This window comes from Mucilaginibacter hurinus (assembly GCF_003324525.1).
Lineage (GTDB): Bacteria > Bacteroidota > Bacteroidia > Sphingobacteriales > Sphingobacteriaceae > Mucilaginibacter > Mucilaginibacter hurinus.
On the sequence record NZ_QGDC01000011.1, the window covers coordinates 1 to 84,267 of the forward strand.

Below are 84,267 nucleotides of genomic sequence, written 5' to 3' on the forward strand. Positions count from 1 at the left end.
TGGAAAATCATCTTTAAATAACTACTTTTGACAACGCTTCTACAGCGTTTGCTGCGCTCGTTCGCCAGCACTTTGGGTGGTCAATTTGCCACGGAATCACCTGGTCAACTTCTCCGTATTATACAGTCAAGCGGTTACATTCTTTACCAGCATAAAACAAAAACTAATGTATATGCAATGTCATTAGTTACTCCTGATTTTCGAAGCAACTTTACAAATAAAGACAGAACCGAATATTGTTATCTCACCACAGAATTACTATTACAAGATCATGAAATTCCAAAAAATAATAGGTTCCCGCCAAGTCCATTTGATACTACAGTTTATCAATTTAGTGGTGATAAGGCGAAGTTCGTCATAGCCATTGAAAGTAAAGTTAAAAACGGGGATTTGATAGATTTCACAGGATTTTATCCAACTATAGATGTCATAGAAACGATTGCTATTGTATAGTTTACCGTATACCGAGCACTTAAAGGAAGCCTTCAAGAGACCCTGGATATTTAGAGCGAAACTAATATGAATATTGAAAGTGAAAAAGAATGGATAACGGAATTTATACGAACTAATTTAAACGATGATATTACTGATCGGATTAAACATTTTGCATTGCTATGGAATTTGTTTGAAACATTCGCTTGTAATAAGTTCGCAACAGTTGCGAGTATTATTCAGGCAGTCGATCATTTAAATGCGATACAACAAATTGATTTAAATACTGATAGATATCTGGATTACTTTTCTGCAAGGTATATCGATATTAATGGAGTAGAAACAACTCATTTTCAATCACTGAATTTCCGGAAACCAGATAAAAAGCAACTAGTTTTGAATGTGCTTTTAAGGAAAGAGACTGAACCTAAAGAGATTCTAAAAGCGGTCTTAATTATCGTTTACCGCTATCGTAATAACTTATTTCATGGAGAAAAGAATGTAGCGGCACTAAACGCTCAAGCTGCTAATTTTGAGCATGCTAATAGCATATTAATAGATTTCTTGACTATTTTGAAGCGTAATTATTTAGTCGGTCAATTCAACCGTCAATCTTAACTTGTTGATGCAAGTTATATGTATAGAAGAAGCCGCATATTCGCGTTACTGGACAAGGTGATGGATTACGTCCATCAAAACATTAAGTCAAGACGACAAATGGATATCTGGCGATGAGGCAACGTCTATACTCCGCATAAAGAGTAAAACGACATTACAGAGACTTCGCGATGAAGGAAAAATACTATATAGCCAATCGGAAAAGAAAATCATCCTTTACGACGCTGATAGCATAGAGACCACCTTGAGGATTTTACTTACGTACTCTTTGAATAATGGAAGAACAAAAAGACCCTTCGCCTGAATATAAAAACAGGGCTATCGCTTTGTTAGCGAACCCCTTGTTCCAACGCTATTGTTCAACGCAATACTTAAGCTGTTCATTGGCACACCTCAACTTACATGATAAGGATATAAATCTGATAGAAAAGGTAGTTCAATTGATAAATCTCTAAAATAAATAATTAATTACACGGCGTTTTCCAGGTAATACTTAAACAGCCGTTTAACCGTTTACTCTCTCATCAGGCAAATCACACGTATGCCTGCGGAATTTATTTCGTTATTTTAGCAGCGTGAAGAAAATCCACCTCTTACTACTCCGGGCATTCATAAGGCCGTTCATCGTTACTTTTTTAATAGTAATGTTTGTGCTGCTGATGCTATTCCTGTTTAAGTACATCGATGACCTGATAGGGAAGGGATTTGAGTGGTATATTATTCTTGAGCTAATGATGTACGCGTCGGCAACTAACGTGGCCATGGCGCTGCCCTTATCGGTGTTGCTGTCCTCCATCATGACTTATGGCAGCCTTGGCGAGAATTACGAACTTGTGGCTATAAAGTCGGCAGGCATATCGCTACAGCGGGCGTTGTACCCTATGTTTATAGTAGTAGGGTTGCTGGCAATAAGTGCATTTATCTTTTCTGACTATATGCTGCCGGTAGCCAACCTTAAATATTATTCGCTGCTTTATGATGTGCGGCAGCAAAAATCTGCTAAGCTGCTGCAGGAAGGCGTGTTCAGCAACAGTTTCCCGGGCTATTCTATCCGCGTGTTAAAAAAAGGCGAAGATCAGCAAACGCTGCTTGGCGTTACCATTTACCAAAAGGCCGATGATGGCAATATGAACGTTATATTGGCCAAAGAGGGTACTATGTACCGTACGCCAGGCGATCAGTTTTTGGTATTAAAGTTACGAGATGGCATCAGGTACGAGGAAAGGGCTGATAAGAACGGGTACTGGAAACGGCAGCAATTTGTACGGATGCGCTTTAAGGCTACCGAACAAAAGCTGGACCTATCGGCATTTAAAATGAAACGCACCAACCAGGACGAGTTCCGGTCGGCATTTGTGATGATGAACATCAAGCAACTGCGTAACTACAAAGACTCAACCAACAGGCAAATAGATAGCAGCGTGCGGCGAGGTTATAATATGCTGATACCATACATTCGCTTTTTCACCGTGCCTAAAAAGGGCGATTCGGTGAAAACGTTTGTTAAAGTAAAAAGTTCCGACATACTATCGGGACTGCCTACAAATGATAAGTTGAGCGCGTTGAGTGCCGCGGCCAGCGAAGTACGGTCAGTACAGGAGATGCTGAAAACGCGGGCAGAGGGCTACAAAGAAACGGTAAAAAATGTGCGCCGCTCGCTGGTAGAGTATGAAAAAAAGTTTACGCTTTCGGTTGCCTGCCTTGTGCTGTTTTTGATAGGCGCCCCCCTCGGCGCCATTATACGCAAAGGCGGCCTGGGGTTGCCTGTAGTGGTTTCGGTTATTTTCTTCCTTATATACCACATCATTTCAACCATAGGCGAAAAAGGCGTTAAAGATGGTGATGTGCACCCGGTTTTGGGTATGTGGATAGCCATTTTTATATTAACCCCTATCGGGTTGTTTTTAGCGTATAAAGCGGCTACCGATTCGGCGTTGTTTGATATGGATGCCTACAAACAATTTTTTAATCGCCTGTTTAAGCGCAAAGCAGCGCTCAAGTAGTTTTTACACAACACCGACCCATAAACCTAAATTATGGCGTAAATTTGCTTGTCGCTTTAACAGGCAATTATCTTTTTATAACATATGTTAAATACAATACCGGAAGCCATCGAGGCTATAAAAAATGGTAAAACCATTATTGTTGTAGACGATGAAGACAGGGAAAATGAGGGCGACTTTTTAACTGCCGCACGTAATGCCACACCCGAAACCGTAAACTTTATGGCCCGTTACGGCCGCGGCCTGGTTTGCGCCCCAATTACCCGGCAACGCGCACAGGAACTTGAGCTTGACCTGATGGTAACCCATAACACCACCTCGCACGAAACAAATTTTACGGTTTCGGTGGATTTACTGGGTCATGGCTGTACTACCGGTATATCGGCTTCTGACCGTTCAAAAACAACGCTCGCATTAATTGACCCAACCATAAAAGCCGCCGATCTTGGACGGCCCGGTCATATATTCCCGCTGATAGCTAAAGATGGCGGCGTACTGCGTCGCTCGGGGCATACCGAGGCCGCTGTGGATTTGGCTGTGCTGGCCGGCTTTGAGCCTGCGGGTGTTATCTGCGAAATAATGAAAGAAGATGGCGAGATGGCCCGCTTGCCCGACCTGCTTGAGCTGGCTAAAGAGTTTGATCTGAAAATCATATCAATACAGGACCTGATTGCCTACCGGTTAAGTACAGAGACATTGGTGAATAAGGAGATTGCCGTAAAACTGCCTACGCAGTGGGGCGATTTTGAGATGATTGCCTATACCCAGGCAGATACCGGCGAAAACCACATAGCATTGGTTAAGGGCGCATGGGAACCAGAAGAGCCTGTATTGATACGTGTGCATAGCTCATGTGTAACCGGTGATATTTTTGGTTCGTGCCGCTGCGATTGCGGGCCGCAGTTGCATAAAGCCATGGAGATGATTCAGCAGGAGGGCAAAGGCGTAATTGTGTACATGAACCAGGAGGGGCGCGGGATAGGGCTTATCAATAAGCTTAAGGCGTACCATTTACAGGAAAACGGACTGGATACCGTAGAGGCCAATTTGCAACTTGGCTTTAAAATGGACCACCGCGAATATGGCATAGGCGCCCAGATTATACGCAGCCTGGGCATTACCAAAATGCGGCTGATGACCAATAACCCCAAAAAGAGAGCAGGGCTTGTTGGTTACGGACTGGAGATAGTTGAAAATGTGCCTATTGAAATCGAGTCAAATCCGCATAATGAAATTTATTTGCGTACAAAGCGCGATAAGATGGATCATGCCATCATGCGCGATCATTAATTTTCTTCTTCCTCGTTTTTTAGTTTGAAGTTTACCGGTGGCGGCGGCGCTATAGGCGCAGGGTTGGTTTGCGGGCTGCTGCGGCGTCCCTGCCTGAAAATGTTACGGATGAATTCGCCAATGGTGTCAAAATCACGCTGATATACCAGGCCTAAGCCATTTACATATTGCACATCAAGCGGGTTAAGGGTGCTAGAAGCCGTTCCGCTTAATATTCTGTATGAGTAGCGTGCTGTTAAATTCCCGTCTTTCCGAATCCGGTAAAGTGCTTCAAAGTCACCCCTGAGCGGGTTAGAAGATGTTGAGTTGAAAAGGTTGCCGGAGTTGTTATTGTTAAACAAGTTGTTTGTTCCTGAATTGTTAAACAAGCTCCCGTTAAGCTGCAGCCTGTCGTTAAACAGGCGTATGGTGGCGCTGGCCTCACTAAGCGACCGTATGTTAATGTCGACGTTTTTGATGTTGGATTGCGCTATAAAGCTGTTCAGCTTATTAAAGGCAAACTCGCTTACAGCGTCTCCGGCGGTACTTAATACCTGTTGATCAAGGTTACCACCGCCTGTTCCCGGTGCAAAATTACGCCGTACAATAATGCTTAGCGCTTGCTGGCTGCGATTATTATTATCGGCCAGGTAGGTGCTAACGTCTTCTTTAATTGACGGGTCAGTAGGAAAGTTAAAATCGAAGTCAATATTTGGCAGTAACAAAGACTTGGTTAATATCAATTGGGCTTGTACCAATACCTGTATCTCGCCCCGGGGCGACGTTAGGCCGGCCGCGGTATATAAGTTTGCAACACTTGTGCGCACCTCGTATATAGCGCTCAGGTTAATTTCAGCGTTGGCAGGGTCGCCCGTCCACCTTATTGTGCCACCCTGGTTAACCGCAAAGTTTTTACTGATAAAATTTTTCGCTGTAAATTCAAACTTACCAGATGAGATAAGGAAATCACCAAACATTTCAAAATCGCCTAAACTGTTAATGTTCAGCTTTAAGCCATTAGTAATACCGCGGCCTTCCAGCTGCCCGTAATCAGTTATTATTTTTACAACTGTTTTTTCATCTGCGCTTAAGTCGAAATTAAGTGTAACTCCGTTAAATTTCTTCGAAATATCTTCTTCTGTACGGCTCGTATCGTTATGGCTGACAAAACGTATAAAATCATAATCACCGGCTGTTGAAGAGGTATTAAGCGGGATATTAAAAACAGTGCCTTCCTGGGTGGTGGCCTTAATATCAATGCGCATATTATCTACCGGCCCTGTAAAGCTAAATTTCCCGGTGCCGTATGCTGTGCCAAAATACAGGTGGTTATCCTTAAAAGTTGTATTAAGCGCCATCAGGTTTTCGGCGTTAACGTCAATATCAAGCGCCGGGTTTGATATGTTATTCAGGTCAACCGTTCCGGTGGCGGTGGCTTTCCCTTTCTTGGTATCTTTTATAGCCAGCTTGTTTAATTTTATTACGCTGTTTTCTACACTAAGCTTATCATTAAGCGTGTATGCCGTTTTTAAATAATTTACAGTTACACCGGTGTTGTTAAGGGTAACATCACCGTTTAAAGCGGGTTTTTGCGGCGTGCCCGTAAGTTTAAGACTGGTTGATACGGTTCCCTTGACATCAGATACAAGGTTGCTGATAAATGGCGTAAAGATGATAGCCTCCGTCTGATTCATGTTTATATCAAAATCAAGTACGTTTTCAGCGTTTTTTTCTAAAGAATAGGCGCCTTCAATATCCATGGTTTCCAGGCCCCTGTTTAAAATATTTAAACGTACTATAGCCTTCTTGCTCTGGTTATCCAGGCTTGATGTGATCTTTACATTTCCAACCAGGGTTTGGTTCATGGTAAGCGTATCTATATTCAGATTCGCATCAACCTCCGGCGTTTTAGTGATGGCCGATAACGTAACTTTACCATTTAGTGCCCCCTTTAATAATATGCCTGATGGCTTGGTAAGCGTATTAAGCGTGCTCATCCTGAACCGCTCAAAAACTACGTCCAGCTTATCCTCAGAGTTATCTGATATAAAGCCGTCTATTCTTACGCGTTGCTCGCCATTTGAAAGGTCAAAGCCTGATATTTTTGTTTTACCTTCAAGCAACCGTATACGCACCATCTCCTCCAGTTTCCATTTCTCGTTTTCGAGCACCACTTCCGAAGGCAGGAGCTTTAACTTTGCAGTTGTATCACGGCCAAACTCCACAAGCCCGTAAAGATCAAGCTGATTTGTCGCACTTTTATCCGACATTTTTACGTTGAAGTTTAAACTATCCCGCTGCAAAAAGTTAGTGATGTTAATGTCCTTAATGTACAAGCTGTCGGTAAGGTCAACCTTGCTTATAGATATATTGAGGCCCAGTAACTGCTCAGATGTGTTTTCATCAATAATAAGATCATGAAACACCATCTTATCGTACTTAATAGTTTTTATAAAGCCATTGAGCGTAGCAGTTTGTTCGGTCGAATTAAACTTACCTATTAGGTTTCCGCCATCCGGTATTTTTAGCCTGGGCATAAAAATAGCCAAGACAGGGTCGGCATCTTTAAGTTGAAAGTTAAATTCAAAATTTTGTTGTTTGGGCGTAATGATGTTTGTTTTTAATGAAGGGATATATTTTTTTACTACCGTTTTAAAGTATGATGGCAAAGTGGCCAGGTTGTAATTACCCTTTATGCTACCGTCGGCTATATCACTCTGAAAATCCAGCAGGCGTGAGCTGCCGGTGCCGCTTGCTGCCAGGTAAAGTGAATCAAGCACATAGTTGTTTTTTGGATTCACCACACGCGTTGAGGACAGGAAAATATTGCCATTAAGATTATCGATATGGTCGCCCGAAAAATTAGTGCTCAGGGTAGTTGTTATGCTAACCGTATCTTTTACAAGTTTTAGTTTATGGAGGTTGGCATTAGTAATAGTGCCCGTAATATTATAAACAGGTAACTTAGGGTTAAGGTTAACCGAGCCGTTCATATCAAGCTTTATATTACGGTCATTAATACTCACTATGCCGTCTATAACATGCTTTCGAAACATACCATCAACCAGCACATTGCTGTAATTATAGCCTTTCAGCATTATATTTTTTACCTTGGCATTGGCCACAATGTCCAGGTTGTTTAAATCGTCGCCACGGCCTTTTACCTGGGCTGTAAAGGTCGTTCGGCCTATAATCTTGTTATTTATAAGTGTGCCAAGGTCAAATTGATTGGTACTAACCTTACCACTGTAAGCCGGCGTGCCTGCTTTATTTATTTTGAGGTTAATGTCGGTATCAAAGCGCCCGAGTTTGGTTTTGAAAACTCCGTAAGCTACAAAGTCATTTTGTAAGCCCGTGAAATTACCGCTAAAGTTTACGTTACCAAATTTGTTAATTATGTCAGGTACTTTGGCATTTGGCCTGCCGCTGAAATTTGCGAGCAAATAATCAAGGTCCTTTTTATTAGTGGCAACCTGCTCAATATCCAGTTCCATCAACGTGTTATCCCAGTCAGGTAAACCCTTCATATTGAAATTGCCCCTTATGTAGGTGCCTTTTGCAGCAGTTATAAGCATGTTTTTAGCCTTTAAGTTACCTACACGGCCACGCACACGCCCGGATACACCAAGTTCAAAACGGACCTTCTCGAGCCCGCTGGTGAAATAGGCTATATCTTTTGATGAGATATGCGCTTTTTTAAAGTCGCCATCCATCGTTACCTTATTTTCAAAATCGCTGAAATCATCAAATGAATTAAAGCTCATTTTAAAATAATCCTTTACCAGGGAGTTTTGGGTTTGCAGGTAAAGTCGTTGCAGCATTATTTCATTGGTGTCAATGGTGGCGTTAGCGCTTAGGGTTTTTACATACAGCCCGCTTTTTTCGCGAAAGCTGAGATTACGTATGGCAGCCTTAAATATGTGATTGTTCACATCTATATTGCGTACTACCGCTTTAAAGCCGCGCACATCCAGGTCGTTAAAGTTAACGCCATTTACCAGGCTGTCGCGCAGCATATTCTTGTAGCGGAAACGCAGGTTATTTATTCCTACCCGCTGAAAGTCCATAGTCCATGGTTTACCTTTTTGGGTAGTATCGCCCGAGTCAAAGTAATCAATAATAAACTGCAGGTTAGTAGTGCTGTCTTTTTGCTTTTTCAGATAAAACGAACCGTTATCAAGCTGGATATCTGAAAAGTGAATAATGCGGTTTTTAATACTGCTGAAGATGGAAAAGCGGCTTAACTCAATGGTTAGCCTGGGCGTATTTAATAATGTGTCCTGTTGCTTGTCAAGCACATATAAATCTTCAAGCACTACAGACCTGAATGGTTTAATATACAGGCTCTTGATATCAACTTTGGTTTGCAACTCTTTTGAAAGGAAGGCTGTAGCCTTTTTTGCTGCCCACGTTTGTACCGGTTTGTATTGAAATGCCAGCACTACAATGCTTAACACCAGTAATATAACCAATACTATGCTTAACGCTATTTTGAGTGCTTTTTTAATAACTTTGCCCTTTAATAATTGTTGTTTTGTGAATTAGAGATTGGAACGAATTTGCTATTAATCCATAGCGTAACAAGTTTTGCTATTTACAGTTTTCTTAATCACTAATTCAGTAAATCAATAACTCAAAAAATAAAAAAAACGTGCCTGTTATTTTAGCTATAGAATCATCCTGCGACGAAACTTCAGCAGCTATTTGCGCCGATGGTAAAATATTAAGCAATGTTATTGCCAATCAAACCATTCACGAAGCATATGGAGGTGTCGTCCCTGAGCTTGCCTCAAGGGTTCACCAGCAAAATATTGTGCCGGCGGTACAACAAGCATTGTTTAACGCAAAAGTAAGCAAAAATGATATTGATGCAGTGGCTTTTACACGTGGTCCGGGCCTTTTAGGTTCACTTTTAGTAGGTGTATCATTTGCTAAGGCTTTCGCGTTGGCTAAAAACATACCTTTAATTGAGGTAAACCACATGCAGGCGCATGTTTTAGCGCATTTTATAGGTGACCAAAACCCTGCCTTTCCATTTTTGTGCCTGACCGTTTCGGGCGGACACACACAAATAGTTTTAGTGAACGATTACTTTGACATGGAGATTGTAGGTCAGACGCTTGACGATGCCGCGGGTGAGGCCATGGATAAAACCAGCAAAATTTTAGGTTTGCCTTACCCCGGCGGACCTTTGATAGATAAATATGCACGTATGGGCAATCCCAATGCCTATGCGTTTCCTGAACCGCAGATTCCCGGTTTTGACTTTAGTTTTAGTGGATTAAAAACTTCCATACTATATTTTATACGCGACAATGTTGCAAAGAACCCGGATTTTATTGCACAAAACTTGAATGATATTTGTGCCTCGGTTGAAAGCCGGATTGCCTCTATATTGCTTAATAAGTTGCGTAAAGTTGCTGTGCAGTACGGTATAAAGGACGTAGCCTTAGCCGGCGGGGTATCAGCTAACACCGGCCTCCGCTTAGGATTGCAGGAATTGGGAGCCCAAATGGGTTGGCGTACCTTTATCCCGAAGATGGAATATTGTACCGATAACGCCGCTATGATTGGTATTGCCGGTTACTACAAGTACTTAAAAAAAGATTTTGTAGGACAGGATGTAGCGCCGCTGGCCCGAATGCCGTTTTAATGGAATGGTGTACTAATGCTCAGTAAATTATTACCTTTGTGACATGAATGGAGCTTCCTATATCTTTTGGGCTATTTTTGTTGTACCGCTGGTTATATTTTTAGTATGGCTAATGCGGCAGGATAAGCGCAAGGGAAAAACAGGATTGGTGATCCTGATCATCTTACTGATAGGCGTAATATTTTATATGTACCTTAACGGCATGTTTGAGTCGCGGCCCGCGGCATATCAAAGGTAAAAATCAATTTTTTCAATTGGCAATAACGGTATTGCCCTACCTGTGAAGTCTATCGTATTCTGTACAAAACCCAGTCATTGGTTTCGTATACATTAACGAGGCTTATTCCGGAATTTATGCTTTTTAATATGGCCGGATATTTATCACTCAATTGCGAGTATGTAAATACTATATTTTGGCGGGTTGCCACCAATATGTAATCTGCATATTTATCAGGTGCTTCAACTGTTTGCAAATAGTTATCCTGGTAAGGTAAAACAAGTTTCTTAAAGTCTTGAGCGTTAACAAAGGCGGCAATAGGATAAGCGATAGCATCGTCCATCAATACTTCGGCACCTGCGGGCAAACTGTTTATATAGCTTGCTATATCCTGGTTATCGGCTTGTTTTAAATTTAGTTTCCTTTCAAACAACGCGGAGTAAAAGTTCTTCTCATCAATTACCTGCGAGTTTTTAAGATAATAATAACCTGAGTATAACTGCGAAAGTGCCAGTACACCAAATATAATGGTTAACGTCCGGGTATATCTTACCGAAGGGGCCTTTATTAGGATGCATAAAAACGCGAGCACTAAAAACAGCAAATAATATTCAAACGTCACAAATATCTTGTCATACTTTATACGGATGAATTCGATAAACGCAAAGGGCGTTAACAACGTTAATATTTGATAGGTGTTCTCTTTAAAAAGAAAAATTGCTACTAAAATAAGCGGGCAAAAAATCAGGATTTTTGCCGATACCATTAATGACGCATCCGGCAGTTTGTAATTTACCGCAGTTGCCGCCAGGTCATAGTTCAGTTTGTCAGTAATGATACTCCATGTAGCATAGGGGCTCTCAATAAAGTAATTCATATCCTCGGCGTGCGTAAGGTTCAGCAACTTGTAAAACAGGATACATACTATAGGCAATATAAATATGATGATATACAGCGCGAAGGTTTTATTGATAAGCTTACGCCTTAATGAAGGATTATTAAAACTCAGGAAAAGCCTGAATATTGATTCCTGCTCACTCAGGTTAAGCGAATTAATGGTAATTGACAACACCAACGGGATAAAAAAGATGCTGAGCCATATAAACCGGTAGTCGCAAAATATTAAGGTAACCAGGCATATACTGGCTATTGATACGTGGAAGGTAGTGTTAGAGCGGTAAAATTTAAGTATGTTGTAAAAAAACAAATAGAAAAAAATCAGCACCATATATATGCTTTTACCTGCGCAGGCAGCATATAATATACCCGGATGAAAAACAAAGGTTAGCAGAACGATAAAGAAGTAGGCGTTACGCTCCTTGTTGACTATTGAACTGGAAATAAGGTAAAATAAACCGGCCATGCCAAATGATGATGCCAGCAGCGGCGCCAGGTCATAACTTATGGACGTGAAAGCCAGTATGCCATAAAAAGGAAGTATAGGGGATGTTAAACCCATCACTTTTAACCTGTTACCAACACCGCCGAAAACTATTTTCGCCTTCTCAATAAAAAACAGCGCTTCTTCATTATAATAGCCCAGCTTGTTTAAATAAACTGCACAAAGCAAGTAATATACTGCCAGTATAGCAGTAACTATTATCAAAAATGTGCGCTTGTTCCTCATTTTACAACGTTGGTCGGGTTATTAATTTTACTTAGGCCGTGGTTGGTTTTTTCCCAGTAAAACGGATTAACAATTAACTGGTACAAGCCTTTATAGGCCGCTATTGAGTGCAGTAGCCAGTATAACGGGTTTGCTATAGCAAATAAGATAAGCTCGTAAAAACGCCTTTTAAATACGGCCATCATATTAATATATATCATCAATATATTTCCAATCATCAGGTTGAATATCGAAATAAACAATACCCAATCCGGGAAGATGGTACGAATGGTAGAAAGGTCGAACACAAGGTAGCATATAAATAGACCGAGTAATAACGGATATGCTAAAAACGTAAGCGGCGTTGCACCCACAAAGAAGTTAAACCCGAGGAAACCCCGCAAGCCCAACTTTTTATACAACTCAAGCGGATTGCGCATATGCACCAGGTAAGTTTGCATGTAGCCCTTTATCCAGCGTGACCGCTGACGCACCCAATTGAACGGCTCATTGTTTGCCTCTTCATAAGTTGTAGAGTTTACAATGGCTACCTTATAGCCTTTATCATACGCGCGCACACCCAGGTCAGCATCTTCGGTAACGTTAAAAGGATCCCAGCCGCCAAGGTCAATCAGGCCTTCCATTTTAAAGTGGTTACTGGTGCCACCAAGCGGTATAGGTATATCCAGCGTATCAAGGCCCGGTAGCATATAATCAAACCAGTATGAATACTCCAGCGTAAACATACGCGTAAGGAAGTTCTCGTTACGGTTAAAATAGTTTAACGAGCATTGCACACATATAAAGTTTAGCGGAAGCTTATCAAACAAGGTAACCACTTTTTTCAGTTGGTCAGTGTCCGGTATATCCTCCGCATCGTAAATTGTTAGGTACTTGCCGCGAGAGAAATGCAGGCCGTAGTTACAAGCCTTCGGCTTGGTTTTCGGCATGTGAAAAGGGACTACAATTACCTCAAATACACCTGGGAAATCCAGATTTTTTACTGCCGTAAGTGTTTCATCGTCATCATCCTCAATCAGCAATTTAACGTCAAGTCGTTCGCGCGGATAGTCAAGACTTTGTAAGTTCCAGATCAGTTTTTTAATCAGGTTGCCTTCACGGTAAACAGGCAGGTGTATGGTGTAGTAAGGCAACTCCTCATCTACAACGTCGCGTACCTCGTTATTGGTAACGGCCTGGTGCAGCTCAAACCTTGAGCCCACTAATGCCAAAAACAGCTTAAAGGTAATAGCCAGCAGGAAAAACGTACTGATTATTACGTTAAATACAATCGAAGTGTTTTTAAAATCGAGTACCAGGCATACGCTGAATACCGCCAGGAAAATAAATACGAATGTAAGCTGCGGTGAAGTAAAGGTTATCCAGGCTGAACTTTTAGGATCCTGGTGCAGTAATTCATAAACTGCGGATTTTACGTACTTTTCACCGGTAAGCTTATGGCTCATCCAGGTCACTTCTAAGTCCGACGCTACGATTATTTTAGGTTCGCAATCAAAAGTCGCTTTTAAATAGTCAAGAAAGAACTGGTCCGTAGGGTCAGCCATAATGGCCACTATCTTTCCGTCCTCAAAACGAAGCGGAAGCCCTACATAGTCGTTTATAAACTTTAGTTCAACTTTGCTTAAAACGTCTTCATCAACTTCCTGCTCCCTTACTTCTTCAATAACATAACCGGCATTTACTAACGATCGCTCGTAGTTTTTACGGGATATAAAGCCGAAGTTTAAAGCAACCTTTATAAAAGATTGATTTAAGTCGCCGGCCATTTTTTCAATCCGTTGCTTATCAGCAGCGCTGATAAAGCCATCATTGATCAAAAGCTCACGAATTGAAATGCTCATTTAAATCAGATAAATAATAGGAAACAGGGAATTACCTTGTGCAGGTAATTCCCCGTAGATGATTTTTACTCGTTAAACAGGTCCTGTGAAGTTTGAACTCTTGAACGTACATAAAGGAATGATAACAGGATCAGTATCAATATGCCCAAAAGGATATATAAGTTATAGCTATCCCAAAACTTGGCCAGGTCGCTTTTGGTATCTATATACTCCAGGTTTTCGCTTGACTTGTTGATGTTAAACAGGTATTTGTTCTGGTTTACATCAGAAATACATACGTTGCTTGACAATGTTGAAAGCTGCTCGGTTATAGAGCGTGATACAGCTAAAAATGCTTCGGCCGGCCGTGCACCTGTAGCGGTTAACACCAGCGTTGCGTTATTACTGCGGCCATAAAAAATTTGCGCCAAACCGTTTGACACACTGTCTGAAAGTGAGTAAACCACTGTGCTGTTATCGGCATTATATAAACGGAACTGCTGGTCGAATTTGATTGGCGCATCCGGAAACTCTTTCATCAACGGGTCTTCTTTTGATAACAGGGCGATGATGTTGAATTTTTTAAGATCCCCGTTATCCATTCCGTCGGAATATACTATCTCAGGGAAATTATTTGAATTGATGTTATTATTTAACTCGTATATAATTTCACCTAAAGCACCTGCGGCATACTTTGCATACTCCTTACTTACAATGATGCGTGTAGTGCCGCTGTTAAATGCTTCGGGATATTGGTAAAAACTCAAATCGCTGGTAACAAATGGGTTTTTTGATGACAAGTACGATTTGTCAACATCCAGTTCAGCAAAGAAATTGGTGAAGCTGTTATGGCAGTTGCCACTGCTTGGGTAAAATCTGAACTCCGCTTCCAGCGTATTGTATTTATGGTGCTGGTACCGGTTAATGGTAACGGCAGTATTTAATTTGCCCGAAGCACCAAGTTTTTCGCTGCTTATTAATAAACCGTTAAGGTATACGTTGAAAAAGCCACGGTCGCCAGGGTTAAGGGCGCTGTATAAACCTATAAAGCGTATCTCAACCTCTTTAGGAGTGAAACTAAAGTCGCTGTTTTTAAAGTTGTATGATGTTTTTAACGAGCCTATACCTGATACAAATGTGCTGGCACCGCCAATTTGTTTGATTGACAGTTTCGAGCGGCTCTCGTCAATGTTTTGGAAATATGAATTTTCGGCCTTGTCGATGAACAGGTAATCGCCGAAGGTAGAATTCAGGATATTCATATTGCCTAACGCTGTGATGCTTTTCTCGTAGCCGGCATCATCATTAGCTGTTATAAATAATATCTCGTTAGGTACCGCGCTTGCCGATACCGTTTTAACCGGTACAATTTTTCCTTTAACACTCACCATGTTAACCACGGTATCAACAAACGAAGTAACAGACTTGTGTAAATAAAATAAGCCCTGGTTGCCTTGCGGAGTTACCTTTATAAGGCTGCGTTTGTCGCCAGGTAATGAACCTAATGAGCCAACCATGATATAGTTTTTCACGCTATCGGGTAATCTACCTTGTTCAAACACCGAAATATTTTTACTCGACGTTTTCTTGAGGCGTGAATATGCCCATGCTACCGCTTTTAAGTCTTTTAAGCTTGGGTTGCTCGGGTGTACAATGGCTGTTTTTGACTCAAAGCAGTTACTGATATTTACGTTATTAAAAAAGTTTTTATTGCTTTTTAATAATGATAGATAGGAGTAACCTTTCACTTTTATCCACATAGCCGGATTGTCAAGATCTTTACACTTGTCATCGGTTATGGTTAACAGGGTTTTTACCTGGATTTTAAGGAACTTATCAGGTGAAATATCAGCCCTGCTCAGGTTAACTGCAACCCGTTGTATTGAGTCCTTAGTAAGGCGTCCGCTGTATACCGGCTCATTGTTTATAAGCAAATTGATAAAAGAGCGTTCTTTTATCAGCGCTTGTGAGGGCTCAAAGTATATCACTAACTTGCTGCCATTTATTTCAACAAGCGGGCTTATCCTTAAAAAGTAGGATGTGGCGCCACTCATGCCGAAGATAGCATTGTCATTGTGGCCCATGGATTTAAAGGTTACTATACTTTGTGCCGATGATGCCTTAGTTAAAAGAAACACAAGGGCCAATAAGGTAAAAAGTCTGTTCATCGAGTTGTAAGGGTTAATTTATTACGGAAAATTCTACTCTAAAATAGTTGCCATTATCATCACTGCGGTAGGTAACATCGCCACCCATTTCCTGCGCCATCAATTTGGCTATGGAGAGGCCCAGGCCCAGCCGGCTTTCTTTTGAATCAGATACGTCATTCAGCGTACGTAGCTTGTTAAACATCATATCTAATTCTTCCTGGCCTATGGCAATGCCTTCGTCTATGATTTCAAAAACAAATTTTTGGCGTTGTAAGCTGGTTACTACTTTGATATTGTTGTTGGTTTGCGAAAACTTAATGGCGTTTGATAAAAGGTTTTGAAATACCTGTCCTGCAAATACACGGTCGAGCTTCACATTCAAAGGTAGTTTTAAAATATTGTCTACCAAATGGATGTTTTTCATGTGAGCGGTTTCAACAAGTCCTTTAAATACGTATTGAACTTCGGCATTCGCGTCAAATATCTCCATGTTAAACTTCATCTCAGGCGATGAAATTTCTTTAACATCCATCAGCTTGTTAAGCATGTACTGCATTTTTTCGGCAGATTCGGTAATGTAACCAACATACTCTTTCTGGTCGCTGCTTAGGCGATAGTCTTCCTCTTTAACCATGTTATTACTCATGATTATAGAGCCTATCAGGTTTTTAAGGTCATGGCCGGCAATATTAATGAAGCTGTTTTTCTGCTCATCCAGTTTGCGCAGTTGTTCATACTGCATGTCAATAATATTATTCTTCTCGTTAATGTCGCGGTTTTGTTCTTTTAACTGTTCGTTTGATTTAGCGATGAGTATTTGTGACCGGACTTCGCGGGTTAGTACTTTATGCCGCGCATGCGGTATAAGACATGAAACAAATACCACGATAAAGAAGAACTGCCCGCCATTACTTATCACCAGGTCAAGGCTATACTCATTAAATATGTTAAAGAATATAGCCAACAGCAGCATGGCTATTAATACCTGGATAACAGAGTTGAATGATTCCCAAAAAACCTGCAGATTAAAAAATAATATAATTATGGCGTATAGTAAAAAGTAAACATTTAACGATTCAATAGGAACCATGTTACATAACAGTGCTGCTGTTGTTGAGAGAATGAACAGCGCGATATGCAATAAAGCCCGGTAGTTGTATTTTTTTGACTGGAAAAAGTTATAAAGTATATAAATTACAAATACAGTAGTGAACCTGACAATCAAAAACTGGTAAAAAAGGTCATTAGCATAAATATAATCAACTATGCTAAACAAAGGATAAAGAAATATGGTTGACCAGATAATGTTATTAGTTTGATACCAGGCTTTTTTTGATATTTCCCGTGCAAACTCTTCTTTAGTAATTTGAATAAACATTATTTAATATTAAATGATAATAATGGAACCGCGTTAAATTCGATATGTGAAATTTAGGAATTTAAAATTTCAACCTGTCATGCTTGTTAATAAATCGGGCCATGTTAGAAAGTTATTCGTATAAAATGGCTCCTGTAATCACCTCTCATTTACAAAAAGCAATCCAATTGCAGGCAAAACATAACGTGCGGCGTTTAAAAGATCAAATAAAATAAGCAAACCATCAATTTGTGCGTATTCCTGGTGAGATTAAGGTAAATGTTGAAGTAAATTACCGCGATTACCGTTTAAATTCTCAGTTTGTAATTTATCTCCGGGGTGCTGACTACACATCAACATTATGATTTTTGGGGTGGCATTTCCATATACTGCGGAAAAATTTTCCTCACTTTATGGGCGGTGGAAAAATTAATTCCCCAAACAATTACACATTTGATTAGGTTGTTGGGGGTAAAAGGGCTAGATCAGAGTCTACCAGAGTGTTCTAAAACTTGCGGTTAGTTACGACTAAAAGTAGTGCCATAAGTTGGGTTAATTCACTAACTTTACACCATATTATATAATTATGAGATTTTTTGAAGAAAAAAGACGGGAAGTAATGTCGCACATCGAAAAATACATGCTGGAGAGCATGAATGATTTTTTGAAGCCGATAGATACCATCTGGCAACCAGCCGATTTTTTACCCGACGCTTCAAGAGATACTTTCTTTGATGAAATAAAGGAATTACAGGAAAGTGCTGAAGGATTATCTTATGATTTAATTGCGGTATTAATAGGCGACACCATTACTGAAGAAGCGTTGCCAACCTATGAGTCATGGCTTACTATGGTTGAAGGCGTCTCTAAAGATGAAGAAGGCGGTTGGATGAAATGGACCCGTTATTGGACTGCCGAAGAGAACAGGCATGGCGATTTGCTGAATAAATACCTATACTTATCAGGCAGAGTTAATATGCGGATGATGGAAGTGTCAACCCAGTACCTTATAGCCGACGGATTTGATATAGGTACCGGGACTGATCCCTACCGTAACTTTATTTATACCTCATTTCAGGAACTGGCTACCAATGTATCGCACCGCAGGGTAGCATCTCAGGCCAAAAAATATGGCGACTCACTTTTGTCAAAAATGTGCGGCGTAATTGCTGCTGATGAGGCACGCCATGCAAAAGCATATAAATATTTTATCGAAAAGATATTTGAGGTAGATGCGAGTGAGGCTATGCTGGCGTTTGAAGACATGATGCGTAAAAAAATTGTAATGCCTGCACATTTTTTGCGTGAGATAGGTTTAAAAATAGGTCAAACATTCGGGCACTTTACTGATGCTGCCCAACGATTGGGTATTTACACCGCTGTTGATTATGTGGATATATTAAAAGAGCTAATAGAAGACTGGCATATTGAGAGTATCACAGACCTTAATGAGGAAGCAGAAAAAGCACGCGATTACTTAGTTAAGCTGCCCGAACGTTTATTGCGTGTAGCCGACAGGATGAAAAATCCGATGCTTGAATACAAGTTCAGCTGGATACACAGTTAATTAAAGCTGCGGAGTGGTGCCGCCTAAATATTTTGTAAATAACTCATCAAGTATGCCGTTAATGGTGAGCGCGTTAACATCGTCTACGTAATGTTCGCTCTCATGCACTTCCAGCGCGTTGTCATTTGCTATCAGTTTAAACAAATATCCCTCATATAGTTCGGGTTGTACTATTAGTAATGCATTCCCCTCTCTGATTATGTTAAGACGGATATCTTCCATCCGTCGTTGCTGAAACAAGGGGTTTAGCTGGCTTTGCAAAACCTTATAAAACTCATCTGCATCTATATCTTTATTGATAGGTACTATTTTCATAACGGCATGTAACGGTTAACTTTGAATATAATGCCTTTGGCACAAAAAAAGTTTTTAACGATACCAAACAACTTGTATAAAAGGGGTTTTAATGTTTAGCACTTGCAAAATAAACGTTGACTAAATTCAAACTAACATGAAATATAAATTATTAGGACGTTCAGGCTTAAAAGTTTCTGAATTGTGCCTGGGTACCATGGGTTTTGGCACCGAGAATGGATGGGGTGCGGATAAGGACACAAGTTTTGGCATCTTAGATACCTTTACTAATGCCGGAGGGAATTTCATTGATACCGCTAATATTTATAAGCTGGGCACCAGTGAAAAAATACTGGGCGAATACATAAGCAACCGTGACCGCGATTACTTTGTGCTGGCCACTAAATACAGTTTGCATGATAACAAAACCAATCCGAATGCGTCAGGCAATAACCGTAAAAACATGTTACGCAGTGTTGAGGAAAGTCTTAAGCGTTTAAAAACAGATTTTATTGATGTGCTGTACCTGCATATATGGGATGATATAACGCCTATTGATGAAGTATTGCGTGCGATGGATGATTTGATACGCCAGGGAAAAGTAAACTACGCTGCTATAAGTGATACACCGGCATGGGTAGTAGCAAAAGGGAACACACTGGCGGAGTTAATGGGCTGGAGCCAGTTTATTACTTTGCAGGTTGAATACAGCCTTTTACAGCGCACGCCCGAGCGAGAGCTTATACCCATGGCAAAACACTATGGTATGACGGTTACACCGTGGGCACCGCTGGCAGGTGGTGCACTTACCGGTAAGTATTTAAGAGGTGAACACGGGCGTATAAAGCCCGAAAGTAACCGCCTTAATGATAATAGCGTAAGGATAACAAAAGCGGTAGTAGAGATAGCCGACGAACTAGGCATTTCACCCGGTAACGTAGCGTTGCAATGGACGCGCCAGCAGAATTTTTCATGTATACCTATTGTGGGCGCAACTAAGGTGAGCCAACTGGAGGATAACCTGCAAGTTATTGATGTTGAACTAACCGCCGCTCACCTGCAAAAGCTGGACGAGGCAAGTGCAATATCCTTAGGTTTCCCCGGCGATTTTTTTAGGGAAGATGCAGTAAAGCTCAATTCTTTTGGCGGGTTTTACGATAGGGTTGAAAAGCGTTAACCAAACTTCTTATTCCACACAGTTGTGCCGCAAGACGCATCTTTTTTTTAAAGTTATTGTGACCTGCTAAGGGGTTAAAAAAGTTTCTGCAAATGATAATTAAAAAAAATTAAATTGCTGTATTGCAATACATTAATTTGTTTTGGTTAGGTTTGTATAATTATGGCGTATTTCATGCGTTATAATGCTATGTAAGTTAATTTCTTACATATGTGATAAGGTTTAGGTTGAGAGCCCCCGGCAGCGAGTGCATGGGGGTTCTTATTTTTTGTACACTTGGTAAAGGCTATATACATGTTACAACTTAAACAAAAGCTTTATAACGCATGTCTGAGCTATGTGCAATCGCGCATAAATACTACACAACAAGCAATAAATACCGCGCAGCAAGCTGGTAAAGACGATACCAAAAGCAGCGCCGGCGATAAATACGAAACGGGCCGTGAAATGGCACAGCAGGAAGAGAACAGGAACGTGGCACAATTAAATGAGGCTAACAAACTCAAGGTAGCGCTGAATTTTATAAACCCAACGCATACCAGCCCTTTGGCCGAAGCAGGCAGTTTAATATTTACCAATAAAGGCAACTTTTATTTATCCATTAGCGCGGGCACATTAAACGTAGATGGCCAAGTGTATTTTGCTGTTTCGCCTGCGTCGCCTATTGGTCTGCAATTGAAAGGCAAACGTAGGGGTGATGAGTTTTCGTTAAACGGCCATCTCTATTCAATCCAAAATATTATTTAGCAGCGGGCAGATAAACGAGTACCTGGGTGCCCGTGCCCGGTTTGCTGTTAATTTCAAGCCTACCTTTGTTGGCTTCAATAAATTGTTTTATTAATAATAAGCCAATACCGGCACCTGCTTCCTTGTTTGTGCCGTATCCGCTTATTTCTTTTCCAACTACTTTAAACAGTTTTTCCATCTTTTCGGGCGTAATGCCAATGCCATCATCAGTAATACGTATAACCTGAAAATTTTTTTCTTCAAAATAATCAATGGCTACATGGCCATCATTCTGTGTAAATTTTACGGCGTTGCCAATAAGGTTCTGCAAAATAATTTTAAGGTGATCTACGTCTGCAAAAACAATTCTTTCCCGGTCAGCGTGGTGTACTATCTTTATATTTTTGTTAGCAGCAATGTGGTCATAAACCGGTATGAGTTCGTTAATTACCGCAGTGGCATCAAATTTTACCGCTTTACTTTTTAATCCTTCCTGCTGGCTGTTAGCCCACAGTAACAAGTTGTTTACCATGCCGGTAACGCCGGTTAACTGTTCATGAAATTTGTCAAATACCAATTCCTGCTCTTCATCAGTAAGTTCGCCTGATCGTACAAGCTCCATGGTTTGCAATACTGAATAAAACGGACTTCGCAAATCATGACTTATTACTGAAAATAGCTGATTTTTGGTGTGAATCAGCTGATCAAGTTTGTCATTCTGCCTGGATATTTCTTCTTTTTGCAGAGCAATGGATTTGTTTCTTCTTTCAAGTTTTTTATTGAGTGATGTTTTGTGAATATTGCTGCGGCTTATAGCCACGGCAAAAATGCTTATGCATATAGCCAGCACCCCAATCCCCGCAATAAGAAGGCGGTTAAAGTCTATTTTTTGCTTATGTATTTCATTTTCTTTTTGCAGCCGCAAATTATCTGTTCGCTGTTCCTTTAACTGTAGGTAATCTATCTTCTTCTTTTGGGTATCATTCATCACGCTGTCACTATACCTGTCCATAATTACATTATAGTGGTAAGCCTGCTTATAGTCGCCTAAAGCAGCATAACTTTGCGTAAGTATTTTTAAGGCACGGGCCGCATCCCAGGCACTGTTTATGCCTAATGCCAGGTCGGCACTTTTTTTGGCCATAGCTACTGCCTCTTTGTACTCACCCAAAACGTAGCGGGTTTGCGCTATGCCGGATAATGCAAATGCATTTTCCCATTTGTTTTGATAGGGTGCTGATAACACTTTTTGATAGTGTAAAAGAGCTTGCCCATAGTTTTTTTTATGAAAATAAGTTTCACCCTTATGGTTATAGGCCATTGAAATTACATGTTTATCGCCTGCTATCCGGCCAGCCTGTATCGCTTTATCAAGGTATTTAAAGGCTTTTTCCGGTTGCTTTAATTCGTCATAGCATAAGCCAATGTTAAAATACATGCGTGCAATGCTGGCCTTGTTATCAAGCTGGACATAAAATTTTAATGCCTTCCAAAACTCTATACTTGCTTCATTGAACTCATCCTGTGATAAAAATATGAGCCCGCGTAATTGGTGCACATTAGCAAAGCCGGGCTTGTAATTAATTTTATGGCTTATATCCATCAACAGCGATGCTGCTTCAAGCGACTTAAAAAATGACCCTTTAATATAGTAGGCGCAACCTAAATTATTGAGTGAATTTGCTTCGCCAATGGGATGATTGTTTTTTTTTGACCATAACAGTGCCTTGTTGGCAAAGTAAAGAGAACTATCTGTATTGTTGTACCGGTAGTATGCCGAGAGCTTGTTAAATAGCCCAATGCTGGAGGTATCAGTGCTGTAACCAGGTTTACTTTTAGCGATTTGCAACAATTTTAGCAAACTATCAGCCGGGGCATTTGCTTTTACAGCAAATGGCACCATAGCCAAAAGTAGTTTCGCCAGTATAATTCTTAGCATTGCGCAGGTACAGGGTTATCGTGATGTGAATTTATAAATATAAATTCAATAGTGACAGTACCTGACGCATTACCTGAACTTCAGTTTGGATAGCGTGGCATATTATTTCCCGGCGCCTGTATAAATTATATCCACAACAGCTTCATCGTAACGCGTTGTATCGGTATCAGGTTGATATCTTGTTAAAAACTTTATGCGTTCTTGTTTACCTATTAAAGCGGACATTTTTTCAATAGCCTGTGCATTAGTCTCATATTTTTTGTAAAAATTGAGCGTACGGTTAAAAGAAAGTTTAATCACCTTGGTATTACCTATAACTGTGTCTCTAACGGTATGATCTATTTGTTTTATATTATCCGGAACCCAATTTTCGGCGGTTGCGCCCCAGGCAAGCGTTGTTGTAAAATCAAAATCTGCAAATGCAGTACTTGCATAATCTTCTCTGAATACAACGTACCAAGCGCTGATGTAACGCTTGGCGTCAATCAATAATTTTACATTTTGATTATAAGTCAAATTAAGCTGTGTGCCTGAAACGCTCACCGTAGTAAGCTGCGGTTTTGGATTGTAGTTAACAGGGGTTTGTTGTAATGTACTTAATAATTTTGCATCGCCGGGAGAAACAGGTTTAATTATCGTTACAGGTTTTGTAGGTAGTTGTGGTTTATCCAGTTCTTTTTTGCAACTCGTAAATATCGATAGTGTAATCGCCAGGTAGAATAGTTTTTTCATAGCCTGCCTTAATCAACATTTGATCCGAAAATCGCCTTTTATTTTTTGTTTTAACCACCGGATACCGGTTGTGTCCCTATAAACACCTGGAACTTAGCTTTGATGTATTGTCCAGAGAAAATAATTAAATTTATAATTAATTGTTAATCAATCTGAAAGTTTGATCTTTGAAATATATAACATATAATGCAAAATAATTGCTGTATAGTTACATGTATATTTTCATCCGAACATTTTTTAACGATTTGGCATCTGTAAGGTTAGTGTTTACTATACACTTCTGTACAGTAAAAACTAAAACGGCTTTACATACTTCGGATGGTAAGAAAACCAAAATTGACGCTGAACTGGGTAAACAAGAGTGATTGCAGATAGGGGTATTGGTTTATATGCATTGAAGACAACGTGACTTGATGAAATGATAACTGACAAGGATATCACATTGTAAGCAGTGCGCGACCTGTGCAGGATCATGAGGTTTTCCTCATTACCCGTATCAACTGTTTGTGCCTGCGCGAGGCATAATGATCATTGGTTACCAGTATGGCATGGATGATGCCAGGCACCCAGAAGCAAATAGTAAGTATAACACTTAATATAAATGCACCTATGCGGCCCGTGGTTAATACAGCTAATGGGGGTAAAATTATGCATAAGAAGTAGCGCATGACGTATCAGTATATACTGTTTGATGCAGGCATGCGAGTATTGTTACATCACCCGTATTAAATACATACCAGCTCGGGTCTTATAGCTTTTTACCTTATAAATAATACATTTGCCAAATGTTTCACGAAGAAAGTTACGACCGCCATGGCGACTGGTACAACCAGCGATTTCCGACAGAGGAATCAAAGCTGGCTGTATATCGCAAAGCCAAAATTGCTGGAAAGCAAAGCATAAACGATTGGCTGCAGCAAATATTTTTTTCGTGTATTGATCCATTGCTGAAAGGTTCCGACAGGCGGTGGCTCACCATTGGCGACGCCTATGGTTTTGATGCGCAATACCTGTTATCAAAAGGTGCTTCAGCTGTGGCAACCGATTTAAACGGCGACTTTTTACAATTAGCCAAACAAGAAGGCATTATTGAAGAATATGCGGCTGAAAATGCCGAGAAATTATCATATCCTGAAAACTCGTTTGATTACATTTTATGTAAAGAATCATATCATCATTTCCCACGGCCTTATGCGGCTTTGTATGAAATGATAAGGGTTGCCAAAAACGGTATTATGATAATTGAGCCGCAAGACCCGGTATCAAAAATGCCGGCGTTGCTGCTAATCACCAACTTGCTTTCATCCAGTTCAAATTTATTAAAGAAAGCCTGGAAAAACCGCTTTTCATATGAGCCGGTAGGTAATTTTGTATATAAAGTATCTGAACGTGAATTTGAAAAGTTTGCTGCCGGAATTAATTTGCCTATGGTGGCCTTCAAACATATAAATCCCAATTTTTATTTCGCCGGGGTAGACGGGCAGCCGGCTGAAAGAGGCAACAAAACATTTGATGCTATCCGCAAAAAGAAATGGTTGATGGATACTCTTGTAAAATTCAGACTAATACCCGGCCAGGTGCTTGCCACAATAGTTTTTAAACAGCTACCCGATGATAAAGTGTTGCAGGCACTAAAGGCTGACGGATATAAATTGCTTAATATTCCGGCAAATCCTTACCTTAAATAACAGCAGTTTATACTGTGGCGTTAACTCATGCGTTTGCCATATAACATTAACCGTTGTTGGGTTATATTTAACTGACAGCTAACAACATCAAAATAGTCATCCAAGTTTATGATAGTAAACTGTAAAAAAATTGTTTCCTTACTACTTCTTTTAATTTCCAGTGTAACTGCCAGCGCCAATTTTAGCTACAACGCACGGTGCATGGAAGCCTACAACGCCATATTTAGTTTAAAGCTTAATGAGGCACGTGCGCTTATTCGCGAAGAAAAGCAGCAAAATCCGCAAAACGGGATAACTGTACTATTAGATAGCTACGTTGATTTTTTTACGGTATTAACCTCCGATAGTAAAAACGAATATGAAAAGCTGAAGGCAAGGCGATCGGCACGCATTGACGCGTTGGACGGTAACGATAAAAGTTCACCTTATTATCTGTTCTCGCAGGCCGAGGTGTATATGCAATGCGGATTATTAAAAGGGAAATTTGGTGACTATATGTCGTCAGCTAATGACTTAAAAAAAGCACGGAATATGCTGCGTGACAACATGAAGAAATACCCCGACTTTTTGCCAAGTTTAAAGAGCATTGCGCTTATTGATGTTGTTTTTGGCGCTTTGCCCTCAAGCATGAAAAGCGTTGCATCATTTTTAGGAATGAAGGGCAATATACAGACAGGCGTTAATCAACTTGAAAAGTTAAGGTTGCAGATAGGGAATACAAAGTATAGCTTTTTTAAGGACGAGGTGATCTTCTTTTTATGTTATATGGATATAGATGTGTTGCACAATAAAGATAATTACGCTAAGCTATCTGGCTACCTGGCTGATATGGACGATAAAAGCTTGTTGCGCGGATATCTGCAAGGCTATGTGGCGAGCAAAACTGCACACAACGACGAGGCTATTAAACATCTGGAAAAGCTGCCTAAGGGTGGGCCGTATACCCCGCTGCCCGCGGTGAACTATCTGCTTGGGAATGCTAAATTATGCCGGATGGATAGTGATGCCAATGTGTTTTTAGCCAGGTACATTAACGAATATAAAGGGATGAACTTTATTAAAGACTCTTATTTAAAACTGGCGTACTTTTATTTATTACGTGGCGATGAGGCTAAATATCAGTACTACCTTAAACTGGTACGCGCCAGGGGGTACACAGTTGATGAAAAGGATAAACAAGCTCTTAAAGAGGCAAATGATAGCCGTCCTGATGTTGATTTGCTAAAAGCCCGGCTGTACTTTGATGGAGGATATTATGCCAAGGCCCTGGCCGAACTAAAAGACGAAAAAGTAAACAGCTTTAAAATACCGCGCGATAAAATGGAATTTTATTATCGTCTGGGCCGGGTTTATGAGCGCCTGAATAAGCAAGATGAAGCAGTAGCGAATTACCAAAAAACCATTAATATGGGTAAAGGCGCAACTTATTATTATGCAGCTAACGCGGCATTAAGCATTGGAAGTATTTATGAGAAGAGGAGAGATAATAAAAGGGCCGCTTCTTACTACAAACAGGCTATAGATATGAAAAATCATGAGTATGAAAAGAGTATTGAAATGCAGGCGGAAGAGGGGTTAGATAGGGTAGGTAAATAGTCCACCTTAACTTAGGCAGGATTAACTTATCCTTCTTTGGTATATCTTACCGTTCTTGCCAGGGCTTCTTTATGAAATTGATTCACTTTTAATTTTAATTCTTCAAAATTAAAGTCACGGTTGGTGCCGCAATCCAGCATATTCATATATACCGATGGTTTAATACTTTCAAAATATTCTACGATATTGCTGCACCAAATTAACTGGCAGTTCCCCTTTATCCGGGTCACTATCTCGTACAAACCGTCCTGAAAGTCAATATTTCGCACATGGCAGCTCTCTAAGTTAGCCTGCGGAAAGAACAGCAACAGGCTTCCGGGTTCTGATAATACCTCAGCGGCATAGTCAAAGCTCTCCAGCATTGATTTTTTCCTCGGTTCGATAGAGAAATTCCCTGTATACTTCATCCACCAATTCAATTCGATCTGCCTTTTTAGCGACATAATAAATAGCCGCTTCATACCGTCGGGCTTCCAAAGCAATTTATTGCAAAGGTAGTACGCCCAAAAGCCATCCAAAAAACTAAAATGATTACACATTAATATGTATGAGTGGTTAGGTTTTATATCAGCTTCGCGAATAACCAATTTATTAAAGCGCCATTTAAAATAAAAGTTAAGCAGCCTTGCAAGCAGCTTAAACATAAAGGGCGACAGTGGTTTCGACTTCAGGATCATAGCAATAAACCGGATAATTTTGAAATGAATTCACCATTTATCATCTCATGGTTCGCATCCAAAAGTACAACTTCAGCATGTTTTAGTTTCGGAAAAAAGTTTCTTCCTATACTTGGTGGGTACATTCGGTCGCGTTTGCCGAAAATAAAGATGCTGCGTATTTTATTATCTGTTAACGTTCTTATAAGTTTTGCCTTGTCGGTTTCCAAAAAGCGCAGATAGGTAAAGCAGGCGTAAAAATTAAAGCGCAATTGAGCCGTGCTTATCTCATTATATAGTATTTGCCGGCCGGGCCCGTCAATCAGCCTTAACCATTTGGCAATGTTGAGCATATTTATCAAAGCCTTTTCGCTTAAAACCAATTTTTCCAGCAGTTTGTTACCTGCCACGCTTTTGCTAAAGTAAGCTACCAATGCACCTGGATTAAGGGATGACGGTGCAGCAACTATGTATTCGTCAATCAGGTTGCCTAGCTCCTCTGTCACTGCTGTGGCATAGTGCGTGCCCATGGAGTAGGCGATGACCGAAAAGCGTTCTGTCTTTATATGCCTGCAAAAATCAGTTATCAGCGCGGCAAGTTCCTTTTTTGTAATGCCTTTTTTTATGGTAGTAAGGCTTTCGTCACGTAATTTGGTTTCTTTATGAAAAAACAGGTCGAAGCCATAAAAGGTGTATTTCTGTCCCAGCGTATTTTCCAGCAGCCGGAATTGCTTGCCGTGCATGCCAAACCCGTGAAAACACAACATGGTTTGCGGCCCCCCACCAAATTTGTAATAGTGCAGCTTTACCAGGTCATTTTCAAAGTAATGCTCTGTCACTTTATTAAAATTTGTTGTCTATAATAGCTACTGCCCATGCATAGTCGCCGTCGTGTGAAATGGTGAGGCTTACGTTGAACGTGCAAGGGTGTTTGTGAATTAACACACAAGGCCTTCCACCTAATTTTTCGCGGCTAATCTCTATTTTTTTCCAACCCAGCGGTGTGGGGTTAAGCTGTTTTACTGCTTTGTAAACCGCCTCTTTTGCCGCCCATGTTGATGCATAATGTAATACAGCGTTGTCAAAACGGTCGCAATAAGCTATTTCGGCGTCAGTAAAAACTTTCTGTTTAAATAACTCGGTTAGTGAATGGATAAAGCCGGGGATAAAAACAAGGTCGTTACCTACTGCATATTGCTGGCCAATGATGGTTTCTTCCAGTGTTTTTTGCAGCCTACTCTCCATCAACACCCAGGCCCATAATATTAAAACCACCGTCTACAAAGTGTATATTACCCGTTACCCGCTTCGATAGGGAAGAGAAATAATACAAAGCGGCATCGCCTACGTCTCCGGCTTCAATATTACCTAACGGTGCAGTAAACTTGCCTATTTTACGCAAAGTACGCACGCCATTAATACCACCTGCCGAAGTTGTCATTACCAGGCCAGCGGATATGGCGTTCACCCTAACTTTTTTATCTCTGAAGTAACTGGCCAGGTAAATCATAATATTCTCTAACGCGGCTTTGCAAATAGCCATGCCGGCATAAGGCGGAAACACGCGCTGCGATGCATTATAGGTTAAAGTGAGTATAGAAGCGTTTTTGGTCAGCAAAGGCTCGGCCACACGTGCAACGCGTAACAGCGAATAAGCGCTGATGTTGAACGCATCCATAAAATCATCAAACGGAATATTAATATACAGAGGGGCCGGTTCATCGCTACCCGGAATGCTGTAACACATTACATCCTGGCTGCCGAAAGCCACGCCGTGCAGCAAATAATCTATCGGGCCCATATTCGTGTGCACAGCCTGCAAAAACTCGGTTATCTGCAGTTCGTTGCGTATATCAACTTCCATGGCGTAACTGGTATCCATGCCTGAACTTCGCATCAGGTATAATACTTCTTCCCTGGTGTCGGCCATATAGCTTAACGCAACCCTACAACCCGAATGGTGCAGCTTAAGGGCAACGTCCCATGCAATAGAGCTGTCGTTCCTTACGCCAAATATAACTGCAACTTTATTTTGATTGTTGATCATCGTTAAACATCCCGTGATACGGCTATGGCGCTGTTAGTGCCACCGAAGCCGTAGTTAAGGCAAACTATCTGGTTTATTTCTTTTTCAACCGTATGTTGTGGTATTAAATGGCGGTATTCTGATACCGGCTTAACGGGGCCGTCCCAGCCTTCTGTTTTCTGGAAATTCTCGGGCTCGTTGTTCAAATTATCTGAATTGATGCAGGGAGAAACCTTTTGGTGTTCCAGCATTTGCAAGGCAGCAATAAACTCCACTGATCCTGCAGCGCCGAGCATGTGTCCGAATTGCGATTTTGGGGCTGATATATGGTAGCCGCTTTCGCCAAGCTCGTCAATTACGCAAAGTAGTTCAATTATATCGCCAACAGGGGTACCTGTTCCGTGCACTTTTACTACATCGGGCTTAATGGTAGCACCGTCGCGCAGGCCTTTCCAAAGTCTTTTTTGCCCGGCAAATGATGGAGCAAACATATTGCCATCGCCATCAGAGTTATTGAAATATTCGTCGATAACGCCATATATCTTTGCGCCGCGGGCCTTTGCCATTTCATATTCTTCAAGGGCAACAATGCCACCGCCGAAAGCGCACACAAAGCCATTGCGATTAACATCAAACGGGCGCGAACTTGTTTCGGGGGTAAAACCTTTACTTAATACCTGCATGCCATCAAAACCGATAAACGTTTCAAGCGAAGTGCCTTCTACACCGCCCGCAATCGCGCGATCCTGCAGGCCGAATTTAATTAGGCGGTACGCATAGCCGATATTTCCCAAACCGGTAGCACAGGCCGAACCGATAGCTTCGCACACGCCTTTATTTTTTATTAAACATGAAACGTTGGCTGCATCGCGGTAAACCATGGCGCGGTCAACTGTATGGGATCCTGCAGAACGTGTTTTACGGCCTTCCTTAAAAAAGCCGTGCCATGCAACCCGGAGTATAACGTGTCCGGCACCACCGGAGCCCACCACCACTGCGGTTTGCTCCGATTGTGTCTCTTCCTGTTTCCAGCCCGCCATTTCTATCGACTCCAGTGCACCAAGCATCGCCCAGATACTGCCCATATCCGCAGTAGCAAGGTTAAGATCCGGTATACGGTTCTGCAGATCAATATACGTTTCGGGATATTCGTCAGATATAGGGTTAAACACCGGCTCAAGGCCCATTTCGGCCTCGGTAATGTAACCGCACATGGTTGACCGCATTTGCTTACCATATTTAACGGCCAAAGGCCATTCCCGTATCATACTCTGACCGGTAAATAGCTTGTTGGTAAAGTCTTCAAGCCCAGTACAGGTAGGGAAAGCCCCGCCCATGCCTACCACTGCTACTTTTCTTCCGGGTACGGCCATTATTTCCTGTTTTTGGCCAGGATGATCAGGTCGATAACGTCTTTCACGGTCGAACCCAGGTTGTCAATATCGTCATCTTCAAACTCCACATCAAACTTCTGCTCCACTTTAACCGCAATGTTTATCAGTTCGGTTGATGGCGCGTTCATATCCGCCAGGAAGTCTGTTTCTTCGGTTACATTTTCCAAACGTGCAGGATCAATTGTTCTTACCGTTTTCAGTACCTCTATAAGATCTGCAAGGATTTCTTCTCTTTCCGTCATTATTTTTCTATAAGGAATTAAATATCTCTTTTTTTATCGCCCGGCCGGTAATGCCTTTCAACTCGGCCACCAGCTTAAATTCTTTGCTCACATCGTACGCCAATAGCCGTTCATCAGTGAAATCCTTAAAATACTCGTCAAGGTTAAGTCCCGGCGGCACTTTGTATATCCGGCCGTCACATACCATTTGCCTGAATTTATAGAACTTTATACAACCAATGTTAATGAAAGTTTGCCCCTTTTCCAAATACGAGTGGTAATTGACCTCGCCTATGCTGATAAAGGTGGGTACAAAAAGGTTAGATAGTTCTACCGGCAGTATTTTCATCTTTTTGCATTCCGAAAACGTAGCCAACGACACTACCGACGCCTGTGCGAATGACTCTACCTGGTCAACACCACGAAATATGTTAAAATGATCTTTCACATCGCGGGCCAGGGGCGTATAGCTGGCCACAATACCCACACCGGGCGAATGATAATGGTAATTATCGATATAGCGTTTTGTAGGTCCGTGCAGCAGCCAGTGTTTAGGCTTTTCGCCCACCAGTGTAGGTGTTTTGTAAGGAGCGTGTGCCATCTTAAAGCAAGCCTCCGTTAACGTTTATAGTTGTGCCGTTAATATAACCAGCTTTGTCTGACAGCAGGAATGCAACAGTTTCGGCTACATCCTCAACCTGACCAAACCTTTTTGCAGGTATCATTTTCAGGTACTTTTCTTTTTCTGCTTCGGGGATGGCGTCTGTCATATCCGTCTCAATAAAACCCGGTGAAACGCTAAGTACTCTTATGCTATGGCCATCGCCGGCCGTAGCGGCTTCCTGCGCCAGCGAGCGTGACAGTGTTGCCAGTCCTGCTTTAGTAGCTGAGTATACTGCCTGGAAAGCATTACCGGTTTGACCTACAATAGAACTCATGTTAATGATAACGCCGCTTTTATTCAGGCTGAATATTTTCATGGCTGTTTTGCATATCATAATCGGCGCCTTCAGGTTAACGTTCAACATCGCCTCAATTTCGCGTTCGGGCTGGAAAAGCAAAGGTTTATCAAATGTAAGCCCAGCATTATTAATAACGCCGTACAACTCATCACCATGTTCCTTTTTCAGCACTTTACAAAAATTATTTATTTGCTCGCTATCAGTAAGGTCTGCGCATAAAATATGGCTGCCAGGCTCAATATGGCTAAAGCTTTCTGGTTTGCTGGCGTGAAGGATTAGTGTGTAGTTGGCTGAGAGTTTTTTAGATATTGCAAGACCCAGCCCTCTGCTTGCCCCGGTTATCAGTATTTTTTTTTTGCTCATTTAAGGGCGTGTGCTAAGTTGTTGAGTTGATAATCAAAATTACTTGTTTTTAATCATTTTATGAAAAATGAATAATAACCTTATACTAATATTATTTACTTCAACGCGGTAGAAAAATTGGTAGCATTTAAAAGGATATTTTTTGCTTAAAAGAAATAATTTAATTAATGGTACAAAAATGTTACAAATAACACATTCTTAATTGTTGTATTAACGGTTAATAATTCAGAGTTTTATGATGTAAACACAGTTTACGATCTCCTGTTTACCTACATCGCCTACATATTATTTTTTTATTTAACTTAGATAATAGTTAAACGGGGCGTATTTTAGTGTAACTTTTAACCAAAGCTTAACCAAATTTTAACCAATTGTTCTCCGAAAACAGCAACCGTCCGGCGGATGACCAGAATGTTGATGAAAAACTTTTTCGCTTGCTGGTAGCAAGTGTGAAAGATTATGCCATTTATTTGATAGATGCTAATGGGTATGTATTGAGCTGGAATCAGGGCGCAGCTAATATAACAGGGTATGCAGAAAACGAGGTGACCGGCAAGCATATATCAATTTTTTATACTCCTGAAGACATACAAAAGAATAAACCAAGATTTCATTTAAATGAGGCGTTAAAAAACGGGATCTACGAAGAAGATTGCTGGCGCGTGCGGAAAAACGGAGAGGTTTTTTGGGCTAATGAGGTGCTTACAACCATTTATAATGACAATGGGCACTTAACCGGGTTTGCAGTAATAGTGCGCGACATCACTGGTCGTAAAAAACTTGATGACGACTCGGCTGCCGCTAATGCCGAGCTTGAGCGCAGGGTTAAAGAGAATACCAAAAAGGCAATAGCCACCGAGCGCAGATTTCGTAAACTTATTGAGAACAGCTATGATGGTATTTACTTGTTAGATAAAAACTTTGACATCTTTTACCGCAGCCTGTCTTCAGAGCGTATAAATGGCTGGAGCCATACCGGAGACGCTGAATATGATATGGCAAAAATGGCTCATCCGGATGAAGAGAACGCAGTGAAAGATATCTGGAAAAAAGTGCTCTCGAAACCAGGCATCCCCCACTTTTTAACTTACCGCACTCAACATAAACAAGGGTACTACATTTGGGTGGAATGTATATTTAACAATATGCTGCATGATAAGGATATTAATGCCATAGTATGCAACTTCAGAAACGTTACCGAGAGGAAAGCGGCTGAAGAAGAAATAAGGAAAAAAACCGAGCAAGTTGAAAATATACTGGAAAGCATTACCGACGGCTTTGTTGCCTTCGATAACAACCTGCGTTATACCTACGCTAACGGACAGGCAGGTGAAATGCTATGCGTTAAACCCGAATCGCTGATTGGCCAGCATGTTGGGGATGCATTTCCCGAAGCACTTAAGCTGCCCACATATAAGGCATTTAAAGAGGCATTGGTAACAAAGCAATATATAATGCTAGAGGATTATTATGCGCCGCTTAACTTATGGCTTGAGATTCATATTTACCCGTCAGCTAACGGACTATCGGTATTCATACGCAATATATCGGAACGTAAACAGGCTGAGTTAGAAATTTTGCAGTTGAATGAAAGCTTGGAAAAGAAAGTAGTTGAACGAACTGAACAATTGCAGGCAGCAAATAAGGAACTTGAATCTTTTTCTTATTCTGTATCTCATGACTTGCGCACGCCGTTGCGCGCTGTAAGCGGCTACGCTACTATGCTTAAAGAAGACTTTGAAGACAAACTGGGCGACGAGGGGAATCGCATAATTAATACTATTATTAATAGTGCCCGGCTTATGGGGCAGTTAATTGACGACCTGCTTGCTTTTTCGAGACTGGGACGCAAGGAACTTGCCGTATATAAGGTTGACATGTATACACTGGTTAAAAACTGTTTAAGAGAATTACTTGATGGCGAGCCGTTAAATTATGAGATAAAACTACAGCAGTTACCCGACTGCGAAGCCGACCCGAGCATGATTAAACATGTATGGATGAACTTACTGGGCAACGCAATTAAATACAGCTCGAAAACTTTAAACCCTGTTATCGATATAGGTTTTGTAAGCCAGGAGGGCAGTGTTATTTATTATGTAAAGGATAATGGCGTAGGCTTTGATATGCAATACAGTAATAAGCTGTTTGGAGTATTTCAACGCCTGCACAGGCAAGATGAATTTGAGGGGACCGGCGTGGGGTTGGCACTTGTCAAACGGATTATTGACAAACACGGCGGTACTATTTGGGCAGAGTCATCGCCCGGAGAGGGAGCTGTATTTTACATTAAATTGCCTTTATAAAAAGCTGTTATATAAAAAGAGATGCTTGTAAACGAAGTAGAGATATTATTAGTGGAAGACAATTTGCATGATGCGGAAATGATTATTCGGTCCTTAACAAAAGTAAATCTGGCTAATAAACTGCATCATGTTAAAGATGGTGCCGAAGCAATTGATTTCCTTTTTACCCCGGAGCAGCTATCAACCACCCGTGCGGCTGGCCCTAAACTAATATTGTTGGATATCAAGATGCCAAAGATAGACGGCTTTGAGGTATTAAAGAGGGTTAAAATGAACGAGAACACCAAGCGCATACCTGTTGTTATCCTGACGTCGTCAAAAGAAGAACAGGACATAAATATGAGTTATAATCTGGGGGTGAACAGCTATGTTGTTAAACCCGTGGGATTTGAGGAATTTGTTGAAGTAGTAAGCGAATTGGGTAAATATTGGCTGGTAACAAATCAGCAGTGGCGGTAATAATCTGTAACAAGTGATAACTATGGAAAAAGTAAAAATAGTGCACCTGGAGGATATGCCCACCGATGCTGAATTGGTGGGGCGTGAACTTAAAAAGTCAGACCTGGTTTTTGAAAGGATCCTGGTTGACAATAAAAACGACTACGCTAAAGCACTAATTGATTTTGTACCTGATATAATTTTATCAGACCATTCCCTGCCCACTTGCACATCAATTGATGCGCTTAATATTTTAAGGCAAAGCGGTCTTAAAATACCATTCATCCTAATAACAGCCACAATATCTGAGGAGTTTGCCGTACAGGTGATGAAGGAAGGTGCATCAGATTATATTTTGAAAGACAGATTACAGCGGTTACCCAGCGCTATTAAAAGTGCGCTTGAAAAATACCGGCTTGAGGCTGAGCGTCAACGGACTATTGACCAGATGAATTTACTATTCAATACCATTGATGAGGTTTTTTTCTCAAAGGACGTACTGCACAACCAGATAATTCAAATATCGCCCGCATGCCAACAGGTATTTGGTTATACACCGGCCGAGATGATGGCAGACCCCCACCTTGCCGATAAAATTATTTATCCGGAAGACAAAAATATACGGGAGAATTACTATAAAAAGCTTGGCCAAGGCCAAACAGTTACGTCACAATATCGCATTATTCATAAGGAAAATAGCGTAAAATGGATTGAAGCCAAGTTGATACCGGGTTTAAATGCCGGCAAGGAACTGGTGCGGATTGATGGAGTTGTACGGGATATTACCGAGCGTAAAAAAACAGATATACAATTGCAGGAAGCCTCAGAAACCCAGGCTGCGATTTTAAATGCTTTACCACCCAGTGTTGCCTTGCTTAATGAGCATTGCAAGATAATTGCAGTAAACCAGTCCTGGAAAAAAGCGGCCCTTATAAATAATCTGGGTATACCTAACTATGGCGTGGGTTATGGGTATCTGGCAATTGCCGAAACGGCGCTAAGTGTTGATAAAGTTAGCTGGAGTGCTATTGAGAGAGGCATAAAGGAAGTAATACAAGGGCATAAAAGGGAATTCAGCACGGAATATTTCGCGGAGGTATCCGGCGAAAAAAAATGGTTTCAGCTACTGGTTGCACCACTTGCAGATAAAACCCATAAAGGGGCGGTAGTGTTGCATATTGATGTTACTGATCAAAAATTGGCCGAAGCTTCGTTAGTACAGTCAGAGGCCAACTTGCGTTCAATAGTTGAAAACACCGATCAGGCTATTATATTATTAGATACCAATTTCAACATAGTATCATTTAACACTAATGCAAGCGTATTATCCATCAGAAACTTCCGCAAAAAACTTAAGGTAGGTAAAAAAGGCCTGTTATATTTCCCTAATGAACGGAAATCAAGGGTTAAGGAGATGATTGCCCACGTAATGAACCGCAACATGGTTAATTATGAAACTATCTTTGATCTTGCAGACGGTTCGGCTGAATGGTATGATGTAAAATGGGTAGGGGTAGTAAATGAAAAAGATGAGACGATTGGCATCATATTAACGTTAAAGGACATTACTGAAAAGAAAAGAGCCGAGATAGAGCGTGACAAAATTACTGCAGACCTTGTGCAACGCAACAAGGATCTGGAGCAGTTTACATATATAGTGTCGCATAATTTGAGGGCTCCGGTTGCCAACATAATCGGCCTTTCAAACCTGCTTAACGGCGTAGATCCGGGGGATGATGAGAGCCTTGAAATATTGAAGGCACTCTCTAACTCTGTAAATAACCTTGATAAAGTAATACTTGATCTCAATAACATTCTACAGGTTAATAGGGAGGTAAACGATAAGGTAGAAAGAGTATCGTTAACCGGCCTTGTGGAGGAGATACAATCGGGAATTATCCATTTAATAACCAAAGGCCAGGTAGCAATCACATATAACTTTACAGAGGCAGATGAAATATTTGTGCTTAAAACTTACTTATACAGTATATTACAAAACCTTATCATTAACAGCATAAAATATCGCCGGCCAGACAGCAATCCTGCTATTCATATCGAAAGCAAATTAAGCACCCATCGTGTTTGCTTAGTTTTTTCTGATAATGGAAGGGGCATTGATCTTAAAAAATATGGCTCGCATATATTCGGCTTATATAAGCGGTTTGATACCAGTGTTGAAGGTAAGGGTATGGGTTTATTTATGGTCAAAAAGCAGGTTGAAAGTCTTGGTGGCAGTATAACGGTAAAAAGTGAACTTGATAAGGGTACCCAGTTTAAAATTGAACTGCCACGTGTTGCGGCCGGGCGCTAAACGCAATCTTGGATTGTTGTTAAATTGTGGCTGCCGTAACTTGTCCGGGTAGGTACATGTACCACGCAGTTGTAACGTTCTATATCAAACTAACCATGTCATCAAACAGTATGACCATAATGTTGCCACGTTTGCCAGTGGGGAGATTATGCTCACAAATAAATTACAAGCCGGCATGTAAAATAAACAACACAATATTTTTGCACGTTGATCAATATTTAATATTTGATCAGTCAATCTAATCGTATATTCAGTATTAATTTCATAAGATCCTATCCAACTTGTTTGTGCCTTATTTAGAATCAATGTACATATATATTAATTTGAAATTAATGATTTTAAATTAATATGTTTGATAATAAGTATTATAGCCGTATAATTTTATTATTTAGATAATTGCTGTATTAGTAACCAACTGTCGAAGACTATAATGCATTTATAAGCTTATTAATGAACCTCCTTAACAGAATCACAATTACATGTGTTGGCATGCTGGTTGGCGTGTGTTGTGTTTTTGCTCAGCCCGCTAAAATAAGCTTTACTACCTTCAACAGTTCTAACGGTCTCTCCCAAAACACGCTGCATTGTATTTATAAGGACAGATTCGGACTTATGTGGTTTGGTACCCAGGATGGGTTGAACCGATACAATGGCTATGATGTACAGGTCTACCGGCATCGGCTGGATAACGATAAAACGTTGCCAGCCAATTTTGTTTCGTCTATTGATGAAGATACGCAAGGGGATTTATGGATAGGCACAAGGATTGGCGGCTTGAGTAAATACGACCGGGCGAAAGATAAATTTGCAAACTATAAGCATAATCCTTCCAATCCACATTCCATCAGCCATAATAATGTAAACGTTATTTACAATGATAAATCATCCAACTTATGGATAGGCACAGAAAAAGGGCTTAACCTTTTTGATAAAAAGCGCCAGAGATTTAAACGGTTTCTTAATAACCCGCAAGACACCGGCAGTATCAGCAATTCCCTGATATATTCAATATTTGAAGATTCGGATAACAACTTATGGGTAGGCACCGCAAACGGTCTAAACCGACTTAACAGGAAAACGAAAAAATTTGAGAGATTTTTGTATAAGGCACCCGGGTTAAGGGGAGGCGAAAATTTAATTTATGTTATCATAGAGGACGAAAAGAAGCAAATTTGGGTGGGTACCAATAGTGGGTTAATCCTGGTAAATAAAAACACTAAAGCATTTTCGCATTATACGGTTGATCCCGATAAAAATTCGGCCGATGGAATCAATCCTGTCTTTTGTATGGCTATGGCCGGGCGTAACAGGTTTTGGTTAGGGACCAACACAACGCTGCAATTATTTGACGCAAATAGTAAGCAGATTATACCTATAACCAACAAAGTTACCGAGGAAAGCGCCATGCCTAATGATGGGATATATTCCATGTTGCATGATAATACAGGTATCTTGTGGGTAGGCACTACCAGCCAGGGTATACTTAAATACAACAGTAACCTCCCGGTATTTCCCTCGTTCAAAAACTCTTTAAAGGCTATTCCTTCAGCCAAAAATATTATCAGAAGCATAGCTGAAGACAACAAAGGCAACCTGTATTTAGCTACCGACGACGGGCTGGAATATTTTAACCGGGACGATTGTTCTTATAAATCCTTTCGCCATAAAAAGGGAACTACAAACAGCTTGTTAAGTAATTATACTACGGCGGTTATTTACACTAAAAGCCACGATGTTTGGGTAGGTACTTACAGTAGCGGACTTAATAGGCTCGATCCTCAAACGGGTGTTTTTGAACAGTATACAGCAGGGAGTGGGAGCGGACAATTAAGCGACAACTACATTTATGCGCTGCTGGAAGATCGTAAGGGTAATATTTGGATAGGTACAGAGTCGGGCGGGGTAAACGTATTTAACCGTAAAACCAAGACCTTTACCAAATACAAAAAAAGCAAGAAGTCTAACAGTGGCATAGCAGATAATTCGATATTGGCTCTGTATGAAGATAAAAGAGGTAATATATGGATAGGGGGCTACTCGTACGGTATAAGTATTTATAATCAGGCAACAAAGTCGTTTTCATATCTGAATACCAAAAACAGCGACCTTAATAATGATGTGGTAAGTGCGTTTTATGAAGATGCAGCCGGTAATATGTGGATTGGAACTATGGAAGGCGGAATAAACTGCTATAACATACACACACATAAGTTTACTGCCTTTAATGAACAATCCGGACTAATAAACAATACCATTAATTATATAACAGCAGATAAGCAGGGCTTTTTATGGCTGGGCACAAATCAGGGGATTATACGCTTTGATCCGGCTAGGAAGAAATTTAGAAACTTTAATTTATACAATGGTTTAAAAACCCTTGAGTTTAACATTGGCGCGGGAACAAATTTACGAAACGGCGAGATTGTGTTAGGTAGCATAAATGGTTTCAATATAATTGATCCGGCAAACCTGCCGCTAAATAAGAACAGGCCACCTGTTGTTTTTACCGGTTTGGAGTTGTTCAATAAACCCGTCCGGATAGGAGAGAATTCTATTTTGAAACAAAACATTCTTACCACAAAGGAAATTGTTTTGCCTTACAATCAATCCGTTGTCACCATTGAGTTTGCGGCCCTGGACTATACAGTACCCGAAAAAAACAAGTATATATATAAACTGGAGGGATTTGATGAGGCGTGGCGTCTGGGTAACAGCAGGCGCGAAGCTACTTACACTAACCTAGACCCCGGCACCTATATATTTGAGGTAAAGGGAGCTAATAATGACGGCGAATGGAATCCTGTAAGTAGCAAACTGATTATTACGGTTGATCCCCCGTACTGGATGACGTGGTGGTTCAGGGCGCTTTTTTTACTAACTTGTATATGCCTGGTTTATCTTTTTTATCGCTATCGTATTCGTTTTTTAAGAAAAGCGCAGGCTGAACTTGAGAAGCAGGTACGCCAACGTACATTTGAGTTAAGACTACAGTCTAATGAATTACGTGATTTAAACATCCACCTTCAATCGCAGGCAGAGGAGTTACAGGTACAGGCAGAAGAATTGCAATCGCAGTCAGAAGAATTGCAATCGCAGTCTGAAGAGCTACAATCTAAAACAAACGACCTTGAGCACCTTAATAATGAATTGCAACGACAAAAAGCTGAAGAGCGGAAGGCACGGATGGAGGCCGAAAAAGCAAATAAAGCCAAAAGTACTTTTTTGGCTACCATGAGCCATGAGATAAGGACACCCATGAATGGGGTGTTAGGAATGGCATCGCTGCTATCGGAGACACAATTGGATATTGAGCAACGTGAATACACCGAGGCAATTTTAAACAGCGGAGAATCTTTACTGTGTGTAATAAATGATGTGCTTGATTTTTCTAAAATAGAATCAGGTAACATGGAATTGGATCCGCATGATTTTGAGTTGCGCAAATGTGTTGAAGACGTTTTAGAATTGTTCTCATCTAAGTCAGCTCAATCAGGCATCGATCTGGTTTACCATATAGAAGACGGGATACCTGACTATATATATTCCGATAGCTTTCGCTTGCGTCAGGTACTAACAAACATGGTAGGGAACGCAACAAAGTTTACTCATAAGGGCGAAATATTTGTAGGTATAACTCGCGGGCCGGTAACCGATGATGAAGTAATGCTGTATTTTGAAATAAGGGATACAGGCATTGGAATACCCGAAGAACAAATTGGAAATTTGTTTAAAGCGTTTAACCAGGTTGATTCTTCTATAACCCGCCGGTATGGTGGTTCAGGTTTAGGTCTGGCTATTTGCGAACGCTTGATTAAATTATTGGGTGGCAGCGTGAGCGTGAAAAGTAAACTTGGCATCGGTACTACCTTTACCTTTAGTATGCTTTGCAAAAGCGGAAAAGTTACACCCGGTAGCTTGCATGAGGATACCAACATTTGCGAAGGGAAAAAGGTATTGGTAGTTGATGATAATGCTACAAATCTGCAAATACTTCAAAAGCAGTTAAGCAAACGCAAGATGACTGTTGTGGCTGTTTCATCTGGAATTGAGGCTCTTAATGTCTTTGCGACACAGAATGACCTTGACCTGGTAATTACCGATATGCAAATGCCGGATATGGACGGAGTTCAGCTAAGTGTTAAAATTAAGGCCATCCGCCAAAACCTGCCTATTATTTTGCTGAGTTCGCTGGGGAATGAAAACAAGAAGCAATACCCGCACCTGTTTTCGTCGGTGTTAACAAAACCTGTAAAGCAAATCCACCTTTTCAAAGTAATTGAACTAGCGCTGATAAAAGACAAAGCATCAGCTTCTGAAGATAAAAAGAGTATACTTTCCGAAGGTTTTGCCCTTGAGTATCCTTTCAGGATATTAGTAGCAGAAGATAACCTGATGAATCAAAAGCTGATTATAAGGGTATTAAATAAACTGGGCTATCTGCCGGACCTGGCATGTGACGGCAAACAGGTATTAACCATGATGGAGGCTAAACCATACGACATTATTTTTATGGATGTGCAGATGCCCGAGTTGGATGGTTTGGAAGCCACACGTTTAGTGAGGAAGACATATGGTGCCAAACCCCTTATTATCGCCATGACTGCTAATGTGATGAGCGAGGATAAAGAAAATTGTCTTAAAGCTGGTATGGACGGTTATATATCAAAGCCCATTAACCTGGAAACGCTTGTTAACTATTTACGCGATTTGTTTAATAATCCTAGTTGAAAAATATCTCATCAACCAGGAATATGGCTGCCGACTTAGTTTTTATATGCAGGTAAGCTATCTTTTTAGGTTTGAGTTTACATTCAACAACTGTTATAAATGAAGGGCGGTTCTCTCCCGGTGCAAGCTGTGGCTTCACGGTACTTAATAGTTGCATTTGGCTTTTATTGGCTCCTCCCCACACTTCAACAATTTCGGGCGGCCTTTTGCCGAAAAGACCAACTGTAATGCTGTGAAATAAAATAGACGAAAGCGTAACCGGCTTATCAAAGAAAAATGCTAATTCAGTATTTCCCTGCAAGCCTAACCAACTATCGCTGTTTACATCCATGCCGCCTAGTTGCCCGTCTATAAGTCTTTTTTTACCGTTGTTATAGGACATGGCTATTGTGGTTAATACAGCCAGGCTGTCAGGTTTGTATATGCCTTTAAAAAGATCGGCTGTAACAACCTGACTACTTAACCAACCCCTTTTAAAAGCCTTCATTTTTAAAGTGGTGTTTTTGGTAAAGTGTACCCCTTTTTCTAACAATGCAGAAACACTGTCGGGTTCACTTCCATCAGTGGTGTATCGTATTTCAACTCCCTTTATAGGATGTTTAATACCCAAAGAGTCTGCCGGGAGTGAATTTTGAATGATAAAGCCGTTAGACTTTAGTTGCGGCGGATTTAATTTGATGGGCTTACCATCGTCTTTATAACCGGCAATAAAGGTAATGCCTTTGTGAGCTTTATCAAGTTGCTTGGTTTCCGCGCTGGTAATGCTGGTATTCCAGATGGCAACCTGCTTTAAACTTTTAATTGCGGATAGTTGAGACAAGTTATTGTAACTTACTTTAGTGCCTGCCAGCGACAGGCTTTTTAAATATTTTAAAGGAGCAAGATACTGCAATCCTTTCCCGGTAACGTCAGTGAAATTAAGGTTGAGGTGCCGCAGATTGGTAAACTGTGCTATTGTTTTAAGTTCTGCATCTGTTACAGGCATTTTATTTAAACTGAGCGATATTACCTGCTCTTTGATGGCCGCTAATTCTTCTATTGCCTTTGGGGTATAAACGGCAGGGTTATACAAGTTTACTTTTAGCGCAGGCGACTCTTTGGCCAATGGAAGTATCACCCGGTAATCATTACTTAGTTTTTTCACCGTGTTATCATCTGCTGCTGCAAAATCATAGCGATCTTCGTTAACGGCGGGTTTTAAAAAGCTTGCTGCTATTATCCTGAGCGAGTCGTTTTCGGGGAGTTCAACAACTTTTTTCTTAAAATCGGCATTGGCTTTTACCCATAGGTGCAGTAGCAATGTTTCCTGTTCGGTAAGTTGTACCTTGCCTTTTGGAGGCATGTGCTTTTTATCTTCTTCGGGTAAGTGAATACGCTGCAACAAAAGGCTTAATTCAGGTTTGCCCGGTATAATCAGCTTCCCGGTTTTACCACCTTTCATTATGGCTTCAGGATCTGTCAGCAATAGTTCACCCTTTATTTTTTCAGTATTATGGCAGCTGGTGCATTTAGCTTCAAATATAGGTTTAACTACATGTTCATACACGGCAGCTTCTTCAATAGGTATTTGCTCAGCTTCGGTTGACATTACCGGCCCTAAAACAAAGTCCTCGCCGTGGGTTAAGGCAGCGCCGTAATGGCCGGCTGCAATTAGCATAAAAATAGTAAGCAGCGCCGCGCCTTTGGCTACTCTTGGTTTATACCAATTAGCGTCACGATACCAGTATATTAACGACGCGATGAAAACAATGCTTACACCCGTCCATTTATGCCATTGCAAAATACTACCACTGTAACCCTCTTCTTTTGCCAGGAAAAGGCCCATAATAACTGTAACAGCTGATGAAATTGCACCTATTAACAGCAAATTGGAAGTAAAGCTTTTGTAAAAGCCCTGATCGCCATACTCTTCCTTGTACCGGAAAAACTCAAGTGCCATTGATAATATGAGTATAACGATAGGAAAATGGAGCATAAGCGGGTGCATACGCCCTATTGGCTGCAACCATTGCGGCACCAGAATTTTACTTTCAAAAACTAGTAAAAAAAGGATAAGGGTATTTAAGGCAAACAATAGGTTGCCGGCTAAACCTTTAAGGTTATTTCTCATATTATAGTACGGTGGATCAGGCTAAAATATCTTTAACTACCTTGCCGGAAACGTCGGTTAAACGGTAACGTCGGCCTAAATGTTTATAAATCAGTTTTTCATGGTCAAGCCCCAACTGGTTTAATACCGTGGCTTGAAAATCGTGCACATGCACCGGATTTTTAACTATGTTATATCCAAAATCATCTGATTCGCCATACACTATGCCGGGTTTAATGCCGCCGCCTGCCATCCATATGCTAAAACAGCGGGGATGGTGGTCGCGCCCATAATTGTCTTTTGTAAGAGCACCCTGGCTGTAGTTTGTTCTGCCGAACTCGCCGCCCCATATAACCAAGGTTTCATCCAGCAAGCCGCGTTGTTTTAAATCTGTTATCAAAGCAGCTGATGCCTGGTCAACATCCAGCGCTTGTTTGCGCATATCCCCCGGCAGGTTGCCGTGCTGGTCCCAGCCCTGGTGATAGAGTTGCACAAATCGTACGCCGTTTTCTGATAGTTTACGCGCAAGCAGGCAATTGGCCGCATACGTGCCCGGTACCAGGCAGTCCGGGCCGTACATTTTTATAATATCGTCAGATTCTTTTGATATATCGGTTACTTCAGGTATGGCAGTTTGCATACGGTAGGCCATTTCATACTGCTGTATTTTAGCGTTTATTTCCGGATCGCCCATTTCTTGATACGACAGCTGGTTTACCTCCGCCAGGTTATCAAGCATTTTACGGCGTTCAGCTTTACTAAGGCCATCCTGGTCGTTAAGATAAAGTACGGGCTCTTCGCCTTTGCTAAATTGCACGCCCTGGTGGATGGAATCAAGAAATCCGTTTGTCCAAAGCTTTGAATACACACCCTGGCCAACCCCCTTGCCGCGCGAAAGCAATACGGTAAAGGCAGGCAGGTTTTTATTTTCGCTCCCCAAGCCATAACTTAACCACGCCCCCATGCTGGGACGGTTTCCCTGTTGCGCGCCGGTTTGAAAAAATGTTAACGCGGGGTCGTGGTTTATCGCTTCGGTATACATTGATTTTACAATGCATAGGTCGTCAACTATTTTTGAAGTATAAGGAAATAAGTCGCTTACCCAGGCGCCCGATTGGCCATACTGTTTAAAATCAACAAACGAGCCCACCAGCGGGAACGACGCCTGGCCAGACGTCATACCGGTAAGCCGCTGCCCCATACGCACCGATGCAGGCAGTTCCTGGCCCCACATCTCGCGCAATTTGGGTTTATAGTCAAACGACTCCAGTTGAGATGGCGCGCCGTTTTGAAACAGGTAGATAACACGTTGCGCCTTCGGCGCGAAATGCGGTATGCCCGGGGTAAAACCAAAGTCATCATCCCCGCCAATTCCTTTAAGCAAATCGGGTACCAACAGCGACCCTAATGCTACGCTGCCTAATCCCAGGCTTAATTTTGATAAAAAGCGCCGCCTGTTTTGATTAAGCGCGTGCTCCATAAATTCATTTGCCATAACTTATGATTTTGTAATGGTTTCCTCAAGGTTATACATATTCACTATCACTTGCATTAGCGCCGCCAGTTTAATCTTGTCAGCATTCTTCGGCAAAGGATATTCGCCCACTGCCAACAATTTAGAGGCTTTTTGCTGTGTCAGGGTCTCTAGCCGCCACTTATACAAATCAGCTAACAGGGCCGACTCCTTGTCGCCCGGCTTTCGGCATACTATCAGGCGAAAGGCCTTGTTTATCTTATCTTGCTCTGCACTTTTCTCCTGTTGCAATTTACCTGCTAAAACGCGTGCCGCTTCAAGCACCGTTGGGTCATTCATCATAGCTAATGCCTGTAGCGGGGTGTTAGTGCTTTGGCGTTTCACTTCGCACTGGTCGCGGTTACTGGCATCAAATATCCCCATAGCCGGTGGTGGCACTGTGCGTTTTATAAAGGTGTACATTCCCCTGCGATAAAGTTGCGCCCCATGGTCCTGTTTATAGGTACCCAGCATACCCAGGCTGCCCCCTGTTGATGCAGCCGCTTCCCATAAACCCGCCGGTTGGTAGGGTTTCACACTTGGTCCGCCTATGGTTTTATTTAACAGGCCACTGCTTGATAGCACCAGGTCCTTAATAAATTCAGCTTTTATACGGTACCGCGGACTGCGGGCCAGAAATATGTTATCCGGATCAACTTCCATTTTTGCTTTAGAAACAACAGCAGATTGCCGATATGTTGCAGAAGTAACTATTTGCCTTACCAGGCGCTTTATATCCCAGCCATGGCTCATAAAGTCGGCACACAACCAATCAAGTAATGCCGGGTGACTTGGCAACTCGCCCTGCATCCCAAAATCGCCCGAGGTTTTTACAATGCCTTTGCCGAAAAATTCCTGCCATACCTGGTTAACAAACACACGCGAAGTAAGCGGGTTGCGTTTATCAGTGGCCCATTGTGCCAGCCCAAGCCTGTTTTTTGGCAGTTTGTTACTGAAAGGCATTATGGCCACAGGTACGCCCGGCTGTACTTGCTCGCCATGGCTATCGTACACACCGCGGTTTAATATATAAGTTTTACGTACACTGTCGGTGTTATCGCCCATAACAGATACAATGAGATTGCTTGTATCCGGCTTGTTAACAAATTTTAATACAGATTTTACATCTTCATCGGTTATTTGCATTTTGGGTTTTTTAGCCCAGGTCTCAGGTCCGCCTACAATTGATTCGAAACCATATTCTTTTACATTATTAAAGAACGAGTAAAGTTGATAGTATTCCTTTTGCGAAAACGGATCGTATTTGTGATCATGACAATGGGCACACTCAAGCGTTACGCCCAGCAAGGCTTTCCCAAACGTGTTGGTGCGGTCACTCACATATTCCACCCGGTACTCTTCATCAATAACACCACCCTCTTCAGTAATTTTGTGGTTGCGGTTAAAGCCTGTAGCCAGCAACTGCTCTTTTGTAGCGTTAGGCAACAAATCGCCGGCTATTTGCCAGGTGATAAATTTATCATAAGGTAAATTTTTGTTAAAGGCATGTATCACCCAATCTCTCCACGGCCATTGGCTGCGGTAATTATCATCCTGGTATCCGTGCGAGTCGGCATAGCGTGCAACATCAAGCCAGTGCACTGCCATCTTTTCGCCGTATGCAGGGTCATTTAGTAATTGGTCCACTACTTTGTCATACGCTTTAGGGCTGTTATCTGCTAAAAAGTTCTCCATCATTTTAGCAGATGGCGGCAAACCTGTCAGATCCAGGCTTACCCGTTTCAGCAGGCGCTCCTTATCGGCTTCTTCATTGGGTTCAAGGCCCTTTTCCTCCTGCTTTTGCAAAATGAAGTAATCAATTTGGTTTCTGGGCCATTTTTTATTCTTTACCTCGGGTATGCCCGGGCTTTTTACGGCTACAAACGACCAGTGTTTTTCATATTTTGCACCTTGCTTTATCCATTTTTCTATCAAAGCAATTTCGTACGGCAGCAATTTAAGGTTTGAGTTAGGCGGAGGCATAAGCTGGCTCGAATCTTTTGTTGTCATACGCGCAAATGCTTCCGATAATTCAGGCTTACCTGGTACAATTGCATGTGCACCCGGATTTTCTTTCAAGGCCTTATAGGCATCTTCCGCTACATCAAGCCTTAACCCCGCTTCTCGTTTAGCAGCATCTGGTCCGTGACATGCAAAGCATTTATCTGAAAATATAGGTCTGATATCAAAATTATAACTTATAGTATCGGGCATATTTCCCAGGGCTCCCCCGGCTTGCGAGCCGGAAGTGCAGGCATACCATGTTGATACAATACAACAAAAAGAAACCACTAAAAAAACAATCCTTCTCATATCTATAAATAACGGGATACAAATTACGGGAAAAAACGACCGCGGTTCGACGCTTTATTTGCTTAAAAATACAAGTTTTTTGACGTTTATCAATACCGATAACATATGGTTGTGTTATATAATTTTTTATTTCGTAGTATTATAAATAGCATACGTAATAATAAATGTTAATGTATTTGTTGTATAAACTTCGGCCAAGTAGTATCATATATTCGATAAAGAGAAATAATCCCAGTCTATTGTGGTACATCGTAAGTAAGAGATTTATGTTAGATATTAAAACTTTTATCTGCCATTTCTATTTAATAGTTTTGGCAGCACGCATAAAACCATCATGAAAATAGCCACCTACAACGTTAATGGAGTAAACGGCCGTTTGCCGGTACTGCTTCGCTGGCTTGCCGAAACCCAGCCTGATGTGGTTTGCTTACAGGAACTGAAAGCGCCGCAGGAAAAATTTCCGGAACAGGCTATACTTGATGCAGGCTACACGGCGATATGGCATGGACAAAAAAGCTGGAACGGGGTGGCAATATTAAGCCGGGGCTTTGAGATTAAAGAGGTGTGCCGTGCACTGCCCGGCGACACTGAGGATCTGCACAGCCGGTATATTGAGGCAATTATTGAAGGGATGGTGATAGGTTGCTTGTACCTGCCTAACGGAAACCCCGCCCCCGGACCCAAATTCGATTATAAGTTGCGCTGGTTTCAGCGGCTAAACGAGCATGCGGCTATGTTGTACGCCAAAGGCATCCCTGTAATACTTACCGGCGACTATAATGTTATGCCTACTGAACTGGATGTTTACAAACCTGAGCGGTGGGTTAATGATGCGCTCTTTCGCCCCGAAACACGGCAAGCTTTTAAAAACCTGGTTGATCAGGGCTGGACTGACGCGATACGGAAATTGTATCCTGACCAAACTATATACACGTTTTGGGATTATTTCCGCAATGCCTACGGCAGGGATGCTGGCCTGCGTATTGACCATTTTTTATTGAGCCCCCAGGTGGCCCCCCGCCTTAAAGCTGCAGGAGTAGACAAACAAGTGCGCGGCTGGGAAAAAAGCAGTGACCACGCCCCGGTTTGGATTGAACTTAAATAATTTTATAAATATCGGATATTGAATTATTCAGAAAATACCCGGAAATATCGCAGACATTTTAAAGGGTTATCAGTTATTTCAACTTCTCAAAAGCAAACTTATCTTTCACAAAAAAACGCAGGTACCGGCCCTTTACCCGCGAAGCCTTAAGCTCCTTATAAACGGTTTCGGTACAGCCTTATAAAGATATTCCTGTCCGCTTACATAGGCAATGCGCAGGGTTTGAGTAACGGCGTCATAATCCATTCTGCTGATAACGGTAGAAGGCATACTTATTCTTCTTTTTTAGATTTAGCATCCCTGTTGGCAAAATATTCGCGCGCTCGCTTCAAACCGGTGGCAATTGCAACACCCTCGTCAGCGCCGTTTTTTAACACTTCGTTGGCTATTTCAACCGCCTTTTCCCGAAGCTTTTTGGGCTGGTTCTTGTAACTCGGCGGATAATCTCCGTTATACCATGGCAAAGCTGTACTTTTAATTAAATAACAGCCGGTCTTACGGATTGTGTTTTATTCGCCTGCGGAAATATGCGGACGATTTTTACGAACCTTCCCATATAATAGTGATTAAGCGGCGTTTCCGTTACGCCTTTTCTTTTTCCGGAGGTGGAGTGAATGAATGTAACAGGTGCTCCCAGGGGTGATACAATTATCCCCATATGGCCCACAACACGTATAGTGCTATCGGTGCCGGTAAACAAAATTAGGTCACCCGGTTTAGCTTGTGTAATAGTAACCTGGGTACCTACGTGAGTGAAATCAACTGAACTGCGTGGAACGGCTATCCGAAAATGATTGAAGACATAAGTTATAAAGCCCGAACAATCAAAGCCCCTTGCCGGTTCGGCTGAACCTTCGGCATACGGTATACCGGTTAACGTGCGCGCGTACGCTATTAGTGCGGTAGGTGAGGTAGCGCCGGTTTCAATATTTGTATGTAGGCCGGCACTATCTGGCACCGTTGCCGGCAAAGTATCATGACCAACGGATTTTTCGGGTGGTAATTGATAGTGCATCGAAGGATTGTTGCACGATACCAAAAATAAATACACCATTAGATAAGCTGCTGATCGATAACGCATAATAACACAATGATTATTGCCAGAGCTTGTTTTATAATAAAAAAATTTTATTTATAAGCATGCAATTATCCGGATCCTGACTAATGTGACATACTGTTCGATAGCCGCGCCGGCTGTAACCAAATTATTTTTTAGCAATTGCATTTGTTTCCTGTGCTCTTCCAGGCCCAGTAAATCAATACCGGCTGTAAGAATAGCCGCGTGAACCGTTTTGCATCGGTATCCAGCCCAAACGCATTGCGTTTGTTTACATACTGAGAGATATTGCCGGGAAATATGGCGGTAAAGAATACAGCCGCTGCCTTTCCAATAGTTTTTCGATGTTTTTTCGGGGCTAATATCAACGCGCTGCCCAACACAATCTCAGCAATGCCTGAACTCACCACCGTGTCATCCGGTTTTAGCGGGATCCAGTCAGGCACTTGCGCTTTAAATTCCTTACGGGCAAATGTTAAATGGCTGATGCCAGCAAATACAAGCCCGGCGCCAAGTGCAATTCGGGCTGTTGTTCTTAGCGTTTTGTTTTTCACATTTACTGATCTGCAAAAACTATTCCACCTATATCGTTACACCTCGTACTTCATAAAAAGTTTATCTTAGGCCGGCATATTTATAAAACAATGGGTGCAGAAAAATCAGCGGCAGAAACTCTAAAATCAAAACCGCATTTTGAAATACTTGATGGATTGCGGGGGGTAGCTGCTGTGGGCGTAGTTGTATTTCACTTTATGGAAATGGTACAACCCGATTACAGCAAAATGTTTATCGGGCACGGTTACCTGGCTGTTGATTTCTTTTTCTGCCTTTCGGGCTTTGTAATAGCTTACGCATACGATAACCGGATTAAAGACATGAGCCTGTGGAAGTTTTTTGAATCCAGGCTTATCAGGCTCCATCCCCTGGTGGTTTTTGGCTCTGTATTAGGACTACTTACTTTTCTTATAAATCCGTTTGCTGATGCAGCCACAGCATACAGCGCGGGTAAACTGGCGGCGATATTTGTGTGTTCGGTTTTAATGATACCATACCCGGTAATGCCCGAGGTGTTTTTTAATAATTTTAGCTTTAATGCACCGGCGTGGTCTTTATTTTGGGAGTATGTGGCAAATATAATCTACGCATTAGTTTTGCATCGCTTAAGCAGGAGCATACTATTTATACTTGCTATAATAGCCGCAGCGGGTATTGTTATAGTAGCGTATCGTGCCGGTAACCTTGCAGGCGGCTGGGGCGGGCCTAACTTTTGGGATGGCGGGGTACGCATTGCTTACACATTTTTGGCGGGGATGTTGGTACACCGTTCGGGCTTTGTTATAAAAAATAAGCTTGGCTTTGCTGCGCTTGCTGCGTTGCTGGTTATAACGCTGGTAATGCCTTATAATACCGACTGGAACAAGCTGGCCGAACCACTCGTGGTAATAATCTATTTTCCGTTGCTGGTTGCACTCGGCGCAGGCACGGTATTAACGCCGGCCGTAAAAAACCTATGCATTTTCTCAGGTAAAATATCTTACCCGCTGTATATGACGCATTATGCCGTTATGTGGATTTTCCTGAATTATTACACTACTCATAAACCGGGCACGGCCCTAGTGTCAGTGATTGTCATTGCAGGTGTTTTGCTACTCATAGGTTTCGCCTGGCTGGTAACTATAGTTTACGATACCCCAATACGGACTTACTTAAATAATAAAAGGAGCCGTAACTAAGTTATCTTTACAGCATAATGGAAGAATATCTTATCCAATTTGAAAGCTGGGTAAACAGTTTGGGCAAACGCTACGGTGTAAATCCGCTTATATTGGGTACCCTATACTTTTTAAGTAAAGTAAGCATGGTGTCTTTTTTAGGCTGGGCGTTTAAAAGGTTACGGCGCAAGCAAACAATACTGGTGCCTGTATTATTGGCAGCAGTAAGTTTTAGTGTGCCGTATACATATATAATAATAGCAGGCCGCAACATACCTGCCTGGGTATATTTATTTATAGTGCTGATGTTGGGTTATGGTGGGTTTGTAATTTGGCGAAAGGTAACTACCCGCGCTATTGAAACGGCTGCACTTCCGGAAACGGAACTGACCGAGAAAGATATATAAATCTTTAAAGTTCGTCAATGTCCGATGCTAGCGCCTTGTCTTTATCAGTGATGTCTCCCTGACTATGTGTGGACAACCAAATTTTCACTTCATTCCATTCGTTTGTCCATGTGGGATGATGATTGTGTTTTTCGGCGAGTAAAGCTACCCGCGTCATAAACGCAAAAGCTTCAGAGAAATTTGCGAATTTAAATGATTTGTAGAGTTTACCATCTGTTGTTTGCCACATAAGTTTTTCTTTAAGTTTTAATTAATATATGCTTTTATGTATAATATACTGTATACAAACACGATAGTATTGTCATCTCCATGTAAATACCATTTTTACATTTCTTAAACAACCTCATAATAACTTTTTTCGTATAGATTATAACGGAAATAACGCTGTTAGTGAGAAAAAAGTTAGTTTTTATTTGGTTAACCTTTTTGATAGTCGCCCTGGGTGCAATCTTTTGGTATAACGACTGGGTTTACCAATTACCTACCCCCGTTCCTGAACATTACAAAGCGGTAAAGTTTGGAAGCCAAATCACTAATGAGGGGGTATTAGATAAGTACGCGGCAAAGCCGGTGTTTTTACATTTTTTTAATCCGCGTTGTCCGTGCTCCAAATTTAACATTACTCATTTTAAAGCGTTGGTTAAAGAGTATGGTTCCCGTATAAATTTTGTTATTGTAGTGGTAAGTCCCCATCAATATACAGAAAAACAGATACAGGATAAATTTAACATTAATTTACCTGTAGTTTTTGATTCATCACTGGCTAGTGCATGCGGGGTATATTCAACACCTCAGGCGGTGCTGCTTGATAGCCGGCACCAATTGTATTACCGGGGTAATTACAACAGCAGCCGCTACTGTACTGACGAGAAAACAAGTTACGCTAAAATTGCCCTGAAGGGCCTGTTACAAGATAATACCCGGTTGTTTTTTAATGCCAAAGCATTAACAGCTTACGGCTGCGGCTTACCTGATAACTGTAAATATTGATTTTATATGAGTAATTATCAGGCTTTACCCACCACCAAAAAACAAACTTTAGGGTTAATTAACATGCAGGAGCGATCTGATCGCCTGATGAACTTTTTCCTGGCAGGATACTTTTTGCTCGGATTGGTCTTTGCAACTTTTTATGATACCTGGCTTATTGCCCTGGGCGTCGGCAGCATTTCGTTGCTGGCCTATTATTCTGTCAAAATAGCTTTACCGTCGTCTGATTTATACCAGTATGTTTTAAGCGCCATCCTAGGTGTTTTTATGGCTCAGTACATTTACCAGATGCACGGCCTTTTTGAAATGCATTTTTTTGCCTTCATTGGCAGCGCGGTTCTTATCTCGTACCAAAACTGGAAGCTTCAGCTTCCGATGATGACGGTAGTGCTATTGCATCATGCTGTATTTGGTTACCTGCAAAACACCGGCTTTCCTGAAGTATACTTTACCCGGCTAGATTATTTTGACCTCGTTACCTTTATTATTCACATATCACTGGCTGGTGCGATTTTTTTTATTTGCGGACTATGGTCGTTTTTGCTAAAAAAATATAATGATCAGCAGGTGCAGCAAACACTCACAATGGCCGAGTTGCAAAAGGAGGCGCAGCTTTCTTTGGAACGCAAACGAAACGAAGAGATACTGGAACAGGCCAATGCGAGGTTAACAGCATCAAATATTGAACTTGACAAAGCTCGCCAGGAAGCCGAAAAAGCAAATCAGGCCAAAAGTATCTTTCTTGCCACAATGAGCCACGAGATACGGACGCCGATGAATGGGGTAATTGGCATGGCGGCGCTATTGCAGGAAACACATTTAACAGAGGAGCAGCGCATGTTCACCGAAACGATAAGTACCTGCGGTGACGCTTTATTAAATGTGATTAATGATATCCTGGACTTTTCAAAAATAGAATCAGGGAATCTGGAACTGGAAAGTGAGGACTTTAACCTGCGCCAATGTATCGAAGACGTATTGGATATGTTTGGGCCGAAGGCCGCTAAACTTCAGCTTGATCTGATATATCATATTGACGAAGATGTTCCTTTACAAATAGTGGGAGACCAGCTACGTTTGCGCCAGGTGCTGATCAATTTGGTTGGTAATGCGTTAAAATTTACCGAATTCGGTGAGGTTTGTATCCTTGTTAAAAAGGAGGGAGGAGGGCCTGACTGCCAGGTGAGGCTAAAATTTGAAGTGCGCGACTCAGGTATAGGCATACCGCCTGATAAGCTTGAACGCCTATTTAAGGCGTTTTCGCAGGTTGATACATCTACAACTCGTAAGTATGGCGGCACTGGCTTAGGATTAGCCATATCCGAAAAGCTTGTGAATTTAATGGGTGGCGAAATAGGAGTTGTAAGCAAGCCGAACGAGGGATCAACATTTACGTTTACTGTTTGTACCGAACCAGGCACTAAAGTATTGGAGCCGTATACTTACTATAGTATGGGCGAGCAGGAAGGTAAACGGATACTTGTTGTAGATGACAACGCGACTAACCTGGCCATACTTCGCCGTCAGTTTGAGTTGTGGAAGCTTGAGCCAATACTGGCATATTCAGGGGAAGAGGCGTTAGAAATATTATCCAAAGATTCAGCGATAGATCTCATTATTTCCGATATGCAGATGCCTGCTATGGATGGCATTATGTTGTCAACTATAGTCAGAAGCCGTTATCCTGGGATACCTATAATTTTATTAAGCTCTATCGGGGAAGAATTTAAAGATGAAGAGCGGAAACTTTTCAACTCGGTAATGAATAAGCCTATTCGTCAGCATGTATTAAGCAAACAAATACTCAACGCGTTACAGGCGACTAAAACTACGCCCGCAGAACCGGTTGTACCCAAAAAGCTATCATCAAATTTTTGTGAACGTTACCCTTTTGTGCTGCTTGTGGCCGAAGATAACTTGATGAACCAGCATGTTATTATACATATTTTGCGGAAGCTTGGATACACGCCCGATGTTGTGAAAAACGGCCGTGAGGCGCTTGAGGCTGCAAATCAAAAAGATTATACGCTTATACTGATGGATATGCAAATGCCGGTTATGGACGGTTTAGAGGCCACCCGCCTGATACGGAAAACCCTTGTGCAGCAACCGGTAATTATTGCCCTTACGGCTAATACCATGCAAGGCGACGAACAGATATGCATTGACGCCGGCATGGACGATTACTTGGGTAAGCCGATAAGCCTGGAAGCATTAACAGGAAAATTGCAAAAATGGTATTCTAAATCGGCCACAAAATAAGTTCAGCTTATATGCTAATTATCATAATTTACTAAAAGTCCACGGCCTATAGCCGGGGACTTTTAATAACATAATTATCGAATTACCACATTCCAGTTATCTGATCTGAATGGCTCCATCGGTAAGCCTGCTGAGTTCACCACATTACAATCCATCGGGAAGTTTGTAAAGGCGTACCGTACCGCCTGTATGGGAAGCGGCGTGCCATTAGGAGCCGTAATTTTTACCTGGTTGCCGCTTAATACCGCGGTGCCCTGCCTGAATTTTTTGTCGGTGCCGGCTACAAAAAAGTATTGGCCAAGTGCTTTGCTGTTATTTTTCTTTAAGCCCTCGGCTGTGCCGGGTTTAAAACTTACAGTGGCTACATTGCCGCTTTGGCTAAACGCGGCATATTGCGGACCGATTGCCTGTACATTTTGGTTATAGTCATTTTTAAGCGCCAATAGCGCCAGCCGTTCGCCTATAGGCTTTTTTATACGCGGGTGTATCAATATTAGCTCGCCACAATCCAGTGTAATAGCCATGCCTGTTCCCGGTACGGCGCGTACATTGGCCTGTGCTTCCCTAAAATACGCATAATCATTTGCCACCGGGTTATCACCCCATGGGTTTGTTGAAAAAAACTTAGCTGCAAAAGGTGTCATCTGTACATAGTAAAATGGCAGTTGTCCTTGGTTAAAAATTTCGCGCCAGCTTTTTATCAGGGCCGAATTCAGGTTCGTATAGTTGCTTACCGGCTCATCATCCCGGTTGCTTTCGCCCTGGTACCATAATATGCCTTTAATTGCCAGGTTACGCAGCGGGTGTATCATGCCGTTGTACAACCGCGTTGCATTATTACGATTAAGGTTATTGTAATAGCTAAGCTTAGGGTCGGTTTGCAGGGTTTCTTTACTCACCCATTGCTCGGCTGCCGAACCGCCCGAGGCGGATATGACCAAGCCTATGGGTATGTTAAGACTAGTGTGAACTTTGCGTGCAAAGTAGTATGATACGGCGCTAATAGAGCCGGCGCCGTTTTTCGTCGGCGTACATACTATCCAGGGGTTTTTGCCCGCTAAATTTGCCTGTGGATTTGCATTGATAGAGTAGCCAACGGTAATAGCGCGTATCTGCGGATAATTCGCGGCGGCAATTTCAGCCTTATAGTTCTGTACACCTTCATAACCGAAGAACGGTGAAACCGAATCAACCGGCATTACCATGTTTGACTGGCCGGAGCATAACCACACATCGCCGATAAGCAGGTTGCTGAAAGTCACAGCCGGCCTGCCCGTAACCGAGGCCACTAGCGTTTGTGGCGAAGCGTTGGCAGAAGCGGCCGGTATAGCCAGTAACCATTGGCCCGAGGCGTTGGTAATGGTGCTTACCACGCTGCCATTCCAACTGGCTTTAACAGATACAACAGCGTTTGGAGAGGCTGTTCCCCATAATTTGAAGGGCTTACCGCGCTGTATCACCATATTGTTTTGCATTACATTGGCAACAGTAAAACTTCCGGCTTTAACAGTATCGCTCGCAGGCAGTTTGTTAAAGCCCCATAACTGCGCTGCCTCGCCCTTAAACGCTTTAAGCTGCACCATGGCACTGCCATTGCCGGTAATAGCAAGTTTGCTTGCTTTGTTGATAACCTTATAATTTTTGCCGCTTACCAATGCTATATGCCAAAGCTGTTCGGCATCATTGGTTTTTTTATTTTGTACTATAACCTGGGTTCCGTTGTGGTTATATGATTGTGCGTACAACCCGCTTCCTAAATTTTGTATCACATAATCGCTGGCACTCACCTGCGTTACCTTCCATTTTTGGAAAGCGGTACCTGCGTAAGCATTTAATTTATAAGTGCTGCCAATGGTTGTAGCGTTATTGGCTACTTCGGCCCAGTTACCTGCGCTGTTAATAAACTGATAAAAATCCTCGTCGCCCACGGCATTTAAAGTTAAGCCGGTAGAACTTGCTATTGGATCTTCAACATGCGGTTGAAGTTTAGTATCCGTTTTTTTGCAACTCTGGAAAATAAAAGCTAAGGCTATGGTAAGCCGGAAAAGTGATTTTAGGCGCATCAATAATTAAGTTTCGGTTAGTAGAACGTTTTATAGGGGTTTAATATACGTCGAATGGCTTTCAAACAAAATGTTGTAACAAAATGATTACCTTTTAAGTGAATTCTGATTTAGCAGCCGTGCACAATTCTTTACTCGATAGAAATTCAGGCGGCGGACACCCATATCGGCGCTACGTGCGGCAACCATGTTCGCTGGTTAAATAAACGCAAACAAGTTTTTCTCTGATTTCTAAATATGCTTATTCCCAGTTTCGGGCAGGGAAATTGCGCATTAATAACGCCGGTTCCTTCGCCAGTGAGCCTAACTCCACGCCAATTCCACTATTAAATTGAAAATGAATTATCTCCCGCTTTCAGTACATGCTCATTGCCTTTCCATACCAACTTACCAGAGGTGTTTTGCGGTAAACTGATTTTTATTTTCCATTTCCCTTTATCAAGCAAGTATGAAGCGGCCACCTTGCCGTTAGGATGCAGTATCTCGCCGCTTATTTTGGTTAGTGATCCCAAATGGGGCTCTATCCTAATTTTGCTAAAGCCAGGTGCATCGCTATCAATACCTAATATGGTCCGAAAGAATTCGATGTTTGGGCTGCTGCCCCAGGCATGACAATCTGAACGTGTATGTTCAACGTTCGAATCTTCGGTCCAGGTAGTCAAGCCGTACCTGATGTTCTCGCGCCAGATGTCCAGCCAGTTCATGTAGTCGTTACCCAAACCGGCTTTTACCAGCGCCTGGTGCAGGTAATACTTAAAGTAAATGGTGCATTGGGTAAGTGTACTGTCAGTCAGCATCTTTTTACCAAGAGCGGGCATATCAGCTTCATTTACCATGCCTGTTAGTATTGCGAGCGAATTGGCGTGCTGCGAGAAGGTGTTCTTTTCTTCCGAATCAGCATACATCATTTTTTCGGTGCTCCAATATCTTTGCCGAACGGTTTGCTGTAACTGGGCTGCCTTTTTATTATAGATATCGGCGTAGGCCTGCATACCCATTTTAGCTTCAAGCTGCGCAGCCCACTGGTAAGCCCATAGCAACTGCAGGTCTAAAATGGATGAACCGTGGTCGTCCTTTGGTCCGCCCATGTTCCAATTTTTACCACCAACCCAGTCAACAAATGTCCAGTATGGCGTGTTTTTGAGCGAGCCATTAGGTTGCTGATATTTTTGAAAGAAGTTGAGTATCGAGCGTGTGCCGGCAAGTTTATCCTGTAAAAAAGCCTCGTCACCGCGGTACATCCAGTAATCGTGCAGCATCCCGATATACCATAACGAAAACGTTGATATTACCTGGGTACCTTTTGTTGGATAACGGCTGTAAGTAACGCCCTCGGCCAGGCGCGAGTGGTCCATCAGGTTGATAGCGTTTCGTGCCAGGCGGTCATCACCCGCGTAATAGTACGATACCATGGCTTGTATACGGGTATCACCTATATATTGCAGTTGTTCATAGTAAGGGCAGTCGGTGTACGTTTCAAAAGCGTTAAGGCGTGCCGTGCGCCAGCCTATGTCCAGGATTTTTTTAGCTTCGGCGTCGGCGCTGTTATAAACCGCGTTCACTTTAAACGGGTATCCTGTAAAGGTTCCGTAAAGGTCGTCTATAACCAGCGGTTCGCTTTTGGTTGAAACGATTAACTCTACATACCTGAAGGTACGGAAGTTGAGATTGGTGTAAGATTGACCGGCATTACCATTTGAAATAATGCTGTCTTTGCGTCCTACAAACTGTTTGCCTTCTATCACATCCCTGTTGCCTTTGCGGCCCGACTTAGGGTCGGCATACATGGATTCGGCGTATTTGAGCGAGATGCCAGCGTTTTTGCCTTTACTGAAATTTAAAGTGACGTAAGCGTTTGTTAAATACGTTTGATCAAGCAGTAGTTTAACTGTTGTTTTAGCCGGAATAACCAATGTCGCTTTTGTACCCGGGAATGTTGCCGGCGCCTTAATTCCGGTAGCCTTACGTAATTTTGGAATGCGCTCATACTTTAACTCCATCTGCGGAAGCGGTGAGGGTACCAGCATCCATACAAAACCATCCCACTGCCCCTTTAGCTTAGGATCAAATGTATTGGCGGCGTTGGGCCAGGCGGTGTCATCAAAGCCGCTAGTTGTCCACCCCTGCACCACCGACCTATTCATATCTACCATTTCTCCGGTGCTGGCAGCGAAAAAGTAGCCTGGGATGGGACCGTAACCGGCATCTTTAAGTACTTTCCAGCTGTTACCTGTGTTAATTATTTCTTCGGCCGATGTATTACCTTGCAAAATAAAACCGGTGCGCAAACTAACCTGTGCCTCGGGGCGGTGCTGTGCCTCATTCCAAACCTGGGCCGCTATGATATTTTTACCTGCGGTGAGATACGGTGCAAGGTCAATAGTCTCGTAATTCCAGTAGTGCAAGTCGCCGCGCGCAGGGCCTTGTGATACCAATTTACTGTTGATATACAATTTGTAACGGTTATCGGCTGATACATGGATATAAAATGAAGCAGGTTTAGCCGCCAGTTCGATGTTTTTCCGGAAATAATATACCCCGTAATCCCGGCCTTCGTCGTTAGGCGCGGCTATCCATTTTGCATTCCACTCGCCACGGGTCGGTGTGTTTTGTGCACTGGTATTTTGTGTGTTTAAAAAAACTGTAAGAACTGATAGGACAATAAAAAACAATCTCATTTTCGGTTGTATAGTTGGGTGCTGTTCGTCCACAAAAGCGCTTGCAGCTATCATTTAATCTTTTTTTACAAAAAATTCAAGCAAGTACTTTATAGGTGTAGCAATAATAGTGAATACGATTTTCAGAGTGTCCTGAACTATCATGAACATATGCGCTGTATCACAGATATATTACAATACAGTGGGGCTGCTATATAACAGAAATGCCCGGTTGATATAGCCCGGGCATTTGGTTTAACCTTTAGGTATTTTATAACCGTTGTGGTAGCTTGCCGATAGTAATTTGTTGGCATCGCTATTGGTAAATAGTTTTTTGCCATCGTCCCAGTGCAATTTATCACCTACACGATAGGCGATATTGCCCATTTGCGATATGGTAGCTATATGAGCCCCGGCTGTAATAGGACATTTAAGTTCATCAAATTTACGCGAGCGTATTACATCAAAAAAGTTCTGACAATGCTTTACAAGGCCTTGATCTGTAGGTTTTTGTAGTGGCACGGCTTCCATAAGCGCTTTGTCGCCTTTTATCTCCGGTATAACTTCCCAGCCGTTACGGTTTAGCACCAGGGTGCCGTTGTTACCTATAAATGCCACACCATGATCGCGCCCGTAAGGGCCGCCGGCTATGCCCATGGCCTGCTCCCATTGTATAAAAAAGTCATCGTACTCATAAACGGTTGTCATGGTGTCCGGTGTTTGCTGTGCATCATCCGGGAAAGCGAATTTTCCGCCCGTGGACGTAATGCTCTTGGGCGAACCCGCTTTCATAGCTATCAGGGCGAAGTCTATCATGTGCACACCCCAGTCTGTCATCAGGCCGCCGCCAAAATCCCAAAACCATCTAAAGTTAAAATGAAAACGATTTATGTTAAATGGCCTTTTAGCTGCAGGTCCAAGCCACATATCATAATTTACTCCGGGCGGGGTAGGGATGTCAGGTTGTTTTGGTACCGAATCTTTCCAGCCAATGTAGGCCCAGGCTTTAGCCGATCTTACCTTTCCGAGCTTGCCCGACTGAACAAAATTCACGGCGTCCTGGAAATGCTGTACGCTGCGCTGCCATTGGCCAACCTGTATAGCTTGCTTATATTTTTGCCCGGCAGCTACCATAGCAGCACATTCTACTACCGAACTGCCTGCGGGTTTTTCTACATATACATCTTTACCGGCCTGCACCGCCTCTACCATCATCAGGCAGTGCCAGTGATCAGGCGTACCTATAATAACGGCATCAATATCTTTGTCGGCCAGTAATTTCCGATAATCGGTGTAGGTTTTAACTTTAATATTATCTTTTGCCAGTTCGGCGACGCGTTTATCAATCAGGCGCTGGTCAACATCGCAAATCGCTACAGCTTTTATACCCGGCAAACCGCGCATAATATTCAAATTATACCAGCCCATCCCGTTGATGCCTATCAGCGCAAGGTTTATAGTATCTGATGCTGAGTATATTTTGCGTGGCGTGCCAAATACGTTAAGAGGCAGCACACTTGCTATACCTGCCCCTGCGGCCAGTATAGACGCCTGGCCCAGGAAATTCCGTCTTTTCATTGAATATATTTTTTGCAAGTTATAAGATATGAGTTTGCTTAATTGGTACAGTAAAAGTAGCGGAAGTTTTTATCCCTGCACAGTTCATCATAAAAAAGATACACAACAGGGGTTGATAAATACAATTTTTGATATGGAGCCTCAGTTGCTTTAGCATCAAAGGTTGCAGTCTTTATTTTACAGGAGGTAATTCGCCACTTATTTGGCGAGTGTGAAATCTGATCCGTATTGGCTGAATTATCGGGATCCAAGGCTAACTAATAACCCGGGCACGCGATATTGCCGCCGTTTACTGCCACGATAACATCTGGCCGCCACATCGTCACCAAACGTCCTCACTTCCTTTGAGCTCCCTTGGTTGTTTTGGATATAATAATGAAATTTGTGGTTAGCGGCATTATACTAAAGGGACACTATTGAATAGACCCCTTTAGGTGCGCCTAAACAAAAATTTCTAATACTTTAATATTATATATCCCGATTTCCTTAATATTTGTTTTTCCACGCTATATTCAAGCAAATAAAAGTAAGTGCCTTCAGGTTGCCGCTGTCCGTTAAGGCCTTGGCCATCAAATACCTTTTCCCTGTTATCATAATTCTCAACATAAAAAACCGGCACCCCTTTGCTATTCATAATAGACAATTTATTAACAGGGTAAGCATCGATATTCGTTATACGCAAATAATCATTTATGCCATCGCCGTTAGGTGATACAGCAAGTTGTACAACCGGTTGAGGCAGTATCCCGGTAAGACTATTTGTTGGCAGTATCCTTGATGTCGCTTTGCTGATAGTTAACGTTGCCCCTGTGTAACTAATATTGTAATTATTTGACGTGGCACCCGCGATTGTGATAGGATATGTGCCTTCGGGTGATGATGTCGTCGCCGTCGTGCTTATAATCGGCTGCGATGTCAGGCTTGCGATATTGTCATTGTAGACAAAGCCGGTGTAGGTAGCGTCAAGGATTGGATTGGCTGTGCCAACTGTTTTGCTCTTATCGTTTGCTTTTATCACAAGGTTTGCTTTTTTCACCGTAAGTGCCTGGCTAAATGTAAGTCCGCTAACTTTTGCAGTGATGGTGGTTATACCTGCATTCTTTATATGCAACTTACCTTCTACTATACTAATTACATTGGTATTGCTGCTGGTATAGGTTATGCCGGGTACGCCCGGTTTGGGGTTAAAATCAGGCATGCCGTAAGTTATGGACGGATAAGGCTTCACGGTTAAAACACCCGGTACATATTTGAAAATGTAATTGGGTGATTCGCCACCGCTAACATTCAGAGGATAATTCCCTGCAGAGGAAGTGATCGAAGCAGTTGTTGTTACAGCTGGCGGTTGTAATATATCTTCAGGTGTGTCATTGTTGACAAAGCCATTGTAGCTTAAAGTAAAGTCCGGGTTACTTTCACTATAGGTCCGACTGACGCTGTTAGCGGTAACTGTTAATGTAGCTTTTTTAACCGTCAGTACCTCTCGTATTACGGTTGTGCCTACTTTAGCGGTAATGGTTGTTGTGCCGGCACCGGCGGTATGTATTTTGTTGGCGATGATGGTGGCTACAGCTTCATCGCTGCTGGTATAGCTTATACCTTTTACATCCGGCCTTGGGTTGAAATCCGCTGTGCCGTAAGTAACTGATTGCCCTTTTGTAAAGGTAAATCCATCAATAGTGGCCTCGCCATTTAAGGTTTTTATGACAATAGTCCCGGTTGCACCGTCGCCTACTACAGCAACTATTGTGTCTGCCGATATTGCCTTAAATGATTGAGCAGCTTTACCACCAAAGGCAACGGCGGTTAAACCTTCAAGATGACTCCCGGTAATAATTACTCGCGAACCTGTACCCGCTAATAACGGTTGCGCTGATGTAATTGCAGGTTTTAACACGGGGCCGTTGTGAATAATAACAAGTTTTTTATTTTTAAAGTCAACCGTTACTATATCTACCCTTCCATCGCTATCAACGTCCCTCGCTGTTGTGTTAGTGAAGTTGCTTATTTTGCTGATAATAGGAGTGGGATTTGCAAAGGAGACGTTACCCTTTGTGGATTGATTTCGAAAATAATCTATAGACGAGGATGATGGCGACAAAAGATCTATTTTACCATCACCGTCAATATCAGCTCCGCTTAACGCAGGTACAAGCGGAGGGGTGGCCATTTTTTTGGGCGTGCCAAATATGGTTTCATTTGCCGCAACGTTTAAAGATGTGTTACGCGAAAGGTAACCATAATTATACCAGGTATTACTCATAAACAGATCGGGTTTATTGTCGCCATCAAAATCGGCCGGGATAAAGTAACCTGGAGAGAAGCCCAAACCTATGAATAGTTGTGTTCTAACAAAGTCAGTTGCAGAAAAGTTGCCTGGAACAGTTTTATTTTTGTTTAAATCTATGCGTCCGTAATCGGCTACACTAATAACATCGGGTTTGTTATCTCCGTCTGCATCAGTAACAGCGAAAGAACGCCCCCCTGACTCCGGTAGGTGTACATATGGGCCGAATGAAATGCCTTCTTTGGTAGTGATATTAGGATAATATACAGGAGCATCCGTTGCAGCTATCAGATCGGGTCGGCCGTCCATATCCATGTCCCGTAGTTGTATCAAACCTTCCTGGCCTTCGATGTTTTCAAGTATTGTTCTTTCGAATGCGATATTACTCCCATTCGAAGTATTTCGCAATAAGATAACGCTGCGTGCTATGCCCAATAATATGTCTTTTTTCCCATCTCCATCTATATCGCCAATTACCCAAGACGAAATTTGTATGCCATTGAGCAAATCAACTCGTGTTGAAAAAGATGACCGTGACAGCACAGCATCAGTTCCATATTTGATAACAGAGACAGAATCATTGTGCAATACCAATAAATCCATATTGCCGTCATTATCAAAATCATCAAAGGCATATTTGTTCGCATTTATAGCAATTTCCGTTTTATTTGAGAAGCTAACTTTCCCCACCGTGTTGGTTACCATAAAAGGTAAATTAGATACACCCGTCAAACGGTTTTCAATATTGGTGACAGTGAATTGGTTTGCGCCGCCCCCGGGTACAATTATCTCCAGTTGTGTTTTGCTGGATTTTTTAACTTTTGCTTTTAATGGACCGAAATAAACCACATTTTTTTCAGGATTAACATTAAAATTATCTCCATTGATAATAACTGTTGATCCAAGCGGACCCTGCGCAGGTGCGAATGATAAAAGAGTAGGCGGTTGGTTATATAAAAACCCCCGGATAGTACCAATCCCACCAGGGCCCTTAACCGAGATAAGCCCCGTAGCGCCTGCACCTGGTTTTGCGCTTATGCTGGTATCAGAAATTATAGTAAATGAGGCGGCGGCCACTCCGCCAAACTTAACTTCGGTAGCCTTGCTAAAGTTCCGTCCTAACACAGAAACTGTGGCGTTACTCCCATCACCGGATACTTTGAATGAGCTTATAACAGGCGGGCGTATATATTTAAAGACAGTAGATATAGCATTGCCGCCAAAATTGGTAACTATAATAGTGTCAGTGCCTGTATACTCAGGTACAGTGACTTTTATAACTGTAGATGAAGTGGGTTGAACAGCTACATGAGTTTCACCAAACTGAACAACATACACGTTTGTAAAGTTGGTACCGTTAATAGTTAGCTCAGTACCGGCAGCCGCCGTAGCAGGGCTAATCGAACTTATAGTTGGCGCAGCATACCAGTTAAACCCGTTGTATGCAGCGGTGCCGCCGGGAGTTTTTAGGGTGATACTACCGGTTTTGCCATTGCCAACGCGAGCTATTACCATATTTTCTTTTACGCTTACAATGTCAGCCTTTACCCCGCCTACCGCCACTTCAGTTGTATGTAGCAAGTACTGCCCTGTTATAGTTATCTCGGTATCCTTACCACCAAAGTCAGGTGAGCATGAGTATATTCGTGGCTGACTTATGAAGCTAAATTTCTGATAATATGTTCCTCCATCGGTGCCACTAATTTCGATGCCGTCACCAGAGTTGAGGGCTACTACCGCAGTAATTTTTTCCGAAGAAACTACAGTAAATGAGGAGGCGTTAATTCCTCCAAATCTTACTGAATTAATATTGCCTAAATCACTTCCAATGATATCAACCTTTTGGCCGGGACCGGCCGCAAGCGGGGTTATGGTGTCAATTTTGGGATTAGTATATTTAAATCCGGCTATTGTTGCTGTGCCGCCAACCGTGGTAACGGTAACATCGCCGCTCGCTCCTTCAGCAACAGTCGCCTGTATAGATGTAGAAGAGTTAGTGTAAAAATTGTGCGCCCGCACACCACCGAATTTCACATCAGTAACGCCGATAAAATTGGTGCCTGTAATAATTATCGTCCCAAACCTGCCTTGATTCGTAGGCGAAATTGATGTAATTGCCGGAGCTCCTACCCAGGTAAAGTTCTCAAAGGTCCCCTTACCCTTTGGTGAAGAGACAATAACACTGCCTGATTTGCTGTTTTTTGCCGGATAAGCCTCTATTGTATTACCTGACACTGTAAAAGATTCTGCCGGAACACCGCCAAAACTAACCTCTGTAACGCCAGTGAATCTTTCGCCGCTAATGGTTATAGGCTTAGTTGACAGGGGGCCCCCAAATATTGGGTTTATATAAAAAATAGACGGCCCTGAATGTATAAAATTGCCCAAAAAACCTATTCCCAAATCGTTTTTAACTAATATATTTCCTGTTTGGCCCTGCCCTACAACGGCTCTTATCTCGGTGTCAGAAATTACGGAGAATGATGTTGCCGGCACTCCACCGAAGCTAACTTCGGTAATGCCGGTGAAATTAACGCCTTTAATAGATACTGTTTGACCTATCGAAGCAAAGTTTGGACTAAATGATTGTATGCCAGGTCCCTTATGTAAAAAGCCTTCTACAGTGGAAGTACCTCCGTCGGTGGTTAGTGTTATAAAAGTTGCAAAGTATTGCGGTACTGTGATTTCAATAGTAGTATCAGACAGTTTTCTAGGTTGCGAATAAGAGCCGCCAATGCTTAAATTATATAAAATGCCTAAATTTTTAACAGTGACAATAATTTTATCTCCGGCTGCACCGGATTTAGGTGAAAAGTTTACGATGGAGGGCTTTGGTAATACTACAAAGTTGGGATAGGTAACGGTTCCCCCTTCCGTTGTAACAACGAGGTTGCCGCTTATTGATCCCGGGCTCACCTGGCCAAATATCTGGTACGGTGAAGTATAGGTAAGCTTAGCTGCCACGCCGCCAATAGTAACAGTGGCGCCATCCAGGTTATAGCCTGAAATATTAAAGCTTCCGTTTTCAGCCGCGGTTGTAGGATATACATCTTGCAAAGTAGGAGGCGGAAGAATTGTAAAATTTTCATAGGTAGAAGTGCCCGAGGTGCCCGTAAGTGTAATGCCGCTGCCTGAACCCGCTGCTATCACTGCAGTAAGTTGAGTTGGCGAAATGATTTTAAACGATGATGCCTCAACCGTACCGAACTTTACCGAAGTCACGCGGTTAAGCTCGGTGCCGTTAATTGTAACAGTTTTACCTACGCCTGCCTTTAATGGACTTACTGATGATATTTTAGGCGGGTATATAAAGTTAAAACCGTTATACCAGGCTTGGCCGCTTGGTGACTCCACCAGTATCCTTCCTGAAGCTCCGTCGCCGACGGTAAACTCAATTTCGGTTGGGGATATGATCTTGAACGACTCATCCCATCCTTCAAATGACACGTAGGTAAGGTTAGTAAAATTAGTGCCGGTTATTTTTATTTTAGAACCCTTCCAACCGGATAAGGGTGAAACAGCAGTAATGGTGGGAGGGGGTATCACGGTGAAGCCGCTTGCCCGGGCTGTTCCGTAAGGGTTAGTTATGGTAATATCACCAGAGACGGCCCCTTCAGGAACCACAAGGGTCATTACATCTTCCGTGCCTGATTTAACAGAATAACCGGTGACACGCTTGCCGCCTAACATAACGGTGGTGACACCTTCAAAATATTTGCCTTTTATTATTATATCGCCGCCCGGATGTGAAATTTTTGGCGAAAATGAGAAGATAACGGGTGGCTTTGGAGGCACAATAACATTTATTGTTATAGTAGCCGAACTGCTCCCATAGGCATTAGTAGCTAGAATACGATAGACAGTGGGATAATTGCGTGAGAGTTCAGTCGGAGTTCCTGTAATTGCTATTGAACTATTAAACGACAGACCTTTGGGCAACGCAGGTAAATGGTAGCCGGTAGTTATGAGCCTGTAAAAGCCCCTGCGCTGGAAGCTCCCTCCGGCAATTATATTCCAATCATCATCAATTGCCAACAATTCGTCAATTCTACCTTCAATGGCTTGATTTTTATCATTGTAATAATGGGTTTCAATAGTATTTACCGCCCCGTTTGGGCTGATTATTCTGAAACTGCCGACATGGCTGGAGAGTATAACATAACCGTTTCCATCAACGCGTAGGCTTCTGGGAGCATATAGCGTAGCTTTTAAACCTATACCATCAGCGTAGCCTGGGGTGCCGCTGCCAGCCAGGGTTGTTACCTTTCCATCGGTACTTATCTTTCTAACTTTATGTCCCTCCTCGTCTGCTACATAAATGTTATCGGCCTTGTCAATCGCTAAATCTGCAATGTGCTTAAATGATGCCAGTTCCCCCACGCCGTCTATAGATCCCGGGGAGTTTTGCCCGGCAAATACAGTTTGGGTTCCGCTTTTTGATATGCGAAGAATTTTTGTTCCCTGTGATATGAATATGCTGCCTTTGCTGTTTATAACAATTGCTCCCGCGCCCTTTAAACCTGATGCAAAAGTGGTTACTATGCCTGCCAGCGTAACCTTTCGTATTCTTGCGTTAAAAGGGTCTTTGCTGTTTAATTCAGTGATGTATAAATTGCTTTCTTCGTCTTTAGTGATGTCACTTAAGTAATCGAAGCGGGCTGCGCCGCCTGTGCCGTCGGCATAACCAGTCTCGTTTGAGCCGGCCAGTGTTGCTACTATATTACCCGTACGCAAATGTAGTACCTGCCGCTCTGTTATACCGTATATATCACCCGATGACAGGTAAACAAATTTATTCACCGACCCATCATTCGTTAGTACGGGGGTTGCTTGTGGGTACAGTCGTCCTGGCACCGCGCCCCCGGTATTAGTAATACTTATCGGTGAAATAGGCTCGTTCTGGATGAATGTTACTTTTGCCGGAACAGTAATATTGGGTTCCTGGGCAAAGAGTTTGCTTGAAAATAATAGGCTAAGCGCACACAGGCTTAAAAATAATTTATTCATTAAAAAAGTATAGGGTTGCAATACGCAAGTATCTGTACGTCGAAAAGAGCGCGTAGTAATTAAGATATGTGTAAGGCACTAGATTAATTTATTGTTTAAATATATAAAAAAGTTATCTTAAAGGTAGACGTTGAGGTATTATTGTTGCCCGCTCCGGAGGTGTTTTGTTTAATTAAACATTTAACCATTTATGAAAATTAATTATATATTTATTCCTGAAACTAAAAGTACACCCTGCTTTATAGTGTAAACTATTAATTAAACTACAAGCTTTGTTACTCTGGCTGGCAACAAACCGTGGCGATGTTAGATAAGATTCATCAACTAGAGAAGTTTATTTCGGTAGCCGGAATTTATCTGGGATGCTTTTCAGGTATCTTGCTAGTTATTTTAAACCGACAACGTAAGGCAGAACAATATATGCTGGCCGCTATATTTTTGATACTGAGTTGGTATGCTTTTTTTCATCCTGCAAAACTTTATGGCTGGTTGTCGTCATACCCGTTCATGCTACGTATCGGCGTACCATTTTATTACCTTGTGCCCCCCTTTATATTTTGGTATAGCAGTATAAAATTAGGCTGGCGAGGCAAAAAATGGAAATATGTTAGTGTGCATTTAGCGTTATTTTTTATCGGCTTAACGGATATTTCCTGGTATTATATCCGCGACCATGAGCACCTGCACGAGATAGCATTATCTGTAGCCCAAAATTTTAATTACTTATTTTCAACTGCCGAGGGCTTTTTGCCCGCTGTAACTCATTATATATTGAGGCCGTTGCAAGGTTGTATATACTGTTTGTACTCATGTTACGTTTGTTATGCCGCTTATAAAAAAGGCATGTTTCAAAAACTTTCACTGCCTTTGCGTGGCTGGCTGATGCTGTTCAATTTGGGTATGGCTGTAATTTACCTGATGTTGTTTTACATGACAATTATTAGTCCACCTGAAAGTATGCCATGGGCAGGATATTATGATGGCGTTTGGTCAGCAACGTTTATGACTGTTCTGTTTTGCCTGCTGGGGGCAGCCGCTTTGTTTTGCCCCACTGTGCTGTATCAAAAAAATGTTACTGCCGGTGTAAGTAAAGTTGGCTTTCCTGCGGCTGGTATGCCGCCTTCTTCAGTAGCTATAAATAATAATGAACCGGCCGCTATAGTAGAATTGTCACAGCAGGCTATGTCAGGCTATGTTAATGACATTGAGGAAGCGATGCTTAGCGCAGACGCATTTAAACAAATGTATGTAATTGATGATCTGCTGGCTAAGTTAAATATACCTTATACTGACCTGGTTTATGTTTTAAGCAAACATTATCACCAGGATTTTAATGATTTTGTTAATTCTTTTAAGATAAGATATATAATTGGCGAACTGCAGAGCAAAAAATCGGAAAACCTTAATGCAGATTGGATAAGGCGCGAAGCAGGGTTTACATCCGGGGACGCCTTTTCAGCGGCTTTTAAAAAATACACCGGTGTGTATCCGGACCAATTCCTGAAAAAAGCTGTTTAAGCTTGCCAGCAAGATGGGTCAGTATATTAAGCCCATTTAAGCGGAATGATATATATTTGCTTAATGCTAACTATTGAGTAATGTCTGACAGGATACCGGATACTCCTCCAATTATTTTACCACTTCCTAACAATACCGACGGCCCGTTATGGTCGGTTATGATACCCACCTACAATTGTATGCAGTTTTTAAAGGATACTATTGAAAGCGTGCTTGAACAGGATCTGGGTCCGGAAAAAATGCAGATAGAAGTTGTTGATGATAAAAGCACCGATGGTGACGTGGGTGCTTTGGTTCAAAGCGTGGGGAAGGGTCGCGTTAGCTTCTACCAACAAAAGATCAACAGGGGAAGCCTTAGAAATTTCGAAACTTGCATTAACCGCTCTAAAGGCAAGCTGGTGCACCTGCTGCACGGAGATGATAAGGTAAAAAACGGCTTCTATGCCGAAATTGAATCACTTTTTAACCAATTTCCTGAAGCTGGTGCTGCGTTCACAAAATATACTCACATAGATGAGAACGGTAGGGAAGTTGAGCCTGATGATTTTCGCTTGCGCGACGATCCGGGGATATTAAAAGATTTCTTATTAACGGTATCACGCGGAGCATATATTCAGCCGCCGGCTATGGTGGTGAAAAGGAGCGTATACGAAGAGGTGGGCAGTTTTTTTGCCGTGCATTACGGCGAAGATTGGGAGATGTGGATAAGAATAGCATCAAAATTTGAAATAGCCTATTCACCGAGATGCCTCGCGTTATACCGGATGGGTCATAGCAGTAATATCACCAGCAGGTCTATCCTTAGCGGCCAGAATATTAAAGACATCACCAGGGTTATTAATATCGCCCAGGATTATTTGCCGGATAATGTTAAAGCCGGGATAAAGCGGGATGCGTTAAGAAGTTTTTCAATGCATTACGCCAAAGCTGCCAACCGGATGTATCCATTACAAAAGGAAGCAGCATTTGCTCAGGCAAAAGGCGCTCTGCAAATGGATGTAAACAGTCGTACCATTTATTGGATGGTACGGCTATACTTTAAGCATATATCTACTATGCTTGGTTTGGTAAAATAAATCCTTAACGCGCACTGATATCTGTCCGGGTAATTGTAATAAAACTCGGGCGGTGGTTATATGGACGTTTCGAAGCCTTTGAGAGGAGCTTCAGCTTCGCAATGTGCGGGAATCACAAAACGATTTCTTATCTTCAGCAAATGTTCAATAAAATGAGGCGCATATTCAAGTACATATTACCGGTTTTATTAATTCAGGTTATAACAGGCTGCAGTTCAGAATCTGAACCGGAACCATCTTTAGCGGGTAAATGGAATATCACCAGTGCGGTGGGCAATAATGACCTCCACTGGACCGGATCACTTACCTTAAAGCAGAATGGTACGGAATATAAAGGCGTGTTTATATGGGACTCTGTTGATGGCGTGCAATCAGGTACCGACAGTGTTTCGGGCAGATATAATGACGCCACAAGGGTACTTACCATGAAGTCTGTAGTAATTACCGGTAATATCGAACCAGTAACTTATACCGCTGATATAAGCGATGATGGCCAGGTAATGGATGGTATTTGGACGGGATCAAGCGATGGCTCGGTAGAACACCCCGGCGTGTGGACGGCGCAAAAGGATCAAAGCAACCAATAGCCCGGGTTACTCTTCGATAAAATCAAGGTCTTTACCGTGTGTTTCCTCTAAAAATATAGCTGCCATTGTACCAATACCGAAGAGGATCAGGCCGGTTATCCAGCCGCCTGTGAGATAGCTGTCGAAAACGTCGCGCAGATACTTAAACAACAGGATGATTAGTGGTACTGACCCGCGCACCATATTAGGGACACTGATACCTGCCGATGCACGGAGGTTAGTGCCAAATTGCTCAACACCCATGGTTAAATATATAACGTTAAACCCTGCGCCAAATCCTAGTCCAACGCATATCCAGTAAAATGTTGTGGCGCTTTTGCCGTGCTGGGTAAAAAATAGGATAGTGAATAATATAGCAATAGCGTAAAACATAAAAAATACCTTTTTACGGCTTTTTAACTTTTCGCTTAGCCAGCCCACCGCAACATCCCCAACGGCAATTGCCAGGTATAGCAGCATAACAGCCTTAGCGGGGTCTACACCTTCAATACCCATCTCGTCGCCAAACCTGTCCGAAAAAGTAATAAGTACAGCAATTATGTACCAAACCGGCAAGCCTATTAAAATAATTTGCATGTACCGCGTAAAACGCTTCCTGCTGGTAAAAAACATTAAGAAGTTACCGCGCGGAACGTCCGACCGGTGCATGGCGTGGAACAGGCTGCTTTCTTTAATGTTAAATCTGAGAGCCAGTAAAATCAAACCTAATATGCCGCCGGTATAGTAGCAACCGCGCCACGTTAACTCTTCATGCACAAAAAAGGCCGTTACAGCGCCCATCAGTCCAAAGCCGGCAATAAGTCCGGCTGCGGTGCTGCGTTTTTCTTTAGGCAACAACTCACTTACCAACGTTACGCCGGCGCCAAGTTCTCCGGCTAAACCTATGCCGGCAATAAAACGCAGAACGATATATTGGTTCACGGTAGTTATCATGCCATTAAGAATATTGGCAATAGAGTATAGTAATATTGACGCGAACAATACCTTAAGCCGGCCTTTTTTATCGCCCAAAATGCCGAATGCAATACCGCCGAGCAGCATGCCTATCATTTGGGTGCTTATTAACAATTCGCCGGTAGTTAGTATTTCTGCGGGGCTCAGTCCCAGATCAGCCAGGCTGTCTTTACGCACAATGGTAAATAACAGCAGGTCATATATATCAACAAAAAAGCCTAAGGCGCTTAATATAACGGCTAGCTGGAACAGCGAGCCCGAAGGTTTGGTCATTTGTTTTAAGGGTAAAGATTTTTGGCAATATTACGGTTTTTACAGCTAAGTTGGAGCTTGCTGAGCAATGCGACGGATTTGAATACTTAAACTGCGCCGCAACCGAACGAAATTCCTTAATGTTTGTTACTGGAGTATGCAACACATTAATACTACACCTCCGCTTCGCCCCAATGATCACCTGGCTAATGAACGTACTTTTTTGGCATGGATAAGAACCTCCATTGCCATGATGGGTTTTGGGTTTGTGGTAGTGAAATTTGCGCTGTTTTTAAAACAAATGTCCGTTATTATGAATACCCCGGTTACCCCAGATACCTCAAAAGGCTACTCAGCTGAAATCGGCATTTTTTTGGTGGCAATAGGAGTGGCAATATCTATTTATGCATACATACGATACCGTATAACGGAAAAACAATTAATGGCAGACGCTTTTAAACCATCGTACACCCTGGCCAATATAGTAACCATGCTTATTTTGCTTGCAGGTGTTGCATTGGTGCTTTACCTGATACCTAACAGGTGATAATTTTGTATTAGAACATCTTAAGCAAGCTAAGTAAGTGCCCGTTTAATACAGCCGGGTATATAGCAAACTTACTTTTAGCTTTTTAACGAAACTCATAAATGTAATATTTACATATCACAACCATAAACAGTATGGTTTTTGCGGAGAGGACTTGGAATACACTTAAAATCGTAAAATGGAAATAAAAAATACAGCAGACGGTGCAGCCATTGCTCCGGCTAAAGACATCAAAGCGTTTGGCACAGAAGCGGCAGATGCAGAATTAGCGTTATTAAACATCAGGCGAAGAACGCCGACACCTCACGATGTGGAAATTGAAATACTGTATTGTGGTGTTTGCCATTCAGATTTACATACTGCACGTAACGAGTGGCACGCAACCATGTACCCTTGTGTGCCGGGTCATGAAATTATTGGGCGGGTTACTAAAGTTGGTAACCACGTAAACAAATTTAAAACTGGGGATTTGGTGGGCGTTGGATGCATGGTTGACTCATGCAGGAGCTGTCAGTATTGCGAAGAAGGGTTGGAGCAATATTGCGAAACAGGTATGACAGGCACATACAACTCGCCGGATAAGTTTTTAGCTGCACACACATTTGGGGGATATGCTGAAAGCATTGTGGTTGACGAAAATTATGTACTGCGCATACCCGAAAATCTCGACCCGGCTGCCACGGCGCCCTTACTGTGTGCAGGAATTACAACGTATTCACCCCTTCGCCACTGGAATGTTGGCCCCGGTAAGCAAGTAGGCATAGTGGGCATAGGCGGTTTAGGGCATATGGGCATAAAGCTTGCAAAAGCGATGGGGGCACATGTAGTAGCGTTTACCACGTCTGACTCAAAATTTGCAGAGGCGAAGCGCCTTGGTGCGGATGAAGTTGTATTATCTAAAGACCCCGCGCAGATGGCAGCTTATCGCGGCAAGCTGCATTTTATTTTAGATGCCGTATCGGCGGAGCATGATATTAATGCCTACCTCAGTTTATTACGTGTTGATGGATCGCTGGCTTTAGTAGGCGCGCCCGAACAACCATTGCCAGTGGCCGCGTTTAGCCTTATCCCTGGACGGAAGAGTTTTGCCGGTTCAATGATCGGCGGCATTGCCGAGACCCAGGAAATGCTTGATTTTTGCGGTGAACACAGTATTACCGCTGATATAGAAATGATTGACATCCAAAATATAAACCAGGCTTACGAGCGTTTACTAACGAGCGATGTTAAATACAGGTTTGTGATTGACATGGCATCGCTAAAAAAGTAGCCGGCGTTTACGAAACGAAATCGGAGTTTTTAAAGTAGCGGAAGCATACTGGGCTTCCGCTACTTATATATCGATGGTCTTTAGTGTTTTTGCAGCGCAATTCCCGGATATGCAGGTTGTCAGAATCAAAAATTGATTCATGCTCATTGCATCTGTGAGAGCGGTTTTAAACTTGTTTACTGGCAAGTGTACCCACCATCCGCTGCAATTAATGCCCCGGTGATAAATGAGCTATCATCTGAGAAAAGGAAACGAACGGTATTGGCAATTTCTTCCGGCCGGCCTACACGTCCCAGTGGTTGAACACTATCTAATGATGCATATACAGATGAGGGCTCTTGGTTGGTTTTTTTAACAAATTGTTTTACGGCATTATCAAGTAATGGGGTATTAATTGTTCCCGGGCAAATGCAGTTTACCCTAATGTTAAATGCGGCATAGTCTATTGCTGTGCTTTTGGTAAGTTGGCCTATTGCACCCTTGGTTAATCCATAAACACTGCTACTCGCTTTGCCAACAAATGATTGGTCGGACCCCATAAGTACTATACTGCCTTTCTGTTGTTCCTTCATAATAGGTATAACCGTTTTTAACAGGTAAAAACTTCCTTTAATATTAATATTAATGAGTTCTTCAAATTGATCATAGCTGGTATCTTCAATGGTTGCAAAAAGGTGGCGTCCTGCATTTGAAAATAGAAAGTCTATTCTTTTTTCTGTCTCATAAATTTGTGTGATGGCTTTTTCTATTTGTAATCGGTCGGCTACATCACAACTAATAAAATAAGAGTCAGTTTTAAGCGGCGCTACATTATCAAGATTATAAACCAGGCCGCCTTCGTTTCTTAAAAGCTCAAGGGTTGCTTTGCCAATGCCTGAGGAGGCACCCGTGATAATGGTAACAGTATTTATCCATTTCATACTATGATAATATTATTAGGTTAAGGTGTTAACAAATAACCATTACTGAGTTGTTACTGGTTAATGCAATTAATACGTATGCAATATAGGTGGTAAAAGCGATATTGCATAAAATACACAGTTGCGTTTGTGTACCTACGTTTTTATTCATTAAAAAAAATCATTAAGCAAACTTTAATTCGTTGAAGTTGATAGGTTTATGAATAACTTTTAAACCAACGAAGCCTTATAATACATGATGACATAAAATTTTATTTATATTTGCTTAAACCTTAACCTATGATTAATAAAATTTGCTTCCTGCTCGTATTGTTGTGTTTGTTCAGTTGTAAAAAGGATAAACCCATTGTATCCCACGATGATAGTATTACTGATACACCGGCAATAACATCTGTTGTTGTTGAAGCTAAAAACAATCCTGGAAAAATACCCGCTGATGTTAAATTTACTATAAATAAGGGTGTAATATCAGTACTAATACCGTATTTAAAAATAGATAAGAAACTGGTACTTACGTTTGCAACCAGGTATCCGGGTACAATAGTACGAGTTAACGATACCATAATTGTGAGTGGTAAAACGGTTACCGACTTTTCAAAAAAAGTTACCTACTCCGTTACCACACCAAAGGGGATAACCCAAAAGTATGCTGTTATTGTAAAAAGTTTCACAGGCATCCCCATCCTTTATCTGCACACAGATGCACCGGTGGTGTCCAAAAAAGATTATGTAACAGGACGGCTGGTAGTTGATCCTAATACGCAATTTAATCAGGAAAAAACAACTATTCCATTAGAAGTAAGGGGGAGAGGTAACTCTACTTGGGACTTACCTAAAAAGCCATACCGTCTTAAATTTATTACCAAGGCACCTATGCTGGGTATGCCTGAGGCCCGTAACTGGGTTTTGCTGGCTAACCATGCCGATAAAACACTCTTACGTACTAATATAGCCTTTGAAACAGGCCGAAAACTTGGTGCCGATTTTACCCCCGAGGGCAGGCACGTAGAACTTGTTTTGAATGGCGAGTACGCAGGCAATTATTTATTGACCAATCAAGTAGAAGTGCATGAGAACAGGGTGAATATTCCTGAATTAAAACCCGGCAATGTATCAGCCGAAGAAATTACCGGAGGGTATTTATTAGAGCTGGATCAAAGGATGGATGAAGACTTTTGGTTTTCCACTAAAAGAGTTGGTCCATTTGCTATAAAATCGCCTGATGATATAACTGAAGTGCAGCTTAATTACATAAAAAACTATGTGCAGGATGCCGAAAATGCGTTGTTTGCCGATAATTTTACCGACCCTGAAACTGGGTATGCAAAATACATTGATGTAAACTCATTTATCAACTGGTTTTTAGTGCAGGAGTTGCTAAAAAATATGGACTCAAAGGGATTTAGCAGTATATTTTATTACAAAAACAGGGGCGGAAAATTGGGCATGGGGCCTATATGGGATTTTGATGTTTCTATTGGTAACATAACTGATCCTGAATTGCAAAATCCTGTGGGCTGGTGGGTTAAAGACGGTATTTGGTTTAAACGGTTGTTTGAAGATCCTAACTTCCGTTCAACGGTTAAAAAGCGGTGGAGCGAAGTTAAACGAGCAGGCATGGTATCATTTACCCCTTTTATTGATAGCACGGCTAATTACATCAATTTATCGCAGAAGAAAAATTTTGAGCGCTGGCCAATCATGAACGTGGCCTGGCCCAAGCCAGTTGCGCTAGGCTCGTACGAAAAAGAGGTGGCAGAAGTAAAAAACTGGCTAACCCGCAGAGCTACTTGGATGGATGCGCAGATAAATAGTTTTTAAAGAAGTTTATAGGCAGCCGTAGCTGATACGTTTTTGGACGATTGATCTGCTTCTGCGAAATCTTTGCGTAAATCCTCAATATAAAGGCTACGTTCTCTAACATTATTTATAATCAGTTCTGGAAGAGCAATTTGGACATTTTTCTTGTATTCGATTAACTTCGACAAATAATAAGCGACTATGTCTTGTTCCAAGCACAAACCCCATAAAAAAAGCCCTTAGTTTTCACTAAAGGCTTTCTGAGGTAGCGGGAGCAGGACAGAATTGTTGCCTTGGCTCTCGCTGTTTATCAACACTTTGCAAGCCTTTGTAATAACCTGTGTACCGTCCAGTGTACCGGCACTCCATTAACGAACTGTAATGCTAAGTTAAACCGCTTTACCTTGTAAAGCAAGTTTAGTTTATGATGTATTCATAGTGATTAATTATAACGCCAACACCCAGGTTCTCGGCAATCAAGAAAGAAAGGAAACGGAATAAATGAAGGGTCGCGGGAAGAAATGTGTTTATGCCGTAGTCTTTCGTTCGCTTCAGCAGCCGAGGCCCTAACTTTGCGTGAATGATTAATAATATCTCCTTTGTCTTTTTATCAGTGGCAATGTATCTTGCAATATAATTTCAAACCTATGTCAACTTATAAATTAATTCAGCAAGTTACAGAGAAACATTTCAAAATACGACAGATTGAAGCTAATTCAGCTCATGAATATCAGCAAGAGAAGAATAAAATAGGCGTTGCTTACGATGACATAAATTTAGGTGGGTGGCAGAAACAGAACTATCCAGCTGGTGATTTCATTATTCACTGGCGCACAAATTTTGGCTATGGAAAACAAGAGTACGCTTACGCATACATATTGTATCACAATAGAAAAAAGGATACGAGGACTTTTGTAAAATGCTACAAAAACGTAGCGTCATTGGAAGAGGTAGCTGGGTTGATGAACAAGTATGCCAATCTCAGCGCAGAAGAACTAATGGAATTATTTGAGAATGTTGTAGATAGACTTGGAATGTACCATTATCAATTTGATCATAGTACAAGTTATGATTTTATGTTAGAAGCAGGGTATACAGACGAAGTAATAGACGATATGTATCATTTAGATTATGATAGTGTCTGTTTGCGCGAACTTCAAAAATCGATGGCTACGGCGGTAACATTGCAGGTACGTTGTGAAATTCTTTACAGGATATCTACACATCTGAATGAAAATGAGAACAAGGTGGTTGACGACATTAAGACCCGGCTCGCAGGTATATATGAAGGTTACAAAATAGGTGGGCTAAACTTAATATTGAAGGGTAAATATGGTTCGCATCACCTTATAGGAAACTTTGATTACCAAGCTAACCCTCCTAGATCACATATTTAGCAATTCAACTATTCTTAGTTTTTCCTTTTATAGGTGTGAATAATTTTTGAATTGCTGTACCCTAGTGGTAGAAGGGTTAACTTTTAAAGCAGGTTGTTGAAATTTCCATCTTATGCTATTTATAAGTTAAGGTATGTAGGCAACATTTTATTATTTAAAGTATTTCACATACACCCATTATCAAAAAATGTTGCATCAACATAATATTAGCTAACTGCTTAAGTGTTAAGGATAAGCCCTAACTTTGTTGTATAATTATATACCGACTCCTTCATTACTTGCTGCAAGAATTTCTGAATTTTATAATTTATAGCAGTTGATTAACACCTGGATTGACATATGAGGATTTCCATTTTGATAATTCTAGAATACTGCAATTTCTTACCTAATAGCAGTTGATAAAATCTTGGATTCTTATCCAAAAATGTATCGAAAAACTCTATTAACTGGATGAGCTAAATTTTGGATTGGTTAGAATTGATACTTGTATTCGGTTTCTTATTGATAGTACCAAAAGTTGTTACGTTAATGCCGGAAGCTTTGTACACTAAAGCAGCGATAAGCGTAACTTTGTTGAGTAATCCGTTAATTATTTGTTCATTAATGAATTCCCAATCCTTACTTTTATAAAAGCAAAAAGCACTATATATTATTATTGTGGTGCGCGATATTCAAAAAAACATGTAAAGAATGGATTTGATGAATCCTAATAACGATTTTTTCAAAGTTGTTAGTAGTGAAAATGACTTATTAGAAATTCTCAAAGAACAATCCCAGGAGTTTAAATTTCTATCTGTTAGATTTACGATTGATATTGACTTATATGCAATTGTTTCTGAAAATCCCATTCCTGGTATAATTTTATTGGAAAGGAAATTTAGGGGGCCTAAACCTGATATGCTAAAAGAACTATCACCTATATTTGACTGTTCAGATATTCAGTTTGATAAGCCCATATCATTTTGGAATTGCCATTTCAGTATGCATACTAATTTCCAAAATTCGATATTCAAGCATGGATTTAACTTTAGGCTTTCGACATTTGAGAATGGGTTATCGATGACGAAGGTGATAGCAGAAGGTAAATCTACCTTTGGCTTTATTTCATCCTCGTCTGTAATGATAATGAACTGCTTCTTTGCAGTTATCGACAATCAGTACTCCGAACTTAATGTTGATGGGGATTTCCACATTAATAATACAACTATAAACTCTGAACTTAACCTCTATCGTTGTAAGATTACAGGTCAGCTAAATTTAATCGGAATTAAACTTAATGGAAACCTAGATGTAAGTGAGGCAACAATAGCAAATTTAAATTTAGGCGTATTTGAAGATAATACTTCACGTACTGAGCTACAAAATTTTAATATTGCATATACGGAATTTCAAGGAAACGTGCAGATACGCAATTTAAATATTAATGGTAAAGTTAGCGGCCAGGGCGCAGTTTTTAAAGACAATATTTTTTTTACTAATCTGAACTTTACTAATCATGTCTATTTAACTCACTCTATTATCGACAAGCCGATATATTTTGACAATGTTTGTGCTAAAGGTAATTTTAGTTTCTATGGTTCTACGCTTAATGCTGACATCCGATTAACTGATGTCGATTTTACTAATGCAAATGTATCCTTTACTGGGAGTCAAATCAATGCAGATCTTTGGATTGGAAGCCTTTTAAATGAAGATTCAAAAGTTTTTAATGGAAAGATGAATTTTCAGGGTGCGATTATATCAGCAAAAAGCATAGTTAGAGTCTTCAATCTCAATAATCCTGGATCTCCAGCCGGAGAAATCAAGTTCTCCAACGTAATTGTTAGAGGATTAGTCGATGTTAAAAACGTATACGTAAGTAAGATTACATTTGACGGAACCATAGTCTCAGGAAATATACAGGACGACAATTCGTTTCGTTCAGCTATAGTTGACCGCGATACTGCTAGGTTGCTAAAACATGAAGCTCGCAAAATCAATAATATTATCTCTGCCCTATCTTACAATAAAATAGAAATGAAATTACATGCAGACAACCTTTCGATATGGAAATTTACTGATTGGTCTATGCTAAAGTTGAACCAGATCTCTAATAATTACGGATCAAACTGGCTTTGGGGCGCGGGATTTACAATTACATGTGCGCTTTTTTGTTATTCAATTTTCACTTTATCGATATTTGGCTTTGGATTCTTTTGGGAAGATAATTGGAGTTTTCTTTATACTGATAGTAAATTTTGGGCTGGATTTATCAATTATTTTTGGTTGCCAACAGGTTTTAATGAGTTGACTAAAAATGGTGTCGTTCAAGGTGGTGGTGCAGGAGGCGTTACTTATATAATTGGGAAAATCCTAATTGCATATGGCATCTATCAGACTGTAGCTGCTTTTCGAAAGTATGTCTAATTATAAGTGAGAAGTAGCTAACTTCAGGCTTCCGTTGCTTTACTGAACAAATTTTGGACTGAATATTTCTCAACTACACTTTTATTAAAAATGGGTTATTTTGCCCCCCTTGATATAAACTATAGTTTTATGTTTTGAAATTGATTTTTCGGAATTAAGAAAGAGAAAAATCCACCTCTACCTTCAACCTTTAAAAGGAAGAATGTGCAAACGAACACATATATAACGCTTTAATATGAAGTTGAAACTACAACTACACTTCACTTGAAAAACATGGTTTTATCCCCCCCCTTAATATAAAGTGTATTTTATTGTCATTTGGGAATGAGAGATATATAGCGTTCACACATCATACTTTATAAGGCAAAACTGGTAAATTGCTCTCTATTATGAGTCAATAGTTATTACCCTCTTTGCCTTGTAATGTTGGATGTAGTTCCTAAAGTAAGATCGAGGATGTTTCATTTCCGCTTCGTTTTTTAAAGAGTACAATAATAATCAGCGGTTAATGATTGTGAACGCTATTACCTATAAACATACTTTGATTCTATTATGAGTTTACCCTCGATTTATGATCTTAACGTTACCGGCTATCAGCTACTTCAATTGATAGAGACACGGCCAGTAAAAGTTATACCAATTGAAAACCGTCAAAATATGTCTCAGCCTTTGCCTGGAGTTGGTAAAGCGTTTGATCTAACGCCATACCTTGATGAAAAATCGGGTTTGACAGAGTATAGGGTAGATGGTTGGGATAATATTACTGCGGTCAGTCGTACCAAGGATGGTAAAGTTATCGAACTGAAAGAAGAGAATTACCCATTACTTAAAAATGCAGCCTCTTTCTTTTTAGAACAAAATGACCGTTTTTTGATAGCCGATAACAAGTTTGTAGAAGAAGCGATATTTGATTGGTTGACAGAAGCAATGCTACAACAACGTGTAGCATTCAATCTGACTACTTTTTTAGAGCGTCATATAGAACATGCAACTAAACGTCATACCTTTTACTTCAAAGTCAGCCCACTTGGTATCGAATCCTCGATAAAATTTGCCGGAGTAAGTATATTTCATTTCTCCGATGAGCACTTACGAAAAGAGTATGAAAAGCTTAAAGACGGCAAGCGCCATGATTGGGCAACTTATAAAAGTCTTTTCCGAGACGCTACCGATTTTATTGCGGTAGGTGTTGAAGTAAAAGCGGTTGAGTCCATGGCTGAATACGTCGCGCGAACTCGAGCTCAACAAGCTATAAACGCGCTAAAATGTTTTTTATTCAAGGAGGCAATTTCAAAAGAAATATATCTATTTAACCTAGAATTCAAAGCACTGCCGCATGACAGCACTACAATTCTTAGTCGTACCGAAGATGGTGGTATACGCATTCATTCTCTTAATATGCGTTTAGGCGGGCCTGTAGAATTAACTAACGCACATATGCAACGTCTTAACCGTATAGGTTTGCATTTATTTGACGGGTTTTTAACAAATTTTCGAATGACACCCTTTAACCAATTAATCGGCAGAGGAATTGATCAATTAGCTGACGCATTTTCTATTCGTGACTTACACGCTAGATGTGTAGACTTAGTCTCTTTTTTTGAACTGTTTTTAAATTATGATGAGAAATCGGGTGCTAAACCCCAAACTTATATGGTGCGAAATATTTTGCCGAAATTGTTCGAGAATCAAGACTTAACGAATGAAAAAAGGCAGATACAACTCCTTTATCATATCCGTAACCGATATTTACATAATCGGCACAAGATATCATTTGAAATAAAAGACTTATACGAATTACAAATGCTTGCTTTCTGTTTTTTGAGGCATATGGTTATTTTATCAAAAACCTTACAAACAAAGGAGGATTTTTTTAAACACTTTGGTATTCCTATTTGACCTAAATCGTTCAAAAGTAGGTGTAATGAGGTTGTTTAACTTTTTCTATTTATGAAGCGATAAAAATATTATTTTGAGCTATATTCAAATGGGTAATGTACGCTTCATTAGACATGCGTTCAGGCAGGATGGTATTTTCCGTTAAGCGAGTCAGCAAGCCTTCTACTTCTGTATCCATTAAATTTTTATTTTTATAAGCATAACTGGAGAATTCGCTGATATTGACCACCTGATTCCGTGGTAAACTGACCACCGATTCCGCGGTAAATTGACCACCTGATTCCGCGGCAAACTGACCACCCGGAACGAGCCGCTAATGCTGTAGGAGCAG

At 41.5% G+C, this 84,267-nt stretch carries 61 protein-coding genes and 1 pseudogene; 30 read left to right on the top strand and 32 right to left on the bottom strand.

Annotated features, from left to right (window positions below; genetic code table 11):
- Positions 1-27 precede the first annotated feature (27 nt).
- The 5 genes from DJ568_RS16445 (at position 28) to DJ568_RS16465 (ending at position 4,343) form a co-directional block, all read left to right on the top strand.
- Complete coding sequence (locus DJ568_RS16445) at positions 28-453, top strand: hypothetical protein (RefSeq protein WP_147238784.1); 426 nt, start codon at positions 28-30, stop codon at positions 451-453.
- 66 nt (positions 454-519) lie between these two features.
- Positions 520-1,050, top strand: a complete 531-nt coding sequence (locus tag DJ568_RS16450) for a hypothetical protein (protein ID WP_114006401.1) — start codon at positions 520-522, stop codon at positions 1,048-1,050.
- 275 nt (positions 1,051-1,325) lie between these two features.
- Entirely contained in the window at positions 1,326-1,505 is a 180-nt protein-coding gene (locus DJ568_RS17305) for a hypothetical protein (RefSeq protein ID WP_158534962.1), read from the top strand.
- A gap of 120 nt (positions 1,506-1,625) precedes the next feature.
- Entirely contained in the window at positions 1,626-3,053 is a 1,428-nt protein-coding gene (locus DJ568_RS16460) for an LptF/LptG family permease (RefSeq protein WP_114006402.1), read from the top strand.
- Between the two features lie 84 nt (positions 3,054-3,137).
- Complete coding sequence (locus DJ568_RS16465; RefSeq protein ID WP_114006403.1) at positions 3,138-4,343, top strand: bifunctional 3,4-dihydroxy-2-butanone-4-phosphate synthase/GTP cyclohydrolase II; 1,206 nt, start codon at positions 3,138-3,140, stop codon at positions 4,341-4,343.
- On the opposite strand, the gene DJ568_RS16470 is transcribed toward DJ568_RS16465, so the two are convergent.
- Entirely contained in the window at positions 4,340-8,794 is a 4,455-nt protein-coding gene (locus tag DJ568_RS16470) for a translocation/assembly module TamB domain-containing protein (protein ID WP_114006404.1), read from the bottom strand. The genes DJ568_RS16465 and DJ568_RS16470 overlap by 4 nt on opposite strands.
- A gap of 179 nt (positions 8,795-8,973) precedes the next feature.
- On the opposite strand from DJ568_RS16470, the gene tsaD reads away from it, so the two are divergent.
- Together tsaD and DJ568_RS16480 are read left to right on the top strand one after the other, a co-directional pair.
- Positions 8,974-9,975, top strand: coding sequence for a tRNA (adenosine(37)-N6)-threonylcarbamoyltransferase complex transferase subunit TsaD (tsaD, locus tag DJ568_RS16475; RefSeq protein WP_114006405.1), 1,002 nt, complete (start codon positions 8,974-8,976; stop codon positions 9,973-9,975).
- Between the two features lie 43 nt (positions 9,976-10,018).
- Positions 10,019-10,213: a hypothetical protein gene (locus DJ568_RS16480; RefSeq protein ID WP_114006406.1), complete on the top strand. Its 195-nt coding sequence runs from the start codon at positions 10,019-10,021 to the stop codon at positions 10,211-10,213.
- A 49-nt stretch (positions 10,214-10,262) separates the two neighbouring features.
- Here DJ568_RS16480 and DJ568_RS16485 read toward each other — a convergent pair whose 3' ends face one another.
- From DJ568_RS16485 to DJ568_RS16500, 4 genes are all read right to left on the bottom strand, one after another.
- Positions 10,263-11,819, bottom strand: coding sequence for a hypothetical protein (locus DJ568_RS16485; protein WP_114006407.1), 1,557 nt, complete (start codon positions 11,817-11,819; stop codon positions 10,263-10,265).
- Positions 11,816-13,660, bottom strand: a complete 1,845-nt coding sequence (locus DJ568_RS16490; protein WP_114006408.1) for a glycosyltransferase family 2 protein — start codon at positions 13,658-13,660, stop codon at positions 11,816-11,818. Before DJ568_RS16490 ends, DJ568_RS16485 begins: the two co-directional genes overlap by 4 nt.
- A 65-nt stretch (positions 13,661-13,725) precedes the next feature.
- On the bottom strand, positions 13,726-15,807 hold the full coding sequence (locus tag DJ568_RS16495; RefSeq protein ID WP_114006409.1) for a cellulose biosynthesis cyclic di-GMP-binding regulatory protein BcsB: 2,082 nt from the start codon (positions 15,805-15,807) through the stop codon (positions 13,726-13,728).
- Between the two features lie 13 nt (positions 15,808-15,820).
- On the bottom strand, positions 15,821-17,167 hold the full coding sequence (locus tag DJ568_RS16500; RefSeq protein ID WP_114006410.1) for a sensor histidine kinase: 1,347 nt from the start codon (positions 17,165-17,167) through the stop codon (positions 15,821-15,823).
- A gap of 565 nt (positions 17,168-17,732) precedes the next feature.
- On the opposite strand from DJ568_RS16500, the gene DJ568_RS16505 reads away from it, so the two are divergent.
- Positions 17,733-18,713, top strand: a complete 981-nt coding sequence (locus DJ568_RS16505; protein ID WP_114006411.1) for an acyl-ACP desaturase — start codon at positions 17,733-17,735, stop codon at positions 18,711-18,713.
- Here the strand turns inward: DJ568_RS16505 and DJ568_RS16510 are convergent, their stop codons facing one another.
- Positions 18,714-19,028 carry a hypothetical protein gene (locus DJ568_RS16510; RefSeq protein ID WP_114006412.1) on the bottom strand — a complete coding sequence of 105 codons (315 nt, stop codon included), beginning with the start codon at positions 19,026-19,028 and terminating at the stop codon, positions 18,714-18,716.
- Positions 19,029-19,164: 136 nt separating this feature from the next.
- Here DJ568_RS16510 and DJ568_RS16515 point away from each other — a divergent pair, with 136 nt between their 5' ends.
- Together DJ568_RS16515 and DJ568_RS16520 are read left to right on the top strand one after the other, a co-directional pair.
- The gene (locus tag DJ568_RS16515; RefSeq protein WP_114006413.1) at positions 19,165-20,184 is read left to right on the top strand and encodes an aldo/keto reductase; all 1,020 of its coding nucleotides are present in this window, start codon (positions 19,165-19,167) and stop codon (positions 20,182-20,184) included.
- A 294-nt stretch (positions 20,185-20,478) separates the two neighbouring features.
- The gene (locus tag DJ568_RS16520; protein WP_114006414.1) at positions 20,479-20,931 is read left to right on the top strand and encodes a 3-oxoacyl-ACP synthase; all 453 of its coding nucleotides are present in this window, start codon (positions 20,479-20,481) and stop codon (positions 20,929-20,931) included.
- Here the strand turns inward: DJ568_RS16520 and DJ568_RS16525 are convergent.
- From DJ568_RS16525 to DJ568_RS16535, 3 genes are all read right to left on the bottom strand, one after another.
- Positions 20,924-22,849 carry a tetratricopeptide repeat-containing sensor histidine kinase gene (locus DJ568_RS16525; protein ID WP_114006415.1) on the bottom strand — a complete coding sequence of 642 codons (1,926 nt, stop codon included), beginning with the start codon at positions 22,847-22,849 and terminating at the stop codon, positions 20,924-20,926. The genes DJ568_RS16520 and DJ568_RS16525 overlap by 8 nt on opposite strands.
- Before the next feature lie 102 nt (positions 22,850-22,951).
- Positions 22,952-23,581: an eL20 family ribosomal protein gene (locus DJ568_RS16530; protein ID WP_114006416.1), complete on the bottom strand. Its 630-nt coding sequence runs from the start codon at positions 23,579-23,581 to the stop codon at positions 22,952-22,954.
- 470 nt (positions 23,582-24,051) lie between these two features.
- Entirely contained in the window at positions 24,052-24,249 is a 198-nt protein-coding gene (locus tag DJ568_RS16535; protein ID WP_114006417.1) for a YqaE/Pmp3 family membrane protein, read from the bottom strand.
- A gap of 117 nt (positions 24,250-24,366) precedes the next feature.
- On the opposite strand from DJ568_RS16535, the gene DJ568_RS16540 reads away from it, so the two are divergent.
- Both DJ568_RS16540 and DJ568_RS16545 read left to right on the top strand, forming a co-directional pair.
- Positions 24,367-25,269, top strand: coding sequence for a class I SAM-dependent methyltransferase (locus DJ568_RS16540; protein WP_114006418.1), 903 nt, complete (start codon positions 24,367-24,369; stop codon positions 25,267-25,269).
- Positions 25,270-25,470: 201 nt separating this feature from the next.
- A complete protein-coding gene (locus tag DJ568_RS16545) occupies positions 25,471-26,865 on the top strand; it encodes a tetratricopeptide repeat protein (RefSeq protein ID WP_233496709.1) in 1,395 nt (464 codons plus the stop codon).
- Positions 26,866-26,891: 26 nt separating this feature from the next.
- On the opposite strand, the gene DJ568_RS16550 is transcribed toward DJ568_RS16545, so the two are convergent.
- The 8 genes from DJ568_RS16550 to DJ568_RS16585 are packed head-to-tail and all read right to left on the bottom strand — an operon-like array spanning position 26,892 to position 32,487.
- On the bottom strand, positions 26,892-27,509 hold the full coding sequence (locus DJ568_RS16550; RefSeq protein ID WP_233496710.1) for a lysophospholipid acyltransferase family protein: 618 nt from the start codon (positions 27,507-27,509) through the stop codon (positions 26,892-26,894).
- 29 nt (positions 27,510-27,538) lie between these two features.
- Complete coding sequence (locus DJ568_RS16555) at positions 27,539-28,360, bottom strand: alpha/beta fold hydrolase (protein ID WP_114006421.1); 822 nt, start codon at positions 28,358-28,360, stop codon at positions 27,539-27,541.
- Between the two features lie 4 nt (positions 28,361-28,364).
- On the bottom strand, positions 28,365-28,766 hold the full coding sequence (locus DJ568_RS16560; protein WP_114006422.1) for a holo-ACP synthase: 402 nt from the start codon (positions 28,764-28,766) through the stop codon (positions 28,365-28,367).
- Positions 28,756-29,568 (bottom strand): enoyl-ACP reductase FabI, encoded by an 813-nt coding sequence (locus DJ568_RS16565; RefSeq protein ID WP_114006423.1) that lies wholly within the window; start codon positions 29,566-29,568, stop codon positions 28,756-28,758. The genes DJ568_RS16560 and DJ568_RS16565 overlap by 11 nt, the downstream gene beginning before the upstream one ends.
- 2 nt (positions 29,569-29,570) lie before the next feature.
- On the bottom strand, positions 29,571-30,920 hold the full coding sequence (locus tag DJ568_RS16570; RefSeq protein ID WP_114006424.1) for a beta-ketoacyl-[acyl-carrier-protein] synthase family protein: 1,350 nt from the start codon (positions 30,918-30,920) through the stop codon (positions 29,571-29,573).
- Positions 30,920-31,183, bottom strand: a complete 264-nt coding sequence (locus DJ568_RS16575) for an acyl carrier protein (RefSeq protein ID WP_114006425.1) — start codon at positions 31,181-31,183, stop codon at positions 30,920-30,922. The genes DJ568_RS16570 and DJ568_RS16575 overlap by 1 nt, the downstream gene beginning before the upstream one ends.
- Before the next feature lie 7 nt (positions 31,184-31,190).
- On the bottom strand, positions 31,191-31,763 hold the full coding sequence (locus tag DJ568_RS16580) for a hypothetical protein (RefSeq protein WP_114006426.1): 573 nt from the start codon (positions 31,761-31,763) through the stop codon (positions 31,191-31,193).
- 1 nt (position 31,764) lies between these two features.
- Positions 31,765-32,487 (bottom strand): SDR family oxidoreductase, encoded by a 723-nt coding sequence (locus DJ568_RS16585; protein ID WP_114006427.1) that lies wholly within the window; start codon positions 32,485-32,487, stop codon positions 31,765-31,767.
- A 371-nt stretch (positions 32,488-32,858) separates the two neighbouring features.
- On the opposite strand from DJ568_RS16585, the gene DJ568_RS16590 reads away from it, so the two are divergent.
- The 4 genes from DJ568_RS16590 (at position 32,859) to DJ568_RS16605 (ending at position 42,270) form a co-directional block, all read left to right on the top strand.
- A complete protein-coding gene (locus DJ568_RS16590; RefSeq protein WP_114006428.1) occupies positions 32,859-34,793 on the top strand; it encodes a PAS domain-containing sensor histidine kinase in 1,935 nt (644 codons plus the stop codon).
- 21 nt (positions 34,794-34,814) lie between these two features.
- Positions 34,815-35,252: a response regulator gene (locus DJ568_RS16595; protein WP_114006429.1), complete on the top strand. Its 438-nt coding sequence runs from the start codon at positions 34,815-34,817 to the stop codon at positions 35,250-35,252.
- A 22-nt stretch (positions 35,253-35,274) separates the two neighbouring features.
- Positions 35,275-37,542 (top strand): PAS domain S-box protein, encoded by a 2,268-nt coding sequence (locus DJ568_RS16600; RefSeq protein ID WP_114006430.1) that lies wholly within the window; start codon positions 35,275-35,277, stop codon positions 37,540-37,542.
- A 489-nt stretch (positions 37,543-38,031) separates the two neighbouring features.
- Positions 38,032-42,270: a hybrid sensor histidine kinase/response regulator gene (locus DJ568_RS16605; RefSeq protein ID WP_262510690.1), complete on the top strand. Its 4,239-nt coding sequence runs from the start codon at positions 38,032-38,034 to the stop codon at positions 42,268-42,270.
- On the opposite strand, the gene DJ568_RS16610 is transcribed toward DJ568_RS16605, so the two are convergent.
- From DJ568_RS16610 to DJ568_RS16620, 3 genes are read right to left on the bottom strand one after another with little or no spacing between them, the layout of a single operon-like run.
- On the bottom strand, positions 42,263-44,380 hold the full coding sequence (locus DJ568_RS16610) for a c-type cytochrome domain-containing protein (protein ID WP_114006432.1): 2,118 nt from the start codon (positions 44,378-44,380) through the stop codon (positions 42,263-42,265). The genes DJ568_RS16605 and DJ568_RS16610 overlap by 8 nt on opposite strands.
- Before the next feature lie 16 nt (positions 44,381-44,396).
- Entirely contained in the window at positions 44,397-45,854 is a 1,458-nt protein-coding gene (locus DJ568_RS16615; RefSeq protein WP_114006433.1) for a DUF1501 domain-containing protein, read from the bottom strand.
- Positions 45,855-45,857: 3 nt separating this feature from the next.
- Positions 45,858-48,185, bottom strand: coding sequence for a PSD1 and planctomycete cytochrome C domain-containing protein (locus tag DJ568_RS16620; protein ID WP_114006434.1), 2,328 nt, complete (start codon positions 48,183-48,185; stop codon positions 45,858-45,860).
- A gap of 334 nt (positions 48,186-48,519) precedes the next feature.
- On the opposite strand from DJ568_RS16620, the gene xth reads away from it, so the two are divergent.
- On the top strand, positions 48,520-49,290 hold the full coding sequence (gene xth, locus DJ568_RS16625) for an exodeoxyribonuclease III (RefSeq protein WP_114006435.1): 771 nt from the start codon (positions 48,520-48,522) through the stop codon (positions 49,288-49,290).
- A 132-nt stretch (positions 49,291-49,422) separates the two neighbouring features.
- Here xth and DJ568_RS16630 read toward each other — a convergent pair whose 3' ends face one another.
- The 4 genes from DJ568_RS16630 to DJ568_RS16645 all read right to left on the bottom strand — a co-directional run bounded on the left by DJ568_RS16630 (position 49,423) and on the right by DJ568_RS16645 (position 50,901).
- A complete protein-coding gene (locus tag DJ568_RS16630; RefSeq protein WP_114006436.1) occupies positions 49,423-49,560 on the bottom strand; it encodes a KTSC domain-containing protein in 138 nt (45 codons plus the stop codon).
- Positions 49,561-49,562: 2 nt separating this feature from the next.
- Positions 49,563-49,754, bottom strand: coding sequence for a DUF2188 domain-containing protein (locus tag DJ568_RS16635; RefSeq protein ID WP_114006437.1), 192 nt, complete (start codon positions 49,752-49,754; stop codon positions 49,563-49,565).
- Positions 49,755-49,768: 14 nt separating this feature from the next.
- Positions 49,769-50,344, bottom strand: a complete 576-nt coding sequence (locus DJ568_RS16640; protein ID WP_158534963.1) for a C40 family peptidase — start codon at positions 50,342-50,344, stop codon at positions 49,769-49,771.
- A gap of 158 nt (positions 50,345-50,502) precedes the next feature.
- Positions 50,503-50,901, bottom strand: coding sequence for a DoxX family protein (locus tag DJ568_RS16645; RefSeq protein WP_114006439.1), 399 nt, complete (start codon positions 50,899-50,901; stop codon positions 50,503-50,505).
- A 90-nt stretch (positions 50,902-50,991) separates the two neighbouring features.
- Between DJ568_RS16645 and DJ568_RS16650 the strand changes: the two genes are divergently transcribed.
- Entirely contained in the window at positions 50,992-52,080 is a 1,089-nt protein-coding gene (locus DJ568_RS16650) for an acyltransferase family protein (RefSeq protein WP_114006440.1), read from the top strand.
- Between the two features lie 17 nt (positions 52,081-52,097).
- Positions 52,098-52,466, top strand: a complete 369-nt coding sequence (locus DJ568_RS16655; RefSeq protein ID WP_114006441.1) for a hypothetical protein — start codon at positions 52,098-52,100, stop codon at positions 52,464-52,466.
- A gap of 4 nt (positions 52,467-52,470) precedes the next feature.
- Here the strand turns inward: DJ568_RS16655 and DJ568_RS16660 are convergent.
- Positions 52,471-52,698 (bottom strand): annotated as a pseudogene (locus DJ568_RS16660) (4a-hydroxytetrahydrobiopterin dehydratase); the annotation flags it as partial.
- A gap of 158 nt (positions 52,699-52,856) precedes the next feature.
- Here DJ568_RS16660 and DJ568_RS16665 point away from each other — a divergent pair.
- Together DJ568_RS16665 and DJ568_RS16670 are read left to right on the top strand one after the other, a co-directional pair.
- Complete coding sequence (locus DJ568_RS16665) at positions 52,857-53,456, top strand: TlpA family protein disulfide reductase (protein WP_114006443.1); 600 nt, start codon at positions 52,857-52,859, stop codon at positions 53,454-53,456.
- 6 nt (positions 53,457-53,462) lie between these two features.
- On the top strand, positions 53,463-55,718 hold the full coding sequence (locus DJ568_RS16670) for a response regulator (RefSeq protein WP_114006444.1): 2,256 nt from the start codon (positions 53,463-53,465) through the stop codon (positions 55,716-55,718).
- Between the two features lie 74 nt (positions 55,719-55,792).
- Here DJ568_RS16670 and DJ568_RS16675 read toward each other — a convergent pair whose 3' ends face one another.
- The 4 genes from DJ568_RS16675 to DJ568_RS16690 form a co-directional block, all read right to left on the bottom strand.
- Positions 55,793-57,781: a sialate O-acetylesterase gene (locus tag DJ568_RS16675; protein ID WP_114006445.1), complete on the bottom strand. Its 1,989-nt coding sequence runs from the start codon at positions 57,779-57,781 to the stop codon at positions 55,793-55,795.
- Between the two features lie 326 nt (positions 57,782-58,107).
- Positions 58,108-60,459: an alpha-L-rhamnosidase-related protein gene (locus DJ568_RS16680; RefSeq protein WP_114006461.1), complete on the bottom strand. Its 2,352-nt coding sequence runs from the start codon at positions 60,457-60,459 to the stop codon at positions 58,108-58,110.
- Between the two features lie 234 nt (positions 60,460-60,693).
- On the bottom strand, positions 60,694-62,016 hold the full coding sequence (locus DJ568_RS16685; protein WP_114006446.1) for a Gfo/Idh/MocA family protein: 1,323 nt from the start codon (positions 62,014-62,016) through the stop codon (positions 60,694-60,696).
- Between the two features lie 454 nt (positions 62,017-62,470).
- Complete coding sequence (locus DJ568_RS16690) at positions 62,471-69,310, bottom strand: IPT/TIG domain-containing protein (protein ID WP_114006447.1); 6,840 nt, start codon at positions 69,308-69,310, stop codon at positions 62,471-62,473.
- Between the two features lie 303 nt (positions 69,311-69,613).
- Here DJ568_RS16690 and DJ568_RS16695 point away from each other — a divergent pair, with 303 nt between their 5' ends.
- The 3 genes from DJ568_RS16695 (at position 69,614) to DJ568_RS16705 (ending at position 72,491) form a co-directional block, all read left to right on the top strand.
- The gene (locus tag DJ568_RS16695) at positions 69,614-70,828 is read left to right on the top strand and encodes a helix-turn-helix domain-containing protein (RefSeq protein ID WP_114006448.1); all 1,215 of its coding nucleotides are present in this window, start codon (positions 69,614-69,616) and stop codon (positions 70,826-70,828) included.
- A gap of 80 nt (positions 70,829-70,908) precedes the next feature.
- Complete coding sequence (locus DJ568_RS16700) at positions 70,909-71,904, top strand: glycosyltransferase (protein WP_114006449.1); 996 nt, start codon at positions 70,909-70,911, stop codon at positions 71,902-71,904.
- A 152-nt stretch (positions 71,905-72,056) separates the two neighbouring features.
- Positions 72,057-72,491, top strand: a complete 435-nt coding sequence (locus DJ568_RS16705) for a hypothetical protein (protein WP_114006450.1) — start codon at positions 72,057-72,059, stop codon at positions 72,489-72,491.
- A 6-nt stretch (positions 72,492-72,497) separates the two neighbouring features.
- Here the strand turns inward: DJ568_RS16705 and DJ568_RS16710 are convergent, their stop codons facing one another.
- On the bottom strand, positions 72,498-73,718 hold the full coding sequence (locus DJ568_RS16710) for an MFS transporter (RefSeq protein WP_114006451.1): 1,221 nt from the start codon (positions 73,716-73,718) through the stop codon (positions 72,498-72,500).
- Between the two features lie 136 nt (positions 73,719-73,854).
- Between DJ568_RS16710 and DJ568_RS16715 the strand changes: the two genes are divergently transcribed.
- Positions 73,855-74,244 (top strand): YidH family protein, encoded by a 390-nt coding sequence (locus DJ568_RS16715; protein WP_114006452.1) that lies wholly within the window; start codon positions 73,855-73,857, stop codon positions 74,242-74,244.
- A 178-nt stretch (positions 74,245-74,422) separates the two neighbouring features.
- On the top strand, positions 74,423-75,514 hold the full coding sequence (locus DJ568_RS16720) for an NAD(P)-dependent alcohol dehydrogenase (RefSeq protein ID WP_114006453.1): 1,092 nt from the start codon (positions 74,423-74,425) through the stop codon (positions 75,512-75,514).
- A gap of 176 nt (positions 75,515-75,690) precedes the next feature.
- On the opposite strand, the gene DJ568_RS16725 is transcribed toward DJ568_RS16720, so the two are convergent.
- Positions 75,691-76,434: an SDR family NAD(P)-dependent oxidoreductase gene (locus DJ568_RS16725; protein ID WP_114006454.1), complete on the bottom strand. Its 744-nt coding sequence runs from the start codon at positions 76,432-76,434 to the stop codon at positions 75,691-75,693.
- Between the two features lie 279 nt (positions 76,435-76,713).
- Here DJ568_RS16725 and DJ568_RS16730 point away from each other — a divergent pair, with 279 nt between their 5' ends.
- From DJ568_RS16730 to DJ568_RS16750, 4 genes are all read left to right on the top strand, one after another.
- Positions 76,714-78,255, top strand: coding sequence for a CotH kinase family protein (locus DJ568_RS16730; RefSeq protein WP_114006455.1), 1,542 nt, complete (start codon positions 76,714-76,716; stop codon positions 78,253-78,255).
- A 626-nt stretch (positions 78,256-78,881) separates the two neighbouring features.
- Positions 78,882-79,631: a hypothetical protein gene (locus tag DJ568_RS16740; protein WP_114006457.1), complete on the top strand. Its 750-nt coding sequence runs from the start codon at positions 78,882-78,884 to the stop codon at positions 79,629-79,631.
- Between the two features lie 690 nt (positions 79,632-80,321).
- Positions 80,322-82,037 carry a hypothetical protein gene (locus DJ568_RS16745; RefSeq protein WP_114006458.1) on the top strand — a complete coding sequence of 572 codons (1,716 nt, stop codon included), beginning with the start codon at positions 80,322-80,324 and terminating at the stop codon, positions 82,035-82,037.
- Between the two features lie 552 nt (positions 82,038-82,589).
- A complete protein-coding gene (locus DJ568_RS16750) occupies positions 82,590-83,936 on the top strand; it encodes a hypothetical protein (protein WP_114006459.1) in 1,347 nt (448 codons plus the stop codon).
- A gap of 49 nt (positions 83,937-83,985) precedes the next feature.
- Here DJ568_RS16750 and DJ568_RS17570 read toward each other — a convergent pair whose 3' ends face one another.
- Positions 83,986-84,114 (bottom strand): hypothetical protein, encoded by a 129-nt coding sequence (locus tag DJ568_RS17570; protein WP_262510689.1) that lies wholly within the window; start codon positions 84,112-84,114, stop codon positions 83,986-83,988.
- Positions 84,115-84,267: the final 153 nt, after the last annotated feature.

Coding starts and splice junctions, on each gene's coding strand:
- DJ568_RS16450 (WP_114006401.1), top strand. CDS start 520: ATGAATATTGAAAGTGAAAAAGAATGGATAACGGAATTTATACGAACT.
- DJ568_RS17305 (WP_158534962.1), top strand. CDS start 1,326: ATGGAAGAACAAAAAGACCCTTCGCCTGAATATAAAAACAGGGCTATC.
- DJ568_RS16465 (WP_114006403.1), top strand. CDS start 3,138: ATGTTAAATACAATACCGGAAGCCATCGAGGCTATAAAAAATGGTAAA.
- DJ568_RS16480 (WP_114006406.1), top strand. CDS start 10,019: ATGAATGGAGCTTCCTATATCTTTTGGGCTATTTTTGTTGTACCGCTG.
- DJ568_RS16485 (WP_114006407.1), bottom strand. CDS start 11,819: ATGAGGAACAAGCGCACATTTTTGATAATAGTTACTGCTATACTGGCA.
- DJ568_RS16490 (WP_114006408.1), bottom strand. CDS start 13,660: ATGAGCATTTCAATTCGTGAGCTTTTGATCAATGATGGCTTTATCAGC.
- DJ568_RS16495 (WP_114006409.1), bottom strand. CDS start 15,807: ATGAACAGACTTTTTACCTTATTGGCCCTTGTGTTTCTTTTAACTAAG.
- DJ568_RS16500 (WP_114006410.1), bottom strand. CDS start 17,167: ATGTTTATTCAAATTACTAAAGAAGAGTTTGCACGGGAAATATCAAAA.
- DJ568_RS16505 (WP_114006411.1), top strand. CDS start 17,733: ATGAGATTTTTTGAAGAAAAAAGACGGGAAGTAATGTCGCACATCGAA.
- DJ568_RS16510 (WP_114006412.1), bottom strand. CDS start 19,028: ATGAAAATAGTACCTATCAATAAAGATATAGATGCAGATGAGTTTTAT.
- DJ568_RS16515 (WP_114006413.1), top strand. CDS start 19,165: ATGAAATATAAATTATTAGGACGTTCAGGCTTAAAAGTTTCTGAATTG.
- DJ568_RS16520 (WP_114006414.1), top strand. CDS start 20,479: ATGTTACAACTTAAACAAAAGCTTTATAACGCATGTCTGAGCTATGTG.
- DJ568_RS16525 (WP_114006415.1), bottom strand. CDS start 22,849: ATGCTAAGAATTATACTGGCGAAACTACTTTTGGCTATGGTGCCATTT.
- DJ568_RS16530 (WP_114006416.1), bottom strand. CDS start 23,581: ATGAAAAAACTATTCTACCTGGCGATTACACTATCGATATTTACGAGT.
- DJ568_RS16535 (WP_114006417.1), bottom strand. CDS start 24,249: ATGCGCTACTTCTTATGCATAATTTTACCCCCATTAGCTGTATTAACC.
- DJ568_RS16540 (WP_114006418.1), top strand. CDS start 24,367: ATGTTTCACGAAGAAAGTTACGACCGCCATGGCGACTGGTACAACCAG.
- DJ568_RS16545 (WP_233496709.1), top strand. CDS start 25,471: ATGGAAGCCTACAACGCCATATTTAGTTTAAAGCTTAATGAGGCACGT.
- DJ568_RS16550 (WP_233496710.1), bottom strand. CDS start 27,509: ATGTTTAAGCTGCTTGCAAGGCTGCTTAACTTTTATTTTAAATGGCGC.
- DJ568_RS16560 (WP_114006422.1), bottom strand. CDS start 28,766: ATGGAGAGTAGGCTGCAAAAAACACTGGAAGAAACCATCATTGGCCAG.
- DJ568_RS16565 (WP_114006423.1), bottom strand. CDS start 29,568: ATGATCAACAATCAAAATAAAGTTGCAGTTATATTTGGCGTAAGGAAC.
- DJ568_RS16570 (WP_114006424.1), bottom strand. CDS start 30,920: ATGGCCGTACCCGGAAGAAAAGTAGCAGTGGTAGGCATGGGCGGGGCT.
- DJ568_RS16575 (WP_114006425.1), bottom strand. CDS start 31,183: ATGACGGAAAGAGAAGAAATCCTTGCAGATCTTATAGAGGTACTGAAA.
- DJ568_RS16580 (WP_114006426.1), bottom strand. CDS start 31,763: ATGGCACACGCTCCTTACAAAACACCTACACTGGTGGGCGAAAAGCCT.
- DJ568_RS16585 (WP_114006427.1), bottom strand. CDS start 32,487: ATGAGCAAAAAAAAAATACTGATAACCGGGGCAAGCAGAGGGCTGGGT.
- DJ568_RS16595 (WP_114006429.1), top strand. CDS start 34,815: ATGCTTGTAAACGAAGTAGAGATATTATTAGTGGAAGACAATTTGCAT.
- DJ568_RS16600 (WP_114006430.1), top strand. CDS start 35,275: ATGGAAAAAGTAAAAATAGTGCACCTGGAGGATATGCCCACCGATGCT.
- DJ568_RS16605 (WP_262510690.1), top strand. CDS start 38,032: ATGCTGGTTGGCGTGTGTTGTGTTTTTGCTCAGCCCGCTAAAATAAGC.
- DJ568_RS16610 (WP_114006432.1), bottom strand. CDS start 44,380: ATGAGAAATAACCTTAAAGGTTTAGCCGGCAACCTATTGTTTGCCTTA.
- DJ568_RS16615 (WP_114006433.1), bottom strand. CDS start 45,854: ATGGCAAATGAATTTATGGAGCACGCGCTTAATCAAAACAGGCGGCGC.
- DJ568_RS16620 (WP_114006434.1), bottom strand. CDS start 48,185: ATGAGAAGGATTGTTTTTTTAGTGGTTTCTTTTTGTTGTATTGTATCA.
- xth (WP_114006435.1), top strand. CDS start 48,520: ATGAAAATAGCCACCTACAACGTTAATGGAGTAAACGGCCGTTTGCCG.
- DJ568_RS16630 (WP_114006436.1), bottom strand. CDS start 49,560: ATGCCTTCTACCGTTATCAGCAGAATGGATTATGACGCCGTTACTCAA.
- DJ568_RS16640 (WP_158534963.1), bottom strand. CDS start 50,344: ATGGTGTATTTATTTTTGGTATCGTGCAACAATCCTTCGATGCACTAT.
- DJ568_RS16650 (WP_114006440.1), top strand. CDS start 50,992: ATGGGTGCAGAAAAATCAGCGGCAGAAACTCTAAAATCAAAACCGCAT.
- DJ568_RS16655 (WP_114006441.1), top strand. CDS start 52,098: ATGGAAGAATATCTTATCCAATTTGAAAGCTGGGTAAACAGTTTGGGC.
- DJ568_RS16670 (WP_114006444.1), top strand. CDS start 53,463: ATGAGTAATTATCAGGCTTTACCCACCACCAAAAAACAAACTTTAGGG.
- DJ568_RS16675 (WP_114006445.1), bottom strand. CDS start 57,781: ATGCGCCTAAAATCACTTTTCCGGCTTACCATAGCCTTAGCTTTTATT.
- DJ568_RS16680 (WP_114006461.1), bottom strand. CDS start 60,459: ATGAGATTGTTTTTTATTGTCCTATCAGTTCTTACAGTTTTTTTAAAC.
- DJ568_RS16685 (WP_114006446.1), bottom strand. CDS start 62,016: ATGAAAAGACGGAATTTCCTGGGCCAGGCGTCTATACTGGCCGCAGGG.
- DJ568_RS16690 (WP_114006447.1), bottom strand. CDS start 69,310: ATGAATAAATTATTTTTAAGCCTGTGTGCGCTTAGCCTATTATTTTCA.
- DJ568_RS16695 (WP_114006448.1), top strand. CDS start 69,614: ATGTTAGATAAGATTCATCAACTAGAGAAGTTTATTTCGGTAGCCGGA.
- DJ568_RS16700 (WP_114006449.1), top strand. CDS start 70,909: ATGTCTGACAGGATACCGGATACTCCTCCAATTATTTTACCACTTCCT.
- DJ568_RS16705 (WP_114006450.1), top strand. CDS start 72,057: ATGAGGCGCATATTCAAGTACATATTACCGGTTTTATTAATTCAGGTT.
- DJ568_RS16710 (WP_114006451.1), bottom strand. CDS start 73,718: ATGACCAAACCTTCGGGCTCGCTGTTCCAGCTAGCCGTTATATTAAGC.
- DJ568_RS16715 (WP_114006452.1), top strand. CDS start 73,855: ATGCAACACATTAATACTACACCTCCGCTTCGCCCCAATGATCACCTG.
- DJ568_RS16720 (WP_114006453.1), top strand. CDS start 74,423: ATGGAAATAAAAAATACAGCAGACGGTGCAGCCATTGCTCCGGCTAAA.
- DJ568_RS16725 (WP_114006454.1), bottom strand. CDS start 76,434: ATGAAATGGATAAATACTGTTACCATTATCACGGGTGCCTCCTCAGGC.
- DJ568_RS16730 (WP_114006455.1), top strand. CDS start 76,714: ATGATTAATAAAATTTGCTTCCTGCTCGTATTGTTGTGTTTGTTCAGT.
- DJ568_RS16740 (WP_114006457.1), top strand. CDS start 78,882: ATGTCAACTTATAAATTAATTCAGCAAGTTACAGAGAAACATTTCAAA.
- DJ568_RS16745 (WP_114006458.1), top strand. CDS start 80,322: ATGGATTTGATGAATCCTAATAACGATTTTTTCAAAGTTGTTAGTAGT.
- DJ568_RS16750 (WP_114006459.1), top strand. CDS start 82,590: ATGAGTTTACCCTCGATTTATGATCTTAACGTTACCGGCTATCAGCTA.
- DJ568_RS17570 (WP_262510689.1), bottom strand. CDS start 84,114: ATGGATACAGAAGTAGAAGGCTTGCTGACTCGCTTAACGGAAAATACC.